Annotated in this window: 96 protein-coding genes, 3 tRNA genes and 1 pseudogene (2 of these 100 only partly in view); 66 read left to right on the top strand and 34 right to left on the bottom strand. The window is 67.3% G+C overall.

Translation table 11 applies throughout. From position 1 onward, the window contains the following. The 4 genes from Q9Q79_RS07080 to potA form a co-directional block, all read right to left on the bottom strand. On the bottom strand, window positions 1-726 hold the 5' portion of the coding sequence (locus tag Q9Q79_RS07080) for an NAD-dependent succinate-semialdehyde dehydrogenase (protein ID WP_049417555.1). It extends 639 nt beyond the left edge of the window; the window shows 726 of its 1,365 coding nt (coding positions 1-726); it begins with the start codon at window positions 724-726; its stop codon lies off the left edge, out of view. Between the two features lie 83 nt (window positions 727-809). Continuing rightward, window positions 810-1,652, bottom strand: coding sequence for an ABC transporter permease subunit (locus Q9Q79_RS07075; RefSeq protein ID WP_201861733.1), 843 nt, complete (start codon window positions 1,650-1,652; stop codon window positions 810-812). Beyond that, window positions 1,649-2,581: an ABC transporter permease subunit gene (locus Q9Q79_RS07070; RefSeq protein WP_201861732.1), complete on the bottom strand. Its 933-nt coding sequence runs from the start codon at window positions 2,579-2,581 to the stop codon at window positions 1,649-1,651. The genes Q9Q79_RS07075 and Q9Q79_RS07070 overlap by 4 nt, the downstream gene beginning before the upstream one ends. Next, entirely contained in the window at window positions 2,578-3,714 is a 1,137-nt protein-coding gene (gene potA, locus Q9Q79_RS07065; protein WP_005408821.1) for a polyamine ABC transporter ATP-binding protein, read from the bottom strand. The genes Q9Q79_RS07070 and potA overlap by 4 nt, the downstream gene beginning before the upstream one ends. Window positions 3,715-3,987: 273 nt before the next feature. On the opposite strand from potA, the gene Q9Q79_RS07060 reads away from it, so the two are divergent. Then, window positions 3,988-5,388 carry an NAD(P)-binding domain-containing protein gene (locus tag Q9Q79_RS07060; RefSeq protein ID WP_062607543.1) on the top strand — a complete coding sequence of 467 codons (1,401 nt, stop codon included), beginning with the start codon at window positions 3,988-3,990 and terminating at the stop codon, window positions 5,386-5,388. Window positions 5,389-5,426: 38 nt separating this feature from the next. On the opposite strand, the gene Q9Q79_RS07055 is transcribed toward Q9Q79_RS07060, so the two are convergent. The 3 genes from Q9Q79_RS07055 to Q9Q79_RS07045 all read right to left on the bottom strand — a co-directional run bounded on the left by Q9Q79_RS07055 (window position 5,427) and on the right by Q9Q79_RS07045 (window position 8,783). After that, window positions 5,427-6,536: a polyamine ABC transporter substrate-binding protein gene (locus Q9Q79_RS07055; RefSeq protein WP_005408819.1), complete on the bottom strand. Its 1,110-nt coding sequence runs from the start codon at window positions 6,534-6,536 to the stop codon at window positions 5,427-5,429. Between the two features lie 91 nt (window positions 6,537-6,627). Then, window positions 6,628-8,025 carry a glutamine synthetase family protein gene (locus Q9Q79_RS07050; RefSeq protein WP_062607541.1) on the bottom strand — a complete coding sequence of 466 codons (1,398 nt, stop codon included), beginning with the start codon at window positions 8,023-8,025 and terminating at the stop codon, window positions 6,628-6,630. Then, window positions 8,022-8,783 (bottom strand): gamma-glutamyl-gamma-aminobutyrate hydrolase family protein, encoded by a 762-nt coding sequence (locus Q9Q79_RS07045; protein ID WP_062607540.1) that lies wholly within the window; start codon window positions 8,781-8,783, stop codon window positions 8,022-8,024. Before Q9Q79_RS07045 ends, Q9Q79_RS07050 begins: the two co-directional genes overlap by 4 nt. Before the next feature lie 161 nt (window positions 8,784-8,944). Between Q9Q79_RS07045 and Q9Q79_RS07040 the strand changes: the two genes are divergently transcribed. The 5 genes from Q9Q79_RS07040 to Q9Q79_RS07020 all read left to right on the top strand — a co-directional run bounded on the left by Q9Q79_RS07040 (window position 8,945) and on the right by Q9Q79_RS07020 (window position 15,616). Next, the gene (locus Q9Q79_RS07040; RefSeq protein ID WP_049460103.1) at window positions 8,945-10,222 is read left to right on the top strand and encodes an FAD-binding oxidoreductase; all 1,278 of its coding nucleotides are present in this window, start codon (window positions 8,945-8,947) and stop codon (window positions 10,220-10,222) included. A 50-nt stretch (window positions 10,223-10,272) separates the two neighbouring features. Next, the gene (locus Q9Q79_RS07035) at window positions 10,273-11,877 is read left to right on the top strand and encodes an MASE1 domain-containing protein (RefSeq protein ID WP_062607538.1); all 1,605 of its coding nucleotides are present in this window, start codon (window positions 10,273-10,275) and stop codon (window positions 11,875-11,877) included. Window positions 11,878-12,075: 198 nt separating this feature from the next. Beyond that, window positions 12,076-13,629 carry an MASE1 domain-containing protein gene (locus Q9Q79_RS07030; protein ID WP_044569757.1) on the top strand — a complete coding sequence of 518 codons (1,554 nt, stop codon included), beginning with the start codon at window positions 12,076-12,078 and terminating at the stop codon, window positions 13,627-13,629. A gap of 96 nt (window positions 13,630-13,725) precedes the next feature. After that, window positions 13,726-15,069, top strand: a complete 1,344-nt coding sequence (locus Q9Q79_RS07025) for a diguanylate cyclase (protein WP_005408813.1) — start codon at window positions 13,726-13,728, stop codon at window positions 15,067-15,069. Window positions 15,070-15,154: 85 nt separating this feature from the next. Beyond that, window positions 15,155-15,616, top strand: coding sequence for a bacteriohemerythrin (locus Q9Q79_RS07020; protein WP_004151683.1), 462 nt, complete (start codon window positions 15,155-15,157; stop codon window positions 15,614-15,616). On the opposite strand, the gene Q9Q79_RS07015 is transcribed toward Q9Q79_RS07020, so the two are convergent. After that, window positions 15,597-16,889, bottom strand: a complete 1,293-nt coding sequence (locus Q9Q79_RS07015) for an MFS transporter (RefSeq protein WP_176394327.1) — start codon at window positions 16,887-16,889, stop codon at window positions 15,597-15,599. The two genes, Q9Q79_RS07020 and Q9Q79_RS07015, sit on opposite strands and share 20 nt — an antisense overlap. Window positions 16,890-17,043: 154 nt before the next feature. Here Q9Q79_RS07015 and Q9Q79_RS07010 point away from each other — a divergent pair, with 154 nt between their 5' ends. Continuing rightward, the gene (locus Q9Q79_RS07010) at window positions 17,044-17,685 is read left to right on the top strand and encodes a hypothetical protein (RefSeq protein WP_044569750.1); all 642 of its coding nucleotides are present in this window, start codon (window positions 17,044-17,046) and stop codon (window positions 17,683-17,685) included. 115 nt (window positions 17,686-17,800) lie between these two features. Here the strand turns inward: Q9Q79_RS07010 and Q9Q79_RS07005 are convergent, their stop codons facing one another. After that, a complete protein-coding gene (locus Q9Q79_RS07005) occupies window positions 17,801-19,297 on the bottom strand; it encodes an aldehyde dehydrogenase (RefSeq protein WP_201861730.1) in 1,497 nt (498 codons plus the stop codon). A gap of 103 nt (window positions 19,298-19,400) precedes the next feature. On the opposite strand from Q9Q79_RS07005, the gene Q9Q79_RS07000 reads away from it, so the two are divergent. The 6 genes from Q9Q79_RS07000 to Q9Q79_RS06975 all read left to right on the top strand — a co-directional run bounded on the left by Q9Q79_RS07000 (window position 19,401) and on the right by Q9Q79_RS06975 (window position 25,620). After that, window positions 19,401-20,753, top strand: a complete 1,353-nt coding sequence (locus Q9Q79_RS07000) for an aspartate aminotransferase family protein (RefSeq protein WP_201861728.1) — start codon at window positions 19,401-19,403, stop codon at window positions 20,751-20,753. A gap of 63 nt (window positions 20,754-20,816) precedes the next feature. Beyond that, window positions 20,817-21,695, top strand: a complete 879-nt coding sequence (locus Q9Q79_RS06995) for a hypothetical protein (RefSeq protein ID WP_043034392.1) — start codon at window positions 20,817-20,819, stop codon at window positions 21,693-21,695. A gap of 118 nt (window positions 21,696-21,813) precedes the next feature. Next, window positions 21,814-23,100, top strand: a complete 1,287-nt coding sequence (locus tag Q9Q79_RS06990; RefSeq protein WP_024958724.1) for a DUF445 family protein — start codon at window positions 21,814-21,816, stop codon at window positions 23,098-23,100. A gap of 245 nt (window positions 23,101-23,345) precedes the next feature. Then, window positions 23,346-23,660 (top strand): DUF3649 domain-containing protein, encoded by a 315-nt coding sequence (locus Q9Q79_RS06985; protein ID WP_005412781.1) that lies wholly within the window; start codon window positions 23,346-23,348, stop codon window positions 23,658-23,660. Continuing rightward, window positions 23,657-25,294 carry a PepSY-associated TM helix domain-containing protein gene (locus tag Q9Q79_RS06980; protein ID WP_201861726.1) on the top strand — a complete coding sequence of 546 codons (1,638 nt, stop codon included), beginning with the start codon at window positions 23,657-23,659 and terminating at the stop codon, window positions 25,292-25,294. Before Q9Q79_RS06985 ends, Q9Q79_RS06980 begins: the two co-directional genes overlap by 4 nt. After that, window positions 25,291-25,620: a DUF3325 domain-containing protein gene (locus Q9Q79_RS06975; protein WP_201861724.1), complete on the top strand. Its 330-nt coding sequence runs from the start codon at window positions 25,291-25,293 to the stop codon at window positions 25,618-25,620. The genes Q9Q79_RS06980 and Q9Q79_RS06975 overlap by 4 nt, the downstream gene beginning before the upstream one ends. A gap of 120 nt (window positions 25,621-25,740) precedes the next feature. Here the strand turns inward: Q9Q79_RS06975 and rlmKL are convergent, their stop codons facing one another. Further along, window positions 25,741-27,879 (bottom strand): bifunctional 23S rRNA (guanine(2069)-N(7))-methyltransferase RlmK/23S rRNA (guanine(2445)-N(2))-methyltransferase RlmL, encoded by a 2,139-nt coding sequence (gene rlmKL / locus Q9Q79_RS06970; RefSeq protein ID WP_201861722.1) that lies wholly within the window; start codon window positions 27,877-27,879, stop codon window positions 25,741-25,743. A 145-nt stretch (window positions 27,880-28,024) separates the two neighbouring features. Beyond that, on the bottom strand, window positions 28,025-28,552 hold the full coding sequence (locus Q9Q79_RS06965) for an alpha/beta hydrolase (protein WP_059033852.1): 528 nt from the start codon (window positions 28,550-28,552) through the stop codon (window positions 28,025-28,027). A 72-nt stretch (window positions 28,553-28,624) separates the two neighbouring features. Between Q9Q79_RS06965 and Q9Q79_RS06960 the strand changes: the two genes are divergently transcribed. Beyond that, window positions 28,625-29,191: an N-acetylmuramoyl-L-alanine amidase gene (locus Q9Q79_RS06960; protein ID WP_012479642.1), complete on the top strand. Its 567-nt coding sequence runs from the start codon at window positions 28,625-28,627 to the stop codon at window positions 29,189-29,191. Window positions 29,192-29,526: 335 nt separating this feature from the next. Here Q9Q79_RS06960 and Q9Q79_RS06955 read toward each other — a convergent pair whose 3' ends face one another. The 3 genes from Q9Q79_RS06955 to Q9Q79_RS06945 all read right to left on the bottom strand — a co-directional run bounded on the left by Q9Q79_RS06955 (window position 29,527) and on the right by Q9Q79_RS06945 (window position 32,146). After that, the gene (locus Q9Q79_RS06955) at window positions 29,527-30,429 is read right to left on the bottom strand and encodes a sulfurtransferase (protein ID WP_049395293.1); all 903 of its coding nucleotides are present in this window, start codon (window positions 30,427-30,429) and stop codon (window positions 29,527-29,529) included. Continuing rightward, window positions 30,426-31,229, bottom strand: a complete 804-nt coding sequence (locus tag Q9Q79_RS06950) for a CoA pyrophosphatase (protein WP_024957875.1) — start codon at window positions 31,227-31,229, stop codon at window positions 30,426-30,428. The genes Q9Q79_RS06955 and Q9Q79_RS06950 overlap by 4 nt, the downstream gene beginning before the upstream one ends. 215 nt (window positions 31,230-31,444) lie before the next feature. Continuing rightward, on the bottom strand, window positions 31,445-32,146 hold the full coding sequence (locus tag Q9Q79_RS06945; protein WP_005408797.1) for an FKBP-type peptidyl-prolyl cis-trans isomerase N-terminal domain-containing protein: 702 nt from the start codon (window positions 32,144-32,146) through the stop codon (window positions 31,445-31,447). A gap of 167 nt (window positions 32,147-32,313) precedes the next feature. Between Q9Q79_RS06945 and Q9Q79_RS06940 the strand changes: the two genes are divergently transcribed. From Q9Q79_RS06940 to rnt, 15 genes are all read left to right on the top strand, one after another. Next, window positions 32,314-33,096, top strand: a complete 783-nt coding sequence (locus Q9Q79_RS06940) for an enoyl-CoA hydratase-related protein (RefSeq protein WP_012479639.1) — start codon at window positions 32,314-32,316, stop codon at window positions 33,094-33,096. 4 nt (window positions 33,097-33,100) lie between these two features. After that, window positions 33,101-33,454 carry a hypothetical protein gene (locus tag Q9Q79_RS06935; protein WP_005408795.1) on the top strand — a complete coding sequence of 118 codons (354 nt, stop codon included), beginning with the start codon at window positions 33,101-33,103 and terminating at the stop codon, window positions 33,452-33,454. Beyond that, window positions 33,454-34,143 carry an endonuclease III gene (gene nth, locus Q9Q79_RS06930; RefSeq protein WP_012479638.1) on the top strand — a complete coding sequence of 230 codons (690 nt, stop codon included), beginning with the start codon at window positions 33,454-33,456 and terminating at the stop codon, window positions 34,141-34,143. Before Q9Q79_RS06935 ends, nth begins: the two co-directional genes overlap by 1 nt. Window positions 34,144-34,339: 196 nt before the next feature. Beyond that, the gene (locus tag Q9Q79_RS06925; protein WP_005408793.1) at window positions 34,340-35,551 is read left to right on the top strand and encodes an OprO/OprP family phosphate-selective porin; all 1,212 of its coding nucleotides are present in this window, start codon (window positions 34,340-34,342) and stop codon (window positions 35,549-35,551) included. A 222-nt stretch (window positions 35,552-35,773) separates the two neighbouring features. Next, window positions 35,774-36,790: a phosphate ABC transporter substrate-binding protein PstS gene (pstS, locus tag Q9Q79_RS06920; protein ID WP_005408792.1), complete on the top strand. Its 1,017-nt coding sequence runs from the start codon at window positions 35,774-35,776 to the stop codon at window positions 36,788-36,790. A gap of 691 nt (window positions 36,791-37,481) precedes the next feature. Then, on the top strand, window positions 37,482-38,570 hold the full coding sequence (gene pstS / locus Q9Q79_RS06915; RefSeq protein ID WP_005408791.1) for a phosphate ABC transporter substrate-binding protein PstS: 1,089 nt from the start codon (window positions 37,482-37,484) through the stop codon (window positions 38,568-38,570). An 82-nt stretch (window positions 38,571-38,652) separates the two neighbouring features. After that, complete coding sequence (pstC, locus tag Q9Q79_RS06910; protein ID WP_005412771.1) at window positions 38,653-39,621, top strand: phosphate ABC transporter permease subunit PstC; 969 nt, start codon at window positions 38,653-38,655, stop codon at window positions 39,619-39,621. Then, a complete protein-coding gene (gene pstA / locus Q9Q79_RS06905) occupies window positions 39,621-40,484 on the top strand; it encodes a phosphate ABC transporter permease PstA (RefSeq protein ID WP_005408789.1) in 864 nt (287 codons plus the stop codon). Before pstC ends, pstA begins: the two co-directional genes overlap by 1 nt. Window positions 40,485-40,503: 19 nt before the next feature. Continuing rightward, window positions 40,504-41,334 (top strand): phosphate ABC transporter ATP-binding protein PstB, encoded by an 831-nt coding sequence (gene pstB / locus Q9Q79_RS06900; RefSeq protein WP_201863826.1) that lies wholly within the window; start codon window positions 40,504-40,506, stop codon window positions 41,332-41,334. A 65-nt stretch (window positions 41,335-41,399) separates the two neighbouring features. After that, window positions 41,400-42,107, top strand: a complete 708-nt coding sequence (phoU, locus tag Q9Q79_RS06895; RefSeq protein ID WP_005408787.1) for a phosphate signaling complex protein PhoU — start codon at window positions 41,400-41,402, stop codon at window positions 42,105-42,107. Between the two features lie 259 nt (window positions 42,108-42,366). Further along, on the top strand, window positions 42,367-42,723 hold the full coding sequence (locus tag Q9Q79_RS06890; protein ID WP_005408786.1) for a hypothetical protein: 357 nt from the start codon (window positions 42,367-42,369) through the stop codon (window positions 42,721-42,723). Continuing rightward, complete coding sequence (locus Q9Q79_RS06885) at window positions 42,710-43,585, top strand: DUF692 domain-containing protein (protein WP_201863787.1); 876 nt, start codon at window positions 42,710-42,712, stop codon at window positions 43,583-43,585. The genes Q9Q79_RS06890 and Q9Q79_RS06885 overlap by 14 nt, the downstream gene beginning before the upstream one ends. Beyond that, entirely contained in the window at window positions 43,578-44,333 is a 756-nt protein-coding gene (locus tag Q9Q79_RS06880; protein WP_005408784.1) for a putative DNA-binding domain-containing protein, read from the top strand. The genes Q9Q79_RS06885 and Q9Q79_RS06880 overlap by 8 nt, the downstream gene beginning before the upstream one ends. A 26-nt stretch (window positions 44,334-44,359) precedes the next feature. Beyond that, window positions 44,360-44,881, top strand: a complete 522-nt coding sequence (locus Q9Q79_RS06875) for a DoxX family protein (protein WP_005408783.1) — start codon at window positions 44,360-44,362, stop codon at window positions 44,879-44,881. Window positions 44,882-45,116: 235 nt separating this feature from the next. Then, a complete protein-coding gene (rnt, locus tag Q9Q79_RS06870) occupies window positions 45,117-45,701 on the top strand; it encodes a ribonuclease T (RefSeq protein WP_005408782.1) in 585 nt (194 codons plus the stop codon). Window positions 45,702-45,892: 191 nt separating this feature from the next. Here rnt and Q9Q79_RS06865 read toward each other — a convergent pair whose 3' ends face one another. The 3 genes from Q9Q79_RS06865 to Q9Q79_RS06855 form a co-directional block, all read right to left on the bottom strand. Further along, the gene (locus Q9Q79_RS06865) at window positions 45,893-48,919 is read right to left on the bottom strand and encodes a ligand-binding sensor domain-containing diguanylate cyclase (protein ID WP_201863795.1); all 3,027 of its coding nucleotides are present in this window, start codon (window positions 48,917-48,919) and stop codon (window positions 45,893-45,895) included. A gap of 177 nt (window positions 48,920-49,096) precedes the next feature. Beyond that, a complete protein-coding gene (locus Q9Q79_RS06860) occupies window positions 49,097-50,506 on the bottom strand; it encodes an ATP-binding protein (RefSeq protein WP_005408780.1) in 1,410 nt (469 codons plus the stop codon). A gap of 6 nt (window positions 50,507-50,512) precedes the next feature. Next, entirely contained in the window at window positions 50,513-51,241 is a 729-nt protein-coding gene (locus tag Q9Q79_RS06855; protein WP_005408779.1) for a response regulator, read from the bottom strand. 204 nt (window positions 51,242-51,445) lie between these two features. Between Q9Q79_RS06855 and Q9Q79_RS06850 the strand changes: the two genes are divergently transcribed. The 3 genes from Q9Q79_RS06850 to Q9Q79_RS06840 are packed head-to-tail and all read left to right on the top strand — an operon-like array spanning window position 51,446 to window position 56,081. Then, window positions 51,446-52,690: an efflux RND transporter periplasmic adaptor subunit gene (locus Q9Q79_RS06850; RefSeq protein WP_049395298.1), complete on the top strand. Its 1,245-nt coding sequence runs from the start codon at window positions 51,446-51,448 to the stop codon at window positions 52,688-52,690. Then, window positions 52,687-54,645, top strand: a complete 1,959-nt coding sequence (locus Q9Q79_RS06845) for a MacB family efflux pump subunit (protein WP_059033832.1) — start codon at window positions 52,687-52,689, stop codon at window positions 54,643-54,645. The genes Q9Q79_RS06850 and Q9Q79_RS06845 overlap by 4 nt, the downstream gene beginning before the upstream one ends. Continuing rightward, complete coding sequence (locus Q9Q79_RS06840) at window positions 54,642-56,081, top strand: TolC family protein (RefSeq protein ID WP_201863798.1); 1,440 nt, start codon at window positions 54,642-54,644, stop codon at window positions 56,079-56,081. Before Q9Q79_RS06845 ends, Q9Q79_RS06840 begins: the two co-directional genes overlap by 4 nt. 127 nt (window positions 56,082-56,208) lie before the next feature. Here the strand turns inward: Q9Q79_RS06840 and rlmB are convergent, their stop codons facing one another. The 3 genes from rlmB to rnr all read right to left on the bottom strand — a co-directional run bounded on the left by rlmB (window position 56,209) and on the right by rnr (window position 60,140). Then, window positions 56,209-56,952, bottom strand: a complete 744-nt coding sequence (gene rlmB, locus Q9Q79_RS06835; RefSeq protein ID WP_005408775.1) for a 23S rRNA (guanosine(2251)-2'-O)-methyltransferase RlmB — start codon at window positions 56,950-56,952, stop codon at window positions 56,209-56,211. 151 nt (window positions 56,953-57,103) lie between these two features. Beyond that, entirely contained in the window at window positions 57,104-57,586 is a 483-nt protein-coding gene (locus tag Q9Q79_RS06830; RefSeq protein WP_005408774.1) for a GFA family protein, read from the bottom strand. Window positions 57,587-57,680: 94 nt separating this feature from the next. Then, window positions 57,681-60,140, bottom strand: a complete 2,460-nt coding sequence (gene rnr, locus Q9Q79_RS06825) for a ribonuclease R (protein ID WP_005408773.1) — start codon at window positions 60,138-60,140, stop codon at window positions 57,681-57,683. Window positions 60,141-60,268: 128 nt separating this feature from the next. Between rnr and Q9Q79_RS06820 the strand changes: the two genes are divergently transcribed. Both Q9Q79_RS06820 and Q9Q79_RS06815 read left to right on the top strand, forming a co-directional pair. Further along, a tRNA-Leu gene (locus Q9Q79_RS06820) sits at window positions 60,269-60,353 on the top strand. Window positions 60,354-60,558: 205 nt separating this feature from the next. Next, window positions 60,559-60,643, top strand: a tRNA-Leu gene (locus Q9Q79_RS06815). A gap of 56 nt (window positions 60,644-60,699) precedes the next feature. Here the strand turns inward: Q9Q79_RS06815 and Q9Q79_RS06810 are convergent. Beyond that, window positions 60,700-61,446 carry a sulfite exporter TauE/SafE family protein gene (locus Q9Q79_RS06810; protein WP_123958369.1) on the bottom strand — a complete coding sequence of 249 codons (747 nt, stop codon included), beginning with the start codon at window positions 61,444-61,446 and terminating at the stop codon, window positions 60,700-60,702. A 99-nt stretch (window positions 61,447-61,545) separates the two neighbouring features. Here Q9Q79_RS06810 and Q9Q79_RS06805 point away from each other — a divergent pair, with 99 nt between their 5' ends. The 3 genes from Q9Q79_RS06805 (at window position 61,546) to Q9Q79_RS06795 (ending at window position 63,183) form a co-directional block, all read left to right on the top strand. Beyond that, entirely contained in the window at window positions 61,546-62,445 is a 900-nt protein-coding gene (locus Q9Q79_RS06805) for a LysR family transcriptional regulator (protein ID WP_201863799.1), read from the top strand. Window positions 62,446-62,495: 50 nt separating this feature from the next. Then, window positions 62,496-62,580 (top strand) — tRNA-Leu (locus Q9Q79_RS06800). Window positions 62,581-62,904: 324 nt separating this feature from the next. Beyond that, window positions 62,905-63,183: a hypothetical protein gene (locus Q9Q79_RS06795; RefSeq protein ID WP_049395927.1), complete on the top strand. Its 279-nt coding sequence runs from the start codon at window positions 62,905-62,907 to the stop codon at window positions 63,181-63,183. A gap of 111 nt (window positions 63,184-63,294) precedes the next feature. On the opposite strand, the gene emrB is transcribed toward Q9Q79_RS06795, so the two are convergent. From emrB to emrR, 4 genes are read right to left on the bottom strand one after another with little or no spacing between them, the layout of a single operon-like run. After that, entirely contained in the window at window positions 63,295-64,881 is a 1,587-nt protein-coding gene (emrB, locus tag Q9Q79_RS06790; RefSeq protein WP_032966542.1) for a multidrug efflux MFS transporter permease subunit EmrB, read from the bottom strand. A 7-nt stretch (window positions 64,882-64,888) separates the two neighbouring features. Continuing rightward, window positions 64,889-66,070 (bottom strand): multidrug efflux MFS transporter periplasmic adaptor subunit EmrA, encoded by a 1,182-nt coding sequence (emrA, locus tag Q9Q79_RS06785; protein WP_005408768.1) that lies wholly within the window; start codon window positions 66,068-66,070, stop codon window positions 64,889-64,891. A gap of 11 nt (window positions 66,071-66,081) precedes the next feature. Beyond that, the gene (emrC, locus tag Q9Q79_RS06780; RefSeq protein ID WP_033834101.1) at window positions 66,082-67,575 is read right to left on the bottom strand and encodes a multidrug efflux transporter outer membrane subunit EmrC; all 1,494 of its coding nucleotides are present in this window, start codon (window positions 67,573-67,575) and stop codon (window positions 66,082-66,084) included. Next, window positions 67,572-68,015 (bottom strand): multidrug efflux system transcriptional regulator EmrR, encoded by a 444-nt coding sequence (gene emrR, locus Q9Q79_RS06775; protein ID WP_005408766.1) that lies wholly within the window; start codon window positions 68,013-68,015, stop codon window positions 67,572-67,574. The genes emrC and emrR overlap by 4 nt, the downstream gene beginning before the upstream one ends. A gap of 172 nt (window positions 68,016-68,187) precedes the next feature. On the opposite strand from emrR, the gene Q9Q79_RS06770 reads away from it, so the two are divergent. Together Q9Q79_RS06770 and parC are read left to right on the top strand one after the other, a co-directional pair. Continuing rightward, window positions 68,188-69,069 (top strand): helix-turn-helix transcriptional regulator, encoded by an 882-nt coding sequence (locus Q9Q79_RS06770; RefSeq protein ID WP_005408765.1) that lies wholly within the window; start codon window positions 68,188-68,190, stop codon window positions 69,067-69,069. Window positions 69,070-69,128: 59 nt separating this feature from the next. Beyond that, a complete protein-coding gene (parC, locus tag Q9Q79_RS06765; RefSeq protein ID WP_024957854.1) occupies window positions 69,129-71,372 on the top strand; it encodes a DNA topoisomerase IV subunit A in 2,244 nt (747 codons plus the stop codon). Window positions 71,373-71,791: 419 nt separating this feature from the next. On the opposite strand, the gene bfr is transcribed toward parC, so the two are convergent. Further along, window positions 71,792-72,280, bottom strand: a complete 489-nt coding sequence (bfr, locus tag Q9Q79_RS06760) for a bacterioferritin (RefSeq protein WP_005408763.1) — start codon at window positions 72,278-72,280, stop codon at window positions 71,792-71,794. 124 nt (window positions 72,281-72,404) lie between these two features. Between bfr and Q9Q79_RS06755 the strand changes: the two genes are divergently transcribed. Then, window positions 72,405-74,732, top strand: coding sequence for a penicillin acylase family protein (locus tag Q9Q79_RS06755; RefSeq protein ID WP_049395929.1), 2,328 nt, complete (start codon window positions 72,405-72,407; stop codon window positions 74,730-74,732). Window positions 74,733-74,814: 82 nt separating this feature from the next. On the opposite strand, the gene Q9Q79_RS06750 is transcribed toward Q9Q79_RS06755, so the two are convergent. The 7 genes from Q9Q79_RS06750 to map form a co-directional block, all read right to left on the bottom strand. Then, window positions 74,815-76,203, bottom strand: coding sequence for a cation:proton antiporter (locus tag Q9Q79_RS06750; RefSeq protein ID WP_099485251.1), 1,389 nt, complete (start codon window positions 76,201-76,203; stop codon window positions 74,815-74,817). Window positions 76,204-76,302: 99 nt separating this feature from the next. Next, a complete protein-coding gene (asnB, locus tag Q9Q79_RS06745) occupies window positions 76,303-77,994 on the bottom strand; it encodes an asparagine synthase B (RefSeq protein ID WP_012479619.1) in 1,692 nt (563 codons plus the stop codon). Window positions 77,995-78,529: 535 nt separating this feature from the next. After that, window positions 78,530-79,657, bottom strand: coding sequence for a succinyl-diaminopimelate desuccinylase (dapE, locus tag Q9Q79_RS06740; RefSeq protein ID WP_049395930.1), 1,128 nt, complete (start codon window positions 79,655-79,657; stop codon window positions 78,530-78,532). Next, on the bottom strand, window positions 79,654-80,025 hold the full coding sequence (locus tag Q9Q79_RS06735) for an arsenate reductase (protein ID WP_005412750.1): 372 nt from the start codon (window positions 80,023-80,025) through the stop codon (window positions 79,654-79,656). Before Q9Q79_RS06735 ends, dapE begins: the two co-directional genes overlap by 4 nt. A 433-nt stretch (window positions 80,026-80,458) precedes the next feature. After that, entirely contained in the window at window positions 80,459-81,520 is a 1,062-nt protein-coding gene (gene dapD, locus Q9Q79_RS06730) for a 2,3,4,5-tetrahydropyridine-2,6-dicarboxylate N-succinyltransferase (RefSeq protein ID WP_005408756.1), read from the bottom strand. Then, window positions 81,520-84,147 (bottom strand): [protein-PII] uridylyltransferase, encoded by a 2,628-nt coding sequence (locus Q9Q79_RS06725; RefSeq protein WP_099527847.1) that lies wholly within the window; start codon window positions 84,145-84,147, stop codon window positions 81,520-81,522. Before Q9Q79_RS06725 ends, dapD begins: the two co-directional genes overlap by 1 nt. Before the next feature lie 2 nt (window positions 84,148-84,149). Beyond that, complete coding sequence (gene map / locus Q9Q79_RS06720; protein WP_005412748.1) at window positions 84,150-84,935, bottom strand: type I methionyl aminopeptidase; 786 nt, start codon at window positions 84,933-84,935, stop codon at window positions 84,150-84,152. 230 nt (window positions 84,936-85,165) lie between these two features. Between map and Q9Q79_RS06715 the strand changes: the two genes are divergently transcribed. From Q9Q79_RS06715 to Q9Q79_RS06600, 24 genes and pseudogenes are all read left to right on the top strand, one after another. After that, the gene (locus tag Q9Q79_RS06715; protein WP_043034862.1) at window positions 85,166-85,696 is read left to right on the top strand and encodes a spore coat U domain-containing protein; all 531 of its coding nucleotides are present in this window, start codon (window positions 85,166-85,168) and stop codon (window positions 85,694-85,696) included. Next, window positions 85,696-86,445, top strand: coding sequence for a molecular chaperone (locus Q9Q79_RS06710; RefSeq protein ID WP_201863801.1), 750 nt, complete (start codon window positions 85,696-85,698; stop codon window positions 86,443-86,445). The genes Q9Q79_RS06715 and Q9Q79_RS06710 overlap by 1 nt, the downstream gene beginning before the upstream one ends. Before the next feature lie 7 nt (window positions 86,446-86,452). Beyond that, entirely contained in the window at window positions 86,453-88,831 is a 2,379-nt protein-coding gene (locus Q9Q79_RS06705; RefSeq protein WP_201863803.1) for a fimbria/pilus outer membrane usher protein, read from the top strand. After that, a complete protein-coding gene (locus Q9Q79_RS06700; RefSeq protein WP_201863805.1) occupies window positions 88,828-89,862 on the top strand; it encodes a spore coat U domain-containing protein in 1,035 nt (344 codons plus the stop codon). Before Q9Q79_RS06705 ends, Q9Q79_RS06700 begins: the two co-directional genes overlap by 4 nt. Before the next feature lie 203 nt (window positions 89,863-90,065). After that, window positions 90,066-90,311 (top strand): hypothetical protein, encoded by a 246-nt coding sequence (locus Q9Q79_RS06695; RefSeq protein WP_012479612.1) that lies wholly within the window; start codon window positions 90,066-90,068, stop codon window positions 90,309-90,311. After that, window positions 90,311-91,009, top strand: coding sequence for a molecular chaperone (locus Q9Q79_RS06690; RefSeq protein ID WP_201863806.1), 699 nt, complete (start codon window positions 90,311-90,313; stop codon window positions 91,007-91,009). The genes Q9Q79_RS06695 and Q9Q79_RS06690 overlap by 1 nt, the downstream gene beginning before the upstream one ends. 220 nt (window positions 91,010-91,229) lie before the next feature. Beyond that, window positions 91,230-92,036, top strand: coding sequence for a 30S ribosomal protein S2 (rpsB, locus tag Q9Q79_RS06685; protein ID WP_005408748.1), 807 nt, complete (start codon window positions 91,230-91,232; stop codon window positions 92,034-92,036). Window positions 92,037-92,161: 125 nt separating this feature from the next. Further along, a complete protein-coding gene (gene tsf / locus Q9Q79_RS06680; RefSeq protein ID WP_005408747.1) occupies window positions 92,162-93,037 on the top strand; it encodes a translation elongation factor Ts in 876 nt (291 codons plus the stop codon). Between the two features lie 224 nt (window positions 93,038-93,261). Next, window positions 93,262-94,800, top strand: a complete 1,539-nt coding sequence (locus Q9Q79_RS06675) for a GGDEF domain-containing protein (RefSeq protein WP_005412741.1) — start codon at window positions 93,262-93,264, stop codon at window positions 94,798-94,800. Between the two features lie 121 nt (window positions 94,801-94,921). Further along, on the top strand, window positions 94,922-95,650 hold the full coding sequence (gene pyrH / locus Q9Q79_RS06670; RefSeq protein ID WP_005408745.1) for a UMP kinase: 729 nt from the start codon (window positions 94,922-94,924) through the stop codon (window positions 95,648-95,650). 96 nt (window positions 95,651-95,746) lie between these two features. Then, the gene (gene frr, locus Q9Q79_RS06665) at window positions 95,747-96,301 is read left to right on the top strand and encodes a ribosome recycling factor (RefSeq protein WP_005408744.1); all 555 of its coding nucleotides are present in this window, start codon (window positions 95,747-95,749) and stop codon (window positions 96,299-96,301) included. Between the two features lie 5 nt (window positions 96,302-96,306). Beyond that, on the top strand, window positions 96,307-97,074 hold the full coding sequence (gene uppS, locus Q9Q79_RS06660; protein WP_005408743.1) for a polyprenyl diphosphate synthase: 768 nt from the start codon (window positions 96,307-96,309) through the stop codon (window positions 97,072-97,074). Continuing rightward, window positions 97,071-97,907: a phosphatidate cytidylyltransferase gene (locus Q9Q79_RS06655; protein ID WP_005408742.1), complete on the top strand. Its 837-nt coding sequence runs from the start codon at window positions 97,071-97,073 to the stop codon at window positions 97,905-97,907. Before uppS ends, Q9Q79_RS06655 begins: the two co-directional genes overlap by 4 nt. A gap of 2 nt (window positions 97,908-97,909) precedes the next feature. Beyond that, a complete protein-coding gene (locus Q9Q79_RS06650) occupies window positions 97,910-99,100 on the top strand; it encodes a 1-deoxy-D-xylulose-5-phosphate reductoisomerase (RefSeq protein ID WP_005408741.1) in 1,191 nt (396 codons plus the stop codon). A gap of 55 nt (window positions 99,101-99,155) precedes the next feature. Next, window positions 99,156-100,514 carry an RIP metalloprotease RseP gene (gene rseP / locus Q9Q79_RS06645; RefSeq protein ID WP_099562088.1) on the top strand — a complete coding sequence of 453 codons (1,359 nt, stop codon included), beginning with the start codon at window positions 99,156-99,158 and terminating at the stop codon, window positions 100,512-100,514. A gap of 74 nt (window positions 100,515-100,588) precedes the next feature. After that, the gene (gene bamA, locus Q9Q79_RS06640) at window positions 100,589-102,952 is read left to right on the top strand and encodes an outer membrane protein assembly factor BamA (RefSeq protein ID WP_024956313.1); all 2,364 of its coding nucleotides are present in this window, start codon (window positions 100,589-100,591) and stop codon (window positions 102,950-102,952) included. A gap of 440 nt (window positions 102,953-103,392) precedes the next feature. Then, window positions 103,393-104,415: a UDP-3-O-(3-hydroxymyristoyl)glucosamine N-acyltransferase gene (lpxD, locus tag Q9Q79_RS06635; RefSeq protein WP_185695207.1), complete on the top strand. Its 1,023-nt coding sequence runs from the start codon at window positions 103,393-103,395 to the stop codon at window positions 104,413-104,415. After that, window positions 104,412-104,870: a 3-hydroxyacyl-ACP dehydratase FabZ gene (gene fabZ, locus Q9Q79_RS06630; protein ID WP_012479607.1), complete on the top strand. Its 459-nt coding sequence runs from the start codon at window positions 104,412-104,414 to the stop codon at window positions 104,868-104,870. The genes lpxD and fabZ overlap by 4 nt, the downstream gene beginning before the upstream one ends. Window positions 104,871-104,886: 16 nt before the next feature. Continuing rightward, window positions 104,887-105,678 (top strand): acyl-ACP--UDP-N-acetylglucosamine O-acyltransferase, encoded by a 792-nt coding sequence (gene lpxA, locus Q9Q79_RS06625; protein ID WP_005412736.1) that lies wholly within the window; start codon window positions 104,887-104,889, stop codon window positions 105,676-105,678. A 92-nt stretch (window positions 105,679-105,770) separates the two neighbouring features. Continuing rightward, a pseudogene (gene lpxB / locus Q9Q79_RS06620) lies at window positions 105,771-106,934 on the top strand (lipid-A-disaccharide synthase); the annotation flags it as partial. Further along, window positions 106,931-107,602, top strand: a complete 672-nt coding sequence (locus tag Q9Q79_RS06615) for a ribonuclease HII (RefSeq protein WP_111197964.1) — start codon at window positions 106,931-106,933, stop codon at window positions 107,600-107,602. The pseudogene lpxB and the gene Q9Q79_RS06615, both read left to right, overlap by 4 nt. Window positions 107,603-107,830: 228 nt before the next feature. Next, the gene (gene dnaE, locus Q9Q79_RS06610) at window positions 107,831-111,421 is read left to right on the top strand and encodes a DNA polymerase III subunit alpha (RefSeq protein WP_043034852.1); all 3,591 of its coding nucleotides are present in this window, start codon (window positions 107,831-107,833) and stop codon (window positions 111,419-111,421) included. A 56-nt stretch (window positions 111,422-111,477) separates the two neighbouring features. Continuing rightward, complete coding sequence (locus Q9Q79_RS06605; protein WP_059033803.1) at window positions 111,478-112,347, top strand: hypothetical protein; 870 nt, start codon at window positions 111,478-111,480, stop codon at window positions 112,345-112,347. Between the two features lie 113 nt (window positions 112,348-112,460). Next, window positions 112,461-113,420, top strand: a complete 960-nt coding sequence (locus Q9Q79_RS06600; protein WP_005408731.1) for an acetyl-CoA carboxylase carboxyltransferase subunit alpha — start codon at window positions 112,461-112,463, stop codon at window positions 113,418-113,420. A 173-nt stretch (window positions 113,421-113,593) separates the two neighbouring features. Here the strand turns inward: Q9Q79_RS06600 and Q9Q79_RS06595 are convergent, their stop codons facing one another. Continuing rightward, window positions 113,594-114,049 (bottom strand): CopD family protein, encoded by a 456-nt coding sequence (locus Q9Q79_RS06595; RefSeq protein WP_005408730.1) that lies wholly within the window; start codon window positions 114,047-114,049, stop codon window positions 113,594-113,596. Between the two features lie 186 nt (window positions 114,050-114,235). Here Q9Q79_RS06595 and Q9Q79_RS06590 point away from each other — a divergent pair, with 186 nt between their 5' ends. After that, entirely contained in the window at window positions 114,236-114,826 is a 591-nt protein-coding gene (locus Q9Q79_RS06590) for a class I SAM-dependent methyltransferase (protein WP_049395933.1), read from the top strand. Between the two features lie 93 nt (window positions 114,827-114,919). Further along, window positions 114,920-115,343: the 5' portion of a polyhydroxyalkanoate depolymerase gene (phaZ, locus tag Q9Q79_RS06585; protein ID WP_005408728.1), read on the top strand. 884 nt of this gene lie beyond the right edge of the window; only the first 424 of its 1,308 coding nucleotides appear in the window; its start codon is at window positions 114,920-114,922; its stop codon lies beyond the right edge, outside the window.

Raw genomic sequence — 115,343 nt, 5'->3', positions numbered from 1 at the left:
GTCGGCATCGTCGAGCACCACGAAGGCATCGCTGCCACCCAGCTCCATCACCGACTTCTTCAGCTGGCTGCCGGCATTGGAGGCGATCGAGCGCCCTGCCCGCTCGCTGCCGGTCAGCGTCACCGCCTTCACCCGTGCGTCGCGCAGCACGTCGGCGGCCTGGTCGTTGTCGATGTGCAGCACGTCGAACACGCCATCAGGCAGGCCGCCGTCACGGCACACCGCCAGGATCAGGTCGGCGCACTGCGGCACGTTGCTGGCGTGCTTGAGCAGGGCGACGTTGCCAGCCATGAACGCCGGGGCGAGGAAACGGAACACCTGCCAGATCGGGAAATTCCACGGCATCACCGCGAACACGCAGCCGATCGGCTCGTAGCGCACGTAGCTGCGCTGGGCTTCGGTATCGATCAGCTGCGGCTTGAGATAGTCGGCCGCGTGATCGGCATAGTACTCGCAGGCGGCAGCGCACTTGTCGACCTCGGCCAGCGCCTCGGCCTTGAGCTTGCCCATCTCGTGGGTCATCGCCTGCTGCAGGTCGTCGCGCCGCGTACGCAGCTGCGCGGCGATCTGGCGAAGGATGGCGCCGCGGTCCTGCAGCGAGCGATCTGCCCAGCCCGGAAATGCATCGGCAGCGGCCTGCAGGCGCTGCTCGATGTCGGCTGCGCCCATCAGTTCATGGCGGTAGGTCACCTGTCCGGTGGCCGGGTCGACGATCTCGACGGTCATGGGGGATCTCCATCTGGAAGACCCCCATTGTGCGCCGCCGGCTGTGAGCCGGGTGTTGCCGGCGTTGTCGGCAGACCGTGTGCTCAGCCGTTGTCCTGCCGCGCCAGCTGCAGGTCGCGCTGGCGCCGCTTCTCGGCGCGGGCGTTGATGTACCAGCCGATCACCGCGGCGATCGACACCGCCGACACCAGCAGCGTGGCCAACGCGTTGATCTTCGGGCTGATGCCCATGCGCACCGAGGCGAACACCTTCATCGGCAGCGTGGTCGAGCCCGGCGTGGCGACAAAGCTGGCCACCACCACGTCATCCAGCGACAGGGTGAAAGCCAGCAGCCAGCCCGCCACCAGCGCCGGCGCGATGATCGGCAGGGTGATACGGCCGAACACGGTCAGCCGGCTCGCACCCAGGTCCATCGCCGCTTCTTCCAGCGACAGATCCATCTCCTGCAGCCGCGAGGACACCACCACGGTGACGAAGCACAGGGTGAAGGTGACGTGGGCGATCCAGATGGTGGCCAGGCCGCGTGCCGGGAAGCCGGGAATCGCGCCCATCGAGGCCAGCAGCGCCATCAGCGAGAAGCCCAGGATCACATCCGGCATCACCAGCGGCGCGGTGACCAGCGCGCCGAACAGCGGCTTGCCGCGGAAGCGCTTGAAGCGGGTCATGACCATCGCTGCCAGCGTGCCCAGCACGGTGGCCGTGCAGGCAGTCCAGAACGCCACCACCAGGCTGGTCCACATCGCATCCATCAGCGCGCGGTCGGCGAACAGGTCGCTGTAGGCACGGGTGGAGAACCCGGCCCAGACCATCGCCAGCCGCGAGCTGTTGAACGAATAGAACATCAACAGCAGGATCGGCAGGTACAGGAAGGCGAAGCCGAGCAGCAGCACGCCCAGCCCCAGGCCCTTTGCGCTAAGCGGGCTCATGCCTGCTTCCCTTCCAGCAGGCGCTGCTGGGAACGGTTGAACAGCAGGATCGGCACCAGCAGCAACAGGATCATCGCCACCGCCATCGCCGAGGCGCCCGGCCAGTTGCGGTTGTTGAAGAACTCGTTCCACAGCTGGCGGCCCACCATCAGCGTTTCCGAGCCACCCAGCATTTCCGGGATCACGAATTCACCGATCGCCGGAATCATCACCAGCATGCAGCCGGCGATGATGCCCGCTTTGGACAACGGCAGGGTGATGCGCAGGAACGCCTGCCACGGCTTGGCACCGAGGTCGTAGGCCGCCTCCAGCAGGCGGTGGTCATGCTTGACCAGATTGGCGTACAGCGGGAGCACCATGAACGGCAGATAGCAGTAGACGATGCCGATGTAGGCGGCGGTCGGGGTGTCGATCAGCTGCAGTTTCGGCAGGCCCATCGACGTCATCAGCGTCTGCAGGCCGGTGAACTGCAGGAACTGGTCGAGCAGGCCATTGCGGTCCAGGATCGCCTTCCACGCATACACGCGGATCAGGAACGAGGTCCACGACGGCAGCACCACCAGCATCATCGCCACGTTGCGCGCGGCGGGCGACAGGCGCGCGATGGCATAGGCCATCGGATAGCCGATCAGCAGGGTCAGGAAGGTCGAGATCGCCGCGATCCTGATCGAGCTCAGGAACGCCTGCGCATAGATCGAATCGCGGAACAGCGCCAGGTAGTTTTCCAGGTTCAGCTTCAGCGAGAAACCGCCGTCGGCGTACTGCAGCAGCGAGGTGTACGGCGGCGAGCCGACCCGGCTGAGCGAGAAGCTGATCATCAGCACGATCAGGAACGGCACTGCGAAGAACAGCAGCAGCCACAGGTACGGAATGCCGATCACCGTGGCACGCAGCCCCGGCAGCCAGCGCTTCAGGCCGGCGGTGCTCATGAGGTGAGCACCACGCCGTCGTTGTCGCGCCAGTGCACCCACACCTCGTCGCCCCAGGTGAGGCCATCACTGGCCCAGCGCTGCGAATTGGCGAAGTTGGCCAGTACCTTGGCGCCGCTGGGCAGGCGCACGTGGTAGACCGAATGGCTGCCGAAGTAGGCGATGTCCTCGATCACGCCCTGGGCCTTGTTGGTGTGCCCTTCCGGTTCGTCCTTGCCGATCATCACCTTCTCCGGGCGCAGCGCGAACGCGACCGGCTGCCCTTCATAACCGGTGATGCCATGGGCGATGTAGATCGGCGCCGGGAACAGCGGCGAGCGTACGGTCACGTACTCCGGCAGGTCCTCGTCGATCACCCCGTCGAACAGGTTGACCGAACCGATGAACTCGGCGACGAAGCGGTTGGCCGGCTGCTCGTAGACCTCGTCCGGCTTGCCGACCTGCTGGATCCAGCCGGCATCCATCACCGCGATGCGGGTGGCCATGGTCATCGCTTCTTCCTGGTCGTGGGTGACCATCACGCAGGTCACGCCCGACGATTCGATGATGCTGACCAGTTCCAGCTGCATCTGCGAGCGCAGCTTCTTGTCCAGCGCGCCCATCGGCTCGTCCAGCAGCAGCAGCTTCGGCCCCTTGGCCAGCGACCGCGCCAGCGCCACGCGCTGCTGCTGGCCGCCGGACAGCTGGTGTGGCTTGCGCTTGCCCAGGTGGCCCATCTGCACCAGGTCGAGCATCTCGCCCACGCGCTTGCCGATCGCATCCTTGCCCAGGCCATCCTGCTTCAGGCCGAAGGCAATGTTCTGCTCGACCGTCATGTGCGGGAACAGCGCATAGGACTGGAACATCATGTTGACCGGCCGCTGGTACGGCGGCAGCGCGTCCAGGCGCTGGCCATCGAGGGTGATGCTGCCCTTGGTGGGCGTCTCGAAGCCGCCCAGGCAGCGCAGCAGGGTCGATTTGCCACTGCCGGAGCCACCGAGCAGGGCAAAGATCTCGCCCTTGCGCACGTCCAGGTTGACGTCGTCGACGGCGACGAAACCGTCGAATTCCTTGCGCAGGTCACGAATGGAGAGATAGCCGGGCGCACCGGTCGTGTCGACGACGGTGGCTACCGGCTGGGCTTCAACGGGCATGGGGGCTCCGGGAGCGGGCGGTGGACAGCGGCCGCCATTCTAACGGCCGGGGGGCCCAGGGGATATGACGGCGGCAGGCGGAAGCGGCCGCTGGCCGGCTCCGGGGGCGTTAGGAGTGTCGGTTTTCCCCCGCCATGGTGGCCTGCCCGCGCAAAGGCCCGGGCTCCCCGGGACGACCCTGCGGCCGTCCCGGCCAGACACCACAGGCGACGCCTCGATCTGCAACGTTTTTCAGAACCGGATCTGTTGAAGGCCCGGGGCATTCCCCGCGCAATGGCCCTGATCAAGGCCTTGCATGGACCCACACTGGTGATTTCCCCGGACAGCCCCTCTCCTTTCCCGCCCCGCCTGCCGGGCTCCCTGCCTGCAAGGCTGCCGCTGGTCATCATCGGCGCCGGCCAGGCCGGGTTGTCCCTCAGCGCGCTCCTGCAGGAAGCCGGCGTCGAGCATCGCGTGCTGGAGGCCGAAACCGTAGGCGCCAGCTGGCAGCGGCGCTGGGAGTCGTTCCAGACCAACACCGCCAACGCGACGATGGCCCTGCACGGCCATGCCTATGCGGGTGACGACCCGGAAGGCTTCATGGGCGCCCCGGAGGTGATCCGGCACCTCCGCGACTATGCCCACGAGCGTTCCCTGCCGATCAACGAGGGATGCGGGGTGCATCGGGTTGGGCCTGGGCCCGGTGGCTACGCCATCCACAGCAGCCAGGGGCTGATCCATGCCCGCGCGGTGGTGGTCGCCACCGGTGAATACCGCCGCGCACGGATGCCCCGGGTCCCGTTCGCGCCCGCGCCAGGCCTGACCGTGCTGCACTCGGGCGACTACCGCAGTGCCCGCCAGCTGCCCGATGGCGCCGTGCTGGTCATCGGGGGTGGGCAGTCCGGCGCGCAGATCGCCCAGGACCTGCGCGACAGCGGTCGCAGCGTGCACTGGTCACTGGCCCAGCGGCATTCGCATACCCGCCGGCTGCGCGGCAAGGACTCGATGACCTGGTGGGACATGGCCGGGCGCATCCATCAACATGTGAGTGAAGCGGCGGGCGTACTTGCCGGGGAACCGGATGCACTGCGCAAGGCCCGCACCGCAGAGTTCCCGCTTATTTCCGGCAAGGGAAACGGTGGCCTGGGCAGCTCGATCAGCCTGCTGGCGATGCACCGCGCGGGCATCAGGCTGCTGGGCCGGTTGCAGGGCTTCGATGGAAACGTCGCCCGCTTCGCCGATGTGCGCCCGCAGCTGCGTACCGCGATCGAGGCCACGCAGGCCGAGTACGCCTATCTTGATTCGCTGGCCAGCGCGTACTACGCCACGCGTCCCGAGCCACGCACCGACGATGCCCGCTACATTCCGGAGGAGGTCTATCTGCACTGGGAACCGGACGCATCCCCGCGCGAACTGGATCTGCAGGCGGAAGGCATCCGCTCGGTGGTGCTGGCCACCGGCTTCGTCGCCGAATGGCCCTGGCTCGACGTACCGGGCGCGCTGGATTCACATGGCTACCCGCTCGGCGACTTCGGTGTTTCCCCGCAACCGGGGCTGTTCTTCATCGGCATGCACAACCTGCAGCGGATGAGTTCATCGTTCCTGTGCAACGGCGGTCGCGATGCGCGCGACCTGCTGCCTGCCATCCTGCGGCACCTGGGCCGAAGCGGGAGTACCGGCATCGACCCAGGGTAAGGCAGCCGCCGGGCATGACCCGGCGGCACCAGGCCGGCTCAACGGCCGGTCTTCACCTCGGTCCACAGCCGGGTGTAGAGCTTGTCGGTCTCCGGCGTGTTGATCGAGTACGTGAACATCTTCGCGGCCACGTCGGCCGGCGGGTAGATGGTCGGGTCGGTACGGATCGCCTCATCCACCAGCGGGGTCGCGGTCGGCACCGGGTTGGCGTAGTGGATGAAGTTGGTGTTGGCCGCGGCAACCTTCGGCTGCAGCAGGTAATTGATGAAGGCGTAAGCGGCCTCCGGATGCTTGGCGTCCTTCGGGATCGCCAGCATGTCGAACCACTGCGGGGCGCCTTCCTTCGGGATCGAATAGGCCACGTGCACGCCATTGCTGGCTTCCTCGGCGCGGTCGCGGGCCTGGATGATGTCACCCGACCAGCCGACCACCAGGCAGGTGCCGCCATTGGCCAGCGAACCCACGTACTGCGAGGAGTGGAAATTCTGCACGTACGGTCGGATCGACTTCAGCAGGTCGGCCGCCTTCTGCAGCTCGGCCGGGTCACCGCTGTGCGGGTCCAGGCCCAGGTAATGCAGCGCGATCGGGATCATGTCGGCCGGCGTGTCCAGGATGGTCACGCCGCAGTCCTTCATCTTGCTGATGTTCTCGGGCTTGAACACCAGGTCCCAGCTGTTGGCGATGTCGGTGCTGCCACCGAAACGCTGCTTCAGCATCTCCACGTTGTAGCCGATGCCGGTGGTGCCGATCATGTACGGCACGCCGTACTGGTTGCCCGGGTCCTGGGTGGCGATGCGCTTCATCACCGCCGGATCGAGATTGGCCAGGTTCGGGATCTTGCTCTTGTCCAGCGGCAGGAACACACCGGCCTGGATCTGGCGACCGAAGAAGTTCAGGGTCGGCACCACCACGTCGTAGCCGCTGTTGCCGGCCAGCAGCTTGGTCTCGACCATCTCATCGCTGTCGAACACATCGTAGGTCACCTTGATGCCGCTCTCCTTCTCGAAGGTCGGGATGGTGTCCTCGGCGATGTAATCGCTGTAGTTGTAGACGTTCAGGACCTGGCTGTCCTGCGCGCCGCCATTGCCACCGCCACAGGCGGCGAGCATGGCGGAGGCCAGGCCGAGCGTGAGGATACGCAGCTTCATCGGGTGCTCCAGAATGCGGGAAGGGGGGCCGGCGGTGCCGGCGACGGGTGCCAGCCTACCCCCCGGCGGCGGATTTTTCTATTCCGGATGCTCAGACGTTCAGCAGCAGGAACTCGCGCTCCCACGAGCTGATGACACGGAAAAAGGTCTCGTATTCCTTGCGCTTCACCGAGATGTAGGCCCGGCAGAAGCGCTCGCCCAGCAGGGCCTGCAGTTCGCGGCACTGCTCCAGCCCATCCAGCGCTTCGCCCAGCGAGCGCGGCAGGTTGTAGCCCAGCTCCTTGGCGCTGCCGGTCACCGGCGCATCCGGTGCCAACCGCTCGCGGATGCCCAGCAGGCCGCAGGCCAGGGTCGCCGCCATCGCCAGGTAGGGGTTGGCGTCGGAACCGGCGAAGCGGCTCTCCACGCGCATGTTTTCCGGCGTGTCCAGCGGCACGCGCAGGCCACAGGTGCGGTTGTCGAAGCCCCAGTGCACGTTGCTCGGCGAGACTTCGCCGAACACCAGCCGGCGGTAGGAATTCACGTTCGGCGCGAAGAACGCCATCGCCTGCGGCGCGTACTTCTGCAGGCCGCCCAGATAGTGGCCGAACACCGGGCTGAACTCGCCTTCGGCATCGGTGTCGCCAGCGAACACATTGCTGCCGTCGCTCACCCGCACCAGGCTCTGGTGGATGTGCATGGCACTGCCCGGCTCGTTCTCCATCGGCTTGGCCAGGAAGGTGGCATACACGCCGTGGCGCATCGCCGCCTCGCGCATGGTGCGCTTGAACAGGAACACCTGGTCGGCCAGGTCCATCGCATCGGCATGGGTGAAGTTGACCTCCAGCTGCGCCGCACCGGATTCGTGGATCAGCGTGTCCACATCCAGCTTCATCGCATCGGCGTAGTCGTACATCAGGTCGAGGATCGGGTCGAATTCGTTGACCGCATCGATCGAGTACGACTGCCGCGCAGTTTCCGGGCGCCCGGAGCGGCCGGCCGGTGGCAGCAGCGGGAAGTCCGGGTCGGTGTTCTTCTGCACCAGGAAGAACTCAAGCTCCGGCGCCACCACCGGGCGCAGGCCCAGCTCGGCGTAGGCCGCCAGCACGCGGCGCAGTACGTTGCGTGGCGCCAGCTCGTGCGGCTCACCGTTCTTGGTGTAACAGTCGTGGATGACCTGCGCGGTGGCGTCGGCCGCCCACGGCACCATGCGCACCGTGTCCGGATCGGGACGCAGCATCATGTCCGAGTCCGACGGCGAGGTCAGCTCGTAGTAGTCATCAGGGAACTCGCCGGTGACGGTGGTGGCGAAAATGCCTTCGGGCAGCCGCGTACCGTAATCATGCGAGAACTTGTCGGCGGGAATGATCTTGCCGCGCGCGTTGCCGGTGATGTCCGGGACCAGGCATTCGACCTCGGTGATGCGCCGCTCCTTCAGCCAGCGCAGCAGGCTGCTTTCCTGCGGTGCGGGGGGCGTAGCCGTCTTGCGCGGGCGCGTTCGGGAACTCATCGGGAATCCAGTCGGTTCTGTTGGTGCTGCCGGCAAGCTTGGCCGAACGCACGGAAAATAGCGTGATAGAACGGCGAGTCCATGACACGCCACTCCGGGTGCCACTGTACGCCGAGCACGAAACGATGGTGTGGGCTGCGCGCTGCCTCGACCAGTCCATCATCGGCCCTGGCCTCGACCTGCAGCCCGTGTGCCAGTCGGTCGATGCCCTGCCCGTGAACCGAATTGACCTGTGCGCGGTCACCGCCTTGCCACTGCGCCAGCCAGCCATCCGCCGCCAGGGCGACCGCATGGGCCGGCCCGTACTGCACATCAACCGGCGCCTTCGGGTCTTCACGATGATCCGAAAGACCGGGCGCCGCGTGCACCTGCGGATGCAACGTGCCACCCAGCGCAACGTTCAGCTCCTGCAGGCCGCGGCAGATCGCCAGCACCGGCAGGTCCAGCGCCAGCGCCTCGTGCAGCAGCGCGAACGCGTTGGCGTCACGGGCCGGGTCATGCGGATTGCCCGGCCAGCTGCGACCGCCGTCGTAATGCTGCGGTTCGATGTTGCTGACCGCACCGGTCAACAGCAGGCCATCGAGCCCCTGCAGCCAGTCGCCGGCCGGCAGCGGCGGCTGCACGCTCGGCAACAGTACCGGGGTCACCTCGGCGGCCTCGACCAGCGCGCGCACGTACTTCTCGCCGGCCACCGCGAAACGGTGATGGCCGAGCACGGTGCTGTCGGTGGGCAGGCCCACCCAGGGCAGGCGGCGCATGGGAAAACTCCTTGGCGTGCCGACACGTTACCCGCCGTCCGGCGAAGGCGGCAAGTCGTCGCCGTCACACCATGGCTGTCACGCATCGGCGAAACTACTCGGGTGAATGCTGATCGTCCTCCCCCGCTCTCCTCTCCCGCACTGCGCCCGCGAGGCCTGCGGTGAGTGCCGCGTTCCCGCCCAGCTGGTATGCCGCCAGCCTGCCCGAACCACCCGCGCTGCCCCCGCTGCAGGGCGAGGTTCAGGCCGATGTGGCAGTGCTTGGTGCGGGCTACACCGGCCTGACCGCGGCCCTGGAACTGGCCTCGCGTGGCCAGCGCGTGGTGGTACTGGAGGCGCAGCGGATCGGTTGGGGCGCGTCCGGCCGCAATGGTGGCCAGGCGCTGGTCGGCTACGGCTGCGAGGTGGACGAACTGGAGCGTCAGCTGGGTCGTGATGATGCACGCCACCTGTTCGACTGGTCGCGCGACGCGGTGCAGGCGATGCGCACGCGCATCGATCGCCACCGCATCGACTGCCATTGGGTTGAAGGCCACGCCAGCGTGGCCATCCGTGAACGCCACGAGCGTGACCTGCACGCCAACTGCGAGCACCTGCAACGCCACTACGACTACCCCATGCAGTGGTGGAGCCGTGACGCTCTGCGCGCGCAGCTGGACAGCCCGCGCTACCGCGCCGCGATGTTCGACCCGCTCAGCGCACACCTGCACCCGCTGGCGTATGCACGCGGTCTGGCCGATGCAGCGCGCGCGGCAGGTGTGGTCATCCACGAGGATTCGCCCGTCGTGCGCATCCAGCGCGGGCCACGGCCGAGCCTGCACACTGCCCAGGGCAGCGTGTGCGCCACGCATCTGGTGGTGGCCGGCAATGCCTGGCTGCAGGGCCTGCTGCCCGAGCTGGAACGGCGGATCATGCCGGTGGGCACCTATATCGGTGCCAGTGAGCCACTGGGCGCCGAACGTGCCCGCGCCCTGATCGGCAACAACATGGCCGTGGCCGACACCGCCTGGGCACTGGACTACTTCCGCCTCAGCCACGACCATCGCCTGCTGTTCGGCGGCCGCGCCAGCTACTCGGCACTGCCCCCGCCCGGCCTGCGCGGGGTGATGCAGCGACGCATGCACGACGTCTTCCCGCAGCTGGCCGACGTGGTGCTGGACCAGGTCTGGGGTGGCTACGTGGACATCACCCGCAACCGCGCCCCGCACTGGGGCCGGCTGGACGGCAACCTGTACTTCGCGCAGGGATTCTCCGGCCATGGGGTGGCCGCCGCCGGACTGGCCGGCGAGGTGATCGCCGCCGCCATCGCCGGCCAGAGCGAGCGTCTGGACGTGTTCCAGCGCCTGCGGCATGCGCCCTTCCCCGGCGGCCGGCTGCTGCGCACGCCCCTGCTGGTGGCGGCGATGTCGTGGTACAAGCTGCGGGATGCGTTGTGGTAGCGGGGCCCTTCCCAGCCACATAATCGGCGCAGGAGCTGGGGAGCACGTGGATGCAGTGGTGGAAGGACGGCCTGCTGGTGAGGATACGGGTCAGCCCCGAAGGGCTGGCGCTGGCGCTGCTCTATGCCCTCGCCTGCTGGGGTGCGCGCAAGCTGTCACTGGACCAGTTCTTCCTGCCTGCCGGCGTGCGGGTGGCCGCGCTGTTGCTGTGTCCGCCCCGTCTTTGGCCCTACCTGCTGATGGGTGAATACGCCTACTTCGCGCATCTGCGCATCCCCCTGATCAGCAAATACAACCTGACCTGGGTAATTCTGGCCTCGGTGTTCCTGATGCCTGCCGTGATGCTGATCGTGCGCCTGCACCGGAAACTGCTGGCACGCACCACGATCGTCGGCGTGATCTCCATTGCGGTATGCGCCGCGACGGTCATCAGTCTGCTCAACCTGGGAATCTCGTACCTGCTCTGGGAGCCGTTGCAGAACGCGTCATTCATCACCAACGTATTGCGCTATGCGCTGGGCGACTTCACCGGCATCCTGATCCTGGCACCCCTGGCATTGCTGTGGATCCGCCGCGCCGAGGAAAAATGGACAACCGGGTCTGTCGCGGCCACGGTCGCAGCACTCGGCGCCATGCTGGTCATTGGCCTGCAGGCGACGCCGGTACCGGCCTCGATCACGGCCCCCGGCTCGCTGCAGCTGCTGTTGATCCTGCCTATTCCCGCGATCGCCCTGACCTGCCTGCTGGGATGGCGCGGTGCGGCCATCGGTGTCGCCGCCGTTAACATGATTCTTGGCCTCAGCACCCCCGCCGACCATCCGACCGCATTCGACCCGGCTACCTTCGCTACCCAGCAGGCCATGGCCATCGCCAGCATCGCCCTGCTGTTGCTGGGTGCGCGCATCACCCACTTCCAGAACCAGCACCGGCTGCGCGAGGAAGATGGCAGAGCGGCCCTGCAGCTTGCGCGGAACTCACACCTGGCCAGCGAGATGGACCTGCGTGAGCGCGCGGCCCATCTGCGCCAGCTGGGCGATGGCATGGACCTGTCGCTGAACGAAATGGTGAACTGGCTGCATGCGCAGGGTCATCACGCCGTGGCCGACAGCCTGCGGCATACCTCGGAGGTGCATTCGCGCCTGTTCCGGGCCCAGGCCAGCATGATCTATCCCGCCGCCCTGGAACAGCTGGGCCTGTACGTGGCGTTGCAGGCTGGCGGGGTGCGCGAGGCATGGAATGCTACGCATCGCATCGGCCAGCCGAGGTTGAAGGGTGACCCCTGCGCACTCGGGGTCGGCCTGCAGCTTGCTGCCTATCGACTCGTGGTCGATGCGGTCTCGCTTCTATTGAAGTGCGAGTGTGGACAGATCTCGGTCAGTATCCGCTGCGGAAGCTCCACCCGGAAGCGTGGTGCCTTCATCTGCGTGGCTCTTCTGGACCGCCACGCATCACTGGGAAGCCGTGCAAAGGCGCTGGCAAACGAGCAGCTGCTGGGCCGAGTGCTCGCACACGCTGGCCACATGGACCTGAGTGGCAACAGGCTCAGGATGGTGTTGACCGAAGCACGGGACGCTCCCCGCCAGGCAGGCGCTGCTGAAGCCTTGAGGGAAAGCACACGCTCCATGGACGCTGGCGCCCCCCGGGCCGCGATCTGACTATCCCGGTGAAAGGAGCTGCAGATCATTGCGCGAAAGTGATCTTTGGTCGGCGCCGAACCCACCCCGTCAGGATCTGGCGCCGGCGTGCAATTGCGCCCCCCTGCTTCCATCGATACTGTCATCCAATGGCGCGTCATGGCGCGTTCAAGCAACCCGCACGGCCGCTGCCATGTCACGAGCAAGGGAGGCTCGGGTTTGGACCGATTCAAGAAGGCAGTTGAACTGAGCTTCCGTATCCGGCCAGCCGGCATCGCACTCGCGGCCGTCTATGCGCTGAGCTGCCTCGGCTCGCGTCAGTTTTCGCTGGATCAGTTCTTCCTGCCGGCGGGCATCCGCGCAGCGGCACTGCTGATCGTCCCGACCCGCCTGTGGCCCTACCTGCTGCTGGGCGAGTACGCGTACTTTGCAACGCTGCGCATCCCCATGATCGACACCTACGGCCTGGATTGGGTCATCCTGGCTTCGACGCTGCTGATGCCGATGGCGATGCTGGTGGTCTACCTGCATCGGATGAGAATACCGTCCGAAGCAGCCACCGGTCTGTGGCTGCTGTCGCTGTCGTTCTGCACAGCGTTGTTCGTGCCGGGTCTCAACCTGGGCATTTCATATGTCCTATGGTCCAACCCACCGCCCAGCAACCTGCTGGACGCGGTCGACCGGACGATCTTTGGCCACTTCGCCGCCATCATCACCCTGGTACCGTTGGCATTCCTCTGGTCGCGGCGGCAGGCCGACCCCGGTTGGACAGACCGTTTCGTCGCCCCTACCGCCTCGGCGATCCTGGTGATGCTGGTGCTGGGCCTGTGCATGCAATTGACACGCGCCGACGCCCACACGACGCGGACACACATGGTGCTGCTGGCCGCCCTTCCCGCCATCGCCCTGACCTTCATGCACGGGTGGCGCGGCGCAGCCATCGCGATTCCGTTGTTGAACCTCCCCCTGCACGGCGCAACGCCCAGCACTGGCCTGCCTTCCTCGTTCGACCTGGGCACGTTCGCCACCCAACAGAACATGGCGGTGATGAGTGTCGCACTGCTGGCACTCGGTTCCAGCATCAGCTATCACCATCAGCGCGCCCGGTCCCGCGGCCTGGCCGAGGCAACCACGCTGCGCCTGGCACGCGGCTCACTTCAGACCAGCGAGCGTGAGCTGCGTGAACGGGCCGTCCACCTGAAGCACCTGGGCGAGGGCATGGACAATTCGCTCAGCGAGATGGTCAGCTGGCTGAAGTCCCAAGGCCACCATGCGGTCGCAAACAGCCTGCAGCACGCGTCGTCGGTACATTCACGGCTGTTTCGCGAACAGGCCAGCCTGGTCTATCCCACCGGACTGGAGCAGGTCGGGCTCTACATCGCGCTGCAAGCCGGCGGTGCATGCGAAATCTGGAACAACACGCATCGCGTCATTCCACCCAGGCTGGCGGGCAATCCCTGCCTGCTGACCGTGGATCTGCAACTGGCCATCTATCGCTCGCTGATCGAGGCGGTTTCACTTCTGCTGGAACTGGAAACCGGGCAGGTCTGCGTGCGCGCCCGAAGCGGTCGGGCAGGCAAGCATCGCGGCATTGTTGCCGTGGTGAGCCTGCTCGACCGTGGTTGCCCGCTTTCCACGCGTACCACCCAACAGGCCGTCGAGCGCCTGGCCGGACGGATGCTTGCCTACGGCGGAACGGTCCACTGCCGCGGCAATCGGCTGCGGCTGGTCCTGCATGAACCGATCACCCACGCGTCGCCAGCGGCGGCCTGACGCGGAATCTGGCCCGGCGCGCAACGTTCGCCGCTAAAGTTACACCCGAAACCGCCGTTATCCGTGCCGAGCCCCTCCCTCGTGAGCCACCGCATCATGCCCGTCCTGCCGCAGGCCGCCGTCGATGGCGACCTGGCCGATCCGCTGCCGCAGCGGATCCTGCTGGTCGAAAACTCCCGCGCCTTCACCGGCATGCTGCGCGAGGCCATCGAGCAGCGCCTGGAACTGCCGGTGGTGATCGCCTCCACCCTGGCCGAGGCCGACCGCCTGCTGAGCGAAGGTGGCGGCTGGTTCCTGGTACTGACCGGGCTGGTCCTGGCCGATGGCGACCGCGACGCGGTGGTCGAGTTCTTCCTCAAGCGCGACCTGCCCACCGTGGTGGTCAGCGGCGTGTACGACGAGGACCTGCGCAAGCGCGTGCTGCAGCAGCAGATCATCGACTACGTGCTGAAGAACACTCCCGGCAGCATCGATTACCTGGTGTGGCTGGTGCAGCGGCTGGAGCGCAACCGGCGCATCGCCGCGCTGGTGGTGGACGACTCACCGTCCGCGCGCGGTTATGCCGCAGCCTTGCTGCGCATGTACGGCCATGAGGTGCACGAAGCGGCCGATGGCAACGAAGGCCTGGCCGCGATCGAGGCGCATCCGGCGATCCGCCTGGCCGTGGTCGACCAGGAAATGCCGGGCATGCAGGGCGTGGAGTTCACCCGCCGCCTGCGCACCCTGCGCTCGCGCGACAAGGTGGCGGTGATCGGCATCTCCGGCAATACCGATGCATCGTTGATTCCGCGCTTCCTGAAGAACGGCGCCAACGATTTCCTGCGCAAGCCGTTCTCGCGCGAGGAATTCTTCTGCCGGGTCTCGCAGAATGTGGACCAGCTGGAGCTGATCGGCACCCTGCAGGACCTGGCCACCCGCGATTTCCTCACCGGCCTGCCCAACCGCCGCTGCTTCCTGGAGCAGAGCCAGCGCCAGCTGCCGCAGCTGCAGCTGCACGGCCAGTGCGTGGCGGTAGCGATGATCGACATCGACCACTTCAAGCACATCAATGACACCCATGGCCACGAAGCCGGCGACGATGCGCTGCGCGCGGTGGCCGGCGCGGTGGCCACGCATGCACGCAGCCACGACCTGATCGCGCGCTTCGGCGGCGAGGAATTCTGCCTGCTGGTGCCGGACATGGAGCAGGACGAGGCGCTGCTGTACTTCGAGGAGCTGCGCCAGCGCATCGCCGCGCTGGAGGTGGACATCGGCACCGCCACGCTGCGCATGACGGTCAGCATCGGGCTGTGCTGCCTGCGCCCGCAGCGCGATGCACTGCACCGGCTGATCTCCGAAGCCGACCGCCAGCTGTACCTGGCCAAGGCCGGTGGCCGCAACCGGGTCAGCTGCACCACGGTCGCCAGCCCGCTGCGCCCACGCGAGCCGGCGCTGCCCTGACCGGTACGCTTTGATCCAGATCAACGCCGCCCGCGCAGGGCGGCTCTACAGTCGGCCCCGACATACGCATGAAGGGGAGCCGGGGATGGCACTACTGGTCTGGCAGGACGATCTGAACATCGGCATCGATGTGATCGACCAACAACACCGCCGCATCATCGAAATGCTCAACCACCTGCACGTGGCCCAGGCCAGCATGCAGCGTGCCGCAGTGGGTGAAGTGATCGACGAGGTGGTGGACTACACCATGTCGCACTTCGCGTTCGAGGAAGAGCTGATGGAGGAAGCGGGCTACCCGTTCTGTGCCGCGCATAAACGCGTGCATGAGGTCTTCATCAAGCGTGTCTCGGAGTACCGCATGCGCTTCCAGGCCGGCGAGGACATCAGTGACGAGCTGCGCACCATGCTCTCGCGCTGGCTGTTCAACCACATCCGCGGCGACGACCAGGCCTATGCCGAACAGGTCAAGGCGCACCTGAACCAGTTCGCCCGCGAACACCAGGGCGGCGGCTGGCTGGGTCGCACGCTCAAGCGCTTCTTTGGTTGAGCCGCAGCGCGCGCCGGTGCAGTGCCACCAGCGCGCACAGGGTCGCCACCGCAGTCAGGCACAGGTAGTAGCCGACCGCGACCAGGCCGAAGCGTTCGGCCAGCCAGGTGGCCAGGTACGGCGCCGGTGCCGCACCGAGGATGCCGGCCAGATTGAAGGACAGCGAGGCACCTGTGTAGCGCACCTCCACCGGGTAGATCTCGGCCAGGAAGGTACCGCAGGGGCCGTAGGTCAGCCCCATCAGGAACAGGCCTAGGCACAGGAAGGCGGTGACCAGCCACGGGCTGTGCGGCTGGAACAACGGTGCGAACAGTACGCCGAAGCCGACGATCAGTACGCTGGCAACAATCATCGTGCGCCGCGTGCCCCAACGGTCGCCATAGCGCGCCGACAGCGGGATGCCCAGCGCGAAGAACAGCATGCCGGCCATCTGCATCAGCAGGAACTGCTCGCGGCTGTAGCCCAGCACCGCGGTGCCATGGCCGAGACTGAACACCGTCATCAGGTAGAACAGCACGAAGGTGGCGAACGCACCCAGCGTGCCGAGCAGCATCGGTACCGGGTGGTCACGCAGTACCGTCCACATCGGCAACCGCACCGGCGCCTTGCGCTCCAGCGCCTTCTTGAAGTCCGGCGTCTCGTGGATGTTCAGGCGCACCCACAGGCCGAGGCCGACCAGCAGCGCGCTGGCCACGAACGGAATGCGCCAGCCCCACTGCAGGAAGTCGTTCTGGCTCAGGCAGCGGCCGAGCACGAGGAAGATGCCGGCCGACAGCAGGAAGCCGAGCGGTGCGCCCAGCTGCGGGAACATGCCGTACCAGGCGCGCTTGCCCGGCGGCGCATTCTCGGTGGCCAGCAGCACCGCCCCACCCCACTCGCCGCCCAGCCCCAGGCCCTGGCCGAAACGGCACAGCGCCAGCAGCGCCGGCGCCCACAGCCCGATCTGCGCATGGGTCGGCAGCAGGCCGATCAGCACCGTGGACAGGCCCATGGTCAGCAGCGCGGCGACCAGGGTGGCCTTGCGGCCGATGCGGTCGCCGAAATGGCCGAACACCGCCGAGCCGACCGGACGCGCGATGAACGCCACCGCGAAGGTCGCCAGTGACTGCAGCAGGGCCGCCTGCTCACTGCTGTCCGGAAAGAACAGGTGCGGGAACACCAGCACGGCGGCCGTGGCGTAGATATAGAAATCGAAGAATTCGATGGTGGTGCCGATCAGGCTGGCCAGCAGGACACGAAGGGGGGAATTCACGGGCGGCGCGGCAGCAGTGATCGTCGACATCGGCAACACGGGTAACGGCGGATCGCCCGATTCTGCCACGGGCCGATGGCCGCACGGGACGATGGTTTCAGCCGACACCGATGCCAACGGAATTTTTCCGGCCGCCGGCTAGGCTGCCACCGGTCCCTGCATGGATGCCTTGCCCATGGCTGCAGTTGCGTTGTCATGCTCCGATTCGCCGAAGCTGCCGCGCATGGCGGCATGGCTGGTGGTACTGCTGGTGCATGGCGGGCTCGCTCTGTGGCTGCTGGACAGCGGCCGGATCGAACTGCGTAGCGGTGAGGGCCCGCGGATCTCGCTGCATTGGCTGCCACCGGAACCGCCGGCGCCGGTACCTCAACAGCCCGCCTTGCCCTCCGCAAAGATGACGCGTCCGGCCGCATCGATGATGCCCCGCCCTGCCCCGGTTGCACAGGCAGAGAGCGCCCTGCCTGCCCCGGGGAACGTGGCTGCAGTGGCGCCACTGATCCTGAGCCTGCCTGCGGGCAGCATCGACGGTGGTGACGGCATCAGCGCAGCTGGCTTGGCGCCGCGCCTGATCGGTCGGCGCGAGGTCCATCCTGCGTTCGGGCCTCGCCGCAATTACTTCCGGATCCGTCGGCAGATGAGCCCCGAGCAGATCGTGCATGGCGTGGCGCAACTGCTGGGGCTTTGGCCGCCGGGATACATCGTCGACCCGTGCGAACTGGGCCGGCAGGACATGGATTACTTCCAGAATGCCGTCGAAGAAGCCGATCGCGACATGCTGCGTGCGGCAGTGCTGCAGGTGAGTGCCCGCTGCCGGTAGCTCGACGGCTGTCTGCCTTCTGTAGAGTCGAGCAAGGCTCGACTGCTCTTCGCGAGAAGCAGTCGAGCAGGGCTCGACGCTACAAAGAACGAACAGCGGTCAAGCAGCCACGTCGTTACAGCTGGATCCAGGTGGCCTTGATCTCGCTGTACTTGTCGAACGCATGCAGTGACTTGTCGCGCCCATTGCCGGACTGCTTGTAGCCACCGAACGGTGCGGTCATGTCGCCACCATCCCAGCCGTTCACCCACACGCTGCCGGCGCGCAGCTGGCGTGCGACGCGATGGGCGCGGCCGAGGTCGCGTGTCCACAGGCCCGCCGCCAACCCATAGCGGCTGTCATTGGCCACGCGCACTGCCTCCGCTTCATCCTCGAAACCAAGCACCGCCAGCACCGGGCCGAACACCTCCTCGCGTGCCAACGCGTGGTCCGGACGCACCTGGTCGAACACCGTGGGCTGCACATAGCAGCCGCCGGCCTCCACCTCGGCCCGATGGCCGCCGAGCAGCAGGCGGGCGCCCTCGCCTTCGGCCCGTGCGATATCGGCCAGCACCTTGTCCACGTGCGCGGCATCGACCAACGCGCCCATCGGTGCATCGGCCTCCAGTGGATGCTGCGGCTGCATATGCTGGCCGTAGGCAATCACCTGGTGCACGAAGTCCTCACGGATCGAGCGCTGCACCAGCAGCCGCGAGCCGGCGGTGCAGACTTCGCCCTGGTTGAAGAAGATGCCCTGCGCCACGGCCTTGGCTGCTACGTCCAGGTCCGGTGCGTCGGCGAACACCAGGTGCGGGCTTTTGCCACCGCATTCCAGCCAGACCCGCTTGAGGTTGGACCGTCCCGCATGCTCCAGCAGCTTCGCGCCGGTGGCGGTGGAACCGGTGAAGGCCAGCACGTCCACATCCATGTGCAGCGCCAACGGTTCACCGACGCGCGTACCGTGGCCTGGCAGTACGTTCAGCACGCCGTCCGGCAGGCCCGCCTCAGCGGCCAGCGCGGCCAATCGCAACGCACTCAAGGGCGACCGCTCGGAAGGCTTGAGCACCACCGAATTGCCCATGGCCAGCGCAGGCGCGATCTTCCAGCAGGCCATCAGCAACGGAAAGTTCCATGGCACGATCGCTGCGACCACGCCGGCTGGCTCGCGCGTGACCAGGCCCAGCTCGTGTGGGCCAGTCGGCGCGACTTCGCCGTACAGCTTGTCCACCGCTTCGGCGGTCCAGCGCAGGCAGCGCACCACGCCGGGCAGGTCGATACGGCGTGCGTCGCGCACCGGCTTGCCCATGTCCAGGGTTTCCAGCAGGGCCAACTCATCAGCATGCTTTTCCACCAATGCCGCCAAGGCCAGTAACACCCGCTTGCGATGGGCCGGGCTGGCCTCTGACCAGTGGCCCGCATCGAAGGCACGCCGCGCCGACCGAACTGCGCGCTCTACGTCCTCTGCATCGCAGTTGGCGACTACCCCCAGCACGCGCCCATCAATCGGGCTGATGCAGTCGAAGCGCGCGCCGCTGGCAGCGTCGGTGTAACGACCATCAATGAAGGCCTGTGCGGGTATCGAAAGCTGCTGGGCCAGCACCTGCCAGTGGCTGCGGTCGGGAAAGTCGGCCATGTCGGGCTCCTCGGAACAGTTTCCCCGGTTATACCGGCGCGGCCGCGACTCCGCCGTGACGTGGCTGCGCTACATTTCCCCCATCGGACCCGATGGAGCTGGCATGAAGCGTTCCGCGAGCGACCTGCACGATCTGGCTACCCAACGCCCGGAGTCATTGGAGGCGTACTGGATGCCGTTCACCGCCAACCGCCAGTTCAAGGCCGCGCCGCGTTTGCTGGTGCGTGCCGAGGGCATGCACTACGAGGATGTCGACGGCCGCCAGATCCTCGATGGCACCGCCGGCCTCTGGTGCTGCAACGCGGGCCATGCCCGCCCACGCATCGTCGAGGCCATCGTCGAGCAGGCACGCACGCTCGACTACTCGCCGGCCTTCCAGATGGGCTCACCGCCGGCCTTCGCGCTGGCGCAGCGACTGGCCGCATTGGCGCCGACGCCACTGAACCATGTGTTCTTCACCAGCTCCGGCTCGGAGGCGGTGGATACCGCGATGAAGATCGTGCTGGCCTACCACCGCCAGCGTGGCGAGGGCCAGCGCACGCGTTTCATCAGCCGCGAGAAGGCCTACCACGGCGTGGGCTTCGGCGGCATGGCGCTGGGCGGCTTGCCCAACAACCGCAGGGCGTTCGGTCTGCAGCTGGGCGGCGTGGACTACCTGCGCCACACCCTGGACCTGCAGCGCAATGCGTTCAGCAAAGGCCTGCCGCGCCAGGGCGCCGAGCTGGCCGATGACCTGGAACGACTGATCGCACTGCATGACGCCTCAACCATCGCGGCGGTCTTCGTCGAACCCATTGCCGGTTCCGCCGGGGTGATTCTGCCGGCGCCGGGCTACCTGCAGCGCCTGCGCGAGCTGTGCGACCACCACGGCATCCTGCTGGTGTTCGATGAGGTCATCACCGGTTTCGGCAGGGTCGGCATGCCATTCGCCGCACAGCGCTTCGGGGTCACCCCCGACCTGCTGACCTTCGCCAAGGCGGTCAGCAACGGCGCAGTGCCGCTGGGCGGCGTGCTGGCCAGCGACGCGGTGCATGCAACCCTGATGCAGGCACCGCCACAGGCCATCGAGCTGTTCCATGGCTATACCTGTTCGGGGCATCCGCTGGCCTGCGCGGCCGCACTGGCCACGCTGGAGGTCTACACCGAGGAGCGCCTTTTCGAGCGCGCCATCGAGCTGGGCGAGTACTGGCAGGAACGGCTGCATGCGCTGCAGGGCCTCCCCAACGTGATCGACATCCGCAACTTCGGCCTGGTCGGCGCGGTCGAGCTGGCGCCTCGCCGCGATGCGCCGGGCAGCCGGGGCTACGAGGTCTACCGGCGCTGCTTCCACGACGGCGGGCTGCTGGTGCGCTGTACCGGTGACATCATCGCGCTGTCGCCCCCGCTGATCGTGGACAAGGCGCAGATCGACCAGATCACCGGCACGCTGGGCGAGATGATCCGGGCCACTGCCTGAGCCCTGGCCGGCGGCGGCGAGCGGGTACAATGGGCGGTTCCGCTCCTGCTCGCTGCCGTGCCCATGGATATCGTCGTCAAAGAAGAACTCAAGGCCTATATCGACCCGCTGACTGCGGACGAACATGACGCGCTGGAGCGCAGCATCCTGGCCGAGGGCTGTCGTGACGCGCTGGTCCTGTGGGGCAACGTACTGGTCGACGGCCACAACCGCTTCGGCATCTGCCAGAAGCATGGCCTGCCCTTCAACACCGTACAGAACACCCGCTTCCAGAGCATGGAAGACGTGCACCTGTGGATGATCGAGCAGCACCTGGGCCGTCGCAGCGTGTCCGACTTCCAGCGCGGCGTGCTGGCGCTGCGCAAGCGCGACATCCTGGCCGCCCGCAAGCAGATCGAGCAGGCGCAGCTGCAGCGCGAGAGCGATGGCACTGCCGACGTCACCGATGAGGCCGGTGAAGACAGCCCGCCGTGGGAACCGGCGCCGAAGATCAGCCGCGCCGAGCTGGCCCGCGAAGCCAAGCTGAGCACCAGCCAGGTTGGCATGATCGAGCGCATCCACGCCCAGGCCGCGGCCGAGGTGGTGGAAGCGGTCAAGGCCGGCGTGATCTCGATCAGCGCCGCCGCCGCCGTAGCTGACCTGCCGGAAGAAGAGCAGCGCGCCGCCGCCGCCGGTGGCAAGGACGAGCTGAAGCAGGCCGCCAAGCGCGTGCGCGAGTCCAAGCGCAAGCCGCGTGCGCCGAAGCCGGAAGCAGCCGAGATGGATTTCGAGGAGGCAAATGAGGACGAGATCGCCAGCCGCGATGCCGAGGTGCTGTCGGCGCTGGAGCAGCTGGGCGAGGACGCACCGGCGCTGCGCCGTCGGGTGGTCGCGCTGACCCGCGAGAACGACACCCTGCGCGCGCAACTGGCCGCGCTGCGCAAGCAACTGGAAGCGCTCTGAACCAAGGGGTAGTGCCGGCCGCTGGCCGGCAACGCCATGAACGTATCGGGTGCGTTGAGGATGCCGGCCAGCGGCCGGCACTACCAGATGCTCATGCCGTGCCGGTTAGACTTCCGGCATGACGTCTGCCAACGATCCGCGCCGCGCTCAGCTGCGGCGCCTGAAAGCCCTCGCGCTGGGCCTGCTGCTGTTGATGCTGGCCGGTTTCGCGGTCAGCCACTGGCAGGGCGAGCGCGGCATCTGGGCCTGGGTTTCGGCGTTCTGCGAGGCCGCAGCCGTGGGCGCACTGGCCGATTGGTTCGCCGTGGTCGCGCTGTTCCGGCGGCCGATGGGCCTGCCGATCCCGCACACCGCGATCATCCCGCGCAGCAAGGAGCGCATCGGCGACAGCCTTGCGCTGTTCGTGCGCGACCAGTTCCTGGAGCCGGGCGTGCTGCTGGCCAAGCTGCAGGTGTTCGATCCGGCCAGCCGCCTCGGCAGCTGGCTGGCCGACCCGGCACGCTCGCGCATGCTGGCCGACATGGCCCGCGGCTGGGCGCTGCAGGCACTGGATTTCTTCGACGAAACCGCCGTGCGCCGGCAGCTGCACGGCTTCGTTGTGCAGCAGTTGCGGCAGTGGAATGCCGCTGCCACTGCCGGTGAACTGCTGGCCCTGCTGACCGCCGATGGTCGCCACCAGCGCGTGCTGGACGAAGGCCTGCAGCGGCTGGGCCGCTGGCTCGAGCAGCCCGAGGTGAAAGAACGCGCCTCGCAGCTGATCGTGCGTTACATCCAGCGCGAATGGCCGACGCTGTCGAGCACGGTGAACTGGGTCAAGCCGATTGACGAGATCGGCGACAGCCTGGCCGAGCGCCTGGCCCGCGCGGTACTGGAAGAGCTGCAGCAGGTACTGGCCGAGCCGCAGCATCCGCTGCGCCAGGACTACGAGAGCTGGCTGCAGAATTACGTGCAGCGCCTGCGCGAGGACCCGGCCCTGGCCGAGCGCATCGAACAGCTCAAGCAGGAAATGATCGACCATCCGGCCCTGCAGGACTACGTGCAGGGGTTGTGGGCGCGCATCCACGCCAGCCTGCGCGCGGACCTGCAGCGCGAGGACTCGGCGCTGGTTGGCCACCTGCAGCGCAGCCTGGGTTCGCTCGGTGCCAGCCTGCAGGCCGACCCGGCGCTGCGCGAGGCCCTCAACCAGCACCTGCTGGAAGGCGCGCAACGCCTGACCGGCCGCCTGCGCGAAGGCGTGACCACGCATATCGCGCAGACCGTGAAGGGCTGGGACGAGCGCCATCTGGTGGAACAGCTGGAACTGAGCGTGGGCCGCGACCTGCAGTTCATCCGCTTCAACGGCACCCTGGTGGGTGGCCTGATCGGCCTGCTGCTGCATGCGGCGACAGTGGTGTTCAGGTTCTAGGCCTCAACGCGCCCCTCGGGTCATCACGCTTGATTCATAAAATGCGAATGCCTATCATTTACTGATCGGTTGTACGCTTAGCCAATCGGGTGCGGAGACGCACCCATCGCCCGTGTACATCCCCGACCTCTGAACTGCCCGTCTGCGCGGGCCGTGCTTTGTCGATGGGACACGCTGGGCGACATGCGCAGGGCGCAAGGGGGCCGCGGACGCGTTCCATCCCCTCTCCTACCTGCAGGAATGCCGTGGACCGCTCGCCCGCAACCGCCAGCCCCCGCACCTTCTTTTCCAACCCGCGCTGGGGCGTGCTGTCACGCTCGTTGGCCGCGATCTTCGGCGGTTACGCACTGGCCTCGATGACCAGCGTGTTCTGCGCCGTGGCCCTGCCCGGCGCACGTGGCCAGACCGTGCTGACCGGCATGCTGCTGGCCATCCTGGTCGCCGCCTGTGCGGCACTGTGGGCATTCGCCACCCGCAGCGCGCTGCGCGCCTGGGTCGGCATCCTCGCGCCCGCGCTGCTGATGGCCGCCATTGCGCGCCTGATGGGGGCCTGGGCATGAAGAACGGATTCCGCCAGTCGATGGCCTGGCTGCACACCTGGACCGGGCTGCTGGTTGGCTGGTTGCTGCTGCTGATCTTCATGGCTGGCACGGCCAGCTACTACCGCGAGGAAATCAGCCGCTGGATGCGTCCGGAACTGCCGTCCAGCAACGTCAGCATCGACGTCGCCGCACAGCGCGCGGTGGACTACCTGCAGGCCAACGCCGCGCAGGCCGAGAACTGGTTCGTCACCTTGCCGCAGCCGCGCAACCCGGCCATGCAGATGTTCTGGCGGTTGCCGCCGGAACTGGCCGATCCCAGCCGTGGCCGCCGCGGTGGCTTCGGCGACGCCACGCTGGACCCCAACACCGGCCAGGCATTGAAGGCGCGCGAGACCCGCGGCGGCGACTTCTTCTACCGCCTGCACTTCGACCTGCACTACATCCCGGTGCTGTGGGCACGCTATCTGGTCGGCTTCTGCGCGATGTTCATGCTGGTGGCGATCATCACCGGCGTCATCACCCACAAGAAAATCTTCAAGGACTTCTTCACCTTCCGCAAGGACAAGGGCCTGCGTTCCTGGCTTGATTTCCACAACGTCAGCGCGGTGATGGCCCTGCCCTACCACGCGATGATCACCTACACCGGCATTGTGACGTTGATGATCATGTACCTGCCGTGGGGCGTGAAGGTGGCCTACCCGCAGGACGAGGACCAGTTCTTCTTCGAGGCCTTCGGTGGCATGCCGGAGGTGACCGCACCGGCCGAAGGCCGCGCCGCGCCGCTGCCGATCGCACAGCTGTTGGACAGCGCACGTGCACACTGGCACGGCGTGGAAGTGGCCGGCTTCACCGTATCCAACCCGGGCGCGGCCAATGCGGTGATCGACATCCGCCAGCGTGACGGCAAGCGCCTGTCCACCGACACCCCGGCCGTGCGCTACGACATGGTCAGCGGTGCGCTGCTGGAAGAGACGCCACCGTCGGGCGGAGCTACCGCGACCCGTGGCGTGCTGTATGGCCTGCACCTGGCCCGCTTCGCCGACTGGGGCCTGCGTGCACTGTTCTTCCTGTCCGGCCTGGTCGGCTGCCTGATGGTGGCCAGCGGCGTGGTGCTGTGGGCGGTGAAGGAACGGCCCAGGCACGCCAAGAGTGGCCGCACCGGCTTCGGCCTGCGCCTGGTCGATGCGCTGAACATCGGCACCGTGGCCGGCCTGCCGATCGCCTTCGCCGCCTACTTCTGGGGCAACCGCCTGCTGCCGCTGGACATCGCCGAGCGCTCGAGTGCGGAGGCCAACGTGTTCTTCTACGCCTGGGCCGGCGCGCTGCTGGCCGCCTTCATCTGGCCGAAGCGGATGATGTGGGCGTGGCAGCTCTACCTGGGCGCGGCCGCGTTCGCACTGGTACCGGTGGTCAATGCGCTGACCACGCATGCGCACCTGGGCAACACCCTGCGCAACGGCGACTGGGTATTGGCTGGCTTCGATCTGTCGATGATCGCGTTCGGCGTGATGCTGGCGCTGTGCGGTTGGCGCATGCAGCGCTGGACGCCACCGCTGAGTGCGGCCGAGAAGAAGAAGCGTGCAGCCACTGCGGCTGCGCCGAAGGCATCGGTGAACACTGCAGAAGCGGCCGAAGCGGAGGCCAGCGCATGATGCTGCTGGCGCTGACCCTGTCGTTCTCTGCGTTTACTGCGCTGTCGCTGGCGATGGAAAAGCACCAGCACGATCTGCACGGCAAGGCTGCAGCCCCCCCGGCACGGCGCACGCAGTGGCGGGTACTGGGCTGGGCACTGCTGGCGGTAGCGTTCGCACTGTGCGTGGCCGACCACGGCTGGGCGATCGGCCCGGTGCTGTGGCTGGGAACGATGACACTGGGCGGTCTGGCGCTGTCGTTCGGGTTGTATCCGTACCAGCCGAAGTGGATCGTGCCACTGGCGATCGCGCTGCCCGTGGCCGGGCTGCTGGTGGCGTTGCTGTAACCGGGCTACCGGGGTCGGATCCCTTTCGCGAAGCGCAAGGGCTCTGACCCGTGGTACGTAGATCCGGATGGGGTCAGAGCCCCTGCGCTTCGCGCAGGGGATCCGACCCCGGGCGTCGCGTTACCCCAACCGCTTCAGCTCCCACGCGCGATGGATGCGCGCGTTGCGTTCGAAGTCCGGGCCGATGGTGCGCGCGGTGATCTCGCGGCACTGGGCAAATTCGGCAATGGCGTTTTCTTCCAGCTTGAAGCGGCGGAAGTTGTTCGAGAAGTACAGCACGCCCCCCGGGGCCAGCCGCGCCACCGCCGCACGCAGCAGCTTCAGCTGTTCGCGCTGCACGTCGAAGTCATCGGCGCGTGCGGAGTTGGAGAAGGTCGGCGGGTCACAGAAGATCACGTCGTACTGGCCACGGTCACCTTCCAGCCAGGCCATCGCATCGGCCTGCACCAGAAGGTGCTGGTTGCCGCCCTGCCCGTTCAACGCCAGGTTGTCGTAGCACCACTGCAGGTAAGTGGCCGACAGGTCGACGCTGGTGGTGCTGGCGGCACCAGCCACGGCGGCCTGCACGCTGGCCACGCCGGTGTAGCAGAACAGGTTGAGGAAACGCTTGCCACGCACCTGCTCGGCCATCATCCGGCGCAGCGGGCGATGGTCGAGGAACAGGCCGGTATCGAGGTAGTCGAACAGGTTCACCTGCAGCAGTGCGTTGTTCTCGCGCACTACGATGAACTCATCTCGCTGCTCGAAGCGGCCGTACTTGCTGCCGCCCTTGCCGCGCTCGCGCGACTTCATCGAGACCTGCTCCGGCGGCACGCCGAATACTTCGCGCGCGGCAGCCAGCAGTTCGTTGCGGCGGCGGCGCACGTCGTTCTCCGGAATCGCGGCCGGTGCGGCGTATTCCTGCACGTGCAGGAAGGTACGGCGCTTGCCACCGTCTTCCTCGTAGACGTCGATGGCGGCCGCGTATTCCGGCAGGTCGGCGTCATAGGCACGGAAGCAGGTGATGTGCTCGCGGGCGCGCCAGCTCTTGAACTTCTTCAGGTTCTTGCGCAGGCGGTTGGCCACCATCTGCGCACCTTCGCTCAGCTCGCGCGGTTGTGCCGGATCACGGCCCGGCACGGCAATCGGATCGCAGACGATCAGCGCGCATTCCAGCGCACCGTTGAACATTTGGTACTTCTTGCTGGCGCGCAGGCCGGTGGCGAAGGCCAGCTCGTCGTTGCCGCACAGCAGGCTGGCACGCCACTGCGGCACCGCCTTCTGCAGGGCGTTGCCCAGTGCGCGGTACAGCGCCGGATCGGCGGCCAGGCGCTCGTCGTACGGCGGGTTGCAGACCACCGCACCGATCTCCTGTTCGGGCGCGGCCAGGTCGGCAACGTCGGCACGGGTGAAACGGATCGCGTGGGCGACGCCCGCGACCTCGGCATTCTCGCGTGCCGCCTGGATCGCGGTCGGGTCGATGTCGCTGCCGTGGATGACCGGCTTCAGCGCGGCCAGGCCAGCGGCCTCGCGATCGCGCGCTTCGCTCTGGATAGTCTTCCAGGCCGCCTTGTCGAAGCCCAGCCAGCGGCTCGGCGGCAGGCTGCCATGGCGCATCAGTCCGGGAGCGACGTCGGCGGCCATCAGCGCGCCTTCGATCAGCAGCGTGCCACTGCCGCACATCGGGTCCAGCAGGCCGCCACCGGCGGCATGCAGGCGCGGCCACTGCGCGCGCAGCAGCAGCGCGGCGGCCAGGTTTTCCTTCAGCGGTGCCTCGTGGGCGGCGCCACGCCAGCCACGGCGATGCAGCGGGCCACCGCCGAGGTCGATCGACAGCGAGGCGCGGCCCTTGCGCAGCGACAGGTTGACGCGCACATCAGGCAGGTCGGTGTTGACCGAGGGACGCTCCAGGCCTTCATCGCGCATGCGATCGACGATGGCGTCCTTGATTCGCTGCGCGGCGAAGCGGGCATGGGTGATCTTGTCGCCGGACACGTGTGCGTCCACCGCCAGGGTCATCTCCGGCTTGATGTGCTCATGCCACGGCAGCGCACGCACGCCGTCGTACAGAGCCTGCTCGTCCGGGCAGTCGAACTCGTCGATCGGCCACAGCACGCGGCTGGCCAGGCGCGACCACATCACGATCCGCAGCGCCTGCTCCAGTTCGCCCTCGGCGTTGACGCCGGCAATGGTGGCAGTGGCCTTGCCAAGGCCCAGGGCCGACAGTTCATCGGCAAGCAGGTATTCCAGGCCCTTGGCGCAGGAGACGAAGAATTTCACGGGGTCGGTTCGCAGGTGGTCGGGCGCGGCACAGGGGCCGGGCCGGTCGGAAAGGAGGGCCGTAGGCACGGCCGGCAGGCCCGCGCCGGGGACGGCGGGGCTGCCATTGTAGTCAATGCGGGCGGGCGCGCCGTGCGCCCGGGCTTCACAGTTGCCGCAACAGGCGCTCGAAGGCCTGCGCGGAGGCCTCCACGTGGCGTTCCAGGCGGTGGCCGTCGTCGACCAGCAGCAGCTGCGCCGAACGCGCCTGCGCCCAGGCGATGACCCCGGCGGCCGGGACCACATCGTCATGCCAGGCCTGCACCACGGTGGTCGGCACGGCGGCGGCATCCAGCGCCGGCATTGGGCCCATGGTGGTGGGCGGCACCATCAGGAACAGGCCGGCCACCGGCACCTGCAACGAGGCGATGGCGGAGATGTAGGCGCCCAGGCTGGAGCCGGCCAGCACCACCGGCCCCTGCCGGGCGGCAAGGGCGGCGCGCTCGACCAGGCGGCGCAGGCGGGTCGGCACGTCGCCTACCCGGCTGACCTCGCTCATCGCATCCAGGTCGGTGTAGTCGGGGCGCTCGTGGGTCCAGCCCAGGCGCTGCGCCACCTCGGCCAGCGCGGTGACCTTGGTCGCCTCCGGGCCGCTCTCGAAACCGTGGGACAGGATGCAGTGGCCGCGGCTCATGCGCGCGCTCCGTGGGCGCGGGCCAACCAGGAAAGAGAAGGCAGGTTCATGCCGCAATGCTAGCATCGCCGGATGCCCAACCCGCTCCTGCCCGGCCTGCAGCTGCAGCCCCTGCCCTACGAAGACCGCCTGCCACTGCGCGACCCGGCCACGCTGGAGATGGTGGTGATCCACTGCACCGAGTTGCCCGACCTGGCGATGGCCCGCGAGTACGGCGAGCGTGTGCTGTACGACAGTGGTGCCGGCAACAGCGGGCATTTCTACATCGACCGCGATGGCAGCGTGGTGCAGTACGTGGCACCGGAACGGGTGGCCCACCACGTGCGCGGCATGAACGCGCATACGCTGGGTATCGAACTGGTCAATACCGGGCGCTACCCGCACTGGTTCGACAGCCGTCACCAGGCGATGGACGAGGCCTACACCGAGGCGCAGCTGGAAGCGCTGGAGCGGCTGCTGCTGGCGCTGGTGGCACGCTATCCGTCGCTGCAGCGGATTGCCGGGCATGACCAGCTGGATCGGGAGCAGGTGCCGGCCAGCGATGATCCGACGCTGATGGTGGCGCGCAAGCGTGATCCGGGGCCGTTGTTCCCGTGGGCGCGGGTGCTGGCGAAGGTGCCACTGCAGCCGGTTGGGTAAGCGGCAGGGCTGCGCCCTGCACCCGCAGAAGCAACGTCAACGTCAACGTCAACGTCAACGTCAAGAGCTGGCATTCCGGGGGATGGCGGAGTGGGTCCGGTTGCGGGGGACGCCGTAAACCCGTCCATGGGGGCTTGGCCGCGGCATCCATGCCGCGGACACCCCCGCAACCGGACCCGCCCCGCCTTCGACAGATTTCTGCCGCTGTTGGTGGGTGTCGACCTTGGTCGACACGGGGGCGGATCCCATGGCCACGCAACGGGCTCTGACCCGGATTTACGCTCGATAGGGTCAGAGCCGTTTTCCGTTGGAAGACGGATCCGACCCCGCGCTTCTCAGGCGCCGGTCGCCACCGGGCGGCTGCTGTCGCTCACCCAACCGCTCCAGGAGTCGGCGTAGATGCGTGCGCCGCTCAGGCCTGCGCTTTCCATCGCCAGCAGCAGGTGGCAGGCGGTCACGCCGGAGCCGCACATCAGCACCACCTGCTGCGGATCACGGTTGCCGATCACACCCTGCAGCTCGACGCGCAGTTCCTGTGCATCGCGCAGCCGGCCGTCGGCGACGTTCAACGCAAACGGACGGTTGACCGCGCCGGGTACGTGGCCGGCGACCGGGTCCAGCGGCTCGACTTCGCCGCGGAAGCGTTCGCCCGCGCGTGCGTCGACCAGCCAGCCCGGCGCGTGCTTCAGGCGTGCGCTGATCTCCTCGGCATTGGCGATCTGGGCGGTGTCGAAACGGCCCGGGTAAGCCGGCAGCGCGGTCACCTCATCCGGCCCCGTCGCCAAAGGTTGCCCTGCGGCCTGCCACGCGGCGATACCACCATCGAGCACGGCCACCTTGCTGTGCCCAATCAGGCGCAGCAGCCACCACAGGCGCGAGGCGGCCATGCTGCCGTCGCTGCCGTCGTAGACCACCACCTGCGTGTCAGGACCGATACCCCACTGGCCGAGCTTCGCGGCGAAGGCATCGCTGTCCGGCAGCGGATGGCGACCATGGCCGACGCGCGACAGATCGGACAGGTCACGATTCAGATCGGCATACACCGCACCCGGGATATGACCTGCCAGGTACTGGCCGCTACCCGCCTGCGGATCGGCCAGCGAGGAACGCGCATCAACCACGCGCACCGCGGTGCTGGCGGTGGCGCGTGCGTCGACCACGCGGATGCCCTCGCCCAACGCGGCAGCCAGGGTGGCGACATCGACCAGGGTGGTCCACGGCGGATCGATCGGGTTCATTGCACTTGCTCCAGGCGGCGACGCAGGTTGTAGAGAATGGCCGCGGTGGCGCCCCAGATGCGCTGGCCGGGCCAGCTGTACTCAAGGACGTGACGGATGCGGCCGCGATGGTTGATTTCGACCTGGCGCAGGTTGTCCGCCGCCATCAGGTAGTCCAGCGGCACCTCGAACACCTCGGCCACTTCGCTGGGCTGCGGCACCGGCACGAAGTCCGGATCGACCACCGCCACCACCGGGGTGACCCGATAGCCGGTGATCGTCACGAAGGGATCGAGATAGCCCAGCGCCTGCACCTGGCCCGGAGCCAAGGCGATTTCTTCCTGGCTCTCGCGCAATGCTGCCGCCAGGGCGTCGCGGTCGTCGGGCTCGGTGCGGCCGCCGGGGAATCCGACCTGGCCACCGTGCGTGCGCAGGGTTTCGGTGCGACGGGTGAGGATCACCTGCGCGCCACTGGCGCGCGGCACGATTCCCGCGAGCACGGCCGCTTCCACCGGAGGCCCGGGCGGCAGCAGATCGATCAGTTCACTGCGGTTCCAGCCATCGCCGGCCGGCGGATCGGCCAACGGATGCAGCGCGCGCATCAAACGTTCGTGGTCGGCCAGCGAGCCGCGCAGTGATTGCTGGAGCTGCGCCCGCAACGGCTGCACGCGATGCAGGATGCGACTGCGTTCGTCGTTGCTCATCGACGACCACCGTGCGATTTCATCGATATGACGTCCGCAGCCGGTGCACTGCCGGTGCGGATCCAGCGTGCACACGCCGATGCAGGGACTTGCGACAACACGCGCCGTTTCTTCCATTGTTTGCACCCGGCAACAGTAGCGCGAAAGGGCTGAATTTGCGCGGGTGGGCCGGTCGGACGGTAGAGTCGACTGTCAGTCGACTCGCGCGCGCAGCGGGCGTTTCCCCGATGTGACCCAAGAGCAGTCGACTGACAGTCGACTCTACCGTCAGGCACTGCGCAAACAAAAACGCGCCGGTGGAATCACCGGCGCGTTTGGTTTACTGCTTCGATTTACTTGACGCTGACCAGCTTGATCTCGAACTGCACAGCCACGTTCGGCGGGAACGGGGTGCGCGGGTCCGCACCGTAGGCCTGGTCCGGCGGCAGGGTGACTTCCCACTTCGAGCCGGCCGGCATCTGCAGCAGGGTCTCGCGCATGGCCTTCATTTCGACTTCGCTGACCTTGATCGACGGGATCTGCTGGGCCGGGCGGGCTTCGGTCGGGCGCTGGCCGTACGGGAACGGACCGGCCACTTCCAGCTGCACGGTGCTGGCCTGGGTCGGCTTGGCACCCTTGCCGGCTTCGATCACGCGGTACTGGACGCCGCTCGGCAGCGACTGCACGCCGGCCTTGGCCTTGTTCGCCGCGATGAACTGATCGCTCTTGGTCTTGTTTTCGGCAGCAGCCTTCTCGTACTCGGCCTTGGCAGCCTGGGCACGGCCCTGCTCGCGCTTCTGGAACGCTTCAACGGCCGGCTTCAGCTGCTCGGCGGTGATCGCCGGCTGCTTCTTGGCGTAGGCATCCTGCAGGCCCTTCACCACCGAGTTGATGTCCAGCTGCTCACCACGACCGGTCAGCTCCGCCAGGTTGTTGCCGTAGTCGTAACCGAAGTAGTAGCTCAGCTTGCCCTTTTCGGACGAGACGTCCTGGGCGAAGGCATTGCCCGTCAGGGCCAGGGCCGCGACGGCGACCGCGATAGAACGCAACTTCATCAAACAGTTCTCCAGGGGTGGTAACTCAGGGACGTTCTGCGCCGCCCTGAGGCGACGGGTTAGGATAACGGGCGCAACGTGTAACCGCTACTCACGATGCAGGCTATGACCCGTCTGCGTTCGCGGAGTTCAATATCACTTTTTTTTAACGTTCCAGGAGTTTCCCCGTGGCCGATGCCCTGATCGCTGTCACCGACGACGGCGCCATCCGCACCGTGACCGTCCAGCGCCCGGACAAGCTCAACGCCCTGAACGCCGCGACCCTGCAGGCCCTGGCCGAGGCCTTCAGCGCCGCCGCCGCAGACCCGGAGATCCGCGTGGTGGTGCTGACCGGTGCCGGCCCGAAGGCGTTCGTGGCTGGCGCTGACATCGCCGAGATGAACACACTCAGCGCGGTTCAGGGACGTGATTTCTCGCTGCTGGGCCAGGCCCTGATGCGCCAGATCGAGCGCATGCCCAAACCGGTCATCGCGCGCGTGAACGGTTTTGCCCTGGGCGGCGGCCTGGAACTGGCCATGGCCTGCCACCTGCGCATTGCCGCCGATACCGCCAAAGTCGGCCAACCGGAAATCAATCTTGGGCTGATTCCCGGCTTCGGCGGCAGCCAGCGCCTGCTGCGCCTGTGCGGCCGCGCCGCCACCTTGGAGCTATGCCTGCTGGGTGCACCGATCAATGCCGCACGTGCGCTGGAACTGGGGATCGTCAACGAGGTGGTACCGGCCGACGCGCTGGACAACCGCGTGCAGGACATCGCCCGGCAGCTGGCACGCTCGGCGCCGCTGGCCCTGCGCGGCCTGCTCGATGCGGTGCACGTGGGCGGCGAATGCAGCCTGGAAGCCGGGCTGGAATACGAAAGCGCACAGTTCGGCCTGCTGTTCGCCACCGAGGACATGCGCGAGGGAACCAGCGCCTTCCTGCAGCGCCGCCCGCCGGCCTTCCAGAACCGCTGACGCCATGGCATCCCGACCCAACCCCGCGCAGCTGTTTGCCCGGGTCCAGGCAGACGATCTCGACGGCGCCCTGCAGGCCGGGCTGATGGACTATGTCGCCCGCGCCGACGACGCGCAGTTGCTGCCCGGCCACCCGGAACTCCCGCAGCGGTTGCAGCAGGCCCAGCAGCAGCTTCAGGCCGCCTGGGCGGCACGCGAACGCTACCGCGCCCGTGCGGTGCGACTGGCCCGCCGCGAAGCCGAACGCGACGCGCGGCGCACGCCCGCCCCGGCGCCGGACGTGAAGCCCGCCCTCCCCGCCGCGGCCGCCGCCATCCTCGCCCGGGCCAAGGCCCGCGCCAGCGGCAAGGAGCAGTAATGGCGACCACGAAGAAGACCGCACGCGCCCCGGCGCGGCGTGGCGGCACGATGCCGCGCGCCGACGTGGTGGAGATGTTCACGCGCCTGCGCGAACTCAACCCGCACCCGAAGACCGAACTGGAGTACAGCTCGCCGTTCGAGCTGCTGGTGGCGGTGGCGCTGTCGGCGCAGGCCACCGACGTCGGCGTCAACAAGGCCACGCGCCGCCTGTTCCCGGTGGCCAACACGCCGGCGAAGATCCTCGCGCTTGGCGAAGAAGGACTGAAGCAGTACATCGCCACCATCGGCCTGTTCAACGCCAAGGCGAAGAACGTGATCGCGACCTGCGCGATCCTGCTGGAAAAGCATGGTGGTGAAGTGCCGCGCGATCGCGATGCGCTGGAAGCACTGCCGGGCGTGGGCCGCAAGACCGCCAACGTGGTGCTCAACACCGCCTTCGGCGAGCCGGTGATGGCGGTGGACACGCATATCTTCCGCGTCTCCAACCGTACCGGCCTGGCCCCGGGAAAGAATGTGCGCGAAGTGGAAGACAAGCTGGTGAAGGTGATCCCCGCCGAATTCCTGCTCGACGCGCATCACTGGCTGATCCTGCACGGACGTTATGTGTGCAAGGCGCGCAAGCCGGATTGCCCGGGATGCGTGATCGCCGATCTGTGCCGGTTCAAGGACAAGACCCCGGCCGAGTGACGGCCGCATCCATGCAGGGCGTGGATCGACTGCAACCAAGGCGCAATCCGGGCGTCATACGCAAGCGGGTTCAATGGCAGGCCCTGCCGTGACGGGGCCTGCGGTGGATGTCTGCCGCGCGTGAACTGTCACATTTACGCAATCTTTACCTTCTAGCCTGCGCGCATCTTCCCACCTGCCTGCAAGGCTCCTCTCCATGAAACTGCATCACCAACTCCTGACGGTGGCCGTGGCTGCTGCGCTGTATGTGCCGGCTGCACACGCCGAAGTCGCCATCGACGTGATCGGCGGTTCGGAAATCACCTTCGAAGGCCTGGTCCAGGCCGATGGCAACTGGTTCCACAACGATGTGGTCGACCTCAACGGTGGCGACGCCGGCAACGGCAAGAACAGCGAATTCGAACTGCGTCGCGCCGAGCTGGTGCTGAAGGGCAAGGGCCCGGGCAACGTGGAGTGGGTGGTCGGCTATGACGCCAAGGCCGACAAGTTCCTCGACACCAACGTGAAGTACAAGCTGCTGGGCAACGCCAACCACTTCCTGCAGCTGGGCCAGTTCAAGCAGCCCAACAGCCTGGAAGAACTGTCCAGCACCAAGAACAACGATTTCATTTCCAAGGCAGCGGTCACCAACACCTATGCCATCGCCCGCCGCCTGGGCGGCGCGTACAGCTACGGCCAGGACAACTGGTCGGTGACTGCCAGCGCCTTCGGCCGCGAGCTGACCCGCAACCTGGCCCACGGCAGCGGCTACGGCGCGCGTGGCACCTGGGCCCCGATCAATGAAAAGGGCCAGGTCCTGCACTTCGGACTGAGCTACGTCAACTACGACACCGACGCCGACACCCTGCGCGTGCGTGCACGTCCGAATGCCGACCTCGCCACGGCCCGCCTGGTCGACAGCGGCAACCTGACCGACACCGACCGCGTCAGCACCATCGGTGCCGAAGCGATGTACTTCCAGGGCCCGTTCAAGGCCCAGGCCGAGTACTACACCAGCAAGGCCAAGCGCTACGACCACGACAACTACACCAGCGACGGCTATTACATCAGCGGCGTGTGGAACGTCACCGGCGAGACCTGGAGCTACAAGGGCGGCACCCCGGGCACCGGCCTGCCGAACAACCCGGCCGGCGGCCAGTGGCAGCTGGGCGTGCGCTACGACCACATGGACCTCAATGACGGCAACCTCGCCGCCAACCCGGTTGCCGGTCGCCCGCCGATCGTCGATGGCGTGCTGGGTGGCAAGATGGACATCTGGACCGTTGGCGCCAACTGGTACCTGCGTTCCAACTTCAAGCTGATGCTCAACTACGTGATGGTCGACAGCAAGAAGTACAGCTCAACGGCGCGCGGTTTCGTCAATGATGATCCCAACATCCTGGAAGCCCGCGCGCAGTTCTTCTGGTAAGTCCAGCCCCCTGCGTTGACCCGCGAAGGCACGGCCCCGGCCGTGCCTTCGTCGTTGCATCGATAGCCGCGCTGCCCTGCCGGCGCAGCGGACGTGACATCGCTCATGACGCGTGTCACGCCCGCGTCATATGACAGACGCGGGGGTGTCACGCAACCGTTATGGAATGTGCACCGAAACGTCGGGCAACCGCCCTTCGACCACCACCCCAGGAGTCTCCCTGTGATCCACGCCTTCAAGTCGCGCGCCGCTGTCGCCATCCTGGCCGCATCGTCCGTGTTCGCCGCCAACGCCGCCGATATCACCGGCGCGGGCGCATCGTTCATCTACCCGGTCATGTCCAAGTGGTCGGCCGACTACAGCACCGCAACCGGCAACAAGGTCAACTACCAGTCCATCGGTTCCGGCGGCGGCATTGCCCAGATCAAGGCCAAGACCGTTGATTTCGGCTCCTCCGACGCGCCGCTGAAGCCGGAAGACCTGGCTGCTGCGGGCCTGGCGCAGTTCCCGTCGGTGATCGGCGGCGTGGTGCCGGTGGTCAACGTGGCCGGCATCGCGCCGGGCGCGCTGAAGCTGGACGGCGCGGTGCTGGCCAACATCTTCCTGGGCAAGATCAAGACCTGGAACGACCCGGCCATCGCCGCGCTGAACCCGGGCGTGACCCTGCCCAACGCCAAGGTCACCGTCGTGCATCGTTCGGACGGCTCGGGCACCACCTTCAACTTCGTCAATTACCTGTCCAAGGTCAGCCCGGAGTGGAAGAGCTCGGTCGGTGAAGGCACCTCGGTGCAGTGGCCCGCCGGCATCGGCGGCAAGGGCAACGAAGGTGTTGCCGCCTATGTGAAGCAGATCAAGGGCGGCATCGGCTATGTCGAACTGTCCTACGCGCTGCAGAACAAGCTCTCCTACACCGCGATGAAGAATGCCGCCGGCAAGTTCGTGCAGCCGAGCGACACCTCGTTCGCAGCCGCTGCCGCCAGCGCCGACTGGGCCAACGCCCGCGACTTCTACCTGGTGATGACCAACGCGCCGGGCGCCGAGTCCTGGCCGATCACCGCCACCAACTTCATCCTGGTGCAGAAGACGCCGAAGAATGCTGCCAATGGCAAGGCGACCCAGGAGTTCTTCCGCTGGGTCTACAAGAATGGCGACGCCCAGGCCCGCCAGCTGGACTACGTGCCGCTGCCGGACAGCCTGGTCCGCCAGATCGAGACCTACTGGTCGCAGAACCTGAAGTAAGCAAGCGCGTTCCCCCGCAGGAACGGGGGCGGCGGGTCCTCTCTCCCCCGCCGCTCCCACCCGGGCGCGAGATCCTCGAGATCTCGCGCTCTTCTTGTTTTTGGGGGATTGGTCGTGAAGAGCGTTGCGCCTGCGCTGATCCATGGGGGAGTCGGTGGGCCAGGGCGTGCAGGACACGCCGTAAACCCCGCTCCGCGGTCCGGCCCAGCCGCTGGCGGCTGTGCGTTCGGGCGCTTGCGAGGCAGTGCCTCGCGGGCAAACCGCCCTCACCCTTGGGGGCTCGTCCACGGCATCCATGCCGTGGACGGTCCTGCACGCCCTGGCCCACCGCCTCTCGACAGTTCATCGGGGGCGCGGTGGGGTCATGGAAGGCAGGAGCAAAGGCAGGAGCGTCTGTAGAGACGAGCCCACGCTCGGCTGGGTGCTGGAGCGTGCGGACCAACGGTCCGCACCTACCGAGAACAGGGAGCAGTCGAGCATGGCTCAACTCTACAAGGGCCAACCGACCGTCATATCGGTGCGCAGATCGCGGGTTTCCGGGCACCTGCCGGATCGGCGCCAATCCTGTGAAACCCTTGTCAGAACGTGATCCAGGACACCCCTGTCATGGTCGTAATACGGCTGTAACAAAAACATCATTTCATAGCCGCATCCGCCGACCACGTCGGCTCTTCCCCGCTATGGAGTGACCATGAAACTGCACTCGGCCGGCCTCGCCGCCCTTTCCCTGGCCATCGCCCTGGGCCTGTCGGCCTGCGGTGGCGACAAGCAGGCCGCGCAGCAGCCGGCTGCCGACGGCGCCGCCGCCCCGGCCGCTGCCGGTGCCAAGGTGACCGCCGAAGTGTCCGGCGCGGGCGCGTCCTTCATCTTCCCGCTGGTCTCCAAGTGGTCGGCTGACTACAACACCAGCACCGGCGCCAAGATCAACTACCAGTCGATCGGCTCCGGCGGCGGTATTGCCCAGATCAAGGCCGGCACCGTCGACTTCGGTTCCTCCGACAAGCCGCTGAGCAGCGAAGAGCTGGCCCAGGCCGGCCTGGCGCAGTTCCCGTCCGCCATCGGCGGCGTGGTGCCGGTGGTCAACATCGAAGGCCTGGAAGCCGGCAAGCTGCGCCTGAGCGGCGCCCTGCTGGCCGACATCTTCCTGGGCAAGGTCAAGACCTGGAACGACCCGGCCATCGTCGCCGCCAACCCGGGCGTGAAGCTGCCGGACGGCAAGATCACCCTGGTCCACCGTTCGGACGGTTCGGGCACCACCTTCAACTTCTCCAACTACCTGTCCAAGGTCAGCCCGGAGTGGAAGAGCAAGGTCGGCGAAGGCACCTCGGTGCAGTGGCCGGACGGCGTCGGTGGCAAGGGCAATGAAGGCGTCGCTTCCTACGTGAAGCAGATCAAGGGCTCGATCGGCTACGTCGAACTGGCTTACGCGCTGCAGAACGGCATGCCGTACACCGCCATGCAGAACGCGGCCGGCAACTGGGTCGAGCCGAGCGCGGAAACCTTCGCCGCCGCGGCCGCCAGCGCCGACTGGGCCAGCGCCAAGGACTTCAACCTGGTCATCACCAACGCTCCGGGCGAGCAGGCGTGGCCGATCACCGCCACCAACTTCATGCTGATGCAGAAGAAGCCGAAGGACGCCAAGCGCAACCAGGACACCCTGGCCTTCTTCAAGTGGGCCTTCGAAAACGGCCAGGCGCAGGCCAACGAGCTGCACTACGTGCCGCTGCCGGCCGAACTGGTCAAGCAGATCGAGGCCTACTGGGCGACCGACCTGAAGTGATGGACGCGACGGTGCCCGCCCCACGCGGGCACCGCTTCTTCCACGCCGTGCCGCCCCGCCCCTTCCTGGCCCTGCCGTCCCCATGAATGCCATCGCCCAGCCTGTAGCCGCCCCGTCCACGCGTGATGCGCGTGATGCCCGCAACGACAAACTGTTCCGATGGGTGCTGGTCGGCACCGTCATCTTCGTCCTGATCGCCCTGGCCTGCGCCGCGCTGTCGATGCTGTGGGGCGGCCGCCATGCCCTGCAGATGCAGGGCCTGAGCTTCTTCTTCTCCGCCGACTGGAATCCGGTCGAAAACAAGTTCGGTGCGCTCGCCCCGATCTACGGCACCCTGGTCACCGCCGTCATCGCGATGGTCATCGCCGTGCCGGTCAGCTTCGGTATCGCCTTCTTCCTCACCGAAGTCGCGCCGCGCTGGCTGCGTGGCCCGGTCGGTACCGCCATCGAACTGCTGGCCGGCATTCCCTCGATCATCTACGGCATGTGGGGCCTGTTCGTGCTGGTGCCGGTGATGACCGAGTACGTCACCCCGTTCCTCAACGAGACCCTGGGCGAATGGCCGATCATCGGCCCGATGTTCCAGGGCCCGCCGCTCGGCATCGGCATGCTCACCGCCGGTTTCGTGCTGGCCATCATGGTCATTCCGTTCATCTCCTCGGTGATGCGCGAAGTGTTCCTGACCGTGCCGACCCGCCTGAAGGAGTCGGCGTACGCGCTGGGCTCCACCAAGTGGGAAGTGAGCTGGGACATCGTCCTGCCCTACACCCGCTCGGCAGTGATCGGCGGCATCTTCCTCGGCCTCGGCCGCGCCCTGGGCGAGACGATGGCGGTGGCCTTCGTGATCGGCAACAGCGTGCGCCTGTCGCCGTCGCTGCTGGAGCCGGGCACCACCATCGCCGCGCTGATCGCCAACGATTTCGGCGAAGCCACTGAAACCTACCGCTCGGCCCTGCTGCTGCTCGGCTTCGTCCTCTTCATCGTCACCTTCGTGGTGCTGGCCATCGCCCGCCTGATGCTGATGCGCCTGTCCCGCAAGGAGGGCAACTGATGTCCACCACCGCTGATTCGTTGTACCTGCGCCGCCGCATCGGCAACGTCGTTGCGATCACCGCCTCCTGCGCCACCGCGCTGTTCGGCCTGTTCTTCCTGGGCTGGATCCTGTTCACCCTGGCCTCGAAAGGCCTGGCCGGCATCAACTGGGACCTGTTCACCAAGATGACGCCGCCGCCGATGCAGGACGGTGGCCTCGCCAACGCCTTCTTCGGCAGTGCCGTGATGTGTGCGCTGGCGATCGGCATCGGCACGCCGCTGGGCGTGCTGGCCGGTACCTGGCTGGCCGAGTACGGCAACGCCCGCAAGGCCGGCACCGTGGTCCGCTTCGTCAATGACATCCTGCTGTCGGCACCGTCGATCGTGCTGGGCCTGTTCGTCTACACCCTGTACGTGATGCAGACCGGCGGCAACTTCTCGGCGTTCGCCGGTGCCCTGTCGCTGGCCTTCATCGTGCTGCCGGTGGTGGTGCGCACCACCGACGAGATGCTGCGGCTGGTGCCCTCGCAGATGCGCGAAGCGGCCCTGTCGCTGGGCATCCCGCAGTGGAAGGTGATCGTGCAGGTGCTGTACCGCAGCGCGTCGGCCGGCATCATCACCGGCATCCTGCTGGCGCTGGCCCGCATCTCCGGCGAGACCGCTCCGCTGCTGTTCACCGCTTTCGGCAACCAGTACTGGAACAACAACATCTTCCAGCCGATGGCCTCGGTGCCGGTGGTGATGAACCAGTTCGCCGGCAGCCCGTATGAATCCTGGCAGGTGCTGGCCTGGGCCGGTGCACTGGTGCTGACTGTCTTCGTGTTGCTGGTCAGCCTTGCCGCCCGCGGCATCCTGCTGCGCAACCGTATCTCCCATGACTGACCTTTCCGTGGACAACGCCATGAACGACCTTTCCAACGCCGTGCCGATGCAGCGCATCGCCGTGCCGTCCTCGCACGAGAGCCTGCACACGCCGTCGCCGGTGAAGCTGGCTGCGCGTGGACTGGACTTCTACTACGACAAGTTCCACGCCCTGAAGGGCATCAACCTGGAGATTCCGGAAAAGCGCGTGACCGCGCTGATCGGTCCCTCCGGTTGCGGCAAGTCGACCCTGCTGCGCATCTTCAACCGCATCTACGCGCTGTACCCGAAGCTGGAAGCGTGCGGTGAAGTGCTGCTGGACGGCGAGAACATCCTGTCGCCGAAGTACCCGATGAACCGCCTGCGCAGCAAGGTCGGCATGGTGTTCCAGAAGCCGGTGCCGTTCCCGATGACCATCTTCGAGAACGTGGCCTACGGCATCCGCCACCACGAGAAACTGAGCAAGGCCGACATGGCCGACCGCGTCGAGCAGGCACTGCGCCAGGGCGCACTGTGGGACGAAGTGAAGGACAAGCTGGGGCAGAGCGCGCTGGGCCTGTCCGGTGGCCAGCAGCAGCGCCTGTGCATCGCCCGTGCCGTGGCGCTGCGCCCGTCGGTGCTGCTGCTGGACGAGCCGACCTCGGCGCTGGATCCGATCTCGACCAGCCGCATCGAGCAGCTGGTGGAAGAACTCAAGCACGAGTACACCATCGTCATCGTCACCCACAACATGCAGCAGGCCGCGCGCGTTTCCGACTACACCGCCTTCATGTACCTGGGCGACCTGATCGAGCACGACCGCACCGAAGTGATCTTCTCGCAGCCGTCGCAGCGGCAGACCGAGGACTACATCACCGGTCGCTTCGGCTGATCGACGCTGATCCTTCGCCACATGTCCCAGCCAGGCACGGCCTGGCTCTACCCGGATTGCAGACCATGAACCTTCCCAACGACCACATCGTCAAGAGCTACGACGAAGAGCAGCAGCGCCTGGTGGCCGAAATCGTGCGCATGGGCGAGATGGCCGTCGCCCAGCTCGAAGCGTCGATGGACGTGATCGAGAAGCGCGACGAGAACGCCGCCCATCGCATCATCGCCAACGACGAAGCCATTGATGCGCTGGAGCAGCAGATCAGCCATGACGTGATGCGCCTGGCCCTGCGCGGCCCGATGGCGCGCGACCTGCGCGAGATCCTCGCCGGCCTGCGCATCCCGGCCGACATCGAGCGTATCGGCGACTACGCGGCCAACGTCGCCAAGCGTTCGATCGCGCTGGGCAAGGTGCCGCCGCTGCCGCAGATCCAGGGCCTGCGTGCGCTGGGCCGCCTGGCCGCGCAGCAGGTCCGTCGTGCCATTGCCGCCTACCGCGACAACGACGCCGACGCCGCACTGGAACTGCGCGAGGACGACGCCCGCCTGGACGCGCAGTACACCGCGCTGTTCCGCGAGCTGCTGACCTACATGATGGAAGACCCGCGCAACATCACCCCGTGCACGCACCTGCTGTTCATGGCCAAGAACCTGGAGCGCGTGGGCGACCACGCCACCAACATCGCCGAGAACGTGTGGTTCCTGGTGCACGGGGAGCAGCCGCTGCCGCCGCGCGAGAAGCGCGACGAGACCTCCAGCACCGGCCAGCCCTGACGCTGCACTGCAACACCGGAGTTGACTCCAAGGTGGCCGCTGTCCTGGTGACAGCGGCCTTCTTGTTTCTGGGCGTTCCACCCGCGTTGTGGGCGCCGGGCTTGCCCGGTGCGAACCTTCCGGATGCTTCTGTAACAAACCTCACGAAAATTTGAGGTCTTGGCGAGGATTCGTTGAGTAGGATCGCTGCACCATCGTTTCCACCGGCATCCCTGCCGGCCATCCGGGCACCCGCCCACACCACCCAGGAGCACGACCGATGAGCAGTTCCAACAAGACCCTGTCCCTGCTGACTGCTACCGCCCTGGCCGCCGGCCTGGGCATGACCGCCAGTGCCTCGGCCCTGAGCATGAGCGACCTCGCCCAGGGCTACCTGGTTGCCGGGCAGGCAGCCAAGGCCAGTACCGATGCCAAGGCCGCCGACACCAAGATGGCCGCTGACGCGACCAAGCATGCCGAAGGCAAGTGTGGCGCCGACGGCAAGACCGCCGAAGGCAAGTGCGGCGCCGACAAGGGCAAGGCTGCCGGCGCTGCGGCAGGCGCCAAGGCCACGTCCGGCGACAAGAAGGCGGCCGAAGGCAAGTGTGGCGAAGGCAAGTGCGGTGGCAAGCACTGACGTCCGCGCCAGCGTCGTCAGCCCGCGGTCGCCGCTTCGTGCGGCGGCCGCCGGGTTGGGGCTGCGCAGGGCGCTGCTGCAGGAGCTGCGCGATGCACCGGCGGGCGACTTCGATTTCCTCGAATGCGCGCCGGAGAACTGGATCCATGTCGGTGGTCCTGCCGGGGATGCACTGGCCGAGCTGGCACAGCGCCATCCGCTCAGCTGCCACGGCCTGTCCCTGTCGCTGGGCGGCAGTGCGCCGCTGGATACCCGGCTGCTGGAACAGGTCGGCCAGTTCCTGGAAAAGCACCGCGTGCCGCTGTACAGCGAGCACCTGAGCTACTGCAGCGACAACGGCCACCTGTACGACCTGCTGCCGATTCCATTTACCGACGAAGCGGTGCGCCATACCGCCGCACGCATCGCCCGTGTGCAGGACCTGCTGGGTCGCCGCATCGCAGTGGAGAACGTGTCCTACTACGTGGCGCCGGAGCCGGCGATGGACGAGCTGGCCTTCACCAACGCCGTGCTCGCCGAGGCCGACTGCGACCTGCTGCTGGACGTCAACAACGTCTACGTCAACGCCTGCAACCACGGCTACGACGCCGACACCTTCATTGCCGGGCTGCCCGCAGAACGCATCGTCTGCCTGCACGTGGCCGGGCACCTGGACGAGGCACCGGACCTGAAGATCGATACCCATGGCAGTGCGGTGATCGACCCGGTCTGGGCGCTGCTGGCACGCACCTATGCACGCATCGGCGCACGCCCCACCCTGCTTGAGCGCGATTTCAACTTCCCGCCCTACGCCGAACTGCAGGGCGAGCTGCAGACCATCCGCCGCCTGCAGGCGACGCACGCCGGGGGCGCACATGGCTGATGCTCCCGACACGCTGCGCGCGCAGCAGCACGCATTCACTGCCCATCTGCGTGATCCACAGGGCGTGCCGCCACCGGCCGGGCTGGAATCACGCCGGGTCGCGGTATACCAACGACTGCTGTTCAACAACCTGCTCGGCCTGTTGAGCAACGGCTTCCCGGTCTGCGTGCGCCTGCTCGGCGAACCGGCCTGGAGCGGACTGGTGCGCCAGTACTTCGCGACCCATCGCTGCCAGACACCGCTGTTCACCGAACTGGCCGCCGAATTCGTGCAGTGGCTGCAGGCGCAGCCACAGCTGCCGCATCCGGCGTTGGCCGAACTGGCCCACTACGAATGGGTGGAAACCGCGCTGTACCAGCTGGATGCCGAACCGCTGCCGGCGCAGGACGACACCGACCCGGTTCGGGTGCCGCTGCAGCGCTCGCCGCTGGCATGGCCGCTGCTGTATCAGTGGCCGGTGCACCGGCTCGGCGCTGAGGACGCACCGACCGAGCCGCCGGCCGAGCCGACTGGCCTTCTGGTGCGCCGCGATGCCGACGGCGAGGTGCGATTCGCCACGCTCAGCCCTCTGGCGGTGTTCCTGCTGTCCAGCATCGGCGAACAGCCTGGGCTGGAAGGACAAACCTACCTGCAGCAGCTGGCCAGTGGACACGGGCTGGCCGAGGATGCGCTGGCCGAACCCGGTGCCGCGCTGCTGCGGCAGTTCCTGCAGGCCGGCGTGATCGGCCCGCTCACAGCCCCTCCCTGACACACCTCATTCGCGGAGACCCCCTGATGAACCTTCCGACCCTGGCCACCGCGCGTGGCCAGCTGGACCGTCTCGCCCCCTGGTTGGCCCCGCTCGGCCTGCGCCTGCTGCTGGCCTGGGAGTACTTCGAATCCGGCCGCGAGAAACTGCACGGCCAGAACTGGTTCGCCGACCTGCAGGATGCCTTTCCGTTCCCGTTCGATCAGCTGCCGAGCACGCTGAACTGGCAGCTGGCGACCTGGTTCGAACTGGTCGGCGCGGCCTGCCTGCTGTTGGGTTTCGGTACGCGTTTCGCCGCCGCCAGCCTGCTGGTATTGACCGTGGTGGCCACCTACGCCGTGCACTGGCCGATGCAATGGGACTCGCTGGGCGACCTCGCGATGGGCTATGCGATCACTGACCAGGGCTTCGGCAACTTCAAGCTGCCGGTGCTCTTTATGGCGATGCTGCTGCCACTGATCTTCAGCGGCGCCGGTAGGCTGAGCGTGGATGCGTGGTTGGCACGGTGGCAGCCATCGGGCACGCCTGCGCGGCCAGCAGTCCGGTAGATGCCGATCTTGGTCGGCGCGCATCGTGCCAACCCAGGTTGGCACCTACCGGAATCCTGGGCGCGCGGTGCACCGGTAGGTGTCGACCTTGGTCGACACGCTCCTGCGCAGGGAGCCCGTGCGCCACAGGCTGGCCGGGCGCTCGAGGCCGCTCTGCTAGAATTCACGCATGAATGACCCCACTCCCGCACCTGCCGCCGCCTCCGATTCCGCAATCCCCCAGGCGCAGCGCGCGATGTCACAACGCTTCCGCGGCTTCCTGCCGGTGGTGGTGGACGTGGAAACCGGCGGCTTCGACAGCCAGCGCAACGCCCTGCTGGAAATCGCCGCGGTGCCGATCGAGATGGACGAGAACGGCCTGCTCTACCCCGGCCAGACCGCCAGTGCCCATGTGGTGCCGGCCGAGGGCCTGGAGATCGACCCGAAGTCGCTGGAAGTGACCGGCATCATCCTCGACCACCCGTTCCGGCTGGCCAAGGAAGAGAAGGCCGCACTGGACCACATCTTCACCCCGGTACGCGCGGCGATGAAGAAGTACGGCTGCCAGCGCGCGATCCTGGTCGGCCACAACGCCCATTTCGACCTGGGCTTCGTCAACGCCGCCGTGGCCCGGACCGGCCACAAGCGCAATCCGTTCCATCCGTTCAGCGTGTTCGACACCGTCACCCTGGCCGGCATCGCCTACGGGCAGACGGTGCTGGCGCGTGCAGCCACGGCCGCCGGGTTGGGCTGGGATGCGAACGAAGCGCACAGTGCGGTGTATGACACCGAACAGACCGCACGATTGTTCTGCACCATCGCCAACGCCTGGCCGCGGTAAGACAGCCAGCGGCGGAGCCCCTCGTGGCGTGAAGCAAATCAGCGGTCGGGCCGGACAAGGTGGGTTCGCGGGGGACGCCGTGAACCCGCCCCTGGGGGCTTAGCCGCACTTCTCTGGTGGGTGCCGACCGTTGGTCGGCACCGCCGGTTGGTACGACAACACCAGTAGATCCACGCCATGCGTGGATGCGATCAACCAATACTCGTACGATCGCGGCCGTCGCTCTTGGCGCGGTACAGCGCGCGGTCGGCGCGCTGGTACAGCAGCGCCGGGGTGCGGTCATCGGCATCCAGTTCCACAAGGCCTGCGCTGAAGGTCACGCGCAGGCCCGCTACACCGGCCCAGTCGGGGTGGTCATGGAACAGGCCGCGCAGGCGCGCGCACAGCTGCGCGGCTTCTTCCAGGCGGGTGTCGTTGAGCAGCAGCGCGAACTCCTCGCCACCGGTACGCGCGGGCAGGTCCGAGTCGCGGCAGGCCGCGGCGATCAGCCTGGCCACCTGCACCAGCACCGCATCGCCGATGCTGTGGCTGTGGCGGTCGTTGACGTCCTTGAAGTGGTCGATGTCCAGCACCACCAGGCACAGCGGGTGGCCGCTGCGCTGTGAACGGGCGAAGTCGCGCGCCAGCGTTTCGTCGAAGGCACGGCGATTGGCCAGCCCGGTCAGCGCATCCTCGCGCGCCTGCCGCTCAAAGGCCTCGGCCTGCCGTGCAAGGCGCTCGGCCAGCTCGGTCTTTTCCTGGTTCAGCGCCTGCAGGTGCACGGTCTTGGCCTGCAGGTCGAAGGTTGCCTCGTCCACGCGCCGTGCCAGGCGCAGGTTGCTGGCCTTCAGCTGCTGCAGCAGCAGGCGGTACAGCACCACCAGCCCAGCCAGCAGCAACAACCCGCCCAGCAGCTGCACGCTGCGGCGCTGCCACCAGAACGGCTCCACCGTGAAGCTCCACACGGCTTCCTGCTGGCCCCAGGCCCCGCCTGGATGCGCCGCCGACACGTGCAGGGTGTAGTCACCCGGCGGCAGGCCGACGAACTCGACGCTGCGCTGCGGGCCGCGCTCGACCCAGCCGGTGTCCAGGCCATCCAGCCGCGTGCGATAGCGGATCCGGTCCGACATCAGGTAACTCAGGCCCACATAGCTCACCGCCAGACGTCGGCCGCCGGGAATGTAGTTGCGATCCGGGCCCTCCCAATGCACGGGTGCGCCATCCACCTGCACGCTCTCGATCGCTGCCGGCGGTGATGGACGCTCGCGGAAGCGCTGCAGGCGTTGCGGGTCGACGGTGCTCAGGCCTCCGGCGGTGACCACCCAGAAGGTGCCGTCCTGGCGCAGGATGGCCGATGGCCCGGAGCTGCCGTTGGCCTGCGCGTTGGCCATGCCGTCGATCTCGTTGTAGCGCTCCACCACCACTCGTGGTGCGCGGCCATCGGCCACGGCATTGAGGGTCGCCATGTCGGTGCGCAGCACGCCGCGGTTGCTGCTGATCCACACGTTGCCAAGACGATCCGGCACCAGCTGGAACACCGCATCCACCGGCATGCCCTGCTCCAGGCCGACGCGCGCCAGCTTTCCGCCGCGCCAGCGGTACAGGCCGCGGTCGCTGCTGATCCACATCGCGTCGCCCAGCTGGTGGAAACCGAACACACTGCGGCCCCCGCCCATCGGTGCCAGGTCGATCGACTGCACGTGGTCGCCACGCAGCACGCGGATGCCCTCGATGGTGCCGATCCACAGGTTGCCCTGGTGGTCATGCTCGAGTGCGGTGATGAGGCCACCGGGCATGCCCGGGGCAGTCGACACCTGCACCCGGTCGCCGTCGATGCGTACCACGCCCTTCTGCGTACCCGCCCAGACCCTGCCCTGCGGATCGACACTGATCGCGCGGATGTTGCCACCCGGCATGCCGTCGGCTGCCGCATAGTTGTGGCGGAGACTGCCATCGCGGTCCAGCCGGTAAACGCCGTCGCCGAACGTACCGACCCACAGGTCGCCGTCCGGCCCCTGCGCCAGACTCAATACCGATGGCGCCTTGCCGCCGCGGTTGTGCAGGGGAACCGCGCGGAAGCGGCCATCGGGTGTCTGCAGGTCGAGACCACTGGCACTACCGACCCACAACTGGCGGTCGCGGTCCTCCAGCACCGTGCGCACATAGTCGCCACTGAGGCCATCACGCTCGGTGTAGCTGCTGAACAGTGTTTCGCGCAGGCGGTACAGGCCACCGTTGGCCCCCACCCAGATGCTGCCTTCGGCATCCTCGCGCAGGCTGACCACGCGCCCGCCCGGCAGGTTCAGGCCGGCCGGCAATCGTTCCAGGCCATGCGCCGAGATCCGCAGCAGGCCCTGGTTCTCGGTTCCCAGCCACAGGTCGCCGTGCCGGTCCTGCAGCATCGAGGTCATGTGCAGCTGTCCCGGCAGCCGGTGCACCAGCACCAGCTGATCGTCCTCCACGCGGTACAGGCGCTCGCCAGCGACGATCCACAGCGCGCCATCAGGAGCCCGGTACGGCCAGGACAGGCCGGTGCCGGCCCCCAGGCCCCACGCCGCGGGCGCGCGCTTGAGCACGCCGTCGTTGTCGCGCAGCACCAGCCCGTCAAGCGTGCCAACCCAGACCCGGTCCTGCGCATCGACCACCAGCTTGGTGAAGCTCATCGCCATCGGCAGGTCGGCCGCCGGCGCCTGGTAGACGATGCCCTTGTCCGGCGTGAGATAGCCGATGCCCTTGCCTTCGTACAGCAGCCACAGGCGCCCCTGGCTGTCCATCTGCATGGACTGGATCAGCACCTGCGGGGTGTCGGCCTGATGCTCCCAGACCCGCCACTGGCCGTCGTTGCCACGATGGCTGACGTTACCGCGCGAATCACTGATCCACAGCCCTCCCTGCCGATCGACCAGCAGTGCGCCGATGCCGTTGTCGCGCAGCCCCGGGCGGGTGCTGCGGTCGAACACGGTGAAATCCAGGCCGTTGTAGCGGACCAGGCCTTCCCAGGTGGCAAACCACAGGTGCCCCTCGGGAGTCTGCGCGATATCGCGCAGCGAGTTGTGCGGCAGGCCATTGCGCGAGGTCCACACGTCGATGGCGTAGTCGCGCAGCGGCGGCGCGCCCTCCTGCGCGGCCAGCGGCAGCGCCAGCACCAGCAACACCCACAGCAGACCGCGCTGCAGTGCCTGCCTGGCCTTCGAAACGCGGCGCTCCACCCAGCACCCGTTGTCCCCTGACCTGCCCATCAGCTCGGCGGCAGTGGCCGGTAACGGCTGCAGGGCATGGCAGCAAGCGGGAACGACCGGGCAACGCGGAACGGCGTGCCGTCAGGAACGGGTTGACTCATCGGGGAGAAACTGGGGAGATGCGCAGATGATAGGCCAAACCCTGGCCCCGGCGTCATCGCGTGCGTCCGGCGGGGCTCAGCCGGGCCGGCCAGGCGGCACCACCTGCGCACTGGCCGGCCACTGCACCACCGCCTCCAGACCGCCCTCGGCACGGTTGCGCAGCCATAGCCGCGCGCCATCCTTCTCGGCCAGGGCGCGCGCGATGGTCAGGCCCAGCCCGGCGCCGCCGGTTTCCCGCGAACGCGAGGTTTCCACCCGCACGAACGGGTCGAACACGGCCTCCAGCTGGTCTTCCGCCAGGCCCGGGCCATCGTCGGACACCATCGCCGTGATCGTGCCGCCGCTGCGTTCCACCCGCACGCGCACGCGGTGGGCATACATCACGGCGTTATCCACCAGGTTGGAGAACAGCCGGTGCATGGCCAGCGGGCGCAACATCAGCACCGCACCGGTGCCGCCCTCGAAGACCACGTCGGCACCACCCTCTGCGGCGTCTTCCACGATGCTTTCCAGGAGCGAATCCAGATCCAGCGCGGCGCGCTGCTCGGCGCTCTCGGCGCTCCGGGCCAGCTCCAGGCCTTCGCGCACCAGTGCCTGCATCGCCGCCAGATCGCCGATCAGGCGCTCGCGCAGCACCTCGTCGCTGACGTTCTCCAGGCGCAGGCGCAGTCGGGTCAACGGGGTCTGCAGGTCATGGGTGATCGCCGCCAGCATCTGCGTGCGTTCGGCCAGGTGCCGCTGCAGGCGGTGCTGCATGGCATTGAAGGCCTCGGCGGCGCGCTGCACCTCGCGCGGCCCGCGCAACGGCAGTGGATCGCGCTGCAGATCGTCGCCGAGATCCTCCGCGGCCGCCGCCAGCTCCTGCAGCGGCGCACTGGCCATGCGCGCAACGATGTAGGCCAGCACCGCGATGGCCAGCACCAGCAGGGTCAGGAACCACGGGTCCACGGCCAGAATGCCGTTGTGGGCCACTGCTGGCGAATCCAGCGCCAGCTTCAGCAACGTACCGTCGTTGAGCGTCACATCGACCGCGCGGCACTTGGGCGGAATGAAGGCCGGATCGCGCTCACGCGGATGCCGTCGGTGCCCCGGCGGCGGTGGCGGCAGCAGATCCTGCAGCTTGGGAATGCAGGAACGGAACGAGGTGAAATGCACATGCGCGCGCGACACCGGGCCGGGCCGGTCATCCAGGACTTCCATCAGTGCGGTATCCGCCCGCCCCAGGCGCGCGCCGGGCTGCAGCGCACGCACGCTGGGCCCACCGATCTCAAGCAGTCGTTCGCGCAGTTCGGGATTGCCATCGAGCAGGTTGACGTAGCCCTGCAGGCGGTCGGCGATGCGGTTCAGGTTCTGCCGCTCGAATTCCTGCTGGCGTTTGGAGGTGGCCAGCATGGTCGCGCCGATCGCAGCCACGCTCATGCCCAGCAGCAGGATGACGAACAACCGCCCGACCATCGAGGACAGGAAATGGCGCAGGCGCTTCATGACGGCTTATTCCAGGTTCACCGAGGAGGCCAGCACGTAGCCTTCGTTGCGCACGGTCTTGATCAGGCCATCCGGGCCACCGTCATCGCCCAGCTTGTTGCGCAGGCGGCTGACCTGCAGGTCGATCGCGCGATCCTGCGCCTCGTAGTTGCGGCCGCTGCTGAGCGCGACCAGCTGTTCGCGCGACAGCACCTTGTTGGCATGGGCGATGAACACGCGCAGCAGGCGGAACTCGGCACCGGACAGCACCACCACGCGATCGTCCGGATCGACCAGGTGGCGATGCTCCAGGTCGAACACCCAGCGCGAGAAACGCGCACGGCGCACCGCCAGCGGCTCCAGGTTGGCCGGCAGCGCCTCGGTCCGGCGCAGCACGTTGCGGATGCGCGCCAGCAGCTCGCGCGGTTCGAACGGCTTGGCCAGGTAGTCATCGGCGCCCATTTCCAGGCCGAGCACGCGGTCGATCGGCTCGGCACGCGCGGTCAGCATGATCACCGGCGTGTTCGAGCGCGCCCGCAGGTCGCGGCACAGGGTCAGGCCATCCTCGCGCGGCAGGTTGAGGTCAAGCACGATCAGGTCCACGTGCTCGCGGTCCAGCAGCTGGCGCATGGCGGTGCCGTCTGCGGCCGTGCTCACCTGGTAGCCGGCACGGCCGAGCTGCTCGGCCAGCAGGGTGCGGATGTCGTTGTCGTCGTCGACGATCAGCAGTCGATGCATCGTGTTTTCAGTCTCCATGTCGCGATCATCCCGTGTCGGCAGCTGAACCGCATCCGGGGCAATGCGTACCAGTGTATCCAGCCATGAGCGGGATACCTGTGGTTACGCGTATTCACCGACAGTGTTACATAGAGACATACCCCGAGGATTGAGCCGCCTGTCGCCCGGTCTTCACAATGCCCACCAACGCCGCCGCCGCGGCCCCGAGAGTGAAGCCACGACGTGACGTTCCGCCTGTTGCCCGCGACCCGCCGTGGTCGCCTGATACTGATCGCCCTGCTCGCCCTCATCGTGGCCGTCGCCGCCTGGTGGCTGCTGCGCAAACCCGCCGCCCCGGCGGTGGCGACCACGCCGGTCAGCCGCGGCGGCATCGAGCAGACCGTGGAAGCCACCGGCGTGATCGACGCCTACAAGCTGGTCAGCGTCGGCGCGCAGGCCTCGGGCCAGATCAAGTCGCTGAAGGTACAGCTGGGCGATACCGTGAAGGAAGGCGACCTGATCGCCGAGATCGATGCCACCACCCAACAGAACCAGGTGCTCAACGCGCAGGCTTCGCTGGACCAGGTCACCGCCCAGCGCGCCGTTCAGCAGGCCACCCTGCGCCAGGCCGAACTGGAGTTCGCGCGCCAGCAGCAGATGCTGGCGGCCGAGGCCACCTCGCGCCAGGAATACGATGCCGCCGAAGCACAGCTGAAAACTGCCCGTGCCCAGCTGCAGTCCTACGAGGCGCAGATCAAGGGCCGCCAGACCGAGCTGGGCACCGCCCGCGCCAACCTGGCCTACACCCGCATCACCGCGCCGATGGATGGCACCGTGGTGGCGGTGGTGGCCGAGGAAGGCCGCACGGTGAACGCCAACCAGACCGCGCCGACCATCGTCATGCTGGCGCGGCTGGACGTGGTCACGGTCAATGCCGAGATCTCCGAGGCCGACGTGGTCAAGATCAAGGCCGGCATGCCGGTGTACTTCACCACCCTGGGTGACCCGGACCGCAAGTACCACGCCACGCTGCGCCAGATCAATCCGGCGCCGGCCTCGATCGCCAATGAAAACTCGTCCAGTTCCAGCAGCTCCTCCAGTTCCAGCTCCAGCAGCGCGGTCTACTACAACGCGCTGTTCGACGTGGAGAACCCGGACGGCACGCTGCGCATCGACATGACCGCGCAGGTCTCGGTACTGCTCAAGCAGGCCAAGGACGTGCTGATGGTGCCGGCGGTGGCGCTGGGACCGAAGCGCCGCGGCGACGAGCGCATGGTGAGGGTGCTGGACGACAAGGGCCAGCCGCAACCGCGCAAGGTCACCGTGGGCATCAACAACGGCGCCTCGGCCGAAATCCTGTCCGGGCTGAAGGAAGGCGAACGCGTGGTGGTGGGCGAAGCCGGTGCGGCCGGTGCCAGCGCCGGCGGCGGCAACCGCGGCGGCATGCAGATGCGGGTCGGCGGCCCGGGCATGGGTCCGCGCCGATGAGCACGAAGGCGCCGCTGCTGCGCCTGCGCGACCTGCGGCGCGAATTCCCGGCCGGCGATGATGTGATCGCCGTCCTGCGCGACGTCAACCTGGATATCCACGCCGGCGAGATGGTGGCGATCGTCGGCCAGTCCGGCTCGGGCAAGTCGACGCTGATGAACATCCTCGGCTGCCTCGATCGCCCTACCCGCGGCAGCTACCAGGTGGCCGGCCGCGAGACCGGCAGGATGGCGCCGGATGAACTGGCCGAACTGCGCCGCGAGCATTTCGGCTTCATCTTCCAGCGCTACCACCTGCTGGGCGACCTGGATGCGCGCGGCAACGTGGAGGTACCGGCCGTGTATGCCGGCAGCCCGGGCGCAGTGCGCAACGCGCGTGCCGAGCAGCTGCTGCAGCGGCTGGGCCTGGGCGACCGCATGCACCACAAGCCGGGCCAGCTGTCCGGTGGCCAGCAGCAGCGCGTGTCGATCGCACGTGCGCTGATGAACGGCGGCGAGGTGATCCTGGCCGACGAACCGACCGGCGCGCTCGACACGAAATCCGGCGAGGAAGTGATGGCGATCCTCGGCGAGCTGCACGCCGAAGGCCACACCATCATCATCGTCACCCACGACATGAGCGTGGCCGAACACGCGCAGCGCATCATCGAAATCCGCGATGGCGAGATCATCGCCGACCGCACCAATCCGAACGCACCGACCTACCGCGCGCAGCGCGAGGCCAGCACCGGCGTGGCCCGCGGCAACAGCTGGCAGGCGGCCCGTGACCGCTTCACCGAAGCGTTCCGCATGGCCCTGCTGGCGATGAACGCACATCGGCTGCGCACCTTCCTGACCATGCTCGGCATCATCATCGGCATCGCCTCGGTGGTCTCGGTGGTGGCGCTGGGCAATGGCTCGCAGCAGCAGATCCTGCAGAACATCAGCGCGCTCGGCACCAACACCATCGACGTCTATCCCGGCCGTGGTTTCGGCGACATGCGCTCGGCGCGGGTGCAGACGCTCAAGGCCAGCGATGCCGATGCACTGGCAAAGCAGAGCTACGTGGACAGCGCCACCCCCAGCGTGTCGACCTCGGTCACCGCGCGTTACCGCAACCAGTCCTCCACCGCCCAGGTCAGTGGCGTCGGTGAGCAGTTCTTCCGGGTCAAGGGCGTGACCCTGCTCAGCGGCAGCTTCTTCGATACCGACGCGGTGAAGGGCCTCGGCCAGGTGGCGGTGATCGACGAGAACACCCAGACCCAGTTCTTCCCCGATGTCGATCCGGTCGGCCAGGTGATCCTGCTCGGCAACGTACCGGCACGCGTGGTCGGCGTGGCCAAGCGCCAGAGCTTCGGCTTTGGTGGCAGCACCAGCCTCAGCGTGTGGGTGCCCTACACCACGGTGATGTCGCGCATGCTCGGCCAGAGCCACGTTTCCAGCATCACCGTGCGCGTGGACGACGACACGCCGATGGATGCGGCGCAGGAAGCGATCACCCGCCTGCTGACCCTGCGCCACGGCACCGAGGACTTCTTCCTCAGCAACAGCGCCGAGATCCGCCAGACCATCGAGCAGACCACGCGCACGATGACCCTGCTGATCGGCGCCATCGCCGCCATCGCGCTGCTGGTCGGCGGCATCGGCGTGATGAACATCATGCTGGTCTCGGTGACCGAGCGCACCCGCGAAATCGGCGTGCGCATGGCGGTGGGGGCACGGCAGAGTGACATCCGCCAGCAGTTCCTGATCGAAGCGGTGCTGGTGTGCCTGCTCGGTGGTCTGCTCGGCATCGGCCTGGCCCTGCTGCTGGGCTCGATGATCGGCCGCTTCGCCAGTGACTTCCAGGTGCTGTTCTCCACCGCCTCGATCGTTGCCGCGTTCGCCTGCTCGACCCTGATCGGCGTGGCATTCGGCTTCCTGCCCGCGCGCAACGCCGCGCAGCTGGACCCGGTGGAGGCCCTGGCCCGCGAATGAAGATGATGACCCGACTGCCCTTCCCTGCTCCCTCGCGCCTGCTGCTGGTGGGCGCTGTTCTGCTTGCCCTCTCAGGCTGTGCCTCGGTGGGCCGCTACCCGGTGCAGGCCCCCGACGTGGTGGCCAGCTACGGCCGTGGCGATGCCACCCTCAACGCACCGGCCGACGACCCGCGCAGCAGCCTGGATACACCGGGCCGCGACATCCGCCAGGACAGCTGGTGGACGGGCTTCGGCGATGAACGACTGAACCGCCTGGTGGCGCAGGCGCTGGCCGCCAACAGCGATCTGGCCGCCGCTGGCCTGGCCGTGCAGCGGTCGCGCCTGCAGGCCGGCCTGGCCAGCAATGCGCTGTGGCCGCAGCCTTCGTCGTCCGGCGTCAGCGGCAATGCCAGCCGCGCCACCGATCAGGCCGACGACTGGCGCCGCAGCTATTCCACCGGCGTCTCGCTGGGCTGGGAGGTCGATCTGTGGGGCCGTCTGCGCACCCAGCGCGACATCGCCCGCTGGGAAGCCGAGGCCAGCGAGGAAGACCGGCAGAACACCGCGCTGCTGGTGATCGGCGACACCATCACCCAGTACTGGAACCTGGCCTATCTCAACCAGTCCATCGCCACCGGCCAGGCCAACCTGGAGCGGCTGGAGCGCACCCGCGACCTGGTGCAGGCCCGCTTCGATGCTGGTGCGGTATCGCGCCTGGAAGTGCGCCAGGCGCTGCAGAACCTGCAGTCGCAGCGCTCCTCGCAGAGCGCGCTGGAACAGCAGCGGGTGGAGGTGCGCAATGCACTGACCGTGCTGCTGGACGGCACGCCCTGGCCGCAGCAGGACGAACCGCAGGACCTGCTGGGCGCACGCAGCCCCGGGATCAACGAAGGCCTGCCGGCCGAGCTGCTCGGCCGCCGTCCCGACCTGCGCGCGGCCGAACTTCGCCTGCGCAACAGCCTGAAGACCATCAAGGTGACCGCTACCCAGTACTACCCGGCGCTGAGCCTGACCGGCAGCCTCGGCTCCAGTGCAACGTCGCTGGGTGACGTGCTGCGCAACCCGGTGGCCACGCTGGGCGCCGGCCTGTCGCTGCCGTTCCTCAACCTGCAGCGCGCACAGCTGGATACCGACATCGCCGGCACCAGCTATCAGATCGCCGCGACCAATTTCCGCAGGACGCTGTACACCGCGCTGTCGGAAGTGGACAACGCGCTGTCGGCACGCGAGCAGCTGGCGCGCCAGGTGGCGGCCTCGCAGGCGTCGTACGACGAAGCAGTGGAAGTGGAGCGCGCGCAGGAAGTGCGCTACCGCGTAGGTGCCACCGACCTGCGCACCTGGCTGGAGGCCCAGCAGACCCGGCGTGATGCCGAGCTGTCGCTGGCGCGCGTACGCCAGGGCCAGCTGAACAACGACGTCACCCTGTTCAAGGCACTGGGCGGCAGCGCGGGGTGAGGCGGCAAGGGCGCCAACCCAGGTTGGCGACTGCCCGGTGGGTGTCGACCTTGGTCGACACAGCAACGGCCCGGTAGGTGTCGACCTTGGTCGACACGGCACATGGAAAAGAGATCCGACCCCGAAATCAACCGCGCTGGCGCACGGCCTCGAACAGGCTGACGCCCGCGGCGACGGAAACATTCAGGCTCTCGATCTCGCCCGGCATCGGGATCTTGACCAGGCCATCGCAGTTCTCGCGGGTCAGGCGGCGCAGGCCATCGGCCTCGCCACCCAGCACCAGGGCAATGTTGCCCTTCAGGTCCAGCTGGTAGAGCGAAGCGGTGGCTTCGCCGGCCAGGCCGTAGATCCACACGCCCTGCTTCTGCAGGTCCTTCAGGCAACGCGACAGGTTGGTCACCGCCACCACCGGGATCAGATCGGCGGCACCGGCCGAAGTCTTGCGCACGGTCGCGTTCACCGTGGCCGACTTGTCCTTGGGGATGATCACGGCAGTGGCGCCTGCGGCAGCCGCCGAGCGCAGGCAAGCGCCAAGGTTGTGCGGGTCCTGCACTTCGTCCAGCACCAGCAGCAGGGCCTTGCCCTCGGCTGCGGTGACCAGGCCCTCCAGCTCGTTCTCGCTGTAAGTGCGGGCGGCGGCATAGCGCGCGGCCACGCCCTGGTGGCGTACCGAACCGCCGACACCGTCCAGCGCCTGGCTGTTCACCTTGCGCACGTCGATGCCCTTGCGGCGGGCGTTTTCCTCGATCTCGGTCAGGCGCGGGTTCTTCGCACCGGCCTCGACCAGCACTTCGCGGACGTTCTCGGCGTCGTTCTCGATGGAGGAGGCGACGGCGTTGACGCCGACGATCCACTGGCTGTTCTTGCTCATGCGGGCGGGGACCGGAAAGGGGGTGGCTATGGTAGAGCATCGGCGGGCCGGGCGCTGCGGCGGGGCCCCTGTTGAGCCGAGCCTGCGCTCGCTGCCGGGCTGAGGCCGCGGCGACCTGCCAGCCGAGCCTGGGCTCGGCGCTACAGGGGCGTTACCGGCTGCGCGGCGGCCAGTGCGGCGTGTCGTGGTCCGGGTGCTGATGGGACACGATGGTGGCCAGGAACTCCAGCGCCGCGATGTCTTCCTCGGTACGACGGGCCGGCAGGCTGGCCAGCGTATCGACGAACGGCAGCTTGCGCTCGACCCCGTACTGGATCGTCGGCGGCAGGCGCTCGGGTTCGTCAAAGGCGCCGGCCGCCACCGCCACGCCGTCCGGCGCCTCGTAGCTCAGCGGCGTACCGCAGTCGGCACAGAAGCCCCGGCGCACCACGTTGGAGGACTGGAAATAGCGCGGCTGGCCACGGGTCCAGCTGAACTGCACGCCACGCACCGACACCAGCGGTGCGTAGTAGGCACCGAAGGCCTTCTGGCACATCCGGCAATGACAGATCGAACTGTCGGTCAGCGCGCCACGCACCTGGAAGCGGATCGCGCCGCACTGGCAGCCGCCACTGTATTCGGGTTGGCCTTGCATGCGATGTCTCCTGGTGGTGCCGGCCGCTGGCCGGCAACCCGTCGGTGCCGAGGGTGCCATGGATGCCGGCCAGCGGCCGGCACTACCACGGTCATCAGTATTTCTCTTTCTTCCGCTTGGCCGGCTTGCCACGCTCCGGCAGCGGCGGCAGGCCATCGCCTTCGTCCTCGCCCTTGTGTTCGACCAGGCGGAAGTCGATCTTGCGCTCTTCCATGCTGGCCTTCAGTACCAGGATCCGCACGCGGTCACCCAGCCGGTAGCTGCTGCCGCGGCGCTCGCCGGTCAGCGTCTTGCGCGTGGCGTCGAACTTGTAATAGTCCTGCGGCAGCTGGGTCACGTGCACCAGGCCCTGCACCTTCGACTCATCCAGCTCCACGAACAGGCCGAAGCTGGTCACGCCGCTGATCACGCCATCGAACTGGCCACCCACGTGCTTTTCCATCCACGCCGCGCGGTAACGTTCGTCGACCTCGCGCTCGGCTTCATCGGCACGGCGCTCGCGCTCGGAGCACTGCAGCGCCAGCGCGGCCATTTCGCGCGCGTTGTAGGTGAACTTGTCCAGCGGCTTGCCGGACAGCGCGTGCTTGATCGCGCGGTGTACCAGCAGGTCGGGGTAACGGCGGATCGGCGAGGTGAAGTGCGCGTACGCCTCCAGCGCCAGGCCGAAGTGACCGTGGTTCTCCGGGCTGTAGATCGCCAGGCTCTGACTGCGCAGCAGCACCGATTCCAGCAGCGTGGCATCGGGGCGGTCTCGGATCTTCTTCAGCAGCTTGGTGTAATCGCCCGGGCGCACCTTCGACCACGGCGGCAGGCTCAGCTTGAACTCCTTGAGGAATTCCAGCAGGTCGGCGTACTTGGTTTCCGGCGGCTTCTCGTGGATGCGGTACGGGGCCGGCACATGGCGCGACAGCAGGTACTTCGCCGCCTCCACATTGGCCGCGATCATGCATTCCTCGATCAGCTTGTGCGCGTCATTGCGCACCAGCATGCCGGCCTGGGTCACTTCACCGCGGTTGTCCAGCACGAAGCGCACTTCGCTGCTTTCGAACTCGATGGCGCCACGCTTGGCACGCGCCTTGGACAGGACCTTGTACAGCTGGTGCAGGCGCTGCACCTGCGGCAGCAGGTCGCCCATCCAGGCCTTGGTATCGGCATCGTCCTCACCCACCGCCTTCCACACCTGGGTGTAGGTCAGGCGCGCATGCGAGTTCATCACCGCTTCGTAGAAGCGCGAATGCGTGACCAGACCGTCGCGGTCGATCTGCATGTCGCAGACGAAGCACATGCGGTCGACCTTCGGCATCAGCGAACAGATGCCGTTGGAGAGCGTCTCCGGCAGCATCGGCACCACGAAGCCCGGGAAGTACACCGAGGTGGCACGCTTCTGCGCCTCTTCGTCCAGTGGCGTGCCGGGCCGGACGTAGTTGGAGACATCGGCAATCGCCACCACCAGCCGGAAGCCATCGGCGTTCGGCTCGCAGTACACCGCGTCGTCGAAGTCCTTGGCATCTTCACCGTCGATGGTGACCAGCGGCATGCTGCGCAGGTCCACGCGGTCGCCGATCATCGCCGGCTCGACCACCAGCGGCACTGAGGCGGCTTCGTCCAGCACTTCCTGCGGGAACTCGAACGGCAGTTCATGGCCGTGGATGGCGGTCTCCACCACCAGCGAGGCGGTCAGCTTGTCGCCGAGCACGGCGATGATGCGGCCGATCGGCGGGCGACGGCTGTCCGGCGCCTGGGTCAGTTCGCAGACCACCAGCTGGCCGTCGCGCGCACCACCGGTCTGGTCCGGCGGCACCTGCACGTTGCGCTGCACGCGCTTGTCGTCAGGCACCACGTAGTTGATGCCCATCTCGATGCTGAAGCGACCGATCAGGCGGGTCATGCCGCGCTCCAGCACGCGGGCGATGCTGCCTTCGCGGCGGCCACGGTGGTCGATGCCGGTCACGCGGGCCAGCACCTTGTCGCCGTGCATGACCTTGCGCATTTCATACGGCGGCAGGAACAGGTCGTCGCCGCCCTCGACCGGGCGCAGGAAGCCGAACCCCTCCGGGTTGGCGATCACCACGCCGGTGACCAGGTTCAGGGTCTGGATCGGGGCGAAGCCGCCGCGGCGGTTCTGCACCAGCTGGCCGTCGCGGACCATGGCGCCGAGCCGGCGCGACAGTGCTTCGGCACGGTCCGGGGCGGTCAGGCCCAGGCGTGCGCCCAGTTCCTCTGCCGTCTGCGGCCCTTCGCAACGCTCCAGCAGGGCCAGGATGGCTTCGCGGCTGGCGATGGGCTGTTCGTACTTCTCTGCTTCGCGGGCGGCATAGGGATCGTCGATCACCTTGCCGGTCGGCGGCAACTTGCGGCCCGGGGCCGGGCCCGGTGCGTCGCTGCTGCGGACTTTGCGGCCACGCGGCGGTGCGCCGCCTTCATTCAATTCAGGGAACCAGCCCGGCAACGGCTTGCCCGGCTTGGTGGCGCGGGCCGTGCCCGCCTTGGCGCCCTTCTTCGGGGCCTGGCTGCGGGAGGTGCTCCCGCCCTTGCTTGGTTTTTTGGTAGTCATCGCCCTACATGGTAGCCGTTGACGGCGTGCAGAACGGGTCAGTGGCCGTCTTGAAGGCCTTGCGTGAAAAATATTCAGGAAGTCGTTGACAGCCTGCGGATTCATCTTCACAATTGCGCCTCTGGAACGCCCAGGTGGCGGAATTGGTAGACGCACTAGTTTCAGGTACTAGCGGGTAAAACCGTGGAGGTTCGAGTCCTCTCCTGGGCACCAACGAAAAAACTCCTCGCTTCGGCGGGGATTTTTTTTGCCTGCAATCCAGCAACGGGGCCGAATGCCTTTCCGAAGGAAAGCGCTCCGACCCCAAGCGAGTGAGATGGGGTCAGAGCCTGCTCCGCACGCGAAACGAGGTCCGACACCGGATCCAGAAAAAGTGTTGACACCCCCGTAACAACACCCCATAATCTCGCTCCTCGACGCCCAGGTGGCGGAATTGGTAGACGCACTAGTTTCAGGTACTAGCGGGTAAAACCGTGGAGGTTCGAGTCCTCTCCTGGGCACCACGTCGAGAATGAGAAAAACCCGCGAGAGCGGGTTTTTTCATGCCCGGAATCCGGCATCAGAGCAGCGGCCGCAGCACCAGTTCCAGCCCGAGCAACAGCAGGAAACCCAGGAAGCAGCCCCGGAACACCCGCGCACTGATGCGCTGCCGGATCACCTGCCCCAGCCACATGCCCAGCAATGCCGGCAGCACCGCCAGCGCACTCAGCCCCAGCTGCTGGATGCCGAATGCGCCGTGCAGCACCAGGCCGGCGGTCAGCGAAATCGTTGACACCGTGAACGCCAGCCCCAGCGCCTGCACCAGCTCCTCGCGCTGCAACCCCAGCGACTGCAGGTATGGCACCGCCGGCATCACGAACACGCCGGTGGCGCCGGTCACCACGCCCGACAACGCCCCCACCAGCGGCCCCAGCCAACGCTCGCGCCGCTGCTGCACGCGGAACACCGGCGCAAGCAACGCATAGGCGGCATAGACCACCAATGCCACGCCCAGCGCAACGCGCGACCAAGTGCGATCGACCCGCACCAGCAGCGCGGCCGAACCCAGCGTCACCACCACCACGGCCAGCATCATCGGCCACAAACGCCGCACGATGTGGCCCAGCGACGGCCCGGACAACAGCTGCCACGCATTGGTGACGAAAGTGGGAATGAACAGCATCGACGCTGCCGACACCGGCGACAGCGTGCTGCCCAGCAGCCCCATCGCCACCGTCGGCAACCCCATGCCAGTCACACCCTTGACCACACCGGCCAGCACGAACACCACCACCAGCAGCACGTAGAAGTACATCGATTCATTCATGCCTTCATTGGATCGGCCGGCCGCTCGGCGCACAATGCGGTGTTTCCGGCCTTGCCTTCGGCTGATCCGAAGGCGCAGCCGTTGCGATGAGGGCATCACATGCGGATGGATATCGCCGACCTGCGCCTGTTCCTGGCGATTGCCGAGGCGGGCAGCATCACGGCCGGCGCAGCGCAGGCAAACCTGGCACTGGCGTCGGCCAGCGAACGCCTGCGCACGATCGAAGCCGATGCCGGCACCGCGTTGGTGAACCGGCACCCCCGCGGCGTCAGCCTGACCGAAGCCGGCGCCGCCCTCGCCCACCATGCACGATTGATCCTGCAGCAGCAGGCGCAGCTGCGCGGTGAACTGCAGGCGTTCGCGCACGGCGCGCGCGGCACACTGCATCTGTATGCCAACACCGCAGCACTGACCAACTACCTGCCTTCGCGGCTGGCACCGTGGCTGGCCGAACGCCCGCGCCTGCACGTGGAACTGCTGGAGCGCACCAGCCCCGAAGTCGTGCGTGCGATCAACGCTGGCCAGGCCGAAGCCGGCATCATCAGTGATGCGGTCGACGCTGCCGGCCTGCAGCAGCACGTGGTCGCCGAAGATCCACTGGTGATGCTGCTGCCCGCGGAACACCGCTTCGCATCGCGGCGCAGCGTGGCCTTCGCCGATGTTGCCGGCGAGACCTTCGTCGCGCTGGCCGACGGCAATGCACTGCAGGCCTACATCGAAGACCAGGCACGCGACATCGGGCGACGCCTGGACGTGCGCATCCGCATGAAGACGTTCGAAGGCGTGTGCATCATGGTCGGCCACGGCATTGGTCTCGGCATCGTGCCGCGCACCATCGCCCGCCAGCATCGACGCAATACCCGTACTGTTGCGGTCCCGCTTGCAGATGCGTGGGCACAGCGCCGCCTGTGCGCCTGTTTCGCCGAATGGGCGCAGCTGTCACCGGCGATGCGCAGCCTGCTGCTTCACCTGGGCGTGCAGCCGCAGAAAAATGTGTGAAATGTTGTTGACACACTCTCTGCCGTCCCGCACAATTCATCTCCTGAGTCGCCCAGGTGGCGGAATTGGTAGACGCACTAGTTTCAGGTACTAGCGGGTAAAACCGTGGAGGTTCGAGTCCTCTCCTGGGCACCACGACTCAAGATGATCAAACCCGCGAAAGCGGGTTTTTTCGTTTCCGGGGTTTGGCGATCCTGGCATCGCAACCGCCACTCGGACTGTCGTATCTCGCACCGCCCGGGCGTCGTCTGCGGGTGCATACCTCCTCCGGGCGCGTCGTCACCAGACCTTGAACGGCCCCCTTTTGGGGCGCATTTCACGTTCCCCGTTCAATTCGTACTTTTCCTAGTCGAGATCCACCCGATTCCTTTTCGGTGGGAGGCAGATTTGCGGGAGCCGGCTGCGGGTGTATCGCCACGACCTGACCAGCGCCCCTCCTCTCCCCCAAAGGACGCACCAATGCAGCGCAGCATCATCTGCCCACACTGCCATACCGGCTCGAACCACGGCGTAAGCGTATGCGTGGGATGCCAGGCCGAGGTCCATTACGGCGCATCAAAGGAGGCCGTAATGCTTGTCTTTGTCGCCGCCATCATCTGCGGCGCACTTGTCGGCAGCCGATTTCAGGCCACTGCCGGCTGGCTCGCATGCGGCGCCGTACTTGCGGCGGGGATCTGGGCCATTTCCCGATTGTCTTCCGACCGGGTGGTGTTCAAACGCGTCTATCGCACGCGCTGAACCTGCGCCGTTGCACCACCCCGAGGGCAATGCCCGCGCGACCAGCGTCGCCCCAACAAAAACCCCGCCTCGCGGCGGGGTCAAAATACAGCACGGTGTTTCCAGGGAGTTTCAGTGCCCACCACCGGCGGCTGCACCCGCACCTGCGCCGAATGGCGGCTTGGCCAGCCACAGGAACGTGATGATCGCCAGGAAGATCCAGCCCAGCAGGAAGAAGATGTCGTTGAAGCCCATCTGCGATGCCTGGTGGTTGATCATGTTGTTCAGTACCGCTGCGCCGTGCTGCAGGTCGCCCTGCCCCATCGCCGCCACTTGGTCCTGCATGCCCGGCTGATAGGCCGAGATATGCTCGGTCAGGTCGGCATGGTGCACCTGGGTGCGCCGCGCCCACAGCCACGTCGTCAGCGACGCCGCGAAACTGCCACCCAGCGTACGCAGGAACGTGGCCAGGCCGGAGCCCGCCGCGATCTCGCGTCCATCCAGGTCCGACAGCAGGATCTGCAGCACCGGCATGAAGAACAGCGCGACGCCGATGCCCATGATCAGCTGTACGCCGGCCACGTGCATGTAGTCCACCTGCAGGTTGAAGTTCGATCGCAGGAAGCTGGTCATCGACAACACGATGAACGCGACCGTGGCCAGCATGCGCATATCGAAGCGCGACGCATACTTGCCCACGAACGGGGTCATGATCACCGGCAGGATGCCGATCGGTGCCGTCGCCAGGCCCGCCCAGATCGCGGTGTAGCCCATGTCACGCTGCAGCCACTGCGGGATCAGCAGCGCCACGCTGAAGAACGCCGCGTAGGCCACCACCATCGCCAGCGTACCGGCGCGGAAGTTGCGGTGCCGGAACAGCTTCAGGTCAACGATCGGATCCTTGTCGGTCAGCTCCCAGATCAGGAACACCGTCAGCGTCACCACCGCTACGCAAGCCAGCACCACGATCTTCATCGACGAGAACCAGTCCTCGTCGTTGCCCAGGTCGAGGACCAGCTGAAGCGCACCGACGCCGATCACCAGGGTGACCAGGCCGACGTAGTCCATCTTCGGCTTCTCGATCTGCTCCGGGCGCCCCTTCAGCTGGTTGCCCACCACCAGCGCGGCGAAGATGCCCAGCGGCACGTTGATCAGGAAGATCCACTCCCAGCTGTAGTTGTCGGTGATCCAGCCACCGAGGATCGGGCCACAGATCGGCGCAACCACCGTGATCATCGCCAGCAGTGCCAATGCCTGCCCGCGTTTCTCGCGCGGATAGATCGAGACCAGCAGCGACTGCGTGATCGGGTACATCGGGCCGGCCACGAAACCCTGCAGCGCACGCGACAGCACCAGCATGCCCATGCTCTGCGCCAGGCCGCACAGCAGCGAGGTGATGACAAAGGCCAGCGTGGCCCAGACGAACAGCTTGCGTTCGCCGAAACGGCGGCTGAGCCAGCCGGTCAGCGGCAGCGCGATGGCCGTGCTGACCGCGAACGAGGTGATGACCCAGGTCGCCTGCTGCGAACTGGCGCCGAGATTGCCGGCGATGGTCGGCAGCGAGACGTTGGCGATGGTGGTGTCGAGCACCTGCATGAACGAGGCCATCGCCAGGCCCACGGTGCACAGTGCGACGCTGGGCGGCAGGAACCCGGAGGCCGCACCCGGCGCCGCCGGTGCGCCCGGAGCGCCGGGCGCGGCTGGAGCTTGTGCGGACATGGCGACCTCAGCCCACCTTCGCCTGCTGCTGCGGCAGGTTGCCCTGGATGATCGTGTGGATCACCTCGTCGGCATCATGCAGCTGCTTGGCATACACGTCGGTGTCGAACACCGTGCCCTTGGCCGGAGTGCTCGGCAGCACTTCGCCCTTCTGGTCGCGCAGGCTCACTTCAGCCTTCATCGACAGGCCGATGCGCAGCGGGTGTTCGGCCAGCTGCTTGGCATCGATGGCGATGCGCACCGGCACGCGCTGCACGATCTTGATCCAGTTGCCGCTGGCGTTCTGCGCCGGCAGCAGCGAGAACGCGGAGCCGGTGCCCAGGCCAAGGCTCTGGATGCGGCCCTTGTACTTCACGTCACCGGCGTACAGGTCCGACTTCAGTTCCACTTCCTGGCCCAGGCGCATGTGGCGCAGCTGGGTTTCCTTGAAGTTGGCCTCGACCCACATCTGCTCGGTCGGCACCACGGCCATCAGGGCATTGCCCGGCTGCACGCGCTGGCCGACCTGCACCGAACGACGGGCGACGTAGCCGGTGACCGGCGCGACGATGCCGGCGCGGGCGTTGTTGAGGAAGGCCTGGCGCAGCTGCGCGGCAGCCGCCTGCACGTCCGGCTGGGTGGCGATCACGGTGTCGTCGACCAGCGCGCGGTTGCGCTCGACGGTCTCGCGCGAGCCGGCCACGGCCGCTTCGGCGGCAGCCAGCTCGTCACGGGCGTGGGCCAGTTCTTCGTTGGAGATGGCGCCGGTGGCGGCCAGGTCCTTGCGGCGGGCGAAGTCTTCGCGCACGCGCTTCAGGGTCACCTGGCGGGCGTTCAAGTCCGCCTGGGCGCCTTCCACGCTGCGGTACAGACCACGGGTCTGGCGCACCGTCTTGGCCAGGTTGGCTTCGGCCTGCTGCAGTGCCACCGCGGTGTCGGACGGGTCCAGCTGGACCAGCAGCTGGCCGCGCTCCACGCGCATGCCGTCATCGGCGTTGATGGCGACCACGGTACCGGCCACCAGCGGGGTGATCTGCACCTGGTTGCCCTGCACGTAGGCATCGTCGGTCTCTTCGAACCAACGGCCGAACATGAAGTACCACAGCGCCAGTGCGGCAAGCAGCAGCACGACGATCACGAACAGGCCGCGCAGCAGGTTGCCGCGGCGGTTGGGGGCGGCCGGGGCCGCGGTGTCTTGGGTCTGGCTCATGGCGGGCGTCTTCAGGAATGCGAGGAATCGGAATGGGAGGCGATCGGTGCGCGGTCGGCGTCAGCGGGCTGGAAACCACCGCCCAGCGCCTTGCTCAGGCGCACCGAGGACTGCACCTGCTGCGACTGCAGGCCGGCCAGCTGCTGCTGCGACTGCAGCAGGGTGGACTGCGCGGTCAGCACGTCCAGGTAGCTGCCGATGCCGGCGCGGTAACGCTGCTGGGCCAGGTCGAAGGCCGAGCGTGCGGTATCCACCGCCTGCTGCTGCGAGTGCGCCTGCTGCGCCAGCGAGCGCACCGCGTTGACCTGGTCGGCGACGTCGCGCAGTGCGTCGAGCACGGCCTGGTTGTAGTTGGCCACCGCCAGGTCGTACTGCGCATCGGTGTTGGCGAGGTTGGCGCGCAGCTTGCCGCCTTCGAAGATCGGCAGGCTCAGCGCCGGGCCGATGTAGGCGAAGGTGGAGCTGCTCTTCAGCAGGTCGCCCACGTTCGGGGCGACCACGCCGGCCAGCGCGGTCAGGTTGAAGCTCGGGTAGAACCTGGTCTTGGCAACCTTGATCTGCTTGTCGGCCGCTTCAACGCGCCAGCGTGCGGCAACGATGTCGGGGCGACGGCCCAGCAGTTCGCTGGGCAGCACGCCCGGCAGCTGCAGCGCCACCGGGTTCAGCGGCTGCGGGCGCTGGATCGACAGGCCACGGTCCGGGCCCTTGCCGACCAGCGCGGCCAGTGCGGTGCGAGCCGCGTCGATCCGCTGCTGTGCGGCCTGCACCTGCTGCTGCGCGGCCGGTACGCGGGCCTCGGCCTGGCGCACCTGCAGATCGCTGTCGATGCCGGCGCGGCGGCGCTGGCGGGTCAGTTCCAGCGACTTCTGCGAACGGGCCAGCTCTTCCTCGGCCACATCGTTGAGCTGCCAGGCGTAGGCCAGGTCGGCATAGGCCTGGGTGATGCCGGTGGACAGGTTCAGGCGTGCGGCCTGGGCCTCGACGGTGGCCGCATGCGCGCCGTCCACGGCCGCTTCCCAGGCGGCGCGCTTGCCGCCCCACAGGTCCACGCCATAGCTGAAGTCGAAGGCGACCTGGCTGCTGCCGGCGTAATGGCCACCGATCTCGCTGCCTGCCATCGACTCAGGCAGGCGCAGCCCGGTATAGCCACCGGACACCGACAGGCTGGGCAGCTCATCGGCACGTGCGGTGCCGACCTGGGCCTGGGCCTGGCGCAGGCGCGCGTCGGCGGCGTCCAGGCTCGGGTGGCCGGCCAGGCCCTCGGCGACCAGCGCGTCCAGCTGCGCATCGCCCAGCGCCTTCCACCAGTCCTGCGCCGGGAAGCCGGTGGCGCTGAGGTCGGTGTCGGCCAGGGTGCGTTCGCTGTGCAGGCTGTCCACGTCAAGCACGTGGCCCTGCGGGTTGAGGCCACGACTGCTGGCGCAGGCGGCCAGGGCCAGGGCCAGCGCTGACACCAGCAGCGCGCGCCCGGACCGGCGGAGAGTGGAATGCGGGATCGGGTTCATGGGGTCGTCAGGGAATCGCGGATTCGGGTAAGGAGGGACAGCAGCAGCGTGCGCTCGTCGGCGGAAAGATCACGCAGGGCGTAATCCATCACCGCGTCGCCGCGCAGCTTCAACCGCGCCCACAATGCGCGGCCTTCATCGGTCAGCACGATCTGCAGCGCACGCCGGTCCTGCGCATGCGGTTCGCGGCGGACGCAGCCCAGTGCCTCGAGCTTGTCCAGCAGGCGGGTGACTGCGCTGGGTACCTGGTCGATGGCCTGGGCCAGTTCGTTGGCCGTGCACGGGGCCATGTGCGAGAGCACCTTCAACCCGATGTAGTGGGTGAAGCCGATACCCAGGTCTTCTTCAGCCATGGACGCGTCGAGTTGCCGGACCAGGCCGTCGCGCACCTGGCGCAGCAGCAGGCCGAAACTGGGGGGAGTGGTTGCAGGACAGATCATGGGGGAGCATTCTCTTCCAAAAAAAATATTTCTCAATGGAAATATTCGATCTGGCATCGAATGCTGTGTTGCAGCAGTGGGCTGGATCAATGAAGGCGCCTACCTTAATGATCTGGTCAGGTGGCCCGGTAGTACAATTCAGCCAATGGATGACACATTTCAGCCAGCGGACATGATGAACAAGGCAGAAATTCCCGCTCCCAAGCGCCTGCTCAGGGACGACGCACTGGATTGGTTCGAGCGCAACGATGGCCCACCGGTGGTCGCTTTCCGCTTCGACAGCCCGCAGGGGCTGGTCCGGGAAGTGGACTGGCACCACCACCAGCGCGCCCAGCTGATCTGTGTCGAGCGTGGCCTGCTGACCACCCGCACCTCGCACGGGACGTGGTCGCTGGCGCCGGGTTCGGCCGGCTGGATGCCGCCGCTGGAGCCGCATACGGTGACCCTGGACGGTCCGCTGCGCGGTTGGGGCATGGCACTGGCCGCGCCGGCCTGCGCCACCCTGCCCGCCGATCCCTGCGTACTGGGCCTGTCCAAGCTGGCGCAGGCGCTGGCCGACCGCATCTGCGAATGGCCGCTGGGCTATGACACCACGCCCGAGCGCCAGCACATCATCGAGGTGCTGCTGGACGAGATCCGCACCGCGCCGCGCCAGCGCATGCACCTGCCGATGCCGCACGACCGGCGCCTGCTGAAGATCGCCTCGCAGCTGCTGGCCGACCCGTCCGACGAGCGCAGCCTGGCCGAATGGGCGCATTGGGCCGGCCTGTCGCCGCGCAGCCTGACCCGTCACTTCCGCGACGAGACCACGCTCAGCTTCGCCCAGTGGCGGCAACAGGCCCGCCTGTCCGAAGCCCTGCGCCAGCTGACCGATGGCCGCAGCGTGGCCGACATCGCCCATGCACTGGGCTTCAGCAGCGCCAGTGCCTTCGTCACCGTGTTCCGCCGCCACTTCGGGCTGCCACCGGGGCGCTATCTGGCGCGGGCCGGGCATGGCCTCGAAACCGGGCTGGACCCTGCACGTGGCTTGGCATCCCCCGCCGCATCCGGATAATCACAGGATTGCGAGCGGCGACCGCCGTCGCCGCCTCCCGACATAGGTAACAACGCCGCATGACCGAACTTGCCCGCCCCGTGTTCCACGGATTCGAACAACTGCCGCTGCGCGAGTACGCCGAACGCGCCTACCTCGACTACTCGATGTACGTGGTCCTGGACCGCGCCCTGCCGTTCATCGGCGACGGCCTGAAGCCGGTGCAGCGCCGCATCATCTATTCGATGAGCGAGCTGGGCCTGAATGCCGCGTCCAAGCCGAAGAAGTCCGCGCGCACCGTCGGTGACGTCATCGGTAAGTACCACCCGCACGGCGACAGCGCGTGCTACGAGGCGCTGGTGCTGATGGCGCAGCCGTTCTCGTACCGCTACCCGCTGATCGAGGGCCAGGGCAACTTCGGCTCCAGCGATGACCCGAAGTCGTTCGCGGCCATGCGTTACACCGAATCCAAGCTGACCCCGATCGCCGAAGTACTGCTGGGCGAACTGGGCCAGGGCACCACCGACTGGGCACCGAACTTCGACGGCACCCTGCAGGAACCGACCTGGATGCCAGCGCGGCTGCCGCACCTGCTGCTGAACGGCACCACCGGCATCGCCGTGGGCATGGCCACCGACGTGCCGCCGCACAATCTCAACGAGATCGTCAGCGCACTGCTGCACCTGCTGGACAACCCCGATGCGACTGTGCGCGACCTGTGCGAGCACGTGCAGGGCCCGGACTACCCGTCCAGCGCCGAGATCATCACCGCCGCCAACGATCTGCGGAACATCTACGAGACCGGCAACGGCAGCGTGCGTGCGCGTGCGACCTTCAACAAGGAAGCCAACAACATCGTGGTGACGGCGCTGCCGTTCCAGGTGTCGCCGTCGAAGGTGATCGAGCAGATCGCCGCGCAGATGCGCGCCAAGAAGCTGCCGTGGCTGGAAGACATCCGCGACGAATCCGACCACGCCAACCCGGTGCGCGTGGTGCTGGTGCCACGTTCCAACCGCGTCGACGCCGACCAGCTGATGGGCCACCTGTTCGCGACAACGGACCTGGAGCGCAGTTACCGCGTCAACCTCAACGTGATCGGGCTGGACGGCCGACCGCAGGTGAAGAACCTGAAGATGCTGCTCAGCGAATGGCTGACCTTCCGCAGCAACACCGTCACCCGCCGCCTGCAGCACCGCCTGCAGAAGGTCGAGCGCCGCCTGCACCTGCTGGAAGGCCTGCTGGTCGCCTTCCTCAACCTGGACGAGGTGATCCACATCATCCGTACCGAGGACGAACCGAAGGCGGCGCTGATCGCGCGCTTCGGCCTGTCCGAGGAACAGGCCGAGTACATCCTGGAAACCAAGCTGAAGCAGCTGGCCCGCCTGGAAGAGATGAAGATCCGCGGCGAGCAGGACGAGCTGGCCAAGGAACGCGAGAAGATCCTCGGCATCCTCGACAGCAAGGCCAAGCTGAAGAAGCTGATCCGCGACGAACTGACGGCCGACGCCAAGAAGTTCGGCGACGCGCGCCGTTCGCCGCTGGTGCAGCGCCAGGCCGCGCAGGCCATCGACGAGACCGAGCTGGTGCCGAGCGAGCCGATGACCGTGGTGCTGTCGGAAAAGGGCTGGATCCGTGCCGCCAAGGGCCACGACGTCGATGCGTCCGCCCTCTCCTACCGCGACGGTGATGCCCTGCAGGGCGCGGTGCGTGCGCGCAGCACCCAGCAGGTCGCGTTCCTCGACAGCGAGGGCCGCGCCTACTCGACGCCGGTGCACACCCTGCCCTCCGCGCGTGGCAACGGTGAACCGCTGACCGGCCGCTTCTCGCCGGCACCGGGCACCAGCTTCGTGACCCTGGCCAGTGCCGAGCCGGATGCCCGCTTCGTGCTGGCCTCCAGCCATGGCTACGGCTTCGTCACCCGCTTCGAGAACCTGATCGGTCGCAACAAGGCCGGCAAGGCGATGCTGAACCTGTCGTCCGGCTCGTCGGTGCTCACCCCGTCGATGGTCGCCAACGTGGCCACCGACCGCATCGTGGCGGTGACCAGTTCCGGCAACCTGCTGGCGATCGCCGCCAACGACCTGCCGGAACTGGACAAGGGCAAGGGCAACAAGATCATCGAGATCCCGAAGGCCAAGCTCGCCACTGAACGCGTGGTCGCCATCGTGGCGATCAGCCCGGGGCAGACCCTGCAGGTGCGCAGCGGTCAGCGCACGATGGGGCTGAAGTTCAACGAGCTCGACGCCTACCTCGGCGCCCGCGCCACCCGCGGCCACCTGCTGCCGCGCGGCTGGCAGAAGGTGGAAGGGTTGTCGGTGGAATAAGGGCTTGGGCCCTGCCCCTGGTGGGTGTCAACCTTGGTTGAGGTGGGTGTCAACCTTGGTTGACACGCATTACCCCCGGCAAACGCCAACCTCGGTTGGCGTTTTCGATCCCAATGGGGTCAGAGCCGTTTTCGCTGAAAACGGATCCGACCCCGGACACGAAAAAGCCGGGGAATTCCCCGGCTTTTTCGTTGTCGGCTGGCGGGCGGTGGAGCAGCTGGCTGGCGAAGGCTGGCTGTGCGATGCTCCGGTGCTGGCGGGCGACAGAACGCTGTGCTGCTGGTAGAGCCGACCGCTGGTCGGCTGCTCTTTTGCTCCTGGTAGAGCCGACTGTCAGTCGGCTGCTCTACCGAAAAGCAGCCGACCAGCGGTCGGCTCTACCGGGTGGTCGCCGGGAATTGCCCGGCGCCACCTCCGGCTCAGTGCGCCGGGGCGCCGTTGCCGTCGATCTTGCTCAGCTGGTACAGCTCCAGGCCGATGCGCTTGATCAGGCCCAGCTGCTGCTCCAGCCACCAGGCGTGGTCTTCCTCGGTGTCCTTCAGCTGGGCCAACAGGATGTCGCGGCTCACGTAGTCACCCTTCTCCTCGCACAGCTTCATGCCGGCGGCGAGATTGTTCCGAACCGCGTATTCAGTGTCGAGATCCTTCTGCAGCATCTCTTCCACGGTCTTACCCGGCTCGGTGGCATGCGGGCGCATGTCCGGGTCGCCGCCCAGGAACAGGATCCGGCGCAGCAGCGCATCGGCGTGCTGGGTTTCCTCTTCCATCTCGTGGTTCAGGCGTTCGTACAGCGCGAACAGGCCCTGGTCCTCGTAGCGGCGGGAATGGATGAAGTACTGGTCGCGGGCAGCAAGCTCGCCGCGCAGCAGTTCCTTCAGGCAGGCGATGACGTCCGGGTTGCCTTTCATGGGGGGGCTCCTGTGAATCGATGCGGCATAGGGTGCCGCATTTCAAAATACGGTGATCTAATCGGAATCAGTCGCAGTTGCGCCTGCGGCTACAATCGGCCCACGAGTTCGGAAAGGACGTGCGATGCGACGTATATGGCGTTGGGTGCTGGGCGTGTTGGTCGCCATCGTGCTGGTCACCGCACTGGTCCTGTGGCTGCTGCTGCGCGGCAGCCTGGCCGACCTGGACGGCGAGCATGCGCTGCCCGGCCTGGCCAGGCCGGTCACCATCGAGCGCGATGCGCTGGGCGTGGTCACCATCACCGCCACCAGCCAGGCTGACGCGATGCGCGCATTGGGCCGCGTGCATGCGCAGGAACGCTATTTCGAGATGGACCTGATGCGCCGCAGCGCCGCCGGCGAACTGTCCGCACTGTTTGGCCCAAAAGCGATCGATGCCGACAAGCGCATGCGCGTGCATCGGCTGCGCGCGCGCACCGAGGCGAACATGCAGGCTGCGCTGGGCGACAACGTCGAAGCCGTGAGCGCCTATGTCGGTGGGGTCAATGAGGGCCTGGCCGGCCTCTCCGTGCGGCCATGGGCCTACCTGCTGCTGCGGCAGTCGCCGCAACCGTGGCAGGCCAGCGACAGCGTGCTGACCGGGCTGGCCATGTACGCCGACCTGCAGGACCCCGGCAACCAGACCGAGCTTGCACTGAGCCGCATCCGCGCAGTGGTGCCGCCGGCGCTGTACGCATTGATCGCCCACGACGGCACCGAATGGGATGCACCGCTGTTCGGCGAACCCACCGGCAACGCTGCCCTGCCCGATGCCAGCCAGCTCGACCTGCGCACATTGAAGGGAAAATCCGGCACCGCGCAGGAAGAGGTCGACGCCGTCGGCAGCAACAACTTCGCGGTGGCCGGTGCGCTTACCGCCGACGGTCGCGCGATCGTCGCCGACGACATGCACCTGGGCCTGCGCGCGCCGGGCCTGTGGTTCCGCGTGCGCCTGCGCTACCCCGATCCACAGGCCGCTGGCGGCCAGGTCGACGTCACCGGATTCTCCCTGCCGGGCCTGCCGGCGGTGATCGTCGGCAGCAACGGGCACGTCGCCTGGGGCTTCACCAACAGTTACATAGACACCGCCGATTACCGCACTGAACCAGCCAACGCCGCAGTGACCGTGCATGAAGAGCGGATTGCGGTGGCCGGCCAGGCCGACGTGCTGTTCCCGGTGCGCGAATCCGCCTGGGGGCCGATCCTGCACACGCATGCCGATGGCAGCGGCGACGCGCTGCGCTGGGTCGCCCACCTGCCCGGCGCGGTGCGCCTGGACTTCGGTGACCTGGCCCGCGCCGGTGACCTGGACAGTGCCCTGCAGTTCGCCGACCACGCCGGCATCCCCGCACAGAACCTGGTGGTCGGCGACCGCAGCGGACGCATCGCCTGGCGCCTGATCGGCGCCCGCCCCGACCGCGGTCCGGGCTGTGCACCGGCCGGCTTCACCGCCGCCAACAACCAGGACTGCGCCCCCTGGCCGATCCGCAGCGACGCCTCGCCGGCATTGATCGACCCACCGAACCATCGCCTGTGGACCGCCAACGGCCGCGTCCTCGACGGCGAGGCACTGGCCAATGTCGGCAACGGTGGTTATGACCTTGGCGCCCGCGCGCGGCAGATCCGCGATCTGCTCGCCATCCAGGACCGTTTCGACGAGCACGATCTGCTGGCGATCCAGCTCGACGATCGCGCGGTGTTCCTGCAGCGCTGGTGGGCCCTGCTGCACGACGTCATCGAGCGCAGTGACGACCCTGCACTGAAGCGTTTGAAGGAAGTCAGCCATCAATGGGGCGGTCGTGCCGCGGCCAGTTCGGTCAGCTACCGGGTAGTACGTGAATTCCGCACCCAGGTGATGGAGACGTTGTCCGATGCACTGCTGGCACCGGCCCATGCGCAGCTGGGTGATGACTACCTCGACCCGCGACTGGCGCAGCTGGAAGGCGTGGCCTGGCCGATGCTGCAACAGCGTCCGGCCCATCTGCTGCCACCGGCCTTCGACAGCTGGGATGCGCTGCTGATCGACGCGGCACGCCGTACCGAGAGCGAGCTGGCCAAGCAGGGACCGCTGTCCAAGCGCACCTGGGGCGAACGCAACACTGCGGCGATCTGCCACCCCATCGCACGGGCGCTGCCGGGCATCGCCAAGCGCTGGCTGTGCATGCCCGCCGACCAGCTGCCCGGCGACCGTGACATGCCACGCGTGCAGACGCCGAACTTCGGTGCTTCCGAGCGCATGGTGGTCTCGCCCGGCCACGAGGCCGACGGCATCGTGCACATGCCGGGCGGCCAGAGCGGCCATCCACTGTCACCCTACTGGGGCGCCGGCCACGAGGACTGGGTGCATGGACGGCCGACGCCCTTCCTGCCCGGCAAGGCACAGCACGTGATGACACTGGTGCCGGCGCGGTAGTGCCGGCCATTGGCCGGCATCGATGCAGGTGTGTCCAGCATCATGAGGTTGCCGGCCAGCGGCCGGCACCACCGTTCAACGCTCAAGCCCTGCGACGCTCGATCAGGTTCAGCAGCGGCCCGATCATCGCCGTGGTCACCAGCGCCATGACCACCAGCACCGCGAACAGGCGGTCGCCGAGCAGGCCCAGCTCGTAACCCAGGTTGAGCACGATCAGCTCCATCAGGCCACGGGTGTTCATCAACGCGCCCAACCGCCACGCCTCGCGCGTGGGCATGCCGGCACTGCGTGCAGCACTGAAGGTGCCCAGCAGCTTGCCGGCCGTGGCCACCACGATCACCACCCCGCACAACACGATGTCGCTGGCCTGCAGCGCATCGGCACGCATGCGCAGGCCGGTCATGGCGAAGAACAACGGCAGCAGCAGGGTCACCGCAAACGGTTCGACGCGGGCCATCAACAGGTCGCGCAGCTGCGCGTTGGACGATACCGCGACGCCCGCCGCGAAGGCACCGAACAGCGCGTGGATGCCCAGCATTTCGGTGATCAGGGCACTACCCAGCGACAGCAGCAGGATGCCGAGCAGCCAGCGCCCCTCACGGCCCGGCGCGATCTGCTGGCGGGCAAACCACGGCTTCACCAGCCCCAGCATCAGCGCCACGAAGGCGACCACGCACAGCAGGTTGAGGCTGGCCGGCAGCCATCCACTGGCCTGTGCAGCCGCCACGATCAGTGCCAGCAGGCACCATGCGGTGGCATCGCCCAATGCCGCGCAGGCGATGGCGGTCTGCCCCAGCGACGTCTGCGCGATGCCGCGGTCGGCAAGGATGCGCAGCAGCACCGGGAACGCGGTGATGCTCATCGAGATGCCGACGAAAAGTGCGAAGGCAGTGAAGCCCACGCCCTGCGGGCCGTGCTGCGGATACAGCCAGATCGCCAACGCGACGCCGAGCACGAACGGCACCGCGATGCCGGCATGGCTGACCGTGAAGGCGAAACGCCGGCGGCCGCGCAGTGCTGCCAGGTCCAGCTCGGCACCGGCCACCAGCAGGAACATCAGCACGCCCAGCTGGCTGAGCATGCCCAGCGGCCCCAACGAGCTGGCCGGGAACAACGCACCATGCAACTGCGGCAGCAGGCTGCCGAGCACCAGCGGGCCCATCATCAGGCCGGCCGCCATCTCGCCAATCACCGCCGGTTGTCCAAAGCGCTTGAGCAGCGCACCGGCGCCCTTGGCTACCAGCAGCAGCACCAGCAGCTGCAGCAGGAACAGGCCCAGCGGAGACGCCAGATGCTGCGCCCAGCTGCCTTCGGCAGCAACCGTGGCACGGGCGACCATCTCGGGGGCCGCCGGCCCGGCATACCGCGCCAGCAGCACCCCGGCCAGCAACGGCACCCCGGCCCACGCCAGATAACGCCATCCCCATTTCGTGGGCGGCGCGTTGCCGCCTGCCTGTACGTCCATGAACATTCCCCAATGCGCAGGGGGCGATCATACAAAAAGGGGACGGAGGGGATTAAGTCGTTTATGCCACTTACGACTTAATCCCCTCCGTCCCCTTTTTGGGGCTTAGGCCAGTGCCTGCTCGTGCACGCCGGCGATCGCGCGTCCCGAAGGGTCGGCAGCTGCGGCGAAGCTGGCGTCCCAGGCAATGGCCGCCGGCGACGAGCAGGCGATCGACTTGCCGCCCGGCACGGTCTCCGCTGCCGCACGGCTTGGGAAGAACTGCTCGAACAGGTGGCGGTAGTAATACGCCTCCTTGGTCTGCGGCGGGTTGTGCGGGAAGCGCTTGTCGGCCGCCGCCAGCACGCGGTCACTCACCTGCGCCTCGGCATGCGCCTTCAGGCCGTCGATCCATCCATAGCCGACGCCATCGCTGAACTGCTCCTTCTGACGCCACAGGATGCTGTCCGGCAGGTAGCCGTCGAACGCCTCGCGCAGCACCGCCTTCTCGATGCGACGGCCACCGAACCCGGCGCCCACCATCTTGTGCGCGGCATCGAAGCGCATCGCCACGTCGAGGAATTCACGATCCAGGAACGGCACGCGCGGCTCCACGCCCCAGGCCATCATCGACTTGTTGGCACGCAGGCAGTCGTAGTTGTGCAGCGCGTCGAGCTTGCGCACCAGCTCCTCGTGGAATTCACGCGCATCCGGTGCCTTGTGGAAATACAGGTAGCCACCAAAGATCTCGTCGCTGCCCTCGCCGGAGAGCACCATCTTCACCCCCATCGCCTTGATCCGCCGCGCCAGCAGGAACATCGGCGTGGAGGCGCGGATGGTGGTGACGTCGTAGGTTTCGATGTGGCGGATCACTTCCGGCAGCGCATCGAGGCCTTCCTCGAAGGTGTACTCGAAACCGTGATGCACGGTGCCCAGCGCTTCGGCAGCAATGGCAGCGGCAGCCAGATCGGGCGAGCCCTTCAAGCCGATCGCGAACGAATGCAGGCGCGGCCACCAGGCTTCGGTCTGCCCGCCATCCTCGATGCGGCGACGTGCATAGCGCGCGGCTACCGCCGCCACCAGCGACGAGTCCAGGCCACCGGACAGCAGCACGCCGTACGGCACGTCACTCATCAACTGGCGTTCCACTGCATGCTCGAAGGCTTGGCGCAGTTCGGCCAGATCGGCCTGGCGACCCTGCACGTCGGCATAGTCACGCCACGGTTGCTGGTAGTAGCGCACCAGTTTACCGCTGGCACTGTCGAAATAGTGGCCCGGCGGGAACTGCGCGACATCGGCACAGGTATCGACCAGCGCCTTCATTTCCGAGGCCACGCGCAAGCGCCCCTGGGCGTCGTGGCCCCAGTACAGCGGCACCACACCGACCGGGTCGCGCGCCACCAGCACGCGTCCACTGTCACGGTCCCACAGCGCGAAGGCGAAGATGCCGTTGAGCTGTTCCAGCCACTGCGCCGGCGCGCCGCCCTGGCGGTAGAGCGCGTTGATCACCTCGCAGTCCGAGCCGGTCTGGAAGTCGTAGGTGGTGGTCAGCGCTGCCTTCAACGCCTGGTGGTTGTAGATCTCGCCGTTCACCGCCAGCGCCAGCTGGCCATCGGCCGACAGCAGCGGCTGCGAACCACCGGCCGGATCGACGATGGCCAGCCGTTCATGGACCAGCAGCGCACCTTCGTCGAGGTACACGCCGCTCCAGTCCGGGCCACGGTGGCGCTGGCGTTGCGACAGTTCCAGCGCGTGGCGGCGCAGGGTGGGAAGATCGTCACCGGCCTGCAGGCCGAAGATTCCGAAGATCGAACACATGAGGGAGCTCCTGTTGGGGAATTTCACGGGTGGGAAGGTGTTCGACCGGCCATCCAGGCCCGGGTAGGCTGCGCCCGGGCACAAAAAAACCCGCATCGGCTGATGCGGGTTTTCTGGTGTCCGGGCGTGTGTTGCTGTCTATCTACCCAGGGCGCAGTCCCGCATCGGCCGCGCACGATTATTCGCGCGCAGATTATTGCGGTTGTTGTTGTTGACGGCGGTGGCCAGGCGGATCGACATGGCATCGACCCTACCCCGGTTTCCAGCGCGGCGCAACAGTTGCGTCGGCAACCGAGGCACCGGGGCACTGGTTGCCCTGCCCTGCCTGGGCCTGGCGGCCTACCAGACCCTCACCCGCCTTCGGCCCTGCCAGCGGCGGCCGGCTTGTTCGCCAGGCCCCAGGCGCAGCGCTTCTACATGGCGCGCCAAGCTACTGGGAAAAGGCGATCATGCCGCCGTTATTCATCTTTTCGGACCAGGGCCCGGCTGCAGTCCTGCGGAAGGTGTGCCGACCCACGGTCGGCACTCGCCCTCCTCACACCAGCAGCCGTTCCACCAGCCGCTGGTACAGCCCCGGCAACGCTTCCAGATCGTCCACGCGCACATTCTCGTCCACCTGGTGGATGCTGGCATTGACCGGGCCTACTTCGATGCATTGCGCGCCCAATGGCGCGATGAAGCGTGCATCGGAGGTGCCGCCGCCGGTGCTTTCTTCTGGCGCGCGGCCGATGTGCTCGGCCAGCACCGCACGGGCGATGGCGCGCAGCGTGCCTTCCGGGGTGTAGAACGGCTCGCCGCTGCGATGCCACTTCAGCGTGTACTGCAGGCCATGCCGTTCCAGCAGTGCGGTGATCTCCGCCTCCAGCTTCGGCGCATCCCAGTGCGGGTTGTAGCGGATGTTGAAATCCACGTCGAGCTCACCGGGAATCACGTTGTTGGCACCGGTGCCGGCGTGGATGTTGGAGATCTGCAGGCTGGTCGGCGGGAAACTCTCGTAGCCTTCGTCCCAGCGCCGCGCGCATAGTTCTGCCAGGGCCGGCGCCGCCTGGTGAATCGGGTTGCGTGCCTTTTCCGGATACGCCACGTGGCCCTGCACGCCTTGGACGCGCAGTTTGGCCGACAGGCTGCCGCGACGTCCCACGCGCAGCAGATCGCCCAGCGTCGCGGTCGACGACGGCTCACCGGTGATGCACCAGTCGATGCGCTGCCCGCGTGCGGCGAACAGGCGTGCAACGTGGCGCACGCCATCGATGGCATCGCCCTCCTCGTCGCTGGTCAGCAGTACCGCCAGCGTGCCGGGATGGTCGGGATGGTCGGCGACGAACTGCTCGGCGGCCACCACGAACGCCGCCACGCTGCCTTTCATGTCGGCGGCACCGCGCCCATACAGCACGCCATCGCGGATATGTGGGGTGAACGGGTCGCTGGTCCAGGACTCGCGCGGGCCGGTGGGCACCACGTCAGTGTGGCCCAGCAGAACCAGCACCGGCGCGCCCTGGCCATGGGTCGCCCACAGATTGTCAACGTCGCCCAGGCGCAGATGATCGCACTGGAATCCGGCCTGCTTCAGCCGCGCCGCCAACAGCGCCTGGCAACCAGCATCGTCCGGCGTTACCGAAGGTCGCGCAATCAGCTCGCAGGTCAGGTCGAGGACCGCGCTCATGCGTCGCCCACGCCGAAGCGTGCCTTGAAACCATTGTCACTGAAACCCTGGCTGGCTTTGCCATCGGCGGTGACCACCAGCGGGCGCTTGATCAGCTGCGGATACTCGCGCAGCAGCAGCTTCCATTCGGCCTCGGAGTCCGCAGCCTTGCGGTTGTCCGGCAGCTGCCGCCAGGTGGTGGAGGACTTGTTGACCATCGCCGCCAGCCCCCCCAGCTGCGCGGCCCATTCCAGCAGCATTTCCGGGCTGGGTTTGTTCTCGCGGTAGTCGACGAAGGTGTACGGCACGCCGAAGCGGTCCAGCCACTTGGTCGCCTTCTTGCAGGTATCGCAGTTCTTCAAACCGTAGACAGTGGTGCTCATGGCCATCTGTGATGCTGGAAAACAGAGGGCCAGAATCTCACAACAGGCGCTCGGACACGACCCGGAACGGCACTCTCGGCAAGCGGAAGGCCAGGCCCGATGCAAGCGCCACGCCCATCGCCTGCAGGCGCGGGCACTGCAGCTCGCGTTCCAGGCGCAGCGGCTGCAGGTTGTCGAGGTCTACCGGCAGCGCGACGCGGGTGCTGGCCCAGCGACAGTCGCAGGTGCGGGCGATGGCCTCGTCCTGGCAGGTGAGGAAACGCAGGAGGGCCTGATGGCCACCGAAGGCGGCGCCGGCATCGGCCAGCGCCGCGACAGTGCGCGGCGCAGTCGGGTCCAGCGCAGGCGTGCAGCAGGCGCGGCAGCATCCGCCCCAACAGGGTGTCGGACGGATGCCGGTAGATCGCGGACTGCGCCAGATCCTCCGGCGCAGCCACCTTCAGTCGGCCAGGCCGCGCAGCAGGTCGTTGACGCTGGTCTTGCTGCGGGTCCTGGCATCAACCTGCTTGACGATCACCGCGCAGTACAGCGAATGCGTACCGTCCTTGCTCGGCAGCGAGCCGGACACCACCACGCTGTACGGCGGGATGTAGCCGTAGGTGATCTCGCCGGTGGCACGGTTGTAGATGCGGGTGCTCTGGCTGAGGAACACGCCCATGCCGATCACGCTGTGGTGTCCGACCACCACGCCTTCCACCACTTCCGAACGCGCACCGATGAAGCAGTGGTCTTCAATGATGGTCGGGCTGGCCTGCAGGGGTTCCAGCACGCCGCCAATGCCGGCACCGCCGGACAGGTGGCAGTGCTGGCCGATCTGCGCGCACGAACCCACGGTGGCCCAGGTATCGACCATGGTGCCCTCACCGACATAGGCACCGATGTTGGTGAAGCTCGGCATCAGCACCACGTCCTTGCCGAAGTACGTACCGCGGCGGGCAATGGCGCCCGGCACCACGCGCACGCCACCACGGCGGAACTTCGCTTCGTCATAACCGGCAAAACGCGATTCGACCTTGTCCCAGAACGGCGCCGGACGTGCGTCGACCACGGCCATGTCGTTGACGCGGAAATACAGCAGCACGGCCTTCTTCAGCCACTCGTTGACCTTCCAGCCACCGTGGCCGTCCGGTTCGGCAACGCGGAATTCGCCGCTTTCCAGGCCGTCGATCACACGGTTGACCAGCGGCCTGGTCGAGCCTTCCAGTTCGTGAAGGGTCAGCGTGGCGCGGCGTTCGAAGGCACTTTCGATGCCGAACTTCAGTTCTTCCACGCCCGGCGCGGCCGGCTTGCGCAGCGACTTGCGGGCGATGGTTTCGGCGCGTGCGGCTTCTGCGCTCTTGGCCGGGGCCTTCTTCGGTGCTGCCACCTTCTTCGCCGGCGCCTTCACCACCGCGGCTTTCTTCGGCGCGGCAGCCTTCTTCGCGGCCGGCACGGCGGCAGTTTTCTTGGCCGCTGCGCTCTTGGCGGTGGCAGCAGTCTTCTTAACAGGCTTGGTGGCCATCAGGCGGGGTCTCCGGCGTTTCGATCAGGGTCCAGGCAGGCCAGCATCGCGTCATGCAGCTGCTGCCGGGCAGGTTCAGTCAGGGGTAGGTCGTGTTCGTCACTGATCACGAAGGTGTCTTCGGCGCGTTCGCCGAACGTGGCAATGCGTGCATCATGCACGCGCAGGCCCTGGTTGCGCAGCACGAACGCCACGTCGGCCAGCAGGCCGGGGCGGTCGGGTGCGACCAGGGCAAAACGGGTTGCGCCCGGTTCATCGCGGAACTCGATGCGCGGCGCGAAGCGGAAATGGCGCAGCTGGCGTGGCACCACCCGACGCGACGGGCGCAGGCGCGACAGGTCACCACTGAGTGCCTCGCGCAGCGCGGCCTCCAGGTTGGCGCTGCTGCCATCGGCGAAGCTGTCGGCCGGATTCACTTCGAAGGTATCGAAAATGGTGTCGGCCGGGCCATCCAGCACGCGCGCGCGATGGATCCCGTAGCCCTTGCGGTCCAGGGTCATCACGATGGCGGCAAACAGTCCGTCGCGGTCCGGCGAATGCACGAACACTTCCAGTGCCGGGTCGTCGACACTGATGCGGCGCACCTTCACCAGCGTCTGGCCCTGTTTCACCGGTACCAGCGCCGCGGCCTGCCAGGCCAGCTGCTCGGGGCGCAGGCGAATGAAGCCCTCATCCGGCATCACGGCGAACTGGCGGTCGATGGTGGCGTCGTCGTAACCCTGCTCGCGCACCAGTGCGCGCACGCTGTCACGCGCCTCGGCCACGCGCTCGGCGGCCGGTACCGGATGCTCGAGCCCTTCGCGCAGCGCGCGCCGGGTGGCGAAATACAGATCGGCCAGCAGGCGGTCCTTCCACGCGTTCCACAGTTTCGGGCTGGTGCCGGCGATATCAGCGCAGGTCAGCAGGTACAGATAGTCGAGGCGGTCGCGGCTGCCCACCAGGGTGGCGAAGCGATGGATCACCACCGGGTCGGCGATGTCCTGCTTCTGCGCGGTCACCGACATGCGCAGGTGCTGTTCGACCAGCCACGCCACCAGTTCGGTATCGGACGTGCTCAGCGCATGCGCCTGGCAGAACGCGCGCGCATCGACCGCGCCCAGTTCGGAATGGTCGCCGCCGCGGCCCTTGGCAATGTCATGGAACAGGCCGGCCAGCAGCAGCAGCTCCGGCTTGCGCAGGCGCGGCCAGACTTCATGGGCGATCGAGAAGCGTTCGTCGGCACGGCTGCTGGCGAACAGGCCGATGTTGCGCAGGACCATCAGCGTGTGCTGGTCGACGGTATAGACATGGAACAGGTCGAACTGCATGCGCCCGCTGACCTGGGCGAACGCGGGAATCCACTGGCCGAGCACGCCCAGCCGCGCCATGCGCGAAAGCGTATCGACCGGGCGTTGACCACGCAGCAGGGTCATGAACTGCTCGCGCGCGTCGGCGTCGGCCTGGTCGTAGGCCGGCAGCAGCGGCAGCGATTCGGCCAGCGCGCGCGCGGTCAGCGAATGCAGGCCGCGCACCTGCGGGTTGTTGGCCCAGCTGGAGAACAGCGCGAACACCTGGCCGATATCGCCACGCGGCCAGTCGGCATCATTGGCCGCCAGGTAGCCGCGTCGCAGGGAAAAACCCACGGTCAGCGGTTCCGGCTGCGCCTCGCCATCGAACTGTTCCTCGAAGCGCTGCAGCAGGCGGTCACTGATCCGGCGCACCACCAGAGCGGCGCGGTAGAAGCCCTGCATCATCTTTTCGACACCGAGATTCTCGGCATCGTCTTCGAAGCCCAGGCGCGCGGCCAGGGTCTTCTGGTAATCGAAGCGCAACCGTTCTTCCGGGCGCCGCGCCACCAGGTGCAGGCCAAAGCGTAGACGCGCCAGCACCGCACGCTCGCGCTTCAGCGCGGCCGCTTCGTCGGCACCCAGGTGGCCCAGGCCGACCAGCGCTTCCAGGTCGCGCACGCCGAAGGCGCGCAGCGCCATCCAGCCCAGCGTGTTGAGATCGCGCAGGCCGCCGGGGCCATCCTTGAGATCCGGCTCCAGGTTGTCGGCGGTATCGCCGAAACGCTGGTGGCGGTTGCGCAGCTCTTCCAGCTTGGCCAGGAAGAAGGCACGTGCAGGCCACAGCTCCCGGTCGTCGATGGCCTCGCGCAGCGCGCGTCGGGCAGCGTCCTCAGCCAGGATCGGACGCGCCTCGATCAGCGCGGTCAACACGGTCTGGTCGGCAGCAGCCTCGCGGCACTGCGCGGCACTGCGCACCGCATGGCTGACTGCCAGCCCGCAATCCCACAGCAGCGCGAACAGGCGCGCCAGTGCGGATTCGTGCGCCAATTGTGCCGGTGGATCGCCGAACACCAGCAGGTCGATGTCCGAGCGCGGGAACAGTTCACCGCGCCCATAACCACCCACTGCGAACAGCGACAGGCCGCTGTCGACCGGCAGGCAGCGCTGCCAGGCCAGGCGGATCAGATGGTCGGCGGCACGCGCGCGCAGCGCCAGCAGGCGCTCGATGTTGTCGCCCTGGTCGAAGCGGCGGTACAGGCGCGCGTCGGCCTGCTGCAGCGCCTGGCGCGCGGCAGCAGCCCAGTCCGGGTCGTTGAGCGACGCGGCCGGCGTGTCCAGCAGCGAACTCGCCGGCAGCATCCTCAGGAGACCTGCGACTCGCCCGGCGACAGCGTCAGCACGTCGACGCCGGTCTCGGTGACCGCGATCATGTGCTCCCACTGCGCCGACAGCTTGCGGTCCTTGGTCACCACGGTCCAGCCATCCGGCAGCACCTTGTTGTAACGGGTGCCCTCGTTGATCATCGGTTCGATGGTGAAGGTCATGCCCGGCTGCAGCACCAGGCCCTGGCCCGGGCGGCCGTAATGCACCACCTGCGGCTCGTCGTGGTAGACCTTGCCGATGCCGTGGCCGCAGTACTCGCGCACCACGCTGAAACGCTCGCCTTCGGCATAGCTCTGGATGGCATGGCCGATGTCGCCCAGGGTTGCGCCCGGACGCACCGCACGGATGCCGCGCCACATCGCTTCGTAGGTGGTTTCCACCAGGCGGCGGGCCATCACCGACGGCGTGCCGACGAAGTACATGCGGCTGGTGTCGCCGTGCCAGCCGTCCTTGATGACGGTAACGTCGATATTGATGATGTCGCCATCCTTGAGCACCTTCCCTTCGCTGGGAATACCGTGGCAGATGACGTTGTTGACCGAGGTGCACACGGTCTTCGGGAAGCCGCGGTAGCCGACGTTGGCCGGAATCGCGCCCTGCACGTTCACGATGTGGTCGTGGCAGATGCGGTCCAGCTCCTCGGTGGTGACACCGGGCTTGACGTGGGGGGTGACGATGTCGAGCACTTCGCTGGCCAGGCGGCCGGCGATGCGCATCATCTCGATTTCCTGCGGGGTTTTCAGATTCACGCTCATGGCGCCCATTATCGCCGATCCCGCTGCAATCTGAACGAACGCCACCCAACTGGCGATCCGGGGCATGCACGGTTCCGGCAAGGAAAGTGAAAGCGTGACGATCTCCACCCTTTCGCACGCCTGTTTATCACGGATTACAGACACTTACCCGCAGAAGCTGGCTACGACCGTTGTCAAAGCGGCCCCGAACCTGCCGCCTTCGCCTTGTTCAACAGACCTTCGGGTCAGGGAGGTTGTCCATGCGATCCACGCTCCGCTCACCGCTCGCCTGGGTCCTGACCGGACTGTTGCTGGCCGGCCCCGCACTGGCCGCCGACACCACGACCTTCAACGTGACCCTGGTGGTCACCAAGGCCTGCACCATCACGGCGGCGGCGGCCACCAACGTTGACTTCGGCACGGCGGCCTCGACCACGGCGACCCCCACCCTGGGCCAGGGCACGGTGACCGCCCAGTGCTCGGCCCTGACCCCGTACACGATTTCGCTGAACGCGGGCGCCAATGCCAGCACCGCCAACGACGTCACCACCCGCCGGATGAAGAACACCAACGCCGCGGTGACCGCCAACAACTTCGTTGGCTACCAGCTCTACCAGGACGCCGCTCATACCCTGGTCTGGGGTGCAACCTCGGGCACCAACACCCAGGCCGGCATCGGCACTGGCCTGGCCGTGCCCTACATCGTCTACGGCCAGATCCTGAACCTGAGCACCAACAACCCGGCCACCGGCAACTACCTGGATACGGTCACCGCCACGATCACCTATTGATGGAGCACGCCCGCATGGCCGGACCCCGCCCGTGGCGCGCCACCGGCGTGGCGCTGCTCGCGCTCTCCCTGCTGGCCGCAGCCCCTGCCGGTGCCACCAGCCTCCAGGTCGCCCCCACCAGCCTGCAGCTTGAGGCCCGCCAGCGCGCTGGCGAACTGTGGCTGACCAACAGTGGCACCTCGCCGGTCAGGCTGCAGGTGCGGGTCTTCCGCTGGGTACAGCAGGATGGCCAGGAACAACTGCTGCCCACCGAGGAACTGCTGGCCACCCCTCCGATGCAGGAACTGGGCGCGGGCCAGCAGCAGCTGGTACGGGTCATGCGCCCGAACCACGAACCGCCTGCGGCACAGCAGTACTACCGGCTGATCGTCGACGAGGTGCCTGATCTGGCGACCCGCGCCAACGGCATGCAGTTCGTGCTGCGCTATTCGATTCCGGTGTTCGTGCAACCGTCTGGCGGCAAGCTGGCGCCGCGCCTGCAGGCCAGCCTGGTGCAGCTGCAGGACGGACGCAACGGCGTGGAGGTGGCCAACACCGGCAACAGCTATGCACAGATCGCCGACCTGGCGCTGGGCAGCGTCCAGCGCCCGCGCATCGTGCACCCCGGCCTGCTGGGCTATGTACTGCCCGGGCAGGTGATGCGCTGGCCGATCGAGCGCACGGCCATCGACCGCGACAACGACCAGATCACGGCCAAGCTCAATGGCGAGTCGGAACAGACGCCGCTGTCGCCGCCACCGGCTCGCTGAGGCGTTGATGGGCGCGCTGTTTGCTGCCCTGGCTCCTGCGGCGACCGAAGCCGCCGATGTGTCCGGCGTGGCTGCCGCCGGGGCTGCGGACGTCTCCGGGGTGTCGGCCGACGCGATCCTGCCCGCCCCCACGCCCCTGACCGCCAGCCAGACCCTGTACCTGGACGTCTCGCTCAACAGCACGCCCCGCGGCCTGCTGCCATTCACTGAAACCCGTGGCCGGCTGCAGGCCAGTCCGGAAGTGCTGCGCCAGCTCGGCTTCAGCGCCCGCGGCGATGCGCCGGTCTATCTGGACCAGATCAGCGGGGCCGTTGTGCGCTACGACGCGCATATGCAGACCCTGGCCCTGGACGTGCCGCTGGACCAGCTGACCCTGCCGACCACCGTGCTCAGCCAGCCGCAGACCCGGGCACCGGCCAGCACCGCCTCGCCCGGCCTGCTGCTGAACTACGACCTGTATGGCAGCCGGGTCGACATGCTCGGCAACCTCAGCCTCAGCTCGGAGCTGCGCCTGTTCGGGATCGGCAACGGCACCGTCGAGAACACAGCGATCAGCCGGCGCTACCAGCAGCCCCGCGACCGTCGCTGGCGCGGTGAGAGCGTGCGCCTGGATACGCGCTGGAGCCTGGATTTCCCCGGCAAGGCGATGACGCTGGAGGTCGGCGATTTCTACAGCGGCTTCGTCGACTGGACCCGTCCGGTGCGCCTGGGCGGCCTGCAGATCGGCCGCAACTACGGCCTGCAGCCGTATCGCGTACTCACCCCCACGCCCAGCTTCCTCGGCCAGGCGGTGGTGCCGTCCACGGTCGAGCTGTACGTCGATGGCCTGCGCCAGTACAGCGGGCAGGTGCCGGTCGGTCCGTTCCAGCTGGCCGCGCAACCCGGCATCAGCGGCACCGGCAGCGCACAGGTGGTGGTGACCGATGCATTCGGGCGCATGCAGACGCTGGATTTCAGTTTCTATGGCACCCAGCAGCTGCTGGCCAAGGGCCTGTCGGACTGGTCGGCCGGCGTTGGCCGCCTGCGTGAGGATTTCGGCCAGCGTTCCTTCGCCTACGACGATCGCACCGTGGCCAGTGCCAGCTGGCGAGGCGGTATCAGCGACACCTTTACCGGCGAAGCACATGCCGAAGGCGGCGGCGGCCTGGCCCAGGCCGGCATCGGCGGCTGGTGGCTGCTTGGCGGCGCGGGCGTGTTCAACGCCGCCTATGCGCACAGTGACTATCACGGCCTGCGGGGCGGGCAATGGGCACTGGGCTACAGCTGGAACAACCGCCGACTCAACTTCAATCTGCGCAGCGTGCGCAGCCATGGCGATTACCGCGACCTGGGCGCACTGCAGGGCAACCTGCCGCCGAGCATCAGTGAACAGGCCACGGTCGGCGCCGATCTGCTGCGGCTGGGCACGCTCAGCGCCAGCTACCTGCGCCTGCGCTATCCCGACGGAGACGACAACCGCTACGCCAGTCTGTTCTGGTCACGCACCTGGAGCCAGCGGTGGTCGGCCTACCTGTCGGTGAACCAGAACCTGGACAAGAGCGATGACCGCAGCATCTACCTGTCGGTCACCGCCAGCCTGGGCAACAACCGCCAGGCCAGCCTCTCCAGCCAGCGCAACGGCGACAGCCAGAGCTGGGTAGCGGACGTGACCCAGCCGGTGCCCGGCGACGGCAGCGCCGGCGGCGTCGGTTGGCGCGCGCAGGTGCGCCATGGCGAGGACGGCAATGGCGGCCTGGCCGAAGTCGGCATCCTCAATGACGTCGGTCGCTACTCATTCGGCGCCTCGCGCCAGGGCGGCCTGAACTATGCCTACGCCAGCGCCAGTGGCAGCCTGGTGTGGATGGGCGGGCATGCCTTCGCCCCCCGCGAAGTCTCCGACGCGTTCGCAGTCATCAGCACCAACGGCGTGGGCGGCGTGCCGGTGCGGCTGGAAAACCGGCTGATCGGCGTGACCGATGGTCGCGGCCTGCTGCTGGTCAGCCCACTGCTGTCCTGGCAGCGCAATCGCGTCTCCATCGACACCCTGGACCTGCCCGAGGACATGCGCGCCGATCGCATCGAAGACTGGGTGACACCCCGCCAACGCGCCGGTACCCGCGTGACCTTCGCGCTGCGTTCGCGGCCGTCGTTGAACCTGACCCTGCACGGCATGGACGGGCAACCGCTGGAGGTCGGCAGCGAGGTGCAGCTGCCGGACGGGCGACAGGCGCTGGTGGGCTATGACGGGCTGCTGTACCTGGAAGACGTGTCCGCCGGCAGCGTGCTGTACATCACCACCAGCCGCGGGCAATGCAGGGTGAAGGTACCGGACGTGCCCAAGGTGGTGGCTTCCGGCGCGCGGCCGAAGCCGGCACCGCTGGCGTGCATCCCGGAGGTAGCGCCATGAGGACGTTGCTGCTCGGCCTGCTGCTGGTCGCCGGCCTGCTGGCGGCGGCACCGGCCCGCGCCGTCGCGGTGTGCGCCGCCGTCGCCGACCCGACGCTGCCGTTTGGCAACGTCAACAGCAATGCCCCCGGTGCAACCACAGGCACGCTCAACATCACCGTGACCTGCACCACTGCCGCGCTGAGCGTGCTGGCCACTACCGGCGTGCGGGTCTGCGTGGGCATCGGCGCCGGCAGCGGCGGCGGCAGCAGCTCCAGCTGGCGGACGATGAAGACCAGCACCAGCGACAGCATGAACTTCCAGCTCTACAACACCTCCAACTTCAGCCAGGTGACCGGGTTGACCCCGCGCGGCTCGCCGCCGGCGCAGGAGCTGACCTTGACCTACAACGTGCCCCTGACCGGCGGCAGCGGCACGCAGACCACGCAGGTGTCCGCACAGATCCCCGCCAATCAGATCCTGGCGTCAGGCGCCTACAGCAGCACCTTCAACGGCGCCAACGTGGTGCTGACCTGGGCCTGGAACGAGGTCCTGCTCGGCAATGCCACGGTGCCCGCCAACTGCAACGGCGGCGCCACCGGCACCAACAGCATCAGCAACGCCTTCAGCTTCACCGCCACCGCCAACGTGTTGCCGCAGTGCGGCAGCTACGTCACCACCAACATGGACTTCGGCAACGTCACCGGCGGCATTCCCGCCAACATCGACCGGACCGCCACCCTGACCCTGACCTGCCTGAAGAACACGGCCTACCAGGTCAGCCTCAACAACGGCCAGAACAACCCCTCCGCCACCAGCACGCGGCGCATGGCCACCACCATCGGCGGCAGCACCTACTACCTCACCTACGAGCTGTACCGCGATGCCGCGCGCAGCCTGCGCTGGGGCAATACCCTCAACGTCGATACCGTTGGCGGCACCGGAAGTGGCAGCGCGCAGCAGCTCACGATCCATGGCCGGGTGCCGCAGGTCACCGGCCAGCCCCCGGCCGGCATCTACAACGATGTGGTGCAGGTGACGATCACTTATTGACCTGTGTGCCGACCAACGGTCGGCACCCACCAGGCAGGTTTCGGACGATCGACGCCCACCGGGGCGGTTTCGGCAGATCCACGTCATGCGTGGATGCGCGCATCATTCCTGTGCCAGGAGCAGTCGACTGACAGTCGACGCTACAGATTCGGCCGATCCAGCCGATACCGCGCAGCGAGATCTTTCAGCACGGTGGTTGCCAGGTGGCTCGCGCATTTCTGATCGGGGCGATACTGTTCGCCAGCACATCGGCGTGGGCCGAACCCGGCCCCAGCAACCTGCAGATCCGCCTGACCGTGGTCGAAGCCTGCCGCGATGACCCAGGCAGCACCCACTGTCCCGCACCCCACCAGCGCAGCGACACACCGCAACTTCCGCCCCAGGTCCGCGAGCTCGCGCCTCCCGCCGACGACGAAGACACGACGTCCGCCGTGACCGTCATCTACTGATGCGGGCACTTCTGACCCTGCTGGCGATGCTGCTGGCGTTGCCTGCCGCGGCATTGGACCTGTTGCCGACCACACTGCAGCTGCCCGCCGAAGGTGGCCAGGGCGAACTTTGGCTCTTCAACCCCGGCCCCGGCCGCTGGCAGGGCCGGGTACAGATCCTGTCGTGGGACCAGCAGACCGACGCCGACGTGCTGCGTCCCACCGACCAGGTGCTCGCCAGCCCCACCCTGCTCGACATCCCGCCCGGCGTCCGACAGCGCATATGGCTGCTGCCACGCCAGCCGGCATCCGCTGTCGGCGAACAGGCCTATCGGGTCGTCCTGGCCCCCACTACGCCAGGGCTGCAGCGCTATTCGCTGCCGTTGTTCCGCGGGCACGCCACGCCAATGGCCCAATCGCGGCTGCATGCAGGGATCGAACCCGGCCAGTCACATACCTTCCTGCGACTGAGCAACACCGGTACCCTGCACGCACGCCTGAACGATCTCGCCTACATCACCAGCGGCGGTCAGCGCACCCTGCTGCTGCCCGGCCTGGCCGGGTATCTGCTGGCCGGCCATGAGCGCCGCTGGGCCCTGCCCGCCCGCGCTGATGGCTACGCCGGCGGTCATTTCCAGGCCCGGCTGCAGGATGGCCGCGTGGTCGATCTGGTCGCTCCAGGCCCGGCAATTGCAGCCAGCGCACCGAGCGGGCTATAATCGACCGGATTCCTGCCGCCTGCGTGCGCGGGAACCCGTCCACACCGGACGTCACCGGTGAATCCACACCTGCTGCCCCCATCCGTGCCGGGGTGCTCCGCAAGGAGTTCGGCCACGGAGGCAACAGGGAAGCCCAACCCCGGAACCGATCGCGCTTCCACGCGTCCCGCATACCTATCCCCGCGGGCGGAATCGCTGGTTCCATATCAGGAGTATTGCAATGCCCCAGGTCACCATGCGTCAGATGCTGGAAGCCGGCGTCCACTTCGGCCACCAGACCCGCTACTGGAACCCCAAGATGGCTCCGTACATCTTCGGCGCCCGCGGCAAGATCCACATCATCAACCTGGAAAAGACCGTCCCGCTGTTCAACGACGCGATGAACTTCATCTCGTCGGTTGCCCAGAAGCGCGGCACCGTCCTGTTCCTGGGCACCAAGCGCAGCGCCCGCGAAACCATCAAGGAAGAAGCCGAGCGTTGCGGCATGCCGTTCATGAACCAGCGCTGGCTGGGCGGCACCCTGACCAACTTCCGCACTGTCAAGCAGTCGGTTGCCCGCCTGAAGGAACTGGAAGCCGGTGAAACCGACGGCACCTTCGAGAAGCTGGTCAAGCACGAAGTGCTGGGCCTGCGTCGCGAGCGCGACAAGCTGGAAGCCTCGCTGGGCGGCATCAAGGACATGAACCGCCTGCCGGACGCCATCTTCGTGATCGACATCGGCCACGAAGACATCGCGATCAAGGAAGCCAAGAAGCTGGGCATCCCGGTCATCGCCGTGGTCGACACCAACTACAACCCGGAACTGGTGGACTACGCCATCCCGGGCAACGACGACGCCATCCGCGCTGTGCAGCTGTACGCCCGCGCCGCTGCCGACGCCGTGCTGGAAGGCAAGGCTGCTGCTCCGCACGCTGCTTCGGTGCGTGAGGAAGAGTTCGCTGAAGCCGCTGCTGAAGGCGAAGAGAAGCCGGCCCGCCGCGCTCCGGCCAAGAAGGCTGCCAAGAAGGGCGACGACGCCCAGGCCTGATCCAGGCCCGGGGTGGACGCCCGGCGTCCACCCTCCCTGCGCGCAGCCTTTGGCGCGTGACAGGACCGTGTCACACGGGCCGGCCACCATGCCGGCCCAACCCCTTTCTTTCGTGAGGTAATCCCGTGGAAATCACTGCTTCCCTGGTCAAGGAACTGCGCGAGCGCACCGGCGCCGGCATGATGGAATGCAAGAAGGCGCTCACCGAAGCCAACGGCGACATCGACGCTGCTGCTGAAGCCATGCGCAAGTCCGGCGCTGCCAAGGCCGACAAGAAGGCTGACCGCGTGGCCGCCGAAGGCCGTCTGGGCCTGGCCCAGGATGGCGGCAAGGCCGTGCTGGTCGAAGTCAACTCGGAAACCGACTTCGTCGCCAACGATGACAACTTCAAGTCCTTCGTCAATGCCGTTGCCGCTGCCGCCCTGGCATCGGGCGCCACCGACGTTGAAGCCGTGAAGGCTGCCAAGCTGGCCGATGGCCGCACCGTTGAAGAAGCCCGCGCCACCGCCGTGCAGACCCTGGGTGAGAACATCCAGATCCGTCGCATGGTGAATGTCGACACCACCGGCAACATCGGTGCGTATGTCCACACCAACGGCAAGGTCGGCGTGCTGGTCGATCTGATCGGCGGCGACGTCGAGCTGGCCCGTGGCCTGGCCATGCACGTGGCTGCGCTGAAGCCGCCGCACAACAAGGCTGCGGACGTTCCGGCCGACTTCGTCGAGAAGGAAAAGGAAATCGAGCTGGCCAAGATGTCCGAAAAGGACAAGGCCAAGCCGGCCGACATCCTGGAAAAGATCATCAGCGGCAAGATCAACAAGATCGTCAGCGACGTGACCCTGTACGGCCAGACCTACGTGCTGGGCGACACCACCGTCGAGCAGGTGGTCAAGGCCGCTGGCGCCGATGTTGCTGGCTTCAAGCTGCTGATCGTCGGCGAAGGCATCGAGAAGGTGGTGGAAGACTACGCCGCCGAAGTTGCCAAGGCGATGCAGGTCTGATTCCAGCCTTCCGGCCGTGAAGCAACCAGAAGGAGCCGCGGGAGACCGCGGCTCTTTTTTTATGCCGGCGGCCCTGTGGGGTGCGCACAGCGGCACCTTTGCGTTGCGCGCGAATCAAGCCGATACTCGGCACAGGGAATCAACAGTCATTTAGCAGGAACGAAAATCGCGGACTGTGATGCATTCCTAGGTATTCTTGTCCCAATGGAATTGAACGACCCGACATGCCTCCCGAGCTGACAGCTGCCCTGGCGCTCTGCCGCAACCTGCCCTCGCCACCCGGTATTGCCCTGCGCATCATCGAACTGGCACAGGACCCGGAAGCGGATATCGCCACCGCCGCCGACATCATCGCCATCGACATGGCGCTGAGCGCTCGCATGCTGCGCATCGCCAATTCGCCGCTGTACGCCAGCCGCCGTCGGATCGAGAACCTCGGCCAGGCACTGACCATGCTCGGCCTGAATGCCACGATCAGCCTGGCCCTCGGCTTCACCGTCACCCAGGGACTGACCGGCGGCACCGGCGCCGACCACGACCTGCGCCAACGCGCCTGGAAGCGCAGCATCCTCAGCGCGCTGGCTGCCAGCCAGCTGGGCCAGGCCCGCGGCCTGCGCCGGCTGGAAGAACTGATGCTGGCCGGCCTGCTGCAGGACCTGGGCGTACTGTGCCTGGCCCAGGCCGAATCGGAGCGCTACCTGCCGCTGCTGCGCGAAGCACGCGACAACATCGACCTGGTCGCGCGCGAGCGCGACGAACTGGGCTGCAGCCACGCCGAGGTCGGCGCCTGGGTGGCCGAGCAGTGGGGCCTGCCGCGCTACCTGGTGGAGAGCATCAGCCACAGCGAAGACCTGGACGCCGCGGAATCGCCGTTCCAGGCCTGCGTGCAGCTGTCCGGTGCCGTGGCCGACATCTGGTTGGACGATGACGCCGATGCCGCCCGCGAGCGCGCCCTGCAGCAGGTGCATGACCGCCTTGAACTGGACAGCGCCCGTTTCGACCAGGTCCTGACCCGCATCAGCGAGGCCCTGCCGGACATCGCCAGCCTGTTCGAGGCCGGCCTGAATTCCCCCTCGCGGGTGCGCGAACTGATCGACCACGCGCAGGAGCTGGCCACCCTGCGCAACCTGCGCGAACTGCAGGATGCCGACCAGGCCCGTCGCCGCGCCGACGAATTCGAAGCCCGGGCCAAGCGCCTGGCCGACCAGGCCCATCGAGATGCCCTCACCGGCGTGCTCAACCGGCGCCAGCTGGAAGCCGTGCTGGAGCAGGAATTCCTGCGCGCCGGTCGGCAGGGCTGGCCGCTGTCGGTGGCCTTCATCGACCTGGACGACTTCAAGAAGATCAACGACGCCCATGGCCACCTGACCGGCGACGAGGTGCTGCGGGCCTTTGCCGGCAAACTGCAGGGCCAGCTGCGCCACAGCGACACCGTGGCCCGCTTCGGCGGCGAGGAGTTCGTCGCGCTGCTGCCCAACACCAGCGAAACGGTAGCACTGGACGTGATCCGCCGGGTACTGGCCAACATCGTTGCCACGCCGATGGCCGAACTGGAAGGCGGCCCGCTGTTCGTCACCTTCTCCGCCGGCGTGGCCACCCAGGGCGGCTACGAACGCTTCGCCGACGTGCAGGACCTGCTGCGCGCCGCCGACGACGTGCTGTACCGCTCCAAGAACCTCGGCCGCAACCGGGTGATCGCGCGCTCCCCCGGCGCTCTCGGCCACGACGAGCTGTCAGCGACCGCGGGCGCCGAGCTGGGCTGAACCGGAAGCCCCGGATGACCGGGGCGAACGCCAGGATTTTACGCCGCAGTGCACAAAACACTATGGCCCGACGCCGCATGCGCGTAGAATCGCCCGCGATTTCCACGCACCCGAGGTCCCCATGTCCAAGCTCGCCTATCGCCGCATCCTTCTGAAACTGTCCGGGGAGGCGCTGATGGGAGATGAGGACTACGGCATCGACCCGAAGATCATCAACCGCCTGGCCCGTGAGGTCATCGAAGCCCAGCAGGCCGGTGCCGAAGTGGCCCTGGTGATCGGCGGCGGCAACATCTTCCGCGGCGCCGGCCTTGCCGCCGGCGGCATGGACCGGGTCACCGGCGACCAGATGGGCATGCTGGCCACGGTCATCAATGCCCTGGCCATGCAGGACGCCCTGGAGAAGCTGGGCGCCAAGGCGCGCGTGATGAGCGCGATCAAGATCAACGACGTGTGCGAGGACTACATCCGCCGCCGCGCCATCCGCCACCTGGAAAAGGGCCGCCTGGTGATCTTCGCCGCCGGCGTCGGCAGCCCGTTCTTCACCACCGACTCCGGCGCCGCCCTGCGCGCGATCGAGATCGGTGCCGACCTGCTGCTGAAGGCCACCAAGGTCGATGGCGTGTACGACAAGGACCCGAACAAGCACAGCGATGCGGTCCGCTTCGACAGCCTGAGCTATGACGAAGTGATCCGCCGCGGCCTGGAAGTGATGGATACCGCCGCCTTCGCCCTGGCCCGCGACAGCGACCTGCCGATGCGCGTGTTCGACATGGGCCAGCCGGGCGAGCTGCTGAAGATCCTCAACGGCGAGAACATCGGCACCCTGGTCCAGGGCCGCGATCCGGCCTGAGCCTGAGCGCGCGGCGACAACCGGGCCGATTCAGGCCCGGCAGCGTCCCGTATTCGCCTATAATCGCCCGATTCCAGATACATCCAGGACCGGGCGATGCTCAACGACATCAAGAACAACGCGCAGACGCGCATGGCCAAGAGCATCGACGCTCTGAAGCACACCCTCACCTCCATCCGGACCGGGCGTGCCACGCCGGCCCTGCTGGACCGCGTGACGGTCAATGCCTACGGCAACGCCAGCACCCCGCTGAACCAGGTTGCCTCGATCTCCAACGCCGATGCGCACTCGCTGCTGGTCACCCCGTTCGACAAGGGCATGATCAAGGAGATCGAGAAGGGTCTCTACAACGCCGAGTTCACCCCGAACACGCTGGGCACCGCGATCCGCATCAACATGCCGCCGCCGACCGAAGAGCGCCGCAAGGAGCTGGTCAAGCAGGTGCAGAAGGAAGGCGAAGGCGCCAAGATCGCGATCCGCAACATCCGTCAGGACGCGAACAAGGAAATCGCCAAGCTGGTCAAGGACAAGGCGATCAGCGAGGACGAGAAGAAGCGCGGTGAGGACGACATCCAGAAGTTGACCGACACCAACATCAAGGACGTCGACAAGGTCGTTGCCGACAAGGAAAAAGAACTGCTGTCGGTCTGAAGTCGATGCCTTCAGTCCCGCCTCCGTTGCCGGCCACCCTGCCCCGCCACGTCGCCATCATCATGGATGGCAACGGGCGCTGGGCACAGCAGCGCCGCCGCCCGCGCGTGATCGGCCATCGTGCCGGCGCGCGCGCGGTCAACCGCACCATCGAGCGCTGCCTTGAACTGGGCATTCCGGCGCTGACCCTGTTCGCGTTTTCCAGCGAGAACTGGGGCCGGCCGCAGGAAGAAGTCGACGCCCTGATGAAGCTGTTCCTCGGCGCGCTCGACCGCGAAGTGGACGAACTGCACCGACGCGGCGTGCGCGTACGCTTCATCGGCGAACGCGAGCGCTTTGGTGCCGGACTGGTCAGCCGCATGCAGCTGGCCGAGCAGCGGACCGCCGACAACACCACCCTGACCCTGTCGATCGCCGCCAGCTACGGCGGTCGCCAGGACATCGCCCGTGCCGCGCGCGCACTGGCCGCTGAAGTCGCCGCAGGACGCCTGCTGCCCGAACAGATCGACGAATCGCTGCTGGGCAGCCAGGTCGCCCTGGCCGACCTGCCGCCGCCGGATCTGTTCATCCGCACCGGTGGCGACACCCGCATCAGCAACTTCCTGCTGTGGCAACTGGCCTACACCGAGCTGTGGTTCACCGAGGCGCTGTGGCCGGACTTCGATGCCGCCCTGCTGCAGCAGGCGCTGGATGCCTATGGCAGCCGCGAGCGTCGTTTCGGCCTGACCAGCGCCCAGATCGCCGCACTGGCCACCGAGACCTCCAGCCCATGACCAAGACCCGAGTCCTCGCCGCGCTGATCATGGCGCCGCTCGCCATTGCCGCGATCCTGCTGCTGCCGACGCAATGGCTGGCCGCCGCCGCCGCCGCCGTGCTGCTGATCGGCCTGTGGGAATGGCTGAAGCTGGCCGGCATCGAAGACACCCTCGCGCGCACCGTGCTGCTGGTGCTGAACCTGCTGCTGATGGTGCTGCTGGTGTGGGCCGATGGCAGCACGCTGGTGCTGTTCCAGATCACCACACTGGCAGGTGTTGCCTGGTGGCTGGCGGCGCTGGCCTGGCTGCGCTTCTTCAACTTTGGCGCCCAGCCGACGGCCCCCTCCCGGATCGTGAAGATGCTGGCCGGCACCCTGGCCATCGTTCCTGCCTGGGCAGCGCTGGTACTGATCCACGCTGGCGGTGACCCGCCAGGCAAGCAGGGCCACCTGTGGCTGCTGGCGGCACTGGCACTGGTCTGGGCAGCTGATTCGGGCGCCTATTTCGCCGGCCGTCACTTCGGCAAGCACAAGCTGGCGCCGCGGATCAGCCCCAACAAGACCTGGGAAGGCCTGTTCGGCGGCCTGCTGGCCGGTGTCGCCGTGGCCCTCGGACTGGGCTGGCTGGCCGGCATCGACATCGCGCACCTGCCGGGCCTGCTGATCACCTCGGTGGTGGCCGTATTCGCGTCGGTGCTGGGTGACCTGTTCGAAAGCCTGATCAAGCGCCACGCCGGTGCCAAGGACTCGGGCAACCTGATTCCGGGCCATGGTGGCGTGCTCGACCGCGTCGACGGCGTCCTCGCCGCCGTGCCGGTGTTCGCGCTGGGCAAGGAAATCTTCGGGTTCTGACCATGAATGCTGTCGCAGACCTGCGCCGGGTCGCCGTATACGGCGCCACCGGCTCGATCGGTGCCTCCACGCTGGACGTGATCGCCCGCCACCCGCAGCGCTACCAGGCCACGGTGCTGGCCGCCGGCCGCCAGGTGCAGGCACTGCTGGCCCTGTGCCGCCAGCACAAGCCCGCGCACGCGGTCATCGCCGACGAAGCGCTGTTCACCGAACTGCGCGACGGCCTGCGCGATGCGGGGCTGTCGACCGAGGCCCACGCCGGTCATGCCGCACTGGACCAGCTGGCAGCAAGCGATGCCTGCGACACGGTCGTCGCGGCCATTGTCGGTGCTGCAGGGCTGTCCTCGACCCTCGCCGCCGCTGCGGCCGGCAAGCGCATCCTGCTGGCCAACAAGGAATCGCTGGTACTGGCCGGCGAGCTGCTGACCCGCACCGCCGAGCGCGCCGGCGCCGAGATCATTCCGATCGACAGCGAGCACAGCGCGATCTTCCAGTGCCTGCGTTCGCGCGACGCCAGCATCGACGGCGCCGGCGTGCGCCGGATCCTGCTGACCGCGTCGGGCGGCCCGTTCCGCGGCCGCAGCCGCGCCGAGCTGGCCGAGGTCACCCCGGCCCAGGCCGTGGCTCACCCGAAGTGGTCGATGGGCCCGAAGATCTCGGTCGATTCGGCGACGTTGATGAACAAGGGCCTGGAAGTCATCGAGGCGCACCATCTGTTCTCGGTGCCCGGCGAGCGCATCGAGGTGCTGGTGCACCCGCAGAGCCTGGTCCATTCGCTGGTCGAATTCGTCGACGGCTCGACCCTGGCCCAGATGGGCCTGCCGGACATGCGCACCACCCTGGCGGTCGGCCTGGGCTGGCCGCAGCGCATCGAATCGGGCGTGGCCGGGCTGGACCTGCTGGCGCAGGGCCGGCTGGATTTCGAGGCGCCTGACACCGACGCCTTCCCCTGCCTGGCGCTGGCCTGGCAGGCCATGCAGGCCGGCGGTACTGCCCCGGCGGTGCTGAACGCCGCCAATGAAGAGGCGGTTTCAGCATTTCTTCAGGGCCGGATCGGTTTCCTGACCATCCCGGAGCTGGTTGCTAACGCTCTTTCAACACTGCCGACCCAGCCAGCCGATACACTGGAGGTCCTGTTGTCCGCCGACCAGCGGGCACGCCAGCTCACCCTGAACGCCATCGACGCCGCCTGAACGACCGCCTCGCCCAGCATGACGCCGCCGCCCCTGCCCGCCACTGTGAGCCTGCATGACTGACTTCCTCGGATCGGTCTGGTGGATGATTGTCAGCCTCGGGCTGCTGGTCACGTTCCACGAGTTCGGGCATTACTGGGTCGGCCGCCTCTGCGGGGTCAAGATCCTGCGCTTCTCGGTCGGCTTCGGCCGTCCGCTGTGGTCGCGCCGCGACAGGCACGGCACCGAGTTCGCCATTGCCGCCATCCCGCTGGGTGGCTACGTGAAGTTCCTCGACGAACGTGAGGTCGAGGTCCATCCCCACGAGCGCGGCCAGGCCTTCAACCACAAGACCGTGTGGCAGCGCATCGCCATTGTTGCTGCAGGGCCGATCGCCAATCTGCTGCTGTGCATCCTGCTGCTGTGGGCGATGTTCGTGATCGGCAAGCAGGACTACTCGCCGACGATCGGCCGGGTTGACGGCATCGCCGCCAGCGCCGGACTGCTCAGCGGTGACCGCCTTCTGCGGGTGGATGAGCGCCAGGTCGCCACCCTGGGCGAGGCCAGCATGGCGCTGACCGCCGCCGCGATGGATCGCCGCGACGTCACGCTTGAGGTACTCGACCCTGCGGACCAGGTGCGCGTGCGCACCCTGCCGCTGTCGCAGCTGCCCGCCGGCTTCGATGAACGACGGGTACCGATCCTGGCCGGCCTGTATTGGCAATCGTGGCTGCAGCCGGCACTGGTCGACTCGCTCACCGCCGATTCGGTGGTCACCGGGCTGCTGCAGCCGGGCGACCTGATCGTGGCGATCGACGGCCAGCGCATCGACAGCGTCGACCAGGTGATCGGCGAGATCCAGGCCCTCGGCCGTGCCGGAGGCCCCGGCATGATCGAGGTCCTGCGAGGCGGTGAACGCCTTGCACTGGAAGTCACGCCCCGCCAGGGCAAGGATGGCAAGGGCAACCCGGTCTGGCAGATCGGCGTCGGCTTCCCCACCACCTACAGCCCCTCCTACGACACCCTGCTGCGCTATGGGCCGCTGGATGCAGTGACCGTCGCCGTACGTGAAACCGGCCGGCTTGCCGCCGATTCGCTGGGCATGATGGCCCGCATCGTCACCGGCAAAGCCTCGCTGCAGAACGTTTCCGGGCCGGTCACCATCGCCCGCGTGGCCAATGTCTCGGCCAAACGCGGCCTCGACTGGTTCCTGCAGTTCCTTGCCCTGCTGTCACTCAGCCTGTGCATCATCAACCTGTTGCCGATCCCGATCTTGGACGGCGGGCACCTGCTGTATTACCTTATCGAGTTGGTCAAGGGCAGCCCGCTGAGCGAGCGTGCCATCGCCGCCGGCCAATACATCGGCCTGGCGTTGCTGGCCGGGCTGATGGGGTTGGCGTTCTACAACGACATCCTCGGCCTGGTCCCGCGATGAACTTTTCCACGTTGTTGCCGTCTACAGCGTCGGCATCCCGCACCAATGAAATCGACCTTCCTACCGGACGTGACATGACGCGACTCCCCAATCGCCGCCTGCTGGCCCTCGCCCTCGCCGCCGTCACCGGCGCTCCCGCCCTGGCCCAGGCAGCCGAGCCCTTCACTGTCAGCGACATCCGCGTCGATGGCCTGCAGCGCATCAGCTCGGGCACGGTGTTCACCTACCTGCCGGTGGAACGGGGCGAGACGATCACCGACAACAAGGTCGGCGAGACCATCCGCGCGCTGTACAAGACCGGCTTCTTCGAAGACGTGCAGCTGGACCGCCAGGGCAGCATCCTGGTGGTGACCGTCAAGGAACGCCCGGCGATCAACAAGCTGACCGTGACCGGCAACAAGGACATCAAGTCCGAGCAGCTGCTCAAGGGCCTGTCCGATATCGGCCTGACCGAGGGCGGCACCTTCGACCGCCTGAGCCTGGACCGCGTGACCCAGGAACTGCGCCGCCAGTACAACGACCGCGGCAAGTACACCGTCGAGATCACCCCGACCGTGAGCCCGCTGGACCGCAACCGCGTGGACATCGCGATCGCCATCAAGGAAGGCAAGGCGGCCAAGATCCGCCACGTCAACCTGGTCGGCACCGAGAAGTTCGAGAGCAAGGACATCCTGGAGACCTGGGAGTCCAAGGAGCACAACTGGGCGTCGTGGTACCGCCGTGACGACCAGTACTCCAAGGAAAAGCTGTCCGGCGACCTGGAAAAGCTCAACTCGTGGTACCTGGACCGCGGCTACGTCGACTTCAGCATCGATTCCACCCAGGTCTCGATCAGCCCCGACAAGCGCGACATGTTCCTCACCGCGGGCGTGACCGAGGGTGCGCAGTACAAGATCTCCGAGATCAAGGTCAGCGGCGACACCATCCTTCCGCAGGAGGACGTCGAGCGCATGGTGATCCAGAAGCCGGGCGACACGTTCTCGCGTGCCCTGCTGGAATTCAGCTCGGACACCATCACCAACTCGCTGTCCAACATCGGCTACGCGTTCGCCAAGGTGAACCCGATCCCGACCACCAACCGTGCCGAACAGACGGTAGGGATCAACATGCAGGTCGTGCCCGGCCCGCGCGTGTCGGTGCGTCGCATCCTGTTCCGTGGCAACACCCGCACCTCCGACGAAGTGATGCGTCGCGAAATGCGCCAGTTCGAGAACAGCTGGTACTCGCAGGCCGCGATCGACCGCTCCAAGATCCGCCTGCAGCGCCTGGGCTACTTCGAGTCAGTGGACGTCGAGACCCCGGCCGTAAGCGGCAGCAACGACCAGGTCGACGTCGTCTACAACGTCAAGGAAACCACCTCCGGCAGCTTCGTGTTCGGCCTGGGCTATTCGCAGTCCTACGGCATGACCACCTCGGTGCAGCTGTCGCAGAACAACTTCCTCGGCGGCGGCAACCGCGTGTCGGTCGAAGCCTCGCGCAGCAGCTACCTGCAGCGCTACGGCTTCAGCTACACCAACCCGTACTTCACCGACGACGGCGTTTCGCTGGGCTACAACCTGTCCTGGCGTGAACTGGACTACTCCGACTTCAACACCGCGCAGTACAACAGCACCAATGGTTCTGCGCAGGTGGTATTCGGCGTGCCGCTGACCGAGACCGACACCGTCTCGCTGATGTTCGGCATCGACAGCAACCAGATCACGACCTACCGTGGCTCGACCCCGGCCTCGATCATCGATTACATCGATGCGGTCGGTTCGCGCACCTTCCATGCCTGGCGTACCGAGCTGGGCTGGGCGCGCGACTCGCGCAACGATTACTTCATGCCGACCCGCGGTACCTACCAGCGCGTCGGTCTGGAAACCACGCTGCCGGGCTCGACCATCGAGTACTACAAGCTGAACTACCAGATCAGCAAGTACTGGCCGATCATGCCGTCGCTGGTGATCAACACCCGCGCCGAAGTGGGCTACGGCGATGCCTACGGCAAGGACTACACCCGTACGATCACCGACGCCGACGGCAAAACCCGTACCGTCACCGCCAGCGGCCTGCCGTTCTTCGAGAACTTCTACGCCGGTGGTACCAACTCGGTACGTGGCTTCGAGGACAACACCCTCGGTCCGCGCGAAGTAACCCAGGGTTATCCGGAAGGCCAGCCGCTGGGTGGTTCGCTGAAGACCGTCGGTTCGGTCGAAGCCTACTTCCCGCGCCTGTTCGACAGCCCATCGGCCCGCGTGTCGGCCTTTGTCGACTTCGGTAACGTCTACAACGGCACCAAGAACTTCAAGGCCAACGAACTGCGCGTCTCCACCGGTGTGGCCCTGCTGTGGCGCGCCCCGGTCGGCCCGATCTCGATCAGCTACGCGTTCCCGCTGAAGAAGGAAGACGGCGACAAGATCGAACGCCTGCAATTTACCTTCGGCGGTCAGTTCTAAGAACTGACCACCGAAGGTGCGCCGCGGCTTGCTGTGCAAGCAGCGGGTCCCGACCTACCTCCTATCCCCCGCGCCATTGGCGCGCCCCCCTTAACAGAAGGGGGGCTCTCCACCAGACGGGGCGCGAAGCGCCGGGCATTGCCCGGCGTTTTCGTTTAGTCCGGATGCGGGAAGCGCGCACCCCGCTTTTGATTTTTTCTGTTTTTCCGTGGCTGGCACTCGCGCCAGGCCGTCGGAGGTCGGACGGGGTGGGGCTGCGGGGGTGTGAGCCGCATGGATGCGGCGACCAAGGCTACATGGACGTACTTGCGCCGCCCCCCGCAGTCCCGCCCCGTCCGACCCAGCCCATGACACTGGCTCTGCCGGCCGCGAGGGGCCCTGCCGTTGGCTGCATATGCCCCCCGCATGACCGCAATGGCGTCACACGTTAAACTCCCGCCGTGAATACTCCCACCTACACCGCCCAGCAACTCGCCGAGCAGTTCGGCCTGCAGGTCCATGGCGACCCCGCCACCGCCATCCACGGCGTGGCCACCCTCGCCCACGCCGGTCCTGGCCAGCTGACCTTCCTCGCCAATCCACGCTACCGCGCCCAGCTGGCCGACAGCCAGGCCTCGCTGGTCGTGCTGCGCGCCGACGACGCCGAAGCCGCCCCCGGCGCCGCGCTCGTGGTCAAGGACCCGTACACCACCTTCGCCAAGATCGCCGCGCTGTTCGACATCGCGCCCACGCGCCCACCGGGCATCCACCCCAGCGCCGTCATCGATTCCAGCGCCCAGGTCGCCGCCAGCGCCCACATCGGCCCCTTCGTCTCCATCGGCGCGCGCAGCGTGGTCGGCGAGAACTGCATCATCGGCGCCGGCAGCGTGATCGGCGAAGACTGCAGCCTGGACAGCGGCTGCGAACTGATCGCCCGGGTCACCCTGGTCACCCGGGTCAAGCTCGGCAAGCGCGTGCGCGTGCACCCCGGTGCCGTGCTCGGTGCCGATGGCTTCGGCCTGGCGATGGACGCCGGCAAGTGGATCAAGGTGCCGCAGCTCGGCGGCGTGCGCATCGGCGACGATTGCGAAATCGGCGCCAACACCTGCGTCGACCGTGGTGCACTGGAAGACACCGTGCTGGACGAAGACGTGCGCCTGGACAACCTGGTACAGATCGCGCACAACGTGCAGATCGGCGCGCACTCGGCCATCGCCGGCTGCACCGGCATCGCCGGCAGCGCCAGGATCGGCCGCTACTGCCTGCTCGGCGGCCACGTCGGCGTGGTCGGCCACCTCGAGATCTGCGACAAGGTCGTGATCACCGGCAAGTCGGTGGTCCGCAATTCCATCCATGAGCCGGGCGAGTACTCGTCCGGCACCCCGTTGACCGACAACCGCACGTGGCGCAAGAACGCCGCGCGCTTCAAGCAGCTGGACGCATTGGCTCGCCGCGTCCTGGCTGCTGGCAAGGAGAAAGAATGAACGACACGCTGCAGCTTCCGATCGACGTCTGCCAGATCCAGGAACTGCTCCCGCACCGCTACCCGTTCCTGCTGGTGGACCGGGTGCTTGAGCTCGACATCGAGGCCAAGCGCATCCTGGCGCAGAAGAACGTCAGCATCAACGAGCCGTTCTTCCAGGGTCACTTCCCGGGCCGCCCGATCATGCCCGGCGTGCTGATCATCGAAGCGCTGGCCCAGGCCGGTGGCGTGATGACCCAGCTGACGCTTGGCCGCGATGCGCAGTCCAAGCTGTTCTACATGGTCAAGGTGGAAAACGCCCGCTTCAACAAGCAGGTCGTGCCCGGCGACGTGCTGATGCTGGATGTGCAGATGAAGCGCCTGATCCGCAACATGGGCTGGTACTACGGCGAGGCCAAGGTGAACGGTGAAGTCGTTGCCTCGGCCGAGGTCATGTGCGCCGGTGCCAAGGGCTGATCCACGGGAGGCAGCAATGACTGACAACGCACCACGGATCCACCCGACTGCCGTCATCGATCCGGCCGCGCGCCTGGCCGACGACGTCCAGGTCGGCGCGTTCACCCTGATCGGTGCCGATGTGGAAATCGGCGCCGGCACAGTGGTCGGCCCCCATTGCAGCATCCACGGCCCGACCAGGATCGGCCGTGACAACCGCTTCATCGGCCACGCCGCGATCGGTGGCGAGCCGCAGGACAAGAAGTTCGCTGGCGAACGCACCGAACTGGTGATCGGCGACCGCAACGTGTTCCGCGAGTTCGTCACCCTGAACCGTGGCACCGGCGGCGGCGGCGGCATCACCACCATCGGCAACGACAACTGGATGCTGGCCTACACGCACGTGGCGCACGACTGCCATGTCGGCAACTTCTGCGTGTTCTCCAACAACACCACGCTGGCCGGGCACGTGACCGTGGGCGACTACGTGATCATCAGCGGCTTCGCCGGTGCCCACCAGTTCTGCCGCATCGGTGCGCACGCCTTCCTCGGCATGGGCGCGCTGACCAATGGCGACGTACCGCCGTTCACCATGGTCGGCACCGATTCGCTGGGCCGCCCGCGCGGCATCAACAGCGAAGGGCTGAAGCGTCGTGGCTTCGACGCCGAGCGCATCTCCGCCATCAAGCGCGCCTACCGCACCCTGTACGTGGCGGGCCTGCCGCTGGCCGAAGCCAAGGTGCAGCTGACCGAACAGGCACGCGACAGCGATGACGTGAAGGCCATGCTGGACTTCATCGAACACGCTGAGAGGCCCTTGCTGCGATGAGCAGCACGACCGGCCAGGCGCCGGCCGGCGCCGCCGTGATTCCGCTGGCCTCGATGGCCGGCAGCGTTCCCGCGCAGCGGGTGCTCAGCGAGCGCCCGTTGCGGATCGCTCTGGTGGCCGGTGAGGCCTCCGGTGATCTGCTGGGTGCGGGCCTGGTGCGCGAGCTGAAGGCACGCTTTCCGAATGCCGAATTCGCCGGCATCGGTGGCGATGCCATGCGCAGCGCCGGCTGCCTGACCTGGCACGATGCCAGCGAGCTGGCGGTGATGGGACTGACCGAAGTGCTGCGCCACCTGCCACGCCTGCTGAAACTGCGTTCCGCGTTCCGCCAGCGTGCACTGGAATGGCAGCCGGACGTGTTCATCGGCATCGACGCGCCCGACTTCAACCTGGGCATCGAACGCTGGCTGAAGCAGCGCGGCGTGCGCACCGTGCACTACGTCAGCCCCTCGGTCTGGGCCTGGCGCGAGAAGCGCGCCGAGAAGATCGGCAGCAGTGCCGACCTGGTGCTGTGCCTGTTCCCGATGGAACCCCCGATCTATGCCAGGCACGGCATCGACGCGCGCTTCGTTGGCCATCCGATGGCCGATGACATCCCCCTGCAGGGCAACCGCGAGGAAGCGCGCGCCGCGCTTGGCCTGCCGACCTCGGCCAAGGTGCTGGCAGTGCTGCCAGGCAGCCGCCTGGGCGAAATCTCGCGCCTCGGTGAACCGTTCTTCGAGGCCGCCTGGCAGGTCTCCGAGCGCATCCCCGGCCTGCACGTGGTAGTGCCTGCCGCCAACCCGGCCTGCAAGCGCCTGATCGAAGAACAGCTGTCACGCTCGGCGCTGCCGGTAGCCTTCTCGCATGTACTCGACGGTGAGGCGCGAAACGCGATGATCGCCGCCGATGTGGTGGTGCTGGCCTCGGGTACCGCGACGCTGGAGGCGATGCTGGTCAAGCGGCCGATGGTGGTCGGTTACCGCGTCAACGAGCTGACCTACCGCCTGGTCAAGGCGCTGGGCCTGATCAAGGTCGACCGCTTTGCCCTGCCCAACATCCTGGCGGGCCAGGACCTGGCACCGGAACTGATGCAGCACGACTGCACGCCGGACAAGCTGGCGGCGGCCATCCAGCAATGGTTCGACCACCCGCAGCGGGTGACCGACCTGCAGGACACCTATGCCCGCCTGCATCAACGACTGCGCCGCAATGCCTCGGCCCGCGCGGCCGACGCTGTGGGCGAGCTGTTGATGCGCGACCAGGCCCAGGCATGAGCCGCCGCCACGCCGCAGCGGCCAGCCTGGCCCTGTTCGACGGTGCTGCCGTGGTCGAGCCGGAGCGTCTGGTCGCCGGCGTCGACGAAGCCGGCCGCGGTCCGCTGGCCGGACCGGTCGCGGTGGCGGCGGTGGTGTTCGACCCGGCACGGCCACGCATCAACGGCCTGGACGATTCCAAGCAACTCACCGCAGCCCGCCGCGAGCAACTGCATGACCGCATCATCGAACGTGCCCTGGCCTGGCACGTGGTGCTGGTGGACGTGGACACCATCGACCGCCTGAACATCTACCAGGCCACCCTGCAGGGCATGCGTGACGTCGTTGCAGCGGTCGCCCACGTGGCCGGCTTCGCCCGCATCGACGGCAACGTGGTGCCCAAGGGCCTGGTACTGCCGGCGCAGGCACTGGTCGGCGGTGATGGCATCGACCGCGCGATCATGGCCGCCTCGATCCTGGCCAAGGTCTCGCGCGACCGCTACATGCAGGACGTGCATGCCCGCCACCCGCAATACGGCTTCGAGCAGCACAAGGGCTACGGCACCCCGGCCCATCTGGCCGCCCTGCGCGAGCACGGCCCCTGCATGGAGCACCGGCGCAGCTTCGCCCCGGTGCGCGAGTGCCTGGAAAACCCGGCAGCTGTGACCGCAGACGTCGCAATCGCCTGAATCGCCTGAACGGTCGCTGCACCCGGCTGCGAAAGCAGGGTCAGGCGGGGCCCGCGGTTCGCCTGCGAACCGTGGGGAGCGATAGCGCGGATGCGATATCGCATGCCGTCAAGAGCTTGTCGCGCCCTCCAGCCCTCGCTACCCTGACCGGGCACTCCAGCGCTTCCCGACCCCGGCGACGATTCCCCCGTCAGCACCCGGGGCCCGCGCGCTCCAACCTGGTCCGGCATGTCCAACTCCCGCTTCGTACATCTCCACGTCCACACCGAGTTCTCGCTGGCGGACTCCACCATCCGTGTGCCGGCCAAGCCGGACCAGGCGGACCCGAAGAAGGCCAAGCAGGCCAACCTGCTGTCACGCTCGGTCGAACTCGGCCTGCCCGCGCTGGCGGTGACCGACCTCAACAACCTGTTCGCCCTGGTCAAGTTCTACAAGGCGGCCGAAGGCGTGGGCATCAAGCCTATCGCCGGCGCCGACGTGCTGATCGCCGAGGAAGGGCAGGATCCGTGGCGGATGACCCTGCTGTGCCGCGACCGCGAGGGCTACCTGAGCCTGTCGCGGCTGCTGACCCGCGCGTGGATGGAAGGCCATCGCCCCGAAGGCGGCGTGGCCATTCATCCGGACTGGCTGAAGGCCGGCAACGCCAACCTGTTCGCGCTGGCCGGCCGGCAGAGCCTGGCCGGGCGCCTGGCGCTGGACGGCAAGCATGAACTGGCCGAGCAGCAGCTGGCCGATTGGCAGCGCGTGTTCGGCGATGGCCTGCACCTGGAGCTGACCCGCACCGGCCGCGAGGGCGAGGAAACCTTCAACCAGTTCGCGCTGATGGCCGCCGGCCAGCGTGGCCTGCCGGTGGTGGCCAGCAATGATGTGCGCTTCCTGGCGCCCACCGATTTCAGCGCGCACGAAGCGCGCGTGTGCATTTCCACCGGCCGCGTACTGGACGACCCCAAGCGCCCGCGCGAGTACAGCGACCAGCAGTACCTGAAATCGGCCGAAGAGATGTGTGCGCTGTTCGCCGACATTCCCGATGCCATCGACAACACGCTGGCGCTGGCCGAGCGCTGCAACATCGAGATGCGGCTGGGCACCTACTTCCTGCCCAATTACCCGGTGCCCGACGACGAGACCCTGGACACCTGGATCCAGAAGATGTCGCGCGACGGCCTGGAAGAGCGCCTGGAGAAGAATCCGCTGGCGCCGGGCAAGACCCGCGAAGATTATTTCGAGCGCCTGGAGTTCGAGCTCAACACCATCATCAAGATGGGTTTCCCCGGCTACTTCCTGATCGTGGCCGACTTCATCCAGTGGGGCAAGAACCAGGGCATCCCGATCGGCCCTGGCCGTGGTTCGGGTGCCGGTTCGCTGGTGGCGTGGGCGCTGAAGATCACCGATCTGGACCCACTGCCGTACAACCTGCTGTTCGAGCGCTTCCTGAACCCGGAACGCGTGTCGATGCCCGACTTCGACATCGACTTCTGCATGGACCGCCGCGACGAGGTGATCGACTACGTCGCGCGCAAGTACGGGCGCGAGCGCGTCAGCCAGATCATCACCTACGGCACCATGGCCGCCAAGGCGGTGGTGCGCGACTCCGGCCGCGTGCTCGGCTTCCCGTACGGCCTGGTCGACGGTGTTTCCAAGCTGATCCCGAACATCCTCGGCATCCACCTGAAGGATGCACTGGGCAAGGGCAAGGAAGGCCCCAGCTCGGAAATGGCGTCGCCGGAACTGATCCAGCGCTACGAGACCGAGGACGATGTCCGCGACCTGATCGACCTGGCGCTGCAGCTGGAAGACCTGACCCGCAACGCCGGCAAGCACGCCGGTGGCGTGGTGATCGGGCCCGAACCGCTGAGCGAGTTCTGCCCGCTGTACGCCGAACACGACGAGAACGGTCTCGGCAAGAACCCGGTCACCCAGTTCGACAAGAACGACGTGGAAGAAGTGGGCCTGGTGAAGTTCGACTTCCTCGGCCTGCGCACGCTGACCATCATCGACTGGGCGGTGAAGGCGATCAACAAGCGCCATGAGCGCGCCGGCATTCCGCCGGTGGACATCGCCGCGATTCCGCTGGACGACACGCCCACCTACAAGGACATCTTCGCCAACGGCAATACGGGCGCAGTGTTCCAGTTCGAATCCTCGGGCATGCGCCGCCTGCTGAAGGACGCGCGCCCCGACCGTTTCGAAGACCTGATCGCGCTGGTGTCGCTGTACCGCCCCGGCCCGATGGACCTGATTCCCTCCTTCAATGCGCGTAAGCACGGCCAGGAAGAAATCATCTATCCCGATCCGCGCACCGAAGCGATCCTGAAAGACACCTACGGCATCATGGTGTACCAGGAGCAGGTGATGCAGATGGCGCAGATCGTCGGCGGCTACTCGCTGGGCGGCGCCGACCTGCTGCGCCGTGCGATGGGCAAGAAGGTGCCGGCCGAAATGGCCAAGCACCGCGAGATCTTCCGCGAAGGCGCGGCCAAGGACGGCGTGGACGAAGCCAAGGCCGACGCGATCTTCGACCTGATGGAGAAGTTCGCCGGCTACGGCTTCAACAAGTCGCACGCCGCCGCCTACGCGCTGGTCAGTTACCAGACCGCATGGCTGAAACGCCATTACCCGGCCGAGTTCATGGCGGCCACGCTGTCGTCCGATCTGGACAACACCGACAAGGTGGTCGGCTTCCTCGACGAGGTGCGCAACCTCGGCCTGACCGTGCTGCCGCCCAAGGTGAACCAGTCGGCCTTCATGTTCGAAGCGGTGACCCCGGACACCATCCAGTACGGCCTCGGTGCGATCAAGGGCGTCGGCCAGGGTGCCTGCGAGGCGGTGGTCGAGGAGCGACTGAAGGGCGGCCCGTTCAAGGACCTGCTCGACTTCTGCACCCGCGTCGGCTCGGCCAAGCTCAACCGGCGCACGCTGGAAGCGATGATCAACTGTGGTGCGTTGGACGAGCTCGGCCGCAACCGTGCCTCGCTGATGCTGCAGCTGCCGGAGGTGATCAAGGCTACCGACCAGATGGCCCGCGAGCGCGCTTCGGGACAGAACTCGCTGTTCGGTGGCCCGGACCCGAGCGCGACCACGATCCAGCTGGACCTGCCCGAAGCCGAAGAATGGCCGCTGCTGCAGCGCCTCAACGGCGAGCGCGACACGCTGGGCTTCTATCTCAGTGGCCACCCGTTCGATCCATGGCGCGACGATGTACGCGATCTGGTCGGCAACGACCTGGGTTCGGTGGAGAAGATCTGGAGCGCCAACAGCGGTGGCGGCGGCGGCGGCGAAAAGCGCTGGCGCCCGGAAGTACAGACCGTGCTGGCCGGCCAGGTGGTCGGTGTGCGTCGCAAGGGCGAGAGCCAGATCTTCATCCAGCTGGAAGATGGCCGCGGCCGCGTCGAGTGCAGCGCGTTCTCCGACGCGATGGCCGAGTTCGGGCACCTGATGACCAAGGACCGCATCCTGGTGGTCAAGGGCGGCTTGCGCGAGGACGAGTTCAACGGCGGCTACGCACTGCGCATCCGCCAGTGCTGGGACTTCGACGAAGTCTGCGCCAACTACGCCACGCGACTGTCGCTGCGCCTGGACCTGCGCCAGCAGCGTCCGGTCTGGGAGCGCATCGATGCGCTGCTCGACCGCCATCGCCCGGGGCGCACACCGCTGCGCCTGGACCTGCTGCTGAAGGGCCCGCACGGCGGCGTCGCCGGCATGCTCGATGTGTCCGGGCAGAGCGCGGTGCGCATCGATTCCAAGTTGATGGAGGCGCTGCGCGCCGACCCCGCCGTGCGCACGCTGAAAGTGCGCTACAGCCCACCGTGGGCCAGCTGAGGTCGGCTCCTCCGTATTCCTGTTTTTCCCGTTCCAGTCATCAAGGACGATTGCCAATGAAGACCCTGCTGTTCCCGTTCGCCGCCGCGCTGGCCCTGGCCGCCTGCTCGCCATCGAAGGTCGAGTTCCAGATCGACAACCCGACCGATGCGCCGCTGGCCCTGAGCATCGATGGCAAGGACCTGCCGGTGGCCGCACAGGGCTCGCGCCCGATCTCGCTCGCTGTCGGTGAGCACCGCCTGCACACCGACAAACTGGGCGACGTGCGCTTCATCGTCTACGTCGATGGCCGTGGCGGCCTGATCAACCCGACCCTGAGCGAGTACGTGATCGCCCGCGAGGTCTATGTCACCGACGAGAGCAAGCTGAAGAACTTCGGCGTCGGCAACAAGGGCATCGAACTTGGCGGGGTCGACTTCGAAGGCCCGTTCGAGAAGAGCCACGACCTGTTCATCGACAAAACCTGGACCTACGGCGTGCGCGAGCCCTTCCCGAAGGAAAAGGTGGTGGCCCACGTCGACGCCAGCGGTGGCCAGATCGTGGCCAAGGTGTTCACCGCGCCAGACTTCATCGCTTACGTGGAAGAAGGCATGGGCGAGCCCGGCGCGTTCAAGCGCGAGCAGCCGGCCGGCTACGTGGCCCCGGCGTTCAGCCTGGAACCGGCCCCGGCCAGCCTGCCGGCGCTGGTGCCGGCCTTCGAGGCCCACGCCGCGCCGCTGCGCGAGGTCTATGCGCGCTGGCTGAAGGCTACCACCGCCGATGAACAGAAGGCGCTGCGCAAGCAGGACTTCGCCGCGCAGATGGCCTTCACCTCGGCCACCGCCACGCTGGGCAGCGGGCTGGGCCGTGACGCCAACGAGGCCTACAACGACTTCGTTTCCCAGCGCAGCCAGCTGATGGGCCGCAGCGCCCTGGTGGTGCCCTGAGCTGACTGGCGCGCCCCGCCCGGCTGCGCTACCGTCGCCTTCCAGACGAAGGCGTACGGGTGGTTTGCGCGCATTCGGCTAGAATTCCCCTCTTCTTTACACGACGGCTTCCGATGAATCCGAACTACCTCGACTTCGAGCAACCCATCGCCGACCTGGAAGCCAAGATCCAGGAACTGCGCAACGCCAGTGCCGGGCCGGCGGTCAATGTCGAGGCGGAAGTGCACGCGCTGCAGGACAAGCTGCGCATGCGCACCGCGCAGATCTTCCGCAACCTGACCTCGTGGCAGGTGCTGCAGCTGGCACGTCATCCGTCGCGCCCTTACACCGCCGACTACCTCCGCGTCATGTTCGATGAGTTCCAGGAGCTGGCCGGCGACCGTGCCTTCGCCGACGACAAGGCGATCATGGGTGGCCTGGCCCGCATCAACGGCCGTGCAGTGATGGTGATCGGCCACCAGAAGGGCCGTGACACCAAGGAGAAGATCAAGCGCAACTTCGGCATGCCCAAGCCGGAGGGCTACCGCAAGGCCCTGCGCCTGATGAAGATGGCCGAGCGCTTCGGCCTGCCGGTGCTGACCCTGATCGACACCGCTGGCGCCTGGCCGGGCATCGACGCCGAATCGCGCGGCCAGTCCGAAGCGATCGCGCGCAACCTGATCGAGATGGCCGAACTGAAGGTGCCGATCATCTGCACCGTGATCGGCGAAGGCGGCTCCGGCGGCGCGCTGGCGCTGGGCGTGGGCGACCGCACCGTGATGCTGGAATACGCGGTGTACTCGACCATCACCCCGGAAGGCTGCGCCTCGATCCTGTGGAAGGACGCCGGCAAGGCCAAGGACGCGGCCGAACAGCTGGGCCTGACCGCCCCGCGCCTGAAGAGCCTGGGCCTGGTCGACAAGGTCGTGCGCGAGCCCACCGGCGGCGCCCACCGCAACCCGACGCAGATGGCCAAGCGCCTGAAGGCGGTGCTGCTGAACGAGCTGGATGCGCTGGACAAGCTGTCCACCGAACAGCTGCTGGAACAGCGCTACGCGCGCCTGCGCAGCTACGGCACGTACGAAGCAGCCTGAAGTAGTGCCGGCCGCTGGCCAGCATGCAGGTAGGCCTGGTAGTGCCGGCCGCTGGCCGGCAACACGCAGGTGATTGCAGAAACGAAAGCGCCGGGCGTTTGCCCGGCGCTTTCGTTTGCGCCCTGACGGCATCCACGCATGGCGTGGATCTACCGGGTGCAGATGACCCCGCCTCAGAACGGCTTGGCCAGCACCAGCCATACGATCGGAATGAAGGCCAGCAGCGGGATCTCGTTGATCCAGCGCAGCGCGCGCGACGACGGCAGCGCCCTGCCCTTGGCCACGCCCTTGAGCAGGCGGCCGATCCAGCCGAAGTACACCAGCAGCAGCACCACCAGCCCCAGCTTGGCATGCAGCCAGCCGGCGCCGCCAGGCGCGACCATGGTCGGGAAATCAGGGATGACCTTGTAGCCCAGCCACAGCACCAGGCCCAGCAGGAATGCCAGGCCGAACATCGAGTGGCCGAAGCGGTACAGGCGCAGGCCCATCAGCTGCAGGCGCTCGGTCACCGCCGGCTGGCCCGCAGTCTCGGCCAGGTTCACCAGGATGCGCGGCAGGTAGAACACCGTGGCCATCCACGCCACCACGAACACGATGTGGAAAGTCTTGACCCAGTAGTAGCTCTGCATGCGCTCGCTCCGGCGGCTGGCGTAGATGGGTACCCATTGTCGCAGTAGAGCCACCCCATGGGTGGCTGCCGCGTCCAATCGCCGCAGCATGGCAGCCACCCATGGCGTGGCTCTACTGCAGGTCCGCCACACCCGGGGGCGCAACACCGTACGATAGGCGCCTTTTCCCCGATCGCGCACCGCCCCATGGACAAGACCTACGACGCCGCCTATTTCCAACGCTGGTACCGCCGTGCCGACATCGGCGGCAGCGCCCGCCTGGCGCGAAAGGTCGCCCTGGCCGTGGCCAGTGCCGAGTACTACCTGGAACGACCGATCCGCAGCGTGCTGGACATCGGCTGCGGCGAAGGCGCCTGGCGCGCACCGCTGCTGAAGCTGCGTCCGAAGGTCGAATACCTCGGCTTCGACAGCAGCGAGTACGCTGTGCGCCGCTACGGCAGGACCCGCAACCTGCACATGGCCCGCTTCGGCGATTTCGCCTGGCTGCGGCCCTGTGCCCCGGTCGACCTGCTGGTCTGCTCGGACGTGATGCACTACGTGCCCGACCGCGAGCTGCGCGCCGGACTGGCCGGCGTGGCAGAGCTGACGGGCGGCGTGGCCTTCCTGGAGACCTTCGCCGCCGAGGACGCGTTCGAAGGCGACCACGACGGCTTCCAGGCGCGCCCAGCGCGTTGGTACCGCCGCACGCTGGCCCAGCATGGCCTGCAGCCGGTGGGGTCGCACTGCTGGCTCGGCCCCGCCCTGGCAGGCGATGCGGCGGCGCTGGAACGGATGTGAATCCAGATTCATTATTTTCAGCCGACTTAACCTGCGGGACACCCGGATGGGATATGCTGCGCGGCAACATATGACCATACATATTCGGTCGTCATGCTCTATCAACTGCACGAACTGACCCGCAACCTGCTCGCCCCCTGGGTGCACCAGGCCCAGGCCAATGCCAGGTTCTTCGCCAACCAGGGCCACTGGTGGTCGCAGATGCCCGGCGCTGATCGCCTGGCGGCGGTCAATGAACTCTTCCACCGCATCGGCAAGGATTACGAGAAGCCCGAGTGGGGCATCAACGAAATCGACGTCGATGGCGAACGCGTGCCGATCGTCGTGCACGAGGAAGTAAGCAAGCCGTTCTGCAAGCTGCTGCGCTTCAAGCGCCACAGCAATGAAGCCGACCAGCTGCACACGATGCTCAACCAGCCGTTCGTGCTGGTCGTTGCGCCGCTGTCCGGCCACCATGCCACGCTGCTGCGCGATACTGTGCGCACGCTGCTGCGCGACCACCGCGTGTACGTCACCG

Origin of the sequence: Stenotrophomonas sp. a6, assembly GCF_030913325.1 — a bacterium.
GTDB classification, from domain to species: domain Bacteria; phylum Pseudomonadota; class Gammaproteobacteria; order Xanthomonadales; family Xanthomonadaceae; genus Stenotrophomonas; species Stenotrophomonas maltophilia.
The sequence above is the reverse complement of the archived record's forward strand: the minus strand, read 5'-3'. Positions and strand labels throughout refer to the sequence as shown.

Bases quoted from the DNA above. Each gene is read 5' to 3' on its own strand.
- Q9Q79_RS06805 (WP_201863799.1), top strand. From the start codon at position 61,546: ATGCGGATGGATATCGCCGACCTGCGCCTGTTCCTGGCGATTGCCGAG.
- Q9Q79_RS06935 (WP_005408795.1), top strand. From the start codon at position 33,101: ATGGCATCCCGACCCAACCCCGCGCAGCTGTTTGCCCGGGTCCAGGCA.
- Q9Q79_RS06605 (WP_059033803.1), top strand. From the start codon at position 111,478: ATGAAGACCCTGCTGTTCCCGTTCGCCGCCGCGCTGGCCCTGGCCGCC.
- Q9Q79_RS06865 (WP_201863795.1), bottom strand. From the start codon at position 48,919: ATGGGCAGGTCAGGGGACAACGGGTGCTGGGTGGAGCGCCGCGTTTCG.
- emrB (WP_032966542.1), bottom strand. From the start codon at position 64,881: ATGTCCGCACAAGCTCCAGCCGCGCCCGGCGCTCCGGGCGCACCGGCG.
- Q9Q79_RS06860 (WP_005408780.1), bottom strand. From the start codon at position 50,506: ATGAAGCGCCTGCGCCATTTCCTGTCCTCGATGGTCGGGCGGTTGTTC.
- Q9Q79_RS07070 (WP_201861732.1), bottom strand. From the start codon at position 2,581: ATGAGCACCGCCGGCCTGAAGCGCTGGCTGCCGGGGCTGCGTGCCACG.
- Q9Q79_RS06795 (WP_049395927.1), top strand. From the start codon at position 62,905: ATGCAGCGCAGCATCATCTGCCCACACTGCCATACCGGCTCGAACCAC.
- dapE (WP_049395930.1), bottom strand. From the start codon at position 79,657: ATGAGCGCGGTCCTCGACCTGACCTGCGAGCTGATTGCGCGACCTTCG.
- emrC (WP_033834101.1), bottom strand. From the start codon at position 67,575: ATGAACCCGATCCCGCATTCCACTCTCCGCCGGTCCGGGCGCGCGCTG.
- frr (WP_005408744.1), top strand. From the start codon at position 95,747: ATGCTCAACGACATCAAGAACAACGCGCAGACGCGCATGGCCAAGAGC.
- Q9Q79_RS07010 (WP_044569750.1), top strand. From the start codon at position 17,044: ATGGCTGCAGTTGCGTTGTCATGCTCCGATTCGCCGAAGCTGCCGCGC.
- Q9Q79_RS06650 (WP_005408741.1), top strand. From the start codon at position 97,910: ATGAATGCTGTCGCAGACCTGCGCCGGGTCGCCGTATACGGCGCCACC.
- Q9Q79_RS06770 (WP_005408765.1), top strand. From the start codon at position 68,188: ATGATGAACAAGGCAGAAATTCCCGCTCCCAAGCGCCTGCTCAGGGAC.
- Q9Q79_RS06700 (WP_201863805.1), top strand. From the start codon at position 88,828: ATGAGGACGTTGCTGCTCGGCCTGCTGCTGGTCGCCGGCCTGCTGGCG.
- rnt (WP_005408782.1), top strand. From the start codon at position 45,117: ATGTCACAACGCTTCCGCGGCTTCCTGCCGGTGGTGGTGGACGTGGAA.
- Q9Q79_RS06965 (WP_059033852.1), bottom strand. From the start codon at position 28,552: ATGAGCCGCGGCCACTGCATCCTGTCCCACGGTTTCGAGAGCGGCCCG.
- Q9Q79_RS06960 (WP_012479642.1), top strand. From the start codon at position 28,625: ATGCCCAACCCGCTCCTGCCCGGCCTGCAGCTGCAGCCCCTGCCCTAC.
- Q9Q79_RS06995 (WP_043034392.1), top strand. From the start codon at position 20,817: ATGGATATCGTCGTCAAAGAAGAACTCAAGGCCTATATCGACCCGCTG.
- Q9Q79_RS06950 (WP_024957875.1), bottom strand. From the start codon at position 31,229: ATGGAAGAAACGGCGCGTGTTGTCGCAAGTCCCTGCATCGGCGTGTGC.
- Q9Q79_RS06715 (WP_043034862.1), top strand. From the start codon at position 85,166: ATGCGATCCACGCTCCGCTCACCGCTCGCCTGGGTCCTGACCGGACTG.
- pstS (WP_005408791.1), top strand. From the start codon at position 37,482: ATGAAACTGCACTCGGCCGGCCTCGCCGCCCTTTCCCTGGCCATCGCC.
- phoU (WP_005408787.1), top strand. From the start codon at position 41,400: ATGAACCTTCCCAACGACCACATCGTCAAGAGCTACGACGAAGAGCAG.
- Q9Q79_RS07025 (WP_005408813.1), top strand. From the start codon at position 13,726: ATGCCCGTCCTGCCGCAGGCCGCCGTCGATGGCGACCTGGCCGATCCG.
- Q9Q79_RS07035 (WP_062607538.1), top strand. From the start codon at position 10,273: ATGCAGTGGTGGAAGGACGGCCTGCTGGTGAGGATACGGGTCAGCCCC.
- Q9Q79_RS06975 (WP_201861724.1), top strand. From the start codon at position 25,291: ATGATGCTGCTGGCGCTGACCCTGTCGTTCTCTGCGTTTACTGCGCTG.
- Q9Q79_RS06925 (WP_005408793.1), top strand. From the start codon at position 34,340: ATGAAACTGCATCACCAACTCCTGACGGTGGCCGTGGCTGCTGCGCTG.
- Q9Q79_RS06600 (WP_005408731.1), top strand. From the start codon at position 112,461: ATGAATCCGAACTACCTCGACTTCGAGCAACCCATCGCCGACCTGGAA.
- Q9Q79_RS06840 (WP_201863798.1), top strand. From the start codon at position 54,642: ATGAAGATGATGACCCGACTGCCCTTCCCTGCTCCCTCGCGCCTGCTG.
- lpxA (WP_005412736.1), top strand. From the start codon at position 104,887: ATGACTGACAACGCACCACGGATCCACCCGACTGCCGTCATCGATCCG.
- Q9Q79_RS06810 (WP_123958369.1), bottom strand. From the start codon at position 61,446: ATGAATGAATCGATGTACTTCTACGTGCTGCTGGTGGTGGTGTTCGTG.
- rpsB (WP_005408748.1), top strand. From the start codon at position 91,230: ATGCCCCAGGTCACCATGCGTCAGATGCTGGAAGCCGGCGTCCACTTC.
- Q9Q79_RS06595 (WP_005408730.1), bottom strand. From the start codon at position 114,049: ATGCAGAGCTACTACTGGGTCAAGACTTTCCACATCGTGTTCGTGGTG.
- emrA (WP_005408768.1), bottom strand. From the start codon at position 66,070: ATGAGCCAGACCCAAGACACCGCGGCCCCGGCCGCCCCCAACCGCCGC.
- Q9Q79_RS06655 (WP_005408742.1), top strand. From the start codon at position 97,071: ATGACCAAGACCCGAGTCCTCGCCGCGCTGATCATGGCGCCGCTCGCC.
- pstA (WP_005408789.1), top strand. From the start codon at position 39,621: ATGTCCACCACCGCTGATTCGTTGTACCTGCGCCGCCGCATCGGCAAC.
- Q9Q79_RS06675 (WP_005412741.1), top strand. From the start codon at position 93,262: ATGCCTCCCGAGCTGACAGCTGCCCTGGCGCTCTGCCGCAACCTGCCC.
- Q9Q79_RS06690 (WP_201863806.1), top strand. From the start codon at position 90,311: ATGCGGGCACTTCTGACCCTGCTGGCGATGCTGCTGGCGTTGCCTGCC.
- Q9Q79_RS06875 (WP_005408783.1), top strand. From the start codon at position 44,360: ATGAACCTTCCGACCCTGGCCACCGCGCGTGGCCAGCTGGACCGTCTC.
- Q9Q79_RS07020 (WP_004151683.1), top strand. From the start codon at position 15,155: ATGGCACTACTGGTCTGGCAGGACGATCTGAACATCGGCATCGATGTG.
- rlmB (WP_005408775.1), bottom strand. From the start codon at position 56,952: ATGAGCAAGAACAGCCAGTGGATCGTCGGCGTCAACGCCGTCGCCTCC.
- map (WP_005412748.1), bottom strand. From the start codon at position 84,935: ATGGGCGCCATGAGCGTGAATCTGAAAACCCCGCAGGAAATCGAGATG.
- Q9Q79_RS06945 (WP_005408797.1), bottom strand. From the start codon at position 32,146: ATGAAGTTGCGTTCTATCGCGGTCGCCGTCGCGGCCCTGGCCCTGACG.
- Q9Q79_RS07045 (WP_062607540.1), bottom strand. From the start codon at position 8,783: ATGCGCCGCCTGCCCTGGGTGGGCCTGCCCACCGACAGCACCGTGCTC.
- Q9Q79_RS07075 (WP_201861733.1), bottom strand. From the start codon at position 1,652: ATGAGCCCGCTTAGCGCAAAGGGCCTGGGGCTGGGCGTGCTGCTGCTC.
- bamA (WP_024956313.1), top strand. From the start codon at position 100,589: ATGACGCGACTCCCCAATCGCCGCCTGCTGGCCCTCGCCCTCGCCGCC.
- dapD (WP_005408756.1), bottom strand. From the start codon at position 81,520: ATGGCCACCAAGCCTGTTAAGAAGACTGCTGCCACCGCCAAGAGCGCA.
- emrR (WP_005408766.1), bottom strand. From the start codon at position 68,015: ATGATCTGTCCTGCAACCACTCCCCCCAGTTTCGGCCTGCTGCTGCGC.
- Q9Q79_RS06955 (WP_049395293.1), bottom strand. From the start codon at position 30,429: ATGAACCCGATCGATCCGCCGTGGACCACCCTGGTCGATGTCGCCACC.
- potA (WP_005408821.1), bottom strand. From the start codon at position 3,714: ATGCCCGTTGAAGCCCAGCCGGTAGCCACCGTCGTCGACACGACCGGT.
- Q9Q79_RS06705 (WP_201863803.1), top strand. From the start codon at position 86,453: ATGGGCGCGCTGTTTGCTGCCCTGGCTCCTGCGGCGACCGAAGCCGCC.
- Q9Q79_RS06750 (WP_099485251.1), bottom strand. From the start codon at position 76,203: ATGTTCATGGACGTACAGGCAGGCGGCAACGCGCCGCCCACGAAATGG.
- Q9Q79_RS06880 (WP_005408784.1), top strand. From the start codon at position 43,578: ATGGCTGATGCTCCCGACACGCTGCGCGCGCAGCAGCACGCATTCACT.
- Q9Q79_RS06725 (WP_099527847.1), bottom strand. From the start codon at position 84,147: ATGCTGCCGGCGAGTTCGCTGCTGGACACGCCGGCCGCGTCGCTCAAC.
- Q9Q79_RS06755 (WP_049395929.1), top strand. From the start codon at position 72,405: ATGCGACGTATATGGCGTTGGGTGCTGGGCGTGTTGGTCGCCATCGTG.
- Q9Q79_RS07000 (WP_201861728.1), top strand. From the start codon at position 19,401: ATGAAGCGTTCCGCGAGCGACCTGCACGATCTGGCTACCCAACGCCCG.
- parC (WP_024957854.1), top strand. From the start codon at position 69,129: ATGACCGAACTTGCCCGCCCCGTGTTCCACGGATTCGAACAACTGCCG.
- asnB (WP_012479619.1), bottom strand. From the start codon at position 77,994: ATGTGTTCGATCTTCGGAATCTTCGGCCTGCAGGCCGGTGACGATCTT.
- nth (WP_012479638.1), top strand. From the start codon at position 33,454: ATGGCGACCACGAAGAAGACCGCACGCGCCCCGGCGCGGCGTGGCGGC.
- Q9Q79_RS07050 (WP_062607541.1), bottom strand. From the start codon at position 8,025: ATGAGTTCCCGAACGCGCCCGCGCAAGACGGCTACGCCCCCCGCACCG.
- Q9Q79_RS07060 (WP_062607543.1), top strand. From the start codon at position 3,988: ATGGCCCTGATCAAGGCCTTGCATGGACCCACACTGGTGATTTCCCCG.
- Q9Q79_RS06710 (WP_201863801.1), top strand. From the start codon at position 85,696: ATGGAGCACGCCCGCATGGCCGGACCCCGCCCGTGGCGCGCCACCGGC.
- pyrH (WP_005408745.1), top strand. From the start codon at position 94,922: ATGTCCAAGCTCGCCTATCGCCGCATCCTTCTGAAACTGTCCGGGGAG.
- Q9Q79_RS06735 (WP_005412750.1), bottom strand. From the start codon at position 80,025: ATGGCCATGAGCACCACTGTCTACGGTTTGAAGAACTGCGATACCTGC.
- Q9Q79_RS06615 (WP_111197964.1), top strand. From the start codon at position 106,931: ATGAGCCGCCGCCACGCCGCAGCGGCCAGCCTGGCCCTGTTCGACGGT.
- Q9Q79_RS06990 (WP_024958724.1), top strand. From the start codon at position 21,814: ATGACGTCTGCCAACGATCCGCGCCGCGCTCAGCTGCGGCGCCTGAAA.
- pstC (WP_005412771.1), top strand. From the start codon at position 38,653: ATGAATGCCATCGCCCAGCCTGTAGCCGCCCCGTCCACGCGTGATGCG.
- pstB (WP_201863826.1), top strand. From the start codon at position 40,504: ATGAACGACCTTTCCAACGCCGTGCCGATGCAGCGCATCGCCGTGCCG.
- Q9Q79_RS07005 (WP_201861730.1), bottom strand. From the start codon at position 19,297: ATGGCCGACTTTCCCGACCGCAGCCACTGGCAGGTGCTGGCCCAGCAG.
- Q9Q79_RS07055 (WP_005408819.1), bottom strand. From the start codon at position 6,536: ATGAAGCTGCGTATCCTCACGCTCGGCCTGGCCTCCGCCATGCTCGCC.
- Q9Q79_RS06890 (WP_005408786.1), top strand. From the start codon at position 42,367: ATGAGCAGTTCCAACAAGACCCTGTCCCTGCTGACTGCTACCGCCCTG.
- uppS (WP_005408743.1), top strand. From the start codon at position 96,307: ATGCCTTCAGTCCCGCCTCCGTTGCCGGCCACCCTGCCCCGCCACGTC.
- rseP (WP_099562088.1), top strand. From the start codon at position 99,156: ATGACTGACTTCCTCGGATCGGTCTGGTGGATGATTGTCAGCCTCGGG.
- rnr (WP_005408773.1), bottom strand. From the start codon at position 60,140: ATGACTACCAAAAAACCAAGCAAGGGCGGGAGCACCTCCCGCAGCCAG.
- Q9Q79_RS06830 (WP_005408774.1), bottom strand. From the start codon at position 57,586: ATGCAAGGCCAACCCGAATACAGTGGCGGCTGCCAGTGCGGCGCGATC.
- Q9Q79_RS06590 (WP_049395933.1), top strand. From the start codon at position 114,236: ATGGACAAGACCTACGACGCCGCCTATTTCCAACGCTGGTACCGCCGT.
- Q9Q79_RS06845 (WP_059033832.1), top strand. From the start codon at position 52,687: ATGAGCACGAAGGCGCCGCTGCTGCGCCTGCGCGACCTGCGGCGCGAA.
- Q9Q79_RS06855 (WP_005408779.1), bottom strand. From the start codon at position 51,241: ATGGAGACTGAAAACACGATGCATCGACTGCTGATCGTCGACGACGAC.
- bfr (WP_005408763.1), bottom strand. From the start codon at position 72,280: ATGAAAGGCAACCCGGACGTCATCGCCTGCCTGAAGGAACTGCTGCGC.
- dnaE (WP_043034852.1), top strand. From the start codon at position 107,831: ATGTCCAACTCCCGCTTCGTACATCTCCACGTCCACACCGAGTTCTCG.
- fabZ (WP_012479607.1), top strand. From the start codon at position 104,412: ATGAACGACACGCTGCAGCTTCCGATCGACGTCTGCCAGATCCAGGAA.
- Q9Q79_RS06980 (WP_201861726.1), top strand. From the start codon at position 23,657: ATGAAGAACGGATTCCGCCAGTCGATGGCCTGGCTGCACACCTGGACC.